General features: G+C 43.4%; 73 protein-coding genes, 4 pseudogenes and 1 riboswitch. Of the genes and pseudogenes, 24 read left to right on the forward strand and 53 right to left on the reverse strand.

Annotation, left to right across the window (positions count from 1 at the left end):
- Nucleotides 1–69: 69 nt before the first annotated feature.
- Nucleotides 70–558: pseudogene (locus R7Q39_RS21140) on the reverse strand (2OG-Fe(II) oxygenase); the annotation flags it as partial.
- Between the two features lie 160 nt (nt 559–718).
- Nucleotides 719–1,489, reverse strand: coding sequence for a TerC family protein (locus tag R7Q39_RS21145; protein WP_017820626.1), 771 nt, complete (start codon nt 1,487–1,489; stop codon nt 719–721).
- 411 nt (nt 1,490–1,900) lie between these two features.
- Between R7Q39_RS21145 and R7Q39_RS21150 the strand changes: the two genes are divergently transcribed.
- Nucleotides 1,901–2,839: a LysR family transcriptional regulator gene (locus R7Q39_RS21150; protein ID WP_005377737.1), complete on the forward strand. Its 939-nt coding sequence runs from the start codon at nt 1,901–1,903 to the stop codon at nt 2,837–2,839.
- Nucleotides 2,840–2,858: 19 nt separating this feature from the next.
- Here the strand turns inward: R7Q39_RS21150 and R7Q39_RS21155 are convergent, their stop codons facing one another.
- From R7Q39_RS21155 to R7Q39_RS21170, 4 genes are all read right to left on the reverse strand, one after another.
- Nucleotides 2,859–3,740, reverse strand: coding sequence for a YjjW family glycine radical enzyme activase (locus R7Q39_RS21155; protein WP_021033867.1), 882 nt, complete (start codon nt 3,738–3,740; stop codon nt 2,859–2,861).
- 22 nt (nt 3,741–3,762) lie between these two features.
- A complete protein-coding gene (locus R7Q39_RS21160) occupies nt 3,763–5,307 on the reverse strand; it encodes a YjjI family glycine radical enzyme (protein WP_017820624.1) in 1,545 nt (514 codons plus the stop codon).
- Between the two features lie 212 nt (nt 5,308–5,519).
- On the reverse strand, nt 5,520–6,143 hold the full coding sequence (locus R7Q39_RS21165; protein ID WP_021033866.1) for a LysE family translocator: 624 nt from the start codon (nt 6,141–6,143) through the stop codon (nt 5,520–5,522).
- 202 nt (nt 6,144–6,345) lie between these two features.
- The gene (locus R7Q39_RS21170) at nt 6,346–7,563 is read right to left on the reverse strand and encodes an HD-GYP domain-containing protein (RefSeq protein WP_149191818.1); all 1,218 of its coding nucleotides are present in this window, start codon (nt 7,561–7,563) and stop codon (nt 6,346–6,348) included.
- Between the two features lie 487 nt (nt 7,564–8,050).
- On the opposite strand from R7Q39_RS21170, the pseudogene R7Q39_RS21175 reads away from it, so the two are divergent.
- A pseudogene (locus R7Q39_RS21175) lies at nt 8,051–9,753 on the forward strand (putative bifunctional diguanylate cyclase/phosphodiesterase).
- A 107-nt stretch (nt 9,754–9,860) separates the two neighbouring features.
- On the opposite strand, the gene R7Q39_RS21180 reads toward R7Q39_RS21175, so the two are convergent.
- The 5 genes from R7Q39_RS21180 to R7Q39_RS21200 all read right to left on the reverse strand — a co-directional run bounded on the left by R7Q39_RS21180 (nt 9,861) and on the right by R7Q39_RS21200 (nt 14,192).
- Nucleotides 9,861–10,334, reverse strand: a complete 474-nt coding sequence (locus tag R7Q39_RS21180; protein ID WP_005377744.1) for a response regulator — start codon at nt 10,332–10,334, stop codon at nt 9,861–9,863.
- Nucleotides 10,321–11,658, reverse strand: a complete 1,338-nt coding sequence (locus R7Q39_RS21185) for an ATP-binding protein (RefSeq protein WP_191116333.1) — start codon at nt 11,656–11,658, stop codon at nt 10,321–10,323. The genes R7Q39_RS21180 and R7Q39_RS21185 overlap by 14 nt, the downstream gene beginning before the upstream one ends.
- Nucleotides 11,659–11,661: 3 nt before the next feature.
- Entirely contained in the window at nt 11,662–13,080 is a 1,419-nt protein-coding gene (locus R7Q39_RS21190; protein WP_318076796.1) for an SLC13 family permease, read from the reverse strand.
- A gap of 249 nt (nt 13,081–13,329) precedes the next feature.
- Nucleotides 13,330–13,794: a GNAT family N-acetyltransferase gene (locus R7Q39_RS21195; protein WP_017820619.1), complete on the reverse strand. Its 465-nt coding sequence runs from the start codon at nt 13,792–13,794 to the stop codon at nt 13,330–13,332.
- Nucleotides 13,795–13,829: 35 nt separating this feature from the next.
- Nucleotides 13,830–14,192 carry a hypothetical protein gene (locus R7Q39_RS21200; RefSeq protein WP_017634013.1) on the reverse strand — a complete coding sequence of 121 codons (363 nt, stop codon included), beginning with the start codon at nt 14,190–14,192 and terminating at the stop codon, nt 13,830–13,832.
- A gap of 479 nt (nt 14,193–14,671) precedes the next feature.
- Here R7Q39_RS21200 and R7Q39_RS21205 point away from each other — a divergent pair, with 479 nt between their 5' ends.
- Complete coding sequence (locus R7Q39_RS21205) at nt 14,672–15,229, forward strand: DUF3750 domain-containing protein (RefSeq protein ID WP_064353879.1); 558 nt, start codon at nt 14,672–14,674, stop codon at nt 15,227–15,229.
- Between the two features lie 51 nt (nt 15,230–15,280).
- Here the strand turns inward: R7Q39_RS21205 and R7Q39_RS21210 are convergent, their stop codons facing one another.
- The 11 genes and pseudogenes from R7Q39_RS21210 to R7Q39_RS21265 all read right to left on the reverse strand — a co-directional run bounded on the left by R7Q39_RS21210 (nt 15,281) and on the right by R7Q39_RS21265 (nt 36,657).
- Entirely contained in the window at nt 15,281–16,858 is a 1,578-nt protein-coding gene (locus R7Q39_RS21210; RefSeq protein WP_005389121.1) for a sensor domain-containing diguanylate cyclase, read from the reverse strand.
- A gap of 184 nt (nt 16,859–17,042) precedes the next feature.
- Nucleotides 17,043–17,513 (reverse strand): heme-degrading domain-containing protein, encoded by a 471-nt coding sequence (locus R7Q39_RS21215; protein WP_053303112.1) that lies wholly within the window; start codon nt 17,511–17,513, stop codon nt 17,043–17,045.
- Entirely contained in the window at nt 17,510–18,550 is a 1,041-nt protein-coding gene (locus tag R7Q39_RS21220) for an oxidoreductase (RefSeq protein WP_213987681.1), read from the reverse strand. The genes R7Q39_RS21215 and R7Q39_RS21220 overlap by 4 nt, the downstream gene beginning before the upstream one ends.
- Nucleotides 18,551–18,561: 11 nt before the next feature.
- The gene (locus R7Q39_RS21225) at nt 18,562–19,335 is read right to left on the reverse strand and encodes a DeoR/GlpR family DNA-binding transcription regulator (protein ID WP_033905226.1); all 774 of its coding nucleotides are present in this window, start codon (nt 19,333–19,335) and stop codon (nt 18,562–18,564) included.
- 177 nt (nt 19,336–19,512) lie between these two features.
- A complete protein-coding gene (locus R7Q39_RS21230) occupies nt 19,513–20,355 on the reverse strand; it encodes a phosphate ABC transporter substrate-binding protein (protein ID WP_238855376.1) in 843 nt (280 codons plus the stop codon).
- Complete coding sequence (locus R7Q39_RS21235; RefSeq protein WP_017634007.1) at nt 20,345–20,965, reverse strand: OmpA family protein; 621 nt, start codon at nt 20,963–20,965, stop codon at nt 20,345–20,347. The genes R7Q39_RS21230 and R7Q39_RS21235 overlap by 11 nt, the downstream gene beginning before the upstream one ends.
- Entirely contained in the window at nt 20,958–22,271 is a 1,314-nt protein-coding gene (locus R7Q39_RS21240) for a TolC family outer membrane protein (RefSeq protein WP_318076797.1), read from the reverse strand. Before R7Q39_RS21240 ends, R7Q39_RS21235 begins: the two co-directional genes overlap by 8 nt.
- A gap of 15 nt (nt 22,272–22,286) precedes the next feature.
- On the reverse strand, nt 22,287–23,597 hold the full coding sequence (locus R7Q39_RS21245) for an HlyD family type I secretion periplasmic adaptor subunit (protein WP_395221182.1): 1,311 nt from the start codon (nt 23,595–23,597) through the stop codon (nt 22,287–22,289).
- Nucleotides 23,594–25,768, reverse strand: a complete 2,175-nt coding sequence (locus tag R7Q39_RS21250; RefSeq protein ID WP_318076798.1) for a type I secretion system permease/ATPase — start codon at nt 25,766–25,768, stop codon at nt 23,594–23,596. The genes R7Q39_RS21245 and R7Q39_RS21250 overlap by 4 nt, the downstream gene beginning before the upstream one ends.
- Nucleotides 25,765–35,068: pseudogene (locus R7Q39_RS21260) on the reverse strand (Ig-like domain-containing protein). Before R7Q39_RS21260 ends, R7Q39_RS21250 begins: the two are co-directional and overlap by 4 nt.
- A gap of 152 nt (nt 35,069–35,220) precedes the next feature.
- Nucleotides 35,221–36,657: an arylsulfatase gene (locus R7Q39_RS21265; protein WP_237305920.1), complete on the reverse strand. Its 1,437-nt coding sequence runs from the start codon at nt 36,655–36,657 to the stop codon at nt 35,221–35,223.
- 250 nt (nt 36,658–36,907) lie between these two features.
- Between R7Q39_RS21265 and R7Q39_RS21270 the strand changes: the two are divergent.
- Nucleotides 36,908–38,424, forward strand: a pseudogene (locus R7Q39_RS21270) (arylsulfatase).
- Between the two features lie 106 nt (nt 38,425–38,530).
- On the opposite strand, the gene R7Q39_RS21275 reads toward R7Q39_RS21270, so the two are convergent.
- From R7Q39_RS21275 to R7Q39_RS21285, 3 genes are all read right to left on the reverse strand, one after another.
- Entirely contained in the window at nt 38,531–39,529 is a 999-nt protein-coding gene (locus R7Q39_RS21275; RefSeq protein ID WP_130546080.1) for an HAD family hydrolase, read from the reverse strand.
- 170 nt (nt 39,530–39,699) lie between these two features.
- Nucleotides 39,700–40,785, reverse strand: a complete 1,086-nt coding sequence (locus R7Q39_RS21280) for a hypothetical protein (protein WP_130546079.1) — start codon at nt 40,783–40,785, stop codon at nt 39,700–39,702.
- A 53-nt stretch (nt 40,786–40,838) separates the two neighbouring features.
- Nucleotides 40,839–42,164 (reverse strand): anaerobic sulfatase maturase, encoded by a 1,326-nt coding sequence (locus tag R7Q39_RS21285; protein ID WP_130546078.1) that lies wholly within the window; start codon nt 42,162–42,164, stop codon nt 40,839–40,841.
- Between the two features lie 238 nt (nt 42,165–42,402).
- Here R7Q39_RS21285 and R7Q39_RS21290 point away from each other — a divergent pair, with 238 nt between their 5' ends.
- Nucleotides 42,403–43,131, forward strand: a complete 729-nt coding sequence (locus tag R7Q39_RS21290) for a formylglycine-generating enzyme family protein (protein ID WP_372034459.1) — start codon at nt 42,403–42,405, stop codon at nt 43,129–43,131.
- A 46-nt stretch (nt 43,132–43,177) separates the two neighbouring features.
- Here the strand turns inward: R7Q39_RS21290 and R7Q39_RS21295 are convergent, their stop codons facing one another.
- Nucleotides 43,178–45,508 carry a tetratricopeptide repeat protein gene (locus R7Q39_RS21295; protein WP_318076801.1) on the reverse strand — a complete coding sequence of 777 codons (2,331 nt, stop codon included), beginning with the start codon at nt 45,506–45,508 and terminating at the stop codon, nt 43,178–43,180.
- A gap of 388 nt (nt 45,509–45,896) precedes the next feature.
- Between R7Q39_RS21295 and R7Q39_RS21300 the strand changes: the two genes are divergently transcribed.
- Nucleotides 45,897–47,462: an arylsulfatase gene (locus tag R7Q39_RS21300; protein ID WP_005377767.1), complete on the forward strand. Its 1,566-nt coding sequence runs from the start codon at nt 45,897–45,899 to the stop codon at nt 47,460–47,462.
- Nucleotides 47,463–47,637: 175 nt separating this feature from the next.
- On the opposite strand, the gene R7Q39_RS21305 is transcribed toward R7Q39_RS21300, so the two are convergent.
- The 7 genes from R7Q39_RS21305 to R7Q39_RS21335 form a co-directional block, all read right to left on the reverse strand.
- Nucleotides 47,638–49,059 (reverse strand): aspartate kinase, encoded by a 1,422-nt coding sequence (locus R7Q39_RS21305; RefSeq protein ID WP_005377768.1) that lies wholly within the window; start codon nt 49,057–49,059, stop codon nt 47,638–47,640.
- Between the two features lie 86 nt (nt 49,060–49,145).
- Nucleotides 49,146–49,532 carry an ectoine synthase gene (locus R7Q39_RS21310; RefSeq protein WP_005377769.1) on the reverse strand — a complete coding sequence of 129 codons (387 nt, stop codon included), beginning with the start codon at nt 49,530–49,532 and terminating at the stop codon, nt 49,146–49,148.
- A gap of 14 nt (nt 49,533–49,546) precedes the next feature.
- Nucleotides 49,547–50,812 carry a diaminobutyrate--2-oxoglutarate transaminase gene (gene ectB, locus R7Q39_RS21315; RefSeq protein ID WP_005377770.1) on the reverse strand — a complete coding sequence of 422 codons (1,266 nt, stop codon included), beginning with the start codon at nt 50,810–50,812 and terminating at the stop codon, nt 49,547–49,549.
- A 34-nt stretch (nt 50,813–50,846) separates the two neighbouring features.
- Nucleotides 50,847–51,380, reverse strand: a complete 534-nt coding sequence (gene ectA, locus R7Q39_RS21320; protein ID WP_005393379.1) for a diaminobutyrate acetyltransferase — start codon at nt 51,378–51,380, stop codon at nt 50,847–50,849.
- A 314-nt stretch (nt 51,381–51,694) separates the two neighbouring features.
- Nucleotides 51,695–53,353, reverse strand: coding sequence for a BCCT family transporter (locus tag R7Q39_RS21325; RefSeq protein ID WP_005377772.1), 1,659 nt, complete (start codon nt 53,351–53,353; stop codon nt 51,695–51,697).
- A 192-nt stretch (nt 53,354–53,545) separates the two neighbouring features.
- Nucleotides 53,546–54,295: a 3'-5' exonuclease gene (locus tag R7Q39_RS21330; RefSeq protein ID WP_137281941.1), complete on the reverse strand. Its 750-nt coding sequence runs from the start codon at nt 54,293–54,295 to the stop codon at nt 53,546–53,548.
- Nucleotides 54,292–56,172, reverse strand: coding sequence for a DUF294 nucleotidyltransferase-like domain-containing protein (locus tag R7Q39_RS21335; protein WP_005377775.1), 1,881 nt, complete (start codon nt 56,170–56,172; stop codon nt 54,292–54,294). The genes R7Q39_RS21330 and R7Q39_RS21335 overlap by 4 nt, the downstream gene beginning before the upstream one ends.
- 438 nt (nt 56,173–56,610) lie before the next feature.
- On the opposite strand from R7Q39_RS21335, the gene proV reads away from it, so the two are divergent.
- The 6 genes from proV to R7Q39_RS21365 all read left to right on the forward strand — a co-directional run bounded on the left by proV (nt 56,611) and on the right by R7Q39_RS21365 (nt 63,027).
- On the forward strand, nt 56,611–57,798 hold the full coding sequence (gene proV, locus R7Q39_RS21340; RefSeq protein WP_005377777.1) for a glycine betaine/L-proline ABC transporter ATP-binding protein ProV: 1,188 nt from the start codon (nt 56,611–56,613) through the stop codon (nt 57,796–57,798).
- Nucleotides 57,799–57,802: 4 nt separating this feature from the next.
- Nucleotides 57,803–58,888 (forward strand): glycine betaine/L-proline ABC transporter permease ProW, encoded by a 1,086-nt coding sequence (proW, locus tag R7Q39_RS21345; RefSeq protein ID WP_005377778.1) that lies wholly within the window; start codon nt 57,803–57,805, stop codon nt 58,886–58,888.
- Complete coding sequence (gene proX / locus R7Q39_RS21350) at nt 58,881–59,888, forward strand: glycine betaine/L-proline ABC transporter substrate-binding protein ProX (RefSeq protein ID WP_005385703.1); 1,008 nt, start codon at nt 58,881–58,883, stop codon at nt 59,886–59,888. The genes proW and proX overlap by 8 nt, the downstream gene beginning before the upstream one ends.
- 194 nt (nt 59,889–60,082) lie before the next feature.
- Nucleotides 60,083–62,032: an LTA synthase family protein gene (locus tag R7Q39_RS21355; protein ID WP_318076802.1), complete on the forward strand. Its 1,950-nt coding sequence runs from the start codon at nt 60,083–60,085 to the stop codon at nt 62,030–62,032.
- A 146-nt stretch (nt 62,033–62,178) separates the two neighbouring features.
- The gene (locus tag R7Q39_RS21360) at nt 62,179–62,544 is read left to right on the forward strand and encodes a VOC family protein (RefSeq protein ID WP_005377781.1); all 366 of its coding nucleotides are present in this window, start codon (nt 62,179–62,181) and stop codon (nt 62,542–62,544) included.
- Between the two features lie 99 nt (nt 62,545–62,643).
- Nucleotides 62,644–63,027: a hypothetical protein gene (locus tag R7Q39_RS21365; RefSeq protein WP_054576467.1), complete on the forward strand. Its 384-nt coding sequence runs from the start codon at nt 62,644–62,646 to the stop codon at nt 63,025–63,027.
- Between the two features lie 90 nt (nt 63,028–63,117).
- Here the strand turns inward: R7Q39_RS21365 and R7Q39_RS21370 are convergent, their stop codons facing one another.
- Together R7Q39_RS21370 and R7Q39_RS21375 are read right to left on the reverse strand one after the other, a co-directional pair.
- Nucleotides 63,118–63,852, reverse strand: coding sequence for a chromosome partitioning protein ParA (locus R7Q39_RS21370; protein WP_054865581.1), 735 nt, complete (start codon nt 63,850–63,852; stop codon nt 63,118–63,120).
- Between the two features lie 31 nt (nt 63,853–63,883).
- The gene (locus tag R7Q39_RS21375; RefSeq protein ID WP_005377784.1) at nt 63,884–64,042 is read right to left on the reverse strand and encodes a hypothetical protein; all 159 of its coding nucleotides are present in this window, start codon (nt 64,040–64,042) and stop codon (nt 63,884–63,886) included.
- A 527-nt stretch (nt 64,043–64,569) separates the two neighbouring features.
- Nucleotides 64,570–64,669: riboswitch (glycine riboswitch) on the forward strand.
- A gap of 122 nt (nt 64,670–64,791) precedes the next feature.
- Here R7Q39_RS21375 and R7Q39_RS21380 point away from each other — a divergent pair.
- Nucleotides 64,792–66,168 (forward strand): alanine/glycine:cation symporter family protein, encoded by a 1,377-nt coding sequence (locus R7Q39_RS21380; protein WP_005377785.1) that lies wholly within the window; start codon nt 64,792–64,794, stop codon nt 66,166–66,168.
- A 118-nt stretch (nt 66,169–66,286) separates the two neighbouring features.
- Here the strand turns inward: R7Q39_RS21380 and R7Q39_RS21385 are convergent, their stop codons facing one another.
- Nucleotides 66,287–66,853: a hypothetical protein gene (locus tag R7Q39_RS21385; RefSeq protein ID WP_005385713.1), complete on the reverse strand. Its 567-nt coding sequence runs from the start codon at nt 66,851–66,853 to the stop codon at nt 66,287–66,289.
- Nucleotides 66,853–67,488, reverse strand: a complete 636-nt coding sequence (locus R7Q39_RS21390; protein WP_017820932.1) for a LysE family translocator — start codon at nt 67,486–67,488, stop codon at nt 66,853–66,855. Before R7Q39_RS21390 ends, R7Q39_RS21385 begins: the two co-directional genes overlap by 1 nt.
- Before the next feature lie 251 nt (nt 67,489–67,739).
- Here R7Q39_RS21390 and R7Q39_RS21395 point away from each other — a divergent pair, with 251 nt between their 5' ends.
- Nucleotides 67,740–69,212, forward strand: a complete 1,473-nt coding sequence (locus R7Q39_RS21395; RefSeq protein WP_258476682.1) for a carboxypeptidase M32 — start codon at nt 67,740–67,742, stop codon at nt 69,210–69,212.
- A gap of 70 nt (nt 69,213–69,282) precedes the next feature.
- On the opposite strand, the gene R7Q39_RS21400 is transcribed toward R7Q39_RS21395, so the two are convergent.
- The 3 genes from R7Q39_RS21400 to R7Q39_RS21410 form a co-directional block, all read right to left on the reverse strand.
- On the reverse strand, nt 69,283–70,233 hold the full coding sequence (locus R7Q39_RS21400) for an LpxL/LpxP family Kdo(2)-lipid IV(A) lauroyl/palmitoleoyl acyltransferase (RefSeq protein ID WP_258476683.1): 951 nt from the start codon (nt 70,231–70,233) through the stop codon (nt 69,283–69,285).
- 420 nt (nt 70,234–70,653) lie between these two features.
- Nucleotides 70,654–70,989, reverse strand: coding sequence for a DMT family transporter (locus R7Q39_RS21405; protein WP_069593657.1), 336 nt, complete (start codon nt 70,987–70,989; stop codon nt 70,654–70,656).
- Nucleotides 70,990–71,112: 123 nt separating this feature from the next.
- The gene (locus R7Q39_RS21410) at nt 71,113–71,499 is read right to left on the reverse strand and encodes a DUF6559 family protein (RefSeq protein WP_017633992.1); all 387 of its coding nucleotides are present in this window, start codon (nt 71,497–71,499) and stop codon (nt 71,113–71,115) included.
- A 340-nt stretch (nt 71,500–71,839) separates the two neighbouring features.
- Here R7Q39_RS21410 and metA point away from each other — a divergent pair, with 340 nt between their 5' ends.
- From metA to R7Q39_RS21445, 7 genes are all read left to right on the forward strand, one after another.
- Nucleotides 71,840–72,781, forward strand: coding sequence for a homoserine O-acetyltransferase MetA (gene metA, locus R7Q39_RS21415; protein WP_158159640.1), 942 nt, complete (start codon nt 71,840–71,842; stop codon nt 72,779–72,781).
- Between the two features lie 179 nt (nt 72,782–72,960).
- Entirely contained in the window at nt 72,961–73,686 is a 726-nt protein-coding gene (gene pilW, locus R7Q39_RS21420) for a type IV pilus biogenesis/stability protein PilW (protein WP_151514736.1), read from the forward strand.
- Between the two features lie 267 nt (nt 73,687–73,953).
- Nucleotides 73,954–74,883, forward strand: coding sequence for a phosphate/phosphite/phosphonate ABC transporter substrate-binding protein (locus R7Q39_RS21425; protein WP_005385723.1), 930 nt, complete (start codon nt 73,954–73,956; stop codon nt 74,881–74,883).
- Entirely contained in the window at nt 74,883–77,039 is a 2,157-nt protein-coding gene (locus R7Q39_RS21430) for an EAL domain-containing protein (protein WP_318076803.1), read from the forward strand. The genes R7Q39_RS21425 and R7Q39_RS21430 overlap by 1 nt, the downstream gene beginning before the upstream one ends.
- Before the next feature lie 156 nt (nt 77,040–77,195).
- Complete coding sequence (locus tag R7Q39_RS21435; protein WP_258637119.1) at nt 77,196–80,372, forward strand: response regulator; 3,177 nt, start codon at nt 77,196–77,198, stop codon at nt 80,370–80,372.
- A 51-nt stretch (nt 80,373–80,423) separates the two neighbouring features.
- Entirely contained in the window at nt 80,424–80,858 is a 435-nt protein-coding gene (locus R7Q39_RS21440) for a hypothetical protein (protein WP_318076806.1), read from the forward strand.
- A 1-nt stretch (nt 80,859) separates the two neighbouring features.
- Nucleotides 80,860–81,951, forward strand: a complete 1,092-nt coding sequence (locus R7Q39_RS21445; RefSeq protein ID WP_054577886.1) for a hypothetical protein — start codon at nt 80,860–80,862, stop codon at nt 81,949–81,951.
- 151 nt (nt 81,952–82,102) lie between these two features.
- On the opposite strand, the gene R7Q39_RS21450 is transcribed toward R7Q39_RS21445, so the two are convergent.
- The 4 genes from R7Q39_RS21450 to R7Q39_RS21465 all read right to left on the reverse strand — a co-directional run bounded on the left by R7Q39_RS21450 (nt 82,103) and on the right by R7Q39_RS21465 (nt 84,030).
- Nucleotides 82,103–82,414, reverse strand: a complete 312-nt coding sequence (locus R7Q39_RS21450) for a hypothetical protein (protein ID WP_054577887.1) — start codon at nt 82,412–82,414, stop codon at nt 82,103–82,105.
- A gap of 202 nt (nt 82,415–82,616) precedes the next feature.
- Nucleotides 82,617–83,051, reverse strand: a complete 435-nt coding sequence (locus R7Q39_RS21455) for a DUF962 domain-containing protein (protein ID WP_005377800.1) — start codon at nt 83,049–83,051, stop codon at nt 82,617–82,619.
- A 119-nt stretch (nt 83,052–83,170) separates the two neighbouring features.
- Nucleotides 83,171–83,524, reverse strand: coding sequence for an MmcQ/YjbR family DNA-binding protein (locus R7Q39_RS21460; RefSeq protein ID WP_054577888.1), 354 nt, complete (start codon nt 83,522–83,524; stop codon nt 83,171–83,173).
- Nucleotides 83,525–83,547: 23 nt separating this feature from the next.
- Entirely contained in the window at nt 83,548–84,030 is a 483-nt protein-coding gene (locus R7Q39_RS21465; protein WP_017633984.1) for a MarR family winged helix-turn-helix transcriptional regulator, read from the reverse strand.
- Nucleotides 84,031–84,140: 110 nt separating this feature from the next.
- Between R7Q39_RS21465 and R7Q39_RS21470 the strand changes: the two genes are divergently transcribed.
- Entirely contained in the window at nt 84,141–85,028 is an 888-nt protein-coding gene (locus tag R7Q39_RS21470) for a DMT family transporter (protein WP_005385740.1), read from the forward strand.
- Nucleotides 85,029–85,160: 132 nt separating this feature from the next.
- Here the strand turns inward: R7Q39_RS21470 and R7Q39_RS21475 are convergent, their stop codons facing one another.
- From R7Q39_RS21475 to R7Q39_RS21515, 9 genes are all read right to left on the reverse strand, one after another.
- Nucleotides 85,161–86,483, reverse strand: a complete 1,323-nt coding sequence (locus R7Q39_RS21475; RefSeq protein ID WP_081007901.1) for an EAL domain-containing protein — start codon at nt 86,481–86,483, stop codon at nt 85,161–85,163.
- A 520-nt stretch (nt 86,484–87,003) separates the two neighbouring features.
- Complete coding sequence (gabT, locus tag R7Q39_RS21480) at nt 87,004–88,275, reverse strand: 4-aminobutyrate--2-oxoglutarate transaminase (RefSeq protein ID WP_318076804.1); 1,272 nt, start codon at nt 88,273–88,275, stop codon at nt 87,004–87,006.
- A 14-nt stretch (nt 88,276–88,289) separates the two neighbouring features.
- On the reverse strand, nt 88,290–89,717 hold the full coding sequence (locus R7Q39_RS21485; RefSeq protein ID WP_054574098.1) for an NAD-dependent succinate-semialdehyde dehydrogenase: 1,428 nt from the start codon (nt 89,715–89,717) through the stop codon (nt 88,290–88,292).
- A gap of 54 nt (nt 89,718–89,771) precedes the next feature.
- Nucleotides 89,772–90,854 carry an agmatine deiminase gene (gene aguA, locus R7Q39_RS21490; protein ID WP_054574097.1) on the reverse strand — a complete coding sequence of 361 codons (1,083 nt, stop codon included), beginning with the start codon at nt 90,852–90,854 and terminating at the stop codon, nt 89,772–89,774.
- 12 nt (nt 90,855–90,866) lie between these two features.
- Nucleotides 90,867–91,733, reverse strand: a complete 867-nt coding sequence (aguB, locus tag R7Q39_RS21495) for an N-carbamoylputrescine amidase (protein ID WP_005377808.1) — start codon at nt 91,731–91,733, stop codon at nt 90,867–90,869.
- A gap of 17 nt (nt 91,734–91,750) precedes the next feature.
- Nucleotides 91,751–93,028, reverse strand: coding sequence for an NAD(P)/FAD-dependent oxidoreductase (locus R7Q39_RS21500; protein WP_054574096.1), 1,278 nt, complete (start codon nt 93,026–93,028; stop codon nt 91,751–91,753).
- A 37-nt stretch (nt 93,029–93,065) separates the two neighbouring features.
- Complete coding sequence (locus tag R7Q39_RS21505) at nt 93,066–94,550, reverse strand: aldehyde dehydrogenase (RefSeq protein ID WP_064368212.1); 1,485 nt, start codon at nt 94,548–94,550, stop codon at nt 93,066–93,068.
- 35 nt (nt 94,551–94,585) lie between these two features.
- A complete protein-coding gene (puuR, locus tag R7Q39_RS21510) occupies nt 94,586–95,143 on the reverse strand; it encodes an HTH-type transcriptional regulator PuuR (RefSeq protein ID WP_005377813.1) in 558 nt (185 codons plus the stop codon).
- Nucleotides 95,144–95,161: 18 nt separating this feature from the next.
- A complete protein-coding gene (locus tag R7Q39_RS21515; protein ID WP_005377814.1) occupies nt 95,162–95,908 on the reverse strand; it encodes a gamma-glutamyl-gamma-aminobutyrate hydrolase family protein in 747 nt (248 codons plus the stop codon).
- Nucleotides 95,909–96,248: 340 nt separating this feature from the next.
- On the opposite strand from R7Q39_RS21515, the gene R7Q39_RS21520 reads away from it, so the two are divergent.
- Both R7Q39_RS21520 and R7Q39_RS21525 read left to right on the forward strand, forming a co-directional pair.
- Nucleotides 96,249–97,592 (forward strand): glutamine synthetase family protein, encoded by a 1,344-nt coding sequence (locus tag R7Q39_RS21520; RefSeq protein WP_238952304.1) that lies wholly within the window; start codon nt 96,249–96,251, stop codon nt 97,590–97,592.
- Nucleotides 97,593–97,610: 18 nt separating this feature from the next.
- Complete coding sequence (locus R7Q39_RS21525; protein ID WP_318076805.1) at nt 97,611–99,086, forward strand: Na+/H+ antiporter NhaC family protein; 1,476 nt, start codon at nt 97,611–97,613, stop codon at nt 99,084–99,086.
- Nucleotides 99,087–99,247 lie beyond the last annotated feature (161 nt).

The following is a 99,247-nucleotide window of genomic DNA, read 5'->3' on the forward strand; positions in this document are numbered from 1 at the left end:
ATGAGTAGTTTTACAGGCAAAGCCGAAACGGATGATAACCACCTACTGAAGTAGGTGGTTTAGGGCTGAAAATAAAAGTAAGCGTCCCGATTGAGGAGGGATGGTTGCTATCTTATTATCATTTAGATCGTAAACCACCAATTCACCTGCATCCTTTTCCGTCCAAGATTCGTTCATGTAAAAAACGGTTGTCAATCGACGGTTTTCATTGCCCTTAAAACAATCTAGATGCTTTTGGTAGAAATCCCCTTCCTCGTACTTGGCAAAGTGAGCTTCATACTCAAAAAGCCCCAGAAACAAGTGACGGTTCACTTCTTGGCGTATTTCTTCCATCTTATCTAAGTAAGAAGTAACCGCGTGCCCCATATTGGGCGATAACCATTGAATTTTGTCACTTCGAATTGACTCAATACGTGTCACATCGTCATTACGACCAATACGCGCTTTTTTCCAGTTACTTGGAATGCAGTCTCGTAATTGAGCCACTTCTTGTTCAGAAAGAAAATCATCCCAGATGTAGTAGCCATGGGTTGCTAACGCATCGATCATTTTATCCATTATTGTCGTTCACTCATATTAGTTGGGCGGTCTATATAAAAAATCTTCAACCCCACAACAAATGCGATTTTTTGTCGAAACGACAACAAAATAAAAAGAGACTAAAAATAGGTGATGACGAATATAAAAATGCCGCTCATATGAGCGGCAATATCTTTTATTATTGACGAGCTTCTAATCTCGTTGGATGAACTCGCAACGGACTAAGACGTTTAATAGTCGGGCGTTGTTTGTTTTTTAACTGGATATGACAAAGTTCCAGAATTAAGCCGAATGCCATCGCAAAGTACACATAACCTTTGTTGATATGAATTTCGAAGCCTTCTGCCATCAATAAACCACCTAACAAAACGAGGAATAACAAAGCAAGTGTCTTAAAACCAGGGTAACACGACACCAGGTTATTGATTTTTTCTGCTGTCATGACCATCACGATAGCAGAAGAAACAATCGCTGCGACCATAAGTGGGACATCACTTGTCAAACCAACGGCGGTTATCACCGAGTCCATCGAGAATACAGCATCCACGGCAACAATCTGCAACAGAACTACCGCTAAACCAGTACGGGCGTGAGTTGAGTGAGCCGACTCGTTGTGATTTAACCAACTCCACAACTCTTTCAGGCTTTTAGCCAAGAGGAATGCACCACCCGCAATCATGATGACGTCTCTTCCGGTAAACGCATGGTTCGCCAAAGAAAATAGCGGTTGAGTCAGTTGCATGATCCAAGAGATTGAAAACACTAAACCAATACGAGCAATAACAGCAAGACCAATACCAAGGTTTCTTGCCAGCTTACGTTGGTGCAGCGGCAGTCTTTCACATAAGACAGAGATAAAAACGACGTTATCAACGCCTAAGACAACTTCAAGCGCAAACAAAGTGGCGAAAATAGCCCAAGCTTCTGGTTGCATAAAAAGTTCTAGCATGAGCATGTCTCCAATAATAAGAAGACATATGGTGAAGGGTTTTGTCGACTAAAGGGGTCGTCCATTAATTATTTATACCTTTGTTACTGAGGGATCATGAGTAAATCACCAAACAATCAACAAAACAATATCTATTTTAATTAACAAGGAACAAGTTTAATTCGTGTACAAATCAATCAACTCCTCCAAATTGATTAAAATTACATAGAAGCTTTAGAATTGAATAAATGAAAGCATTAAAGTCCAACAAAACTAAGATAAATTTCTAGACTTATAAGCACCATCAACCCTTATGCAACCCATTAAATGCATTGAGCTCAAAGAGAAACAGGCGTGTTTCCGAGATAAACAATAGTAAAAATTTGTTTCATGCTGATATACTGCCAAAAATCATAAGAAACCATGCTATTTATGGACTACATTGCTCTTTCGCGTATAAGCCTTAAACATCTAACTGTTTTACATATGTTGTTAACCACTCACAGCGTCACACTTGCGGCAGAACGCTTGTGTGTAACACCATCGAGCGTCAGTAAAACGCTCGGACAGTTGCGCGAAACGCTAAAGGATGACCTTTTTTATCGTGATGGCACTCGCTTAGTGCCGACAGCATTTGCGCTGCATATAGGCCCATCAATCCATGGCATACTCTCCAGTATGAATGGGTTATTACATCAAGGCTCTTTTAATCCGGCTTACTATCAAGGTAGTTTTTCATTAGCAATGCGTGAAAGTTCGTTTGAGCTCTTTGCGCCAGTTCTACAGCACTTGTCCCAACAACTGAGCAATCACGCGCACTTGAATGTCCATGCGAAAGAGGAAATGAGCTTCGATGCATTAGCAAGAGGTCAAGTGGATTTTTTGTTGCTTCCTCACGATCTCAGCCAACCACCCACACAAAATAAAGACTTGGTCTGGAAAACCATTTTGAAAGACGAAATGGTTTGCTTAATGAGAGCATCGAACCCACTCGCTGAGCAACCCCTATCTGTTGAAAGTTACCTTTGTGCAAGACACATCGGTATTCATGATAAAGATCTGTCACAACCTTATTTTGAGCAAAATCTCACCCAAAGGCATTCAAAGCGAAACTTGGCCATGCGTGTAGCCGACTTTGGTTCAGCTGCGGTGATGTGTCAGCACTCGGATTACTTGTTCACATGCTCCAAGCTTTGGGCAAGAGCGGCAATGCAAGCAAAAGGTTTGGTTGAACAAGCTCTTCCATTCGATTACGGACAGGTAGCCTACAGCCTCGTTTGGAACAAAGCGAGCTTAAACGATCCCGCTTTAAAATGGTTACAGCAACAATTACTCGACGCCTGCGCCATGTTAGATGCCTGTGATGCGTAAGCATAGATAAACAACGGTACTACGTGAGTACTGTCGGCACTGTGATAGGGTTACTCACGTAGCATCGAAGCTCTGATTTTAAGCGTTCGATATCATGATGAGAGCACATATCCCAAGTTAACGCCTCCCCCACTACTCCGTGATGCTGAAAGGCATTTAAACGGATAAGCACCGATTCAGGAAGAGTACTCAAGTAACGCCCAATTGCTACGATTTCTATATCTAAATCACTTTTTTGGGGAATATGCAGTAAGCGGACCTCGTACAATTTTTCGTGCTCAACAAGGTACTGAAGGGTTTTAAATACACGATGATTATCACGCCCAGTTAGCCACTGATGCGTCTCCGTCTGCCACGCTTTCAAATCGATCATTGCGCCATCCAGAAAAGGTAGAATACGCTGCCAACCAGCAACCGCTAAAGAACCGTTACTGTCGATGAAACAAGAGAGGTGCCGTAATTCAGGATCTTGTTTTATCCCTTTAAACAGCTCAATAATGAAAGGAAGTTGTAAGGTAGATTCCCCACCGGATACAGTAACACCACTGATGAAAAAGCGATGTTTGCGTATCAAATCGAGCATTGTTACTACAGAGTAGTCAGTAATTTTTGGATTAGATTGGTTCTGACATATCTCTATACAATGATCGCAGTGGGTGCACTCCTCTTTAAGCCAAACAACGTTGTTGTTTTCGTCGAACTTCAATGCGCCTGCTGAACATTCACTCACACACTCACCACAATGATTACAATGGTTTATCGTGTGAGGATTGTGGCAGTTCAAACACTGATAGTTACAACCCTGTAGAAAGATGACTAGACGATTTCCTGGCCCATCAACACAAGAGAAAGGAAGGATACGAGTGACTTTTGCCAAAAGGCTTCCACTTCGTCTAGACATCTTGTTCTTTCCTAAACCGAACTTATGCCTGCGTGTAAGTCGGTGTTACTTCATGACTCACCACACGTGGCGAGCGTTCTAAAATTTTGGTATTTTTTGCTGCTTCTGCACCTAGAAACGTCGTGTTGGTTCTCGAACCTTCTTTATCATATTTCGCGACATCTGAAAGTTTGATCATGTAGCCTGTCACGCGAATTAAGTCATTTGAAGTGACATTCGCGGTAAACTCACGATAACCAGCATTTAGTGCCCCTTTACATAAATTGAACATCGCTTCTGGGTTAGATTTCACCGTTTCATCAATCGTCAAAATATCGCTGATACCCGCACGATAATACTGATGATGCTTCGCCGTTGCTTGTACATAAGTGACAGGGTCTGGCTCTGCACCATAAGGCAGACGTACACCTGGCGTAACATCATGATCTAAGCTAATGCCGCCTTGTGCATGTAAGAGCGCTTTGCCATCTAAACCATATTTCACCGGGGTTGAGTCCACCAGTTTAGCCAGTGTTGCTGAAACATCATGAGCAAAAGTATTTGCTCGATCATTTTTTCCGTATCGCCCTATTTGCCCTTCTTTTTCAAATAGAAGGATTACCGCTTCGGCCATGCCATAAACGCCATACATTGGCGCGAAATAGGACTCTTTTATCAACCCTTCTTGCGTCAAAAAGCCTTGAAAGAAGTTCGATTTTTCATGCAAGTGCGTGCTTCTTGCGTTTATGAGCTCGACCATTAATCGATGGTAAGAAGGCAACGCACTGTTTAAGAAGTCGTTACAGTCTGATGCTCGTTTTGCAACTTCTTTTAAATTCATTCGCACCAATGTGTTCGAGCCACCTGCTAATGGAAGCGAGTTGTAGCAACTTACAATACCAAAGCGTGAGCCGTTGTAGGCTTTCGCGTGCATTGGGTAATTGGCAATATGCGGTTTACTGCATTCACAAATGTTCTGTGTCGCTTGACGAAGTAAATCATCAGGTGTAACTGTCTCGTCGTACATAAAGGTGAGATTCGGTGCGATCTGCTTGAGCTCCGCATCTACTTTTAAAACAGTGCGACAAATAATGTTGTCTGTCGGTCCGACATTCACATGCATAAACGCATCTGGCAATGTGCGATCCAGCATGATCCAAAAATGTTTTAACTTTTTGTAAATCTGGCTCTCTGTTAGGTCGCCTATGTAAGGCAACAAGACATCATCTAACTGGCCTAAGTAAACCGGAATGTTCGTTACCGAAGGAACATGATGGTAAATGATGGTAAGCATATTCAACGCATCATCGAAATCATCAGCCGGAGACAACTCTAAATAGTCTGAGCCTTGCGATAGAAATTTAGCGTAATCAGGCAACACATAGCGAGGTTTAAACGGTGCATGACCTTCAAACATATCGCAGATGATGCCTTCATCCATTGCTTGTCTCAGTGATGGAGATACGGTCATGTAAGGAATGCACGCTTCCGCCTCTAAAGCTAAAAAACTCGACTTCTGTTTTGGAGAAAGACGGACGTCGGTCGCGATATCTAGAAAACGTTGTTGTAGTTTAGAAAGGCTTGTCATCTAAGATATTCCTACAAAGTAACCACAAGCCCACAAGACAAAATACGAGCTCTACCCCTAAAGAGTAACGTGATTTTACTCCTGCTTGGCTGTTGCCACTAATGAAAATAAACAAAACGTCTATTTCCATTCTGGAAATAAGACAAAGCTAAATTAGCGCATTCCAACTTACTATATGGGAAAACCTAACTGCGTACCGAAATCTGTCTTACTTATCGGTTTGCCGTCGACAACATCACGCCTGCACCAATAAATACTCCACCAGTCAAACGATTGAACAACTTCGCCCTTCCAGCGACAAACAACCAATCGGAGGCTTTTACCCCTAACAATGCATAAAATGTTAGCCAGCTAAGCTCAAAAACCACAAATGTAGACGCGAAAATCGCGTATTGAGCCAGTAGCGGTGCGGAAGGTTCAATGAATTGAGGAAACAAAGCGGTGAAAAAGACTATCGCTTTGGGGTTACTAGCGCCAACAATGAAACCACTAGTGAACGCGCTGAACGCTGTCGCGGAACTTTGAGTCGTTGCCGTTTTATTAAAATCTCTCTGAGATGAGCGCAACGCTTGAATACCTAACCAGATTAAATAAGCGGCACCACACCATTTGATAATATTAAAAACTAACTCAGATGAAGCAATGACAACTCCCAGCCCGGTAAATGAGAGCGTAAGGATGCTCGTAATCGCAGACAAACTGCCAAGTGCAGTCATGAAAGCAATACGAAACCCACTACTCACTCCTTTACTTAAACACAACAGTGAGCTTGGTCCTGGTGAAGCTGTGAGCACGAGAATGGCAAGAGTGTAAAAAATCCATGTATCTATTTGCATTGGCATCCCTTCCAGCAAAATGAGGTTTATAGCCCATTGTGTATAGAACTATTTTATCGCCCGGTTTCTATCCATGAAGCCGAGGTCTTAATAACCATCTTGCATCTAAATAACTTAGAAAAAATTAATAGATAGTTATGCAAATAAAATACGATCTACATGCAAGGATGTAAAGCCTGTTGTATAAGCTTATCTATTTCTCTTAATCATAAAAAGGCTTAGGATCGATCTCTAACGATGAAGGCGCGATCGCTCTTTCAATTTTGTACGCACTCGTTTTTAAATCCACCATCGTGACATCAATGTATCGTTTATACTTGCGGGAGTAGAAACATTTCACTTCTGGCTTTAATGCTTGAGATTCATTTGAAGACCAAACAATACCAACACGCCCATCGTTCAACTCGACAATGGAGCCTACGGGGTACATCCCAATGCAATTAATGAATTTGTAAACTAAGTCTGCGTCTAAATGAAATGGCGTTAGACTCAACAAGATTTTAAACGCTTCCGCAGAACTCATGCCTTTTTTGTAACAGCGATCAGCCGTTAGCGCATCGTAGATATCTACAATACAGCTCATACGGCCGTGAATTGGAATCTCATCCCCCTTCAAGCCTCTAGGATAACCATTGCCATCTAACTTCTCGTGGTGCATCAAACAAACATCACGGCTTACTTCACTAAGCCCTTTTACGTGAAGGATAATCTCACCTGCGAACACTTGATGTAGCTTCATATGTTCAAATTCTTCAGGCGTTAGCTTCGCTGGCTTGTGCAAGATCTTATCATCGACTTTAATTTTACCTACATCATGAATAATGCCACCTACAGCAAGCTGTTTTAGCGTTGGCTTATCCAAGCCCAAGTACTTACCGAATGACACTAAAAGACAAGCGACATTGACGGAATGTTCCAATAAGTAAGAGTCTTTTTTTCGGAGTGCAGAGACACACTGCAACGCATCTGAGTCAATCAAAACACTTTCAATGACATCGTCAGCCCAAGCTTCTACTTCATCAACTTCAATGATTTTTCCTTCAAAAGTTTGATTCAATAGTTTCTGCGCCAAATCTTTTGCTTCGGCGATCAGCTTTTTGGCTCGCTTGTGTTGGATGTCTCTCGAACGATAAGTTCGTTGACCCCTCTTAAAATCTGAGTGTTTCTGCTCTCTCGTCTCTTTAGTGGCATCAGTTGATTCATCTACAGGCTTGAAGACACACTGCTGCGAAGATAATGTTTGATCTACCCAAACATACTTTACGCCACTTGTAGCAAGCTTCTTAATGCCTTCAGGGCTAGATATCCGCCCTGCATTGGCTAAATTGACGCGCTTGTTGTGCTCTATCGCGGTAACAAACATACCAACGCCGATATCAGCGAGCGCAATTTTGATTGAATTTTTCGGATCGTACTGCATATAAAGAAGGCTTACTCGATATTAACGTCCGCATTATAAGAGATTTGATTACTTGGCGTGATAATAAATTTGAATTGATTACAATTAATGAGCATCCTGTCAATTAATAATCGGTCGCGCTCATTAAGTCCTTTTTGTTATTATGGTTTTATCCAAGATAACATATATACAAATGACGTTAGAAAACAGCACATTGATACCGACACAACTGAAAATAACTTTAGGATAATTATTCATAAATATTTATAGATTGCGGACGGCATCAATAACTGTATTTTATAAATGATTTTTACTGTTGACTATTTTTTATAAATGTCGATGATTAGCCGCCTAATCTTAGTATGTTATTAACCTAGTAGCGCATAAAATGATAGCCAAACAATTTGAACTGACACTTTTGTGATTGTAATGTACGCCAGCAGATCAACTCTATGTTATCAACCCCAACACTCATCTCTGATGCTAAAAGGCTCGAGGAGGAAATATCTTGACCACCATATTTGACCAACAAGTCTCAGATAGTGACCGAGAGTTCCTAAAAATCGTCGAAGAACGATTCATTCATATCTTCGATGTATTTAACGAAGGCCTCTTTTACATGGATGAGTTTGGCACCATGGTATTTTATAACAAGGGCTTTTATGAGCAGCTTGGTATCAACGCTGGTCGAATCAGCTTAGAGCAATGGTTAGACCTTGTTCACCCTCTCGATCGAGAAGACTCTCCACTCGGGTCGATGCTCACATCATTACCAACAACACGAGGGTCACAACGACCTACCGCGTGCGTAAACCCAATGGACAGTACGTCTGGATTGAAGGCGTAGCCATGACCAAAGAAACAGAACATGGTCATTATATGGTTGGTAGCCACCGTGATATTTCTGAACGCAAGCTGATGGAAAGCTACATTCATCAAGTCGCATTTCATGACAATGCGTCAGGTATGGCTAATCGCGCCCATCTCTTGCTGGATATTGAAGATAGTGTGCGAGCCACTGATTCTTGTGCATCTATCTGTTACATTCAGATAGAAGAGATTAAATCTTACTTAAATCAATATGGCAGCGAGTTGGTCGATGGGTTAGTGGAAAAATTGCTACAAACTCTCAGTCACCTACCTTCTCCAAATAGTTCTGTATATCGCGTACATGATGATGACTTTGCGATTTTGATTCACGATGAATGCTCGGTAGAAACGCTGCAAAGTTATGCCGAAAGTTTAAAGGAAACCTACCACGAGGCAGTGATTGAAGAGGGCCAATACTTAGGAAGTAACATTAGTATTGGTTTGTATCCTTGCATAGATCCAAGTCACTCAGCAGAGGAAATATTACGTAAAGCAGCACGAACTTGTCAGTACGCAAGCGAGCAGAATAAAGACCGTGTTGCGGTTTACAGTGAGAAAACTCAGCATGCCGTAGACCGTTATTTCTTTATTGAGCAAGGTCTAAAAAGTGCACTTGAAAAACAGACATTAAGCGTTAAGTTTCAGCCAATTATTGACGCCAAAAGCTCAAAAGTAGTGAGCTTCGAATCTCTGGTTCGCTGGCGTAGCAAAGAGTTTGGCGAAATTTATCCAGACGAATTCATCCCCGTCGCAGAGAACAAAGGTTTGATTGTCGAACTCGGATATCAAGTCTTTGCCAAAGCGTGTGAATTTATCAAAAACTACCGTGAGCGTTACCAAAACCAAGTTCGTGTAAACGTGAATGTTTCTGTACTTCAGTTAATGAATAGTGAATTCCCTGCGCGAATTAAAGCCATGGCGGATGAGGTTGGTGTCGATCCTGAGTCTATTGTGTTGGAACTAACAGAAACGTTTATTTTGGATAATAATCAGACAGCCATTGCCCCTCTGAATACCCTCAGGGAACTAGGATTTGCACTCTCTCTGGATGACTTTGGATCTGGTTACAGTTCATTAAATAGCTTCTTCGACCTCCCGATGACACAAATCAAAATTGATAGGTCGATGGCGTGGAAAACACTAACCAACCGCTCTTCACAAGAATATCTGAAGTTTCTTATCACTATGTGCCAGGAAAATAATATTGAAGTAGTGATTGAGGGAATTGAAGACGCCAAAATGTGTGAATTTTTTACCGAAATGGGCGTCGATTATCTGCAAGGTTATTGGTTCTCTAAGCCACTTTCTGTTGCCAGTGCAAGCCGCTATTCGTTGAGTTAAGCATACTAGAGCAATATTCCGCACGGCCACGTTAAACATGCTGAACTATTCACTATAGATTTCAGACACTAACTGGCCGTGACGAAAACAAAGCTTAATGCCCCCTATTAACGTAGGCGTTCAAACACCACACTCTGATCTAAATGTTCGTGATACTGAGTGTAATCTAAGCCCACATCAAAGATATATTGGGTCACCAGGTTTCTAACGCACTCTATTAATTGGCTTGCTTGCCATGGTTTTTCAAAGTAGCGGTCAATGCCTGCGGAGTTGATCGCATTAATCGTATCGGTGTGCGTCGCTTGCCCGGTAAGAAGCACTTTCCTCGTAAAGCCAAAACGACCGTCTTTTGATACATCGGTCAGCAGTTCTACTCCCGTTTTACCTGGCATCACATGATCGGAAATAATCAATGCGATCATCTCGCCTTCTGCATCAAATTCATCCATCAGTTCTAGAGCCTCACCTGCTGATTCGCAGTCTTCGACATTCAACCATTGATTTAACGGCTCTAAATCTTGTAGAACCGCGCTTAGTACCTCTCGTTGGTCATCAACGCAAATTACATTAAGCTTCTCCATGTTCACCCTCTACTGGTAACTTGATTCTAAAAATCGTTTTTTCACTGTCGCTCTTTACCACAATAGAGCCGTTATATCCGGCGATAATGCGCTTCACAATCGACAGACCTAACCCTAAACCAAACGACAATCCCCCCTTTTTAGTGGTGAAGTTTGGCCGGAAAATTTTTCTACGTGTCGCTTCATCAATTTCTGGTCCATTGTTAGCAATCGTGACCAAAATTTTACCCTTACTCTCCCGAGTATGTATTTCGATACCGGGTTTCTCCGTTTCACCAAGTGCATCGCACGCATTCTTTAATATATTTACCCAAACTTGGACGAGTTCGGTTTGAGAACCAGTAAAAGCAGGTAAATCCGCAGGGCTAAAACGAACACTCACTCGTCTTAAGTCACTTTGCAATAGAGCCAATGCGCGATTGATTGAATCATTGATGTTAATCGCTTCATCCAAGTCGATATCCGTGCGCCCCAATTGTTTTACGGATCGTACAATGCCAACGGTATGTTTAGAGGCAATGCGTAAGTCATGGAGATCTCGTCCCATTTGCCAGAAACGTATCGCTTCTTCTGGTCTTTTTAGCCAATGTTCCGAAAGGAAATTATTTGGAACGGCACGTGCAAGATCACGAGCAACCTCCTTGGTTAAACCGTAGTATTTTTCGAAGTGGCGCCCCCGCTTTCTCGCTTCGCTAGAAGAGACTTTCTGCCCTTGCATTAAACCAAAATCAAAAAATTGACTCGCTTCCGGATGAACTTCTTCAAGCAATTCCATGATAACTGTCTCTAGCCGTTCTGATTTACTGCTTACAACGCCTATCGCATTGTTCAACTCATGAGCAATACCCGCTGCAAGCTGCCCCAACGTTGTCATTTGCTCTGCGGTATGAAGCTTTTGTAGTGCTTTTTCTTTAGCCAATGCCTCTTGCATTGCGCGCCGTTGACGACGAGATAATTCGTTAACCATCACAGGCATAAATTGTGTCGTCAATGGTCCGTATGTCGCCTCTTCCACGGCAGGCGTATCACGCTGTATCCAAGCCAATTCAACATCGGTTTGAGCAATCACTGTCGAAGAGGCAGTCCACGTACCAGAAAAGAAACTATGTACGCCAATAAACGCACCTTGAGACGCAGAAAATACCTGAATCGGTTTCTTGTCATCTTCCGCGTAATAGCCCGCCAGTTCTCCCGACAGCACATAGTACAAGCGATCGTTGTAGCCAGCTTGCTCAATAAGCACCGACCCGGATAAAACCGTTAATCGGCGTTCAAGGTGATTAAAGTAGCGTTGTACTAACGCGTCTAACTTCGTTTCGTACATGGGTTATCCAATATGCCCAACAGTATGTAAAATCCACACCATCACAAAGCTGAGTAATACGCCAATCACGCCTAGCACGGCACCGATACGAGCCATTTGGCCGCTCCCGACATGCCCTGTTGCATGAGCTAACGCGTTTGGTGGCGTACTGATTGGTAACGACATACCGAGTGAAGCAGCAAATGTCACGACCAAGATCAGAGTAACTTCACCGCCGAGAGGCGTTAGCGAAGCCATAGAAGTACCCAGCGCAGCCATAATCGGCATCAGCAAGTTTGCGGTGGCTGTATGCGACATAAAGTTTGCCATTAACAAGCACAAGAAAGCCGCACCAAACAAGACAACATATGGCGAGAACTGATCAAACGGAATGCTGTGTACCACCAGCTTCGCAAGCCCGGTTTTATCTAGAGCAAGGCCCAGAGCAATACCGCCTGACACCAACCAAAGCACATCCCAAGAGATTTTCTTCAAGTCTTCTTTGTTAATGATGCCCGTCAATGAGAACACTGCGACCGGAATTAATGCTACTGTGTAAGAATTCATTCCATGTGCAGACCCCATCAACCAAAGAATAATCGTGCCGGCAAAGGTGACGTAAACCATTATTGCTTTGGGTGTTTTCAAAAACTTGCTTTTAATGTTCAGATCGATGGTGGTTTGTTCGGCTTTATATAAAAAGCCAATCAGAAACCAGGCTAACGCCATCATCACAATAACGAATGGCACACCAAATACCATCCATTCACCAAACGTAATTAAGTTGTCACCAACCAAATATTTTAGGGCGATGGCATTCGGTGGCGTGCCGATTGGAGTACCAATGCCACCAATGTTGGCTGCAACAGGAATACACAAGGCGAATGCAATTCGACCTGGGTCTTTAGGCCCGAAAACCGCTATCACAGGGGTTAAAATGGACAACATCATCGCTGTTGTTGCGGTGTTTGACATAAACATGGAAAAAACAGCGGTGATCAGCATCAACCCCAGCATAACGAACTTTGGTTTTTGTCCAAATGGTTTGAGTAACACTCGGGCTAAGTTGACATCTAACCTGTACTTTGTCGCCGCCATAGCCAAAAAGAAACCGCCGAGGAAGAGCATAATAATCGGACTAGCGAAGGTCGCCATTATCTCGTTGTATTGTAATAGTTCACCAAAATGTGGCTGCCCCTCTTGCAAACGAAAGAGCACAATACCTTTATTTGATACAAGCAATAGCTCTAGGACAATGATCACAACCGAAGTGGCGTAGATTGGAATTGGCTCGAATACCCAGCAAAGTGCGGCAAGCAAGAAGATTGCAATCACTCTTTGCTGGACGATAGTAATGCCATCAAATGGGAACGCAGAGAGAGGCATTAACCAAACAAGCAATGGTATCAATGTTGGAACAACGTATTTGAGATAAGGGCGCATAGTACTACTTCTCTTCCTGAGATGGTTAGCCAGACACATTTGGCGTTTGGAACGCTATTACCCGCCGCAAAACCAAAACTTTCAGACTGTTTTTTAAGCCTTCAGAGACGAAATGCGGTAATGGCGTTCCAGAGAAGATTATGTACACTGTTTTCAAACAAAACGTTGGTGCGAGATCAATGAACTCGCTTTCACATTGGAAAACATTTTATATCTGTGTTCAAGCTCACTAAATGCTCACTATTTAAGTTAAATATACTTTTCCATCATAAAGTTAGTTAAGGTTTCTCCCCTAACCTCAACACGTTGTCGAGACTTAACTGTGAAACCCATTTTCTCGTAAAAAGGTCGGGCGGTAATACTCACTTCAGAATACAGTCGTTTTATCCCCTGTACTTTCGCCTGTGAAAAAAGAAAAGACATCAAATCACGACCAACACCTTGTCCTTGGTATTCATGATGGCAAAAGAAATGATCAATCAAGCCGTCACCTTGCAAATCACAATAGCCAACGACCTGCCCTTCTATCTCCGCGACGTACGGTTGAATATCGTCCATTTTTCGTTGCCACACATCGAGGTCAAAATCTGATGGTGCCCAAGCGGAAACTTGTGATTCCGTATAATCGCGACGATTAATGATTCGCACAGTATGGTAAAAGAGTGCCCACAGTGTTGGGGCATCCTCGGTGCGATAGCAGCGTATTGAGAGCATCAATTTCCTCATTCCTATTCAATAAATACTAAGCATTAACGCAAAGTGATACTAGTGAACTCATCATTTTCAATGCCAATCACTAAAGGCTTCCCAATCTGATCACTGTTCATCAATACGGTTGTATTCAGCTCTCGGCTTGATCTGCGTATATTGCTTTTTCTTATGATATGAATATTCACAATATAATCGGAATACTCCTTTGTGATTCCGCCGGAAAATTCTACGTGCTCACTTTCATTGTCTCGGACAACATGAAATTTTCGATTGGCTTGAATATCAGTACTGATGGAGGAGTCACCATAGTTCAGCACAACGGACGTTGGTTCGCTATCTTGATTGGCAAAACAGCCAAATGCGAACATGCTTAATGCGAGTATACTTTTTGATTTAAACATTAATTATTCTATTTCTAGTTATTTTTCTGCTATTTGCATGACCAAACAGCACTTGTTCTGTGAGCGCCTATTGTGCCATAGCTGAACGCTGACTCTAAACGCGCAAAAAGATGAGCGATGAAAATTCCGTCCAAAACAAGCAAATGTGAGACAATGTGAGGGTCCCAAACTCACTCAACCAGTCAAAGGCCACTGTAAATCTCTGTTTTTTTATGCTTTTAATTCATGTGACCGTGTAAGGAATACATACAACCTCTTACTTTTTCATACGCAACTAGATGAATCGTTCGAGAAATACGGCATCGTCTATGCCACATGTTACAAATCGGCTTACCTTATTATTACGTATGAACTGGAATTATGGCACTAACTTCCCTCTCTCTTTTAATAAGGAGAGGATTTCAACAATCAGGCTTGCCACGTTTTTATAGCTAAAATCAGTAGAGCGTTACCAACATCGGTTGGTCTAGGAGCAATAAATGAAAGACCCTCTCAACTTTACTCACCTTGTAAAAATTTGGCTCATGTCAATCGCGGTTATGCTGGGTGGATGCACTCAAGGAGATTGGCGTACCGCTAGCAGAGAACCTGCGGGTATCGCACCCGATCCTTCCAATGTTAAGCATGCTGTGATTGAGTTTTACGCCGCAGACGCGTTTGGTTGGCGAGGCTGGTTTGCCGTTCATACATGGTTTGCAATAAAGCCTGAAAATGCGAACGAATATACAGTGTATGAAGTAGTCGGCTGGAGAGTGAATCGCGGACAACCCGCTCTATATCAGTACCAAACTGGGACGCCAGATCGATATTGGTATGGTGCAAAACCAGAAAAGATCCTCTCCATACAAGGTGAAAAGGCCCGCCAGCTTATCCCTAAAATACAAAGTGTTATTAACCAATACCCTTGGGCTGAAGAATATACGCTGTTTCCAGGGCCAAATAGCAATACATTTCCGGCTTGGGTGGGTAAACAAATTCCAGAATTAGAGCTGAACTTGCCGTTTCGCGCAATTGGTAGCGGTTACGCCAGCGATTAACAGCAAAGATTAGTCACTGGCTCGTTTTATGTTCAGCATAAAGCGCAATATCTATTGTGCGTCGTCACCCAACTCCGTTCTATTTCTTCCATTATGTTTCGCTTTATACAGTGCATTATCGGCGTCTTTCATTACCGCTTCAATTGGTGTGTCATTGCCTTTCCAGTGAGAAACGCCCAACGAAACCGTGACCTTACCAACCACCTGAAAGTCATGTTGTTCCACGTTGTGTCTAATACGCTCTGCAACATCCATAGCGTGGTTTACGTCTGTTTTTTCCAAAAACATCATAAACTCTTCACCGCCAGAACGACACAGGTGATCATTAGAGCGAGCTTGGTCTTTCATTAACTGCGCAAACTCTCTAAGTAAGTTGTCACCCACGTCATGGCCATAGTTATCGTTTACGCTCTTAAAGTGGTCAATATCTAGCGCCAAAACAGAGAACGCGGTATTTTCCTGCTTAAACAAACCAAGAACTTTATCTAATCCACGTCGATTCAATAATCCAGTCATCGAATCTGTTAATGTATCCAGTTGCAGCTTATCAATGGTTTTTGACACGATACCAAATGCTTTAAGAAAACTAAGCTTCAAATGTGAGACCTCAAAATACCAAGACTTAACCAGTTTGAGATCATCGATAGATGATGAATGTTCTTCGACACCTCGCACAGCACCCGCTAACTGCCAAAGTGGTCTAGAAATAAGAAGGGACAAGAACCAAATTAGCAACAAAGTTAATAAACCAATTGGAATCGACTTAAGGAAAACATTCCACATCTGTTCATCTAGCACAGATAACGTCATCGATTTCGGGCGCTGAGCAACAATTCCCCATCCTGATGACTTTACTGGTGCATAACCAGCAAGCATTTCGACGCCGCGAGAGTTAACAATTTCTTTGTTACCGCTCTGCCCCATCGTCACCGCTTTGATTGCCTCATTATCGTCGATTACTTCACCAACTCTCGATTGATCTGGGTGATAAATCAGAGTGTTACTCTCATCGACAACGTAAAGGAAAGAACCATCTTTGTATGCGTGCTGGCTGAGTAACTCTGCAAGAATATTTTCTTTTTCTAGATAAATAGTGCCGCCGATATAACCTAAATATTCATTAGATTGAGAAAATATAGGGTATGAGATGGTTAACAAGTAATTTCCAGCTGGCGATATAAATGGTTCAGTAACAACCGGTGCTTGAGCGTTTAAAGACTGGCGTTTTCTTTCACCCACTAACCTTACACCTTTCACCTGAAGTGTTTCAGGGGATACAGAAATAATAACCCCTTTTGCATTAACGACAACCACAGAGTTAAATGATTTGGTTTGCGTTCTTAATCTCTCAGCCTCTTTATCAAGAAGCTGAGCGTCATGCATCTTGTCTTTTAGCACGTTCGCACTGTATTTTAACTGCGACATTGAGCTTTCTATGAAAGAGTCTGTCATTTCAGACATTTTTTGGGCGTAAACACGGTTTGATTCTAACGTGTTATTGATGATGAGATCCCTTTGAACACGATAAATCGAGTAGAATGCGTTGATCAAAGTGACAAGCACACTGAACACACATAGGGTGACAATAAGATTTCTAAGATTGAGTTTTTCTTTTCTTCTAAAAGACATTGCCAATGGCCAACTTTGAAGGCTTTCTATATGAATGAGCGTATAGGTTATATGAAATTGATTTGATTTTCAGGTAGTAAGTTGGGATCAATGTTAATATTTGCTCACATTAAAGAACACTTTATGAGCTAAAAAGAGAATTCAGTAGCACGATAAAGAACCGTGCTACTTTCATATTTGGCGTTTAAGAGGATTTTGTTTCTGTCATCGTTTTTAATATATCCACAACTAGCTGATGATCATCTAACTGCGGTAAACCCGATACCGTCACAACCCCAACCAAACCAGACCCAGAAAGCCGAATTGGGAACGCGCCACCATGAGCACAGTACTCACGAGCATCGAGATGAGGCTGATTTTCGAAATCACGTTGCTTTTGCTTGTTGTACAGAGAAAGATAGTAAGAGCTGTGGCCATACCTCAATACTGAGTTTCGCTTCCTACGGACCCAATCTAAATGATCAGCACAGGTTCCTGCCATCGCGTATTGAAATAGCGTTTGTCCAAAGCCGTAAACCTCAATAGCAACAGCCGCGCCGCGAGCTTCAGCCTCTTCTTTTAGAGCGAGGCCGATAGACCACGCAATATGGTGATTAAATTCCGCCAACTGAAGTTCATGCTCTTGCAGGGCCACGAGTTCAAGCGTCAAACTCATGGCTTCACCTGAATCGTTTTACCCGTTTTACTGCTTTCCAATGCCATCTCAATCAGAGCGATATTCTGTACTGCTTGAGCGGCAGGAACCGGGTTATCAGTGCCCAAACGAATGGCGTTTGCCACACCAACAAAGTAAGCTTGGTACGCGCCTCTCTCCGTTTTGATAGTTTGCGCACCGTCTTCGTCGTAACGGACGCCGTATAACGCCTCATCTTCTTCCGACCAAGCATCGTTTTCCGGCAAACGGCCTTCTTTTAAGTAGCCCTCTTGAGGATCTAATCCGAACTTTTCATATTTAGCTTCCGTACCCAATACTTTGTAGCGGAGATTCGGCTCTGGGCTATACAAGTTTGAATGCAAGTGCACAATATGCTCAGGGTAATGAAGTATCAAGTTGTAATAATCAATCGTTGTCGCACCCGGGCGCATCATTCGACATTGTGCGTCTATCGCATCTGGCAAGCCAAACAACACCAATGCTTGATCGAGAAGATGAGGAGCAAGGTCGAATAGAATACCACCACCATCTTGAGCTAGCTCTCGCCAGCGTTGACGAACTTCAGGGCGGTAACGGTCAAAGTGTGACTCGAACAGCTTTATATCACCTAACTTACCTTGTTCGATAAGAGATTTAACCGTGAGAAAGTCTCCATCCCAACGTCTATTGTGAAAAACGCTCAGCACCAGACCTTTCTCTTCCGCCAAGGCGATAAGTTCATTACCATCTTCTATCCGAGTAACAAACGGTTTTTCGACGATGACGTGTTTCCCATTGTTCAACGCACGCTTTGCAAGTTCGTAATGTACGTCATTTGGCGCAGTAATGATTACGAGCTCTGCATCACTATCATCGAGTAAAGTATTCGCATCAGAAAACCACTTAGCATCTGGCCAATCATTTTGAACCGCCTCCTGTTGACGCGAGCTTATCGCGCTCAGCGTTAAATTTGGTAGCGCTTTAATGAAGGGTAAATGAAACGTTTTTGCTGAATATCCGTAACCAATCACAGCGGTTTTTACGGGATCGTAAGCCATTCTAAGATTCCTTATTTCGGTGACACAACAATACATTCAATATCATTGTGATCGAGGAGTTGTTGAAAATCTGATTGAGGAGGATGATCGGTAATAATGATGTCGATCTTTGACAAATCACATACGTGGTGGAAATTGTCGCTACCAATTTTTCGGGATTCACAAACGACGATGACCTGCTGAGCTTGAGCAATCATCGCTTGTTTCATTGTTGCTTCTAACAAACTATTTGTTGTCAGCCCCCGGGATGACAATGCACACACGCCAATGAACGCTTTGTTCACGTGATAATGCTGCATTTGCTGCTCTGCTTGCGCCCCTAAAACTGCTCTGGCATAAGGGTCAAAGTGTCCGCCTAAGAAATAAACGTCCATTGTGTCGTTTGTCTCAGCAGCGGTCAGCACATCAATGCTGTTAGTAACGACGTTGAGCTTGTTTTCTCCACAATGTGCTTTTCCTGCATAGAGTGGGAGCAGAGATAAAATGGTGCTGGTATCAATAACAAGATGGTCGCGCTCATCCAACAACGCTGCGGCAGCTTGAGCCAGTCGATGTTTAACGTCACTCACGGGTCGACTCGCGTATGCCTCGGTATGGGAAGAGATCGGCGCAAGCATGACACCACCTCGTATTCTTTGTAACCCAGGTTGCTGACTCAACTTAACTAAGTCTCGGCGAGCTGAATCTCGCGAGATACCAAAGTACTCACAAACTTCAGACAACGTTACTTTGTTTTGCTGCTCCAGCTTCGCTCTGAGTGCTACGAGTCTTTCTTCTTGTGTCATAACTTAAATTCACTTAAGTAATTTTAAGTGAATTTGCCACAATAATAGAAAAATTACCAACAAAACCACTTACAACCAACTCAATTGACCAAAGGTTAACCAAAGATAAATGAGCAGCAAGGCAAAACTTCCTAGGACGGTACGTTCACTCAGCCCACATAGTTAGGCGTATGAAGTTTATTTATACCCGTTTAAAACAACTGGCTCATCTAGCCCTAACTTCACTCTATTTCTTTTAATAAGCGCTTTTGGTAGTGGAATAAACCCAACATTTCGTACCTGTTGTGTATTGTGGTCGGTTGTAAGGAGTTCAAATAGCTTTGATTTTTTGATCTTCTGATTAGTGTCGAATTGTTTATTTATATAAACGTAATAGACCACGGAAAATGGATAGCGAAGAGAATAGATGCAATCTGTGCTCAAAGAGCATGAGTCATCGTTATGATGAACAGAGAGAGCCTTGTAGCTCGACCACTGTTCTGAGTATTTAAAATCGGAGTATCGCATATAAGCTTTGGCTGAAAAGTCGTCGCTTAAAGCCCGTTTCAATCGGTCTTCATCAAGCATTTGAATCGATGATTGACAACCATTAGAGCTCACATCTGGGTTACTTAAACGCATCTCCCCGAAAGCATACGTATTTGCATCACAGCGTTTCAATTCACTAACGGAAACACTATCTACCGTACTCTTTTGACTATTGATTACGACAATAGCGTTTGCCATTAAAAACAAACGTGTAGGCCTGTGGCCTCTTTCTCGTTGAAATCGGGAGATGTTTTCATCTGACCATATCTTAGATGTGATCGCAATAGAGGCTCCGTCATTTAGCATGTCGTTAAAACCACCAGACTGAGATGCAAGCGCTACATTTACACTTGGCTCATCTATCAATGTTTCTATCGTTTCTAGTATCTCTGGTTCGACAAAAATCGATGTTCGAGCCTCAGAGTCAGCAAATGCCAGCGGTGAAATCAAACATGAAGTTAGAGCAAAGAAAGGCAAGACTTTAATTTTCATAATTCAACTCCAACTTCGAGTTAGGTGTCAACTCGCTGTCCGAACTAAATATAGTCCACGCTTGTTCAGTACTTTCAGCTTTCGTGTTTACAACAGCAATTGTGCGCCTTTCCCGTTTTTTTAGTTGTACCGTCAATGCCGTATTCTGATAAAACTCTTGCTCTTCAATTCGATTATCTTGAATGCCGTTTCTCACTAGCAATTTTCGTATAGCTGCCGTTCTTTTCTTTGCCAACGCTTTGTTGTATTCGAGTGACGCTTCAGGGCTTGTGTCTCCTATCAGTATGACTTGCGCATTTGGGTTACTCTGAAGCAATGCTTTCAACTCGCTTAGCGGCATATCATGAGATGGCGTTACCTGATGCTCATCCATCGCAAAGAAAAAGCTGATCAGGTGTGTCTGCGAGTCGTTGACCCAATTCGCACAGCCCTCACTGTCAACAACCACACCTTTGGGCGTATCTGCGCAGTTATCTCGTTGGTTTATCACGCCATCACTATCATTGTCTTTAAGGTCGTTGTACTGGTAAGTGGTCAACGTCGTATTCGGTGATTCAGCACAGCCTGCTAACATGAAAACTAGAAGACTCGTCACTGCGAATTTATCCATTATTGTTCTCCTTCCAGTTCTCTGGATACTCAACTCGCAACGCATAAGTCAGAATCCCCATCGAGTTGAATAAACGGTAAGTGGCAACCAAATGATCGTACTTTGTTCGGGTGTAGTTCCGTCTCGCAACAAACGTTTCAACTTTGGCATCTAATACATCTAACAAACTGCGTCGCCCTACATTGAACTGCTGGATGTACCCTAATTCAGTTACTTTCGCCGCATCAACGTTGACTTTTAAAAACTCCATTTGCTGTTGAAGCAATGTATGTGCGTCCCATGCCAGCCTTACACCTTCATTCGCATCTAGTTCTGCATTTGCTCGAATAGCCCTCGCCTCCTCTACTCGCCAGGCAGTTGACTCCACTCGGGAGTCTGTAGAAAAGCCGTTAAAAAGATCGTAGTTGATCGTCAGCATAACCTTTGCATCTTCGTTAATGCCTTCAATATTATCCACGTTGTCTGTTTTGTTGGCTGACAGCTCAAGCTTGAGCTCTGGGTAGTAATCCCCCTTTTCTCTTTTTACTTCATGTCGAGCCGCCTCTAAATCTTTCATCGCTGACTGTATGGATGGGTGCAACCTAACCGCTTGTTTGAGTGCTTCGTCAAGCTTATTCGGAAGCAACTCCTGCGGGTAAACAGGTTCAACTAAGTTTTGCGGCGCTCGACCAACCAAACGTACAAATCTTGTTCTAGCATCGGAAAGATTGTTTTGGGCGGCAATCAATGAGGACTGTGTTGTCGCGACACGCGAAGAAACCTGCGCTAAGTCGGAGTTGCTGGTTAAACCTTTTTCTTTTTTATCTAGAATGAAACGGTAGATCTCTTGGTGTTCATTTAGGTTTCTTTCTGTCAGTTTCATCAACTCTCGGGCATGTAAAACATCCACATACGCTCTGACAGTATCTAATGCAACATTTTCCGCAGATGCCAATAAGTCCAAGCGTTCAGCTTCAGCCTCGTAAGATAGGCGATCAACATCAGCACTTGTTTTAAATCCATCAAATAACAGTTGGGAGATTCTTACGCCCATCTCCGTTCTTTCTAATGTTCTATCTTCACTGTCGATGTAGTTTCCGTTGTTATATCGAGTACCTTCGTACCCTGCTGCTGCATACAAATTAACCTGAGGAAGAAATGAACCATTTATGGCATTTCGGTCTCGTACCATCGACTCATAGCGAGAATAGCGAGCAAGCAAACTGGGGGAGCTATCGAGAGATAACGTAACTGACTCTTCTAAAGTCAAAGCGTTTGGCGACGATGATACTGCAAACAAGACCAATAACGTTGATTTAAGCCGCATCTTATATCCTTATGTCTATCTTTCTCTGAGCGAATTCTCTTTCGCACGTAATATAGGTTTTAACCAATAATTCAGTACTGTTTTTTCTCCTGTAAGAATGTCTACCACAACCTGCATTCCCGGGATGATCGTAAACTTATCATCAACCTTGAAAGTAACATTGGCACGGTAGTAGGCATTGCCCTCTTCATTTTGAAGTGCATCGGCGCTTACGTAGGTCACTTCTCCTTCTAGACCTCCGTAAATGACAAAGTCATAGGCAGACAACTTTACCGTTGCCGGCAGGCCAGGCCTTATGAAGGCGATATTCTGAGGAGAAATTCTCGCTTCAACGATTAACGTGCTATTACGAGGGACTATTTCTAAAATAGGCTCACCCGGCTTAACCACACCTCCGATGGTTCTGACAAAAACATCTTTGATGGTTCCATCGACCGGAGAAAGTAACTGCGTTCGATTCAACTGATCCGCAATCGCCTGACGACTTTCATTGAGCTGCGCTAGTTGCGTCACAACTTCATTGAGCTGCCCTTGTGCCTCTGCCCTAAAAGCAAGCGCAGTACCACGATAATCTGCGATGGATTCAGAATACACAGCCCTTTGTTTTTGGGCAGCAGCTTGTGAACTCGCGATGTCTCCTTTGAGCTTTATAACGTCTCTATTCAGTTTTAATAATTCCACTTCAGCTACCGCGCCACTAGAAACCACCTCTCTCAGCATATCTCGCTCTTTCGAGACAATAACCAGACTGCTTTTTAGTGTTTGAATGGTATTCAAGGTATCTAGATAAGCTTGCGATTGTTGCTCAATTCGCAATTTAGCCTCCTCCAGCTCAGACTCCAGTTGGCTCAACCGCTCAAGATAGTTTGCTTTGGCATTCAGATAGGCAGAGTGGCCGGTCATCGAAATATCAAATGTCTGAGGCTCGATACTCACTTGTTGTTTCCAATCCAGTTGGAGGCTATTCACTTTTACCGTTTCTAATTCAATTTGAAGCCTCTGCTTTCTGGCGAGCAAAGATTCAACTTGTTCAGAGGTCTCCGAATAGGTCGACTTAAACCTTGTATCATCCAGAATAGCGATGGTTTGCCCCTTAGTGACGCTTTCACCAGGCATGACAAGTAACTCCTTTAGAATGCCTCCCTCTAAGCTCTGAATCGTCTGAACAGACAAAGTAGGAACAACCTTTCCTTCGCCGACAACCACTTCGTCTAACCTCGCCCACGAGGCCCAAATAATCACACTTAGCACTAACGCGGCAGACAACCAAATCAACGTTCTCGAACGGTTTGCTAAATGAGCATTACTCCAACGAACTGTGCTCATAATTGACCTCCTTCGCGTACAATTGATACTGCGCGTACTCTGTTCGTTTTCGCGTTAGACTGTTGTTTAGCAAAAATTTCTTGGGGCGCTCCTTCCCTCAAAATTGTGCCTTTATCAAGCACAACAATTCGATCACAAAGCGATAATAAGGAATGTTTATGAGAGCTAATAATCATCGTCGTCGAGTGCGGCAACGATTTAAGAGCATTAAACAACGCATTCTCAGCTGGCTGGTCTAAGGAACTGGTTGGCTCGTCTAAAATTAATGCTGCAGGGTTTCGATAAAACGCTCTTGAAATCGCTACAGCTTGCCTTTGCCCCCCCGACAAATAACGCCCTCCTTCTCCGACTTGCGTTTCTAGACCATGAGGAAGGCGGCTCATGTACTGGTTCAAACCCGATAATTCTATCGCACGGCGTAATCGTTCTTGATCAATAACATGATGTCCTAATACTATGTTTTCCATAATGCTGCCGTATATAAGATGCGAATCTTGGCCAACCCAACCCGTTTTCTCTCTTATCAATTCGGCGGGCCAAAGCTGACTGTCAATGTCATCAAAATAAACGCTACCCTGTAAGGTACTGAGTTGATTGGTAATAATAGAAAGGAGTGTAGACTTTCCTGCTCCTGCACTACCAATAACGCCAACGCGTTCGCCTTGCTTGATAGTAAGATTAATATCTCTCAAACATGGCATATCAACATCTGGGTATTGGAAGCTCACGTTTTCTAAACGTATATTCCCTGCAAATTCGGCAGACGTAATGACCTGACTGCGTTGCACCTCCTGAGGTAAAGACATGATAGAATTTAAGCCTTCAACCGCTGTTTTTGTCTGTTGATAGCGAAGTAACAGCATAGCTAACTGGTTAATCGCCCCTGCAGCACGACCGCTAAGCATGACAATAGCAATGAGCCCCCCCATGCTGAGCAATCCCTCAGAAATTCTGTACACGCCTGTTACAAGTAACATTACGGTAATTACCTGCTGGCTAGATTGAATGGAGTAAGCAACGATATTCGAATAGTTTCGCGATTGATTTTGCCAATCAGAAAGCATGGATACCGTTTGCTCCCAACGCTTTTGTGCTTCTCCCGTAGCGTTATTTTGCTTAATCTCTTTTAAAGAGGACAATGAATCAAACAAGTGAGCTTGTCGCTTCATGGATAGTGCAGCACTTTCCGTATGTGATTGTTCTATTTTTGCTTTTACCGCAAAGCCAAGGATCAGCAGGGTAAACATGACGGCAATAGGTATGAACATCATTGCCCCACCTAGCCAACCTATTAAGACTAAAAATAACAACGTAAATGGGAGATCAACTAAGGTCACAAGAGATGCAGAAGTAAAAAAATCGCGAACACTATCAAAATCTTGTAGTTGTCGAGCGAATGCACCGACTGATGCAGGACGGTGTTCAAGTTTCATCCCCATAACTTTAGAAAAAAGTATCGAAGAAAGCTTGTTATCGATGTACTTACCCGCGGTATCAGTGACAACTCCCCTTGCTTTACGCAATAGCCAATCAAAAATAATGATGACGGAGACACCAGCGACCAAAACCCATAATGTACTGAAAGCTTGATTAGGCACTACACGATCGTAAACGTTCATAGTGAAAAGCGGAATAACTAGCGCTAGCGTATTGATAAGGAAAGAGGCAATCAAAAGATCTCGATACCACGGAGACATTTCTTTCACTACGGCGAAAAGCCAATGTTCATTATAATCCGCTTGAATAGAACTTATCCGTTTGTCCAGCTCTGGACGCATAGAAACTTGCCATGCTTGAGGCTGGAATCGATTATGCAGTTCCTCGCTCGTGACGTATTGCGTTTCACCTTGATCGTCACTAAATAACGTGACTTGATAATCGCTGTTATGTCGCTCAGATATAATAGCGGGTTGTAACGTCTTCCTATTGATTACCACCAATGGAAAGCTCAACATTGCGGTGGATTTTAAATCGATTAATGTGAGTTCAAGATCGGCTCGCTCAGCGGCTCTGATGAATAAGTCAACATCCAATCTACCCTCAACAAGAGGTAATCCAGAAAGCACCTTTTTTGTATGGTGTCTAACCTCAAAATAACGCATCAACCAAGTTAACGAATGCCCCCAAGGATCGTTAGTCAGCTCACTTGATGAGGATGAGTGATGCTTCATGACATACCACCTACTAGCAAGTTGTTGTCATCAATCATCTTCTGTAAGACATTTTCTTCGGCTACGCCAGTCGAGTCACCTTTGTAAAGCTGATCGAGAGTGACGCCCTGCATAAGAATCTGTTGTTTTGTCCCCGTCTCTTCTGGTTTTATGTGAAGCGTTACGCCATCATCATTCTCTGTTAAATCGAGCTTATTATCGACTTCTGTTATCGAGGTAGCGGTGATTATCGAGGCGATATCAATTGTGTCATTATCATCACCAATAACGGATATTTGGAAGTCGTTGATCACATCGTACGAGGGCTTTAACTCGTTACCGAGCCCTGAACTGTCAAACTCGAATACATCGCTGCCACTTCCTCCAATAAGCAAATCATTAGCATCTGTCGCAAGTAATGTTTGGTCACCCTCTTCCACTAAGGCAACATTGACTGTCTGAGCAGCACCTTCTGCGACTGTAGCACCCAGTGTTGCAATCGGTTTTATCGACAACGTAAAATCACTTGCACCGCTAAACCCGCCAACGATGGAAAGATCAGCGACATCCTCTTGATCAACAGTATAAAAGCCGTTCAATCTTTCACCATGACTCAACTCTAGATCTGTTGGTAATCCGCGAATCTCCACACTTCCAAACTCTTCGGGTGCAGGGTTGACTAAATTCATGCTCAACCCTAAAGGAATACTCCCAGACGCTTCAGACACAATAGATTGATAATCGGCCGTTAGTGTTGGCTCATCAGCTTCAGGGGTAACAACAATGGTTAGATCGGTGCTTTGCACATCTCCAAAATCGGTTTCGAGTTTCCCTGACACTATCGCTTGATCAAACGTTCTAACATTGAGAGCAACATCCATCGTTCCAAATGCATCCTTCGGAACGAACTCCAAACCTGACACTTCATTTGCTCGCACTAATACCGTCGCCACGGCATTGCCCGCGTCATCGAAGGTAAAGGATGAGAATTGAGTCCCGATACGAATCCTACCTAAGCCTTCCAATGCAGAGGGTTCAGAGCTTGCTTTGATCAACATCGACACTTCTATATATTCGTTGCTATTTGTTTCAAAACCGCTCGCTAAAAAGTCAATCGAAATGGAATCACCTTCATCTCCAGTGAACGTGTTAGAGGTTGTATTCAACGATACATCGTCGCCAATCGGTTTTACGCCGACGTTGAACTGAGAAGTGGTATAGTTATAGTCGTTTGATCCAGACTCTTGGGTAATAGCTTGCAGTGTTAGTGAAATATCCCCACTAAAATCTAGTGGCGGTAGAAAGTAAACCTTATCAAGTTGCGCTTGAGTTAGCTGCCACTCCTTGCTCTCACCATCCGTTGAACCGTTATCAGGGAGTAATTCGAACGTCCCATTATTGTCCCAAACCAACACGGCTCCGTCTGGCACTCCTGTCATGACCAAAGACATCGACTCAGAACCATCTTGATCGATTAATGATGCAGATAAGTTTCCTAAATAAATATAATTATCTTCATTACCAACTACGTCTTCTGTTTCCAGAACCGCTTTATCAACCACTGGGGCAATGGTAACGGTAACTTCTGTTGATTTAGTTTGAGTATCTTTCGCACTGTCAGTACTTAAACAACTTCCCGTGACTTCATCAGTAATGTTTGCGTCAACGGAAATAACAAGCTCTCCACTGTAGTTTTCAGGTGGGATTAACTGAATTTCGTTTAGACGCGTAACATCTGTCACTACCCATGTTCCATCACCGTTGTCAATGAGTAGGCTCGGGTCCACGGCAGTAAACCGCGCATTCTCGTCAGACACAGATAAAGAAACCCAATTGACACTTTCAAGGCCAGTCGCTGCGTCACCTTCTCCAGTAATGGACTGCATTGGCCCTTCACTATCGCCCAATACAAGAGCAAGATTCAGGTTGGTTATAGTATCTTCTTGAACCGTAACTTGGCTTGGTGCTATCGCGATATCATCGACAACAGGAGAGATTTGTACCGTAATGGTCTGAGCGGTTGTTTTCGAGTCACCATCGCATGGGGGCCGTTTCTGTCACTTCTAAATTGAAAGTAATGCATCCAGCAAAGTCCTCATCCACGCCAGTAAGCGTCAAGGAAGACAATCCAGCGCTAGAAATTGAATAACCCAACAGATTGCCCGCATTATCATAAGCAGGTATCACCCCTTCGCCAGTAAGCTCGACTCCTTCAGGTAAAGAATCTGCGGCGACAAAGAAGGAAACTAAGTTATCATCACTACTCGCCACATCAGGGTTTAAAAACGCCCCAATTGAGACATCTTCACCTTCTTTACCTACAATATCCCCACTTTGAACGCTTCCTGGTTCACCAGGATCAGCACACTGGTCTCCATCTCCTTCATGGCCAGTAATTTGAATTTGGAACTGACCTGTGATGTATTGAGCATCCGTTCCATCTCGAACATACGCTAACACATTCACATCAAGTATCTCTGTGTTAGATGGGCTATAAATCGATGCGCTAGCAAGCAAATCTTGAGCGGTTTCCAACACGCTATCACTTGTGATTCCTTCCATTGGAATCAGCCAGTTCCCATCGGCATCTTGAGAAGCACCATTCGGATGAGTAACAATGAGGTCTTGACCCTGCGGTATCTGTAAAACGATGTAATCGAGATACTCTGAACCATCAATATCCGCTTCTGTAAATGTAATGCCTCCACTCACGTCGACAGCAGACCCATCCGTACTTGTGAATACTTCAGTCGCGCCTTCTAAACGTGTTTTGTCAATATCTTCATTACCAATATCCACTTTGCCAGAAACCACGACGCTCAAAGAACCATTGATTGCCTTTACATCAGTCTCCATCGTCGGAGACGTGTCTGTCACTTCGTACTGAACTTCCAGGCTAAATGTCCCACTTAGGTCTTCATTAGCTTTTACAGTGATTCGTCCACTGTTTAACAACTCAGATAATGTTGCCGAGCTACCATCAAGTAGTTCATTGAGTTCTAACGGTAAGTTACTTTCCTCTACTGCATTACCATCAAAGTAAAGCGTTAAGCCATCTGGAATGGATACAATGGTGTATCCTGTCAAGGACTCACTAGAATCTATATCTTGATTAACGACAGGCTCAAGATTTAGTGTGATGAAATTGTCCTCAATACCATTGCTTTGTAATTCTTGACCGTCAGTTTGATCAACAATAGGTGAGATTTCCATTTCCACTTTAAGAGGGGTTTCAGCAGAATCACCATCCGGCTCTGTTGAAACGACGATAACATCCATGCTCAGTGTTCCACTAAAATCTTGCTCTGTTTTGAGGTAAGTGTTTTCAAGAACAGCGTTTGAGACCTGATAAACTGGCCCCGTTATTGGGTCCACGTAAGCAACTGGAAGAACAATAGGGTCACCATTTACATCTGTCAGTTGTGTTCCCAAAGGGATGTTCTGAAGCAAGATATTAATTTCTTCTGATAGATCGTCGTCTGATGTCTGGATGATAAAATCCAGTTGTATCAGGTTATCTTCGTCTAACGTAGAGAGATTACTAATTACTTTAGTCGCTTGATCATATTGCCAATTCCCCTGTCCACCATCTAGGACAATTGGTTCATCGACCACGCCTTTTAGCTTAATGTCAATGGTTGCAGATTGGCTCTCGGCGGTTTCATTAAGAGGTGCTAAGCCATCAATAGTCGACTCTGTTGAAATGGCGGTTACTTGAAGGGATAGAGATTCAGTAAATGAGCTGATATCCGATTTTGGTTGAAGTAACGCCTCCGAATTGGCTAGAGCATTGGAGGTCACTAGGTAGGTATTAATACCGATAAGCGTAATCCCAGCTCCGACAGGCAATGTCCAACCATCTTGAACTTCTATGCGATAAGACAGAGACTCCGAGCTATCTGTGTCAGTGAGCCGCCCTAAGATGTACTCTTTTAAGTCAATCGCTTGGTCTTCAAGCCCCTGAATGTTTTTAACGGTCAGCGTAGGCACATCGGCATCTGGAGATATATCGATAACAACTTGCTCAGTAATCTCCGCTGTTTTATCTTGCTCATCGGCAAACACACTACCCGACTCAGTCGTTACTGCCGTTACATCAAAAGTAAATCTTCCGGCTAAGTTTTCGTTAGATGTGATTTCAATTTGATCTAACTCGGACTGGCTATACGCTTTCCCTTCCTCAATAGCACTTCCGTTAAGTGTTAATATAAGTCCATCTGGAATATTCGAAATTTGGTAGTGGAGCGTTTCAGAACCGTCTTGGTCAAACTTTTCAGCGACAATATTGAGTGAAAGTGATTCAGCGGAATCTTCAACACTTTGATAAGAAAAGTCCGAATCATTAGACCACTCTGGCAAATCTGCAACCGGTAAAACGTTAACATTTAACGTATTATTGCCTTGTAATACAAAACCATCCGGTTCGACATCAGATACGATTAATGCAGACACTGCTAACGAAACTTTGATAGTGTTGCCCGACAGGTTTAGTGCTGGTTGATAAGTGAGATCACCATTTGGAACAGTGAATATACCCACCCCCATTAGCTCTGTACCAGAAAGACTAATAAATCCGTCATTATCATCATCTTCAAGGCGCGCTCCGTCTAAAAACAGAGCCCCTCCTTGTAGAGATTCAACAGAGATCCTTATCGCTTCAACACGCTCATTATTCTCCGTATCCCCAGGAGAAACTCTAATCGGTAACGCGACTGGCGTAGGGTCTCCACTGTTATTCGCGCCATTATCTTCTAACGTATCTACATTAACGGTTCGAATAAAGCCCCTGGCATCATCAAGAATTAATTGAGCTTCACTGCTTGCTTGGTCACCGTCTGCATCCGTCACAGTTATCGTTAGATCATCAAGCAAACCACCTACAGGCGTATTAACAATAAGCTCGGTAGTTAGCGTAAATGTCCCATCTTGAGCAATAGTCAGCGTTCCATATTTTAAGTTACCATCACTACTATTGATTAAATCGATGGTCCAAGCATCATTGCTAAATACCGAACTCGCCGTATCGTATGTTTCACCTGCATAGGTCAAACTTGAAATCAACGTGCCATCTGAACTGATTAAGTCGGCATTATTGCTAAACCAGTTTCCCGAAAACTCATCCCCCTCGGTAAGTTCAATTTCTATTGGTGAGCTTGTGTCTTCAGGGATATCATCCACTACACTAACGGTATATGTCTCAGCTTCAGACTGGTCGCCATCCTTATCAACGGCATAAATTGAAAAACTGAGTTCTAATGTGTTCTCGTCCGCTGGAACACCGTCAGGTTCATCGTGTTCAAGTGCACGGTATAGATCAAACTCGACAGTCCCATCGGTATTAAATCTAATTCTAAAGACGTCTTGCTCGCTTTCATCTCTTGCATATAACCAACCATTCGAGTCCGGTGAATCAAGCGAAACCAGGCTACCACTACTTGTTTTATAGCCGAGCGCATTGAACATATCGATATTCACGCTCACACTGGCGATAGAGTCTGAACCTTGTAATAGCGTAATGGATGGTGACGAGCCCTCGATGCCAGAATCAAGCGAATCATCATTCAACCCGCTTTCATTGACTGTGATTCCCTCTGTAATTACTAGTTCCGGAAACAAGCCATCATAGACCAGTATGTTGGACTCCGTAGAGATCTCGCTTCCATCAGAATCTCTCGCCACGATGGGCATAGAGATCGACAATTGCGTCCCATCACCTAAAACATGGTCAAGCGAGTGATAAAGCTCTACAGTTACATTAACAGTAGACGTATCATTTGATGGCAAAGAGAAGTCACTAGGTAACGTGACCCTAAATACAACGTCTCCAGTGTCTGAAATTGCGTCAAAGCTTCCATCATTGTTATCGTACCAAGTGACAGCCTCTCCGTTATAAGTAACAGCATCACCAAGCGTAGTTTTGACAGTATCTCCATCATTTATGTCAACACCCAGATACACAATCGGATCGAATGATGACGTAACTATCACATCCGTATTCGCTATGGCTGAAACCCCATCAGGAGCAATGTTTGTATCGACAGGTGTTTCGGTTAACTCGACATTGCCACTATTGATTAGCGCTTGTCCATTGTCGTTATCTATCACATTAATGTCTAAAACGACCGACGTGTTATCTTGGTCTGAGTCCATTGCAGTAACAACGAGAGGTACGTTTGGATCAGTATTTTCTTGTTGGTCGAGAGCCTGAAAAAGCTCAAAGGAGTAGGTAATGTCGCTATTTGCATCAATAGGTAATGAAGCATTGAGGGTAGCTTGAAAGATGGGAATCTGAGTTTGCCCATCTTCGTCAAGAATATAACCATCAAGTGTTTTGCCATCCGCAGAGACTTGATAAAGCACAACTTGTTCACCACTCGTCAACAAGGGTTGTTCAGAGACGATGAACGACAAAGATTCGAGGTAATCACTGCCAACCTCAACTTGAAAATTCCCTGAGCTCAACACACTTCCATTTGCGAGATCAGATTCTTTTACTTCTACCCCATTCAAATTATTTAAAGTTGGGTCTGCACCATCCTTTAGAACATAATCAATTTCATTATCTACAAGCGGTGTGGCATCTAAATCTACGCCGCCAATGGTCAACGGGAAAGTGACCGTATCACTGCTATTGAATTGATCGATAGGATGCTCAAGAGTAAGCGAAATTGAAGCTAATACATCATCACCCGATTCAACGCCACTCAATGTTAACGTAAATACAGTGACACCATTGGCAAATGCTGTGATTTGCTTTCCACTGGAGCTTAACGTGTAGCTAAGCTCATTATCAGAGACTGAGCTTGTAAGCCCTAATGCTTCTAACTTAGTAATAGATGACCCACCGAAATACAAACTACTCGGATCCGGATTGTCAGATCCCGCGACAATATTAACAGTTCCTTCAGAGTTCAGTATCGGGCCATCCAAAGGGACTTCTGTTACGTCTATAGTCGCATTGCCTACGTAACCTGCTTGTCCATCAGTAATGTCAATGGTCGCGTTAGCCAAGCCATAGTCTTGGGAGTCATCTGCAGCTAAATAGCTGAAAGAAACACTTTGCTCGACCGAATGATCTAGGTTTCGATCTGCATCAAACTGCCAAGAGCCATCAGAAAATACGGTTAATTCGCCTTTTTCTAAACTAAAACTTACGGATCCCCCCTCTAGAATTGACTTCTGCTCCCCGCCAGCCTCTACAAATTTCACATAAAGTGTTCCATCAAGATCAATATCATTTTCAAGTAGATTGCCCGTAATTGTTTGATCTTCTACGACTGAGTATGTGTCATCTCTAATCACCGGATCAGAGTCATAAATAGTAATCGTTAACGGTGCCACAACCGTCTCTTGTGTACCATCAGCATCACTTTGAGTGCTTTCAACCAATACGTTAGTCACCAGCTCATCTTGACCTACACCATGATCAATCGCTTCATAAAAAGTAATTTGAACCGTACCATCATCATTGACTTCTGCAGAGAAAACTAATCGGTCGTCAGTCGATGTTCCTTGTAAGCTCAACCCATCTTCTGCAACAACAACATTAATAGATTGACCAACCGATGTAAGCGCGCTCAAACTTGGTTGCTCTGCATGCAGTGCTGGCACACCATTTTCTATGTTGATGGCTGCCGAGCTGCTTTGCTCACCAAAAAATCCAACGATGTTTTCAGAAAATACCGTTGAACCGGGTAGCACTATTGTCGGCATGGTATCGACCGCGTGGTTGCCGGCGGCATCCAACACTTCTGCTTCAATGGTCCACGTGCTGTTTAGATTGAGAGTGTTTACGTCAATTCCGGTTACTGTCCACGAACCTGATGCATCAACAAGGCCAGTAAAATTCAGCGTGTTGTCTCCGTCACTTACCCGAATCGTTACTGCCAGACCTTGCTCTACACCACTGGTTGTCCCTCTCATTTCCGTGACTATACCCTCACGGAAATCATCAATGGCAAGACCACCGCTAATATAAAAATCCGTATCGATATCAATGGTGGGAGCAGTGGCATCTATGGTCGTAGCCTCATCCATCGCTTTCGCTTGGTTGCCCGCCACATCATTCACGGAGGCAGATACGGTTAACGCCCCATCGGCTAACGTGGATAAGTTCGCCCCTTCGACTTGCCACATACCATCAACGACAACGGCATTGAACGAGAGCATCACCCCCAAGCTGTCTTGAACCGTGACAGAAACCGTCTGACCATTTTCAACATCACTGACTTGCCCTGACAAAGTGACAGATTGGCGCTCTTCAATGTTTAAATAGCCGTCTCCGCCATCGTCAACGTCCACCGTCACACTTGCGAGCGTATCTTTGATGATGGTGTTTTCACTGGTTGCAGGGTTGCCCGCTATATCAATACTCTCAGCAACAACTGTCAGCGTACCTTCAGACAATCCAGAAAGGTCAACGTCGTCCAGAGACCAACTTCCACCAGTCACCACCGTTTCTAAGTTTATGACCGCTCCTAACGAGTCGGTTACCGTAACTTGGATACGCTGGCCATCTTCAATGTTTTCAATCGTCCCTTCGAGGCGAGTAGTCGCGATTTCGTACTGATTTAAATACTCATCCCCTCCACCATCAAAATTGACGTTCACCGTTGCAAGCGTATCTTTAATGGTCGTATCGACGGCGTTCAGGTTATTGCCATAAATGTCAGAAATCACAGAAGTCACCGTGAGCAGCCCTTCAGCAAGAGAAGACAGATCAACGCCTGATAGGGTATAAGCCTCGTTCTCTACGGTCGTTGTAACAGTAATGGAATTATTGAGACTGTCGGTAATGGTGATAGTAACAAGCCACTCATCGCTTATCTTGAGTGCGTCACCTTGAATCGTGACACTAGGAACTTCAAACTGGTTTTCGTATCCATCACCGCCATCAAGAATATCCACCGTTAATGTAGCATCGGGGTTCAACCGCTCAGGAGCTTGACTCTCAGAAATACGGCTCTCTGTTTCTTGCACTGCTGGCCTAGTAACATAGCCATTAGAAACGAGTTGCTCAGGTAAAACAGCGCGAATATAGGCAACAAAACTTAACCCATCAGAAGACTCACTAAAATCTCGAACGCTCTGATTAAAAGTGGATTCAATACCGTTTTGAGATGCAATTAAGATATCATTTGAACTCGATTCATCCTCACTTGTTGTATCTTCATCAAATGCAATATCGAGAGCTTCGGCATTAAGAACAACCACCTCTACTTCTGGAACTAATTGTTCTTTGGACGGAATTTGGACCCAAGAACCGTCACTTAAAATCGCCCAAAGAACATTACCGATTTGGATGTAGAGTATTGGCTGCATAATTCGACCCATATAAAACAACTAACTTTAAGTATGGTCGACGAATGTGACTGTTCAAATGAAACTAGAAAAAACATGGCCCTAAATACCTCTAATGAGATATTGAACCAAAAATATACCTCATGTACGCGAGAAAGAGCCATTGGGGTAAACTACTTCTGGCGTAACCCATCCACTGGAAATTGATTGAAATTCCCCTTGCTACAATCGGGCTTATATCCAAAGGGAGCAGGGAAAGGAATCGTATCGCAGCTTGTTGCAACGGAAGATTCAAACTTTACTCTCTTTCCTATCATGATAGGAAATAACCATGTGGCATTATTTCTTAAATCAAACTCCTCTTTAGGGTCATCAATCAAATTGTATATTTCAGGGATCTGTAATGGGCGCCCTTTCTCCGGCATGATATCTTGATCAATAAAGTGCATCTTGTAATTTTCCCACTTATAAGCGTAGGTGTCAGAGCCATTGTTAACGATGAAACCATCTCGATTAGACTTTTCAACGTCTCCCTTTAAAAAGGCCCACTGATCAATACTATCTATAGTTCTATCACTTGGTAATTTGTATCCACCGACATGAGAAAGTGAGGCAAATAGATCAACAACATGGATAATTTCATCACTCACTCTGCCCGGTTTGATATGGTTAGGCCAAGAGGCAATGAATGGTGTTCGGAGAGAGCCTTCAAGCGCCGTAAAGTACGCACCACGCCATGGTCCGCTAGAGCCTTGGTATGGCATATGCCATTCTGGACCGTTGTCAGAAAACCAAATCACTAGTGTATTGTCTTTAATTCCTGCTTTTTCTATTGCACCAATAACTTGCCCAGCTCGAAAATCTATCTCAGCTAACACATCTGAGTAATTTCCTTTGCCTGTTTTACCAATAAAATCAGGATGAGGTAGCGTCGGTAAATGTGGTTGAGTAAAAGTAATTACAGAGAAAAATGGCTTATTCTCTCTCACATTTCGATTTATAAAATCTGTGGCATGTTCAACTAGTTCACTGTCAATCGTTCTACGCGAGTCCAAATTATATTCTTTGACCCCTTTAGGGTCCTGCCCTGCTCTAGCTGAAAGGATTTGAGGTTTAGGTAATATAGCTTTATAACCGGGTTGAGAGCTATATTCTGACTCATCCGTCGTATTTGCAATGCCATACCATTCATCAAAGCCTTGATCCGTTGGAAAGCGCCCTTTTTGGTCTCCCAAATGCCATTTCCCGTAAAGGCTCGTGTTATATCCTTGTTCCTTAAACTTCTCTGCAATGGTTATTTCCCAGTTCACCATACCGTAAGGCACTCCCCAAACAACCTTATCTGTCCCAGATCTAAGCGCTCGCCTCCCCGTCATGAATGAGGAGCGAGTTGGTGTGCATTGCGGTTCCACATTAAAATTAGTAAGGCGTACACCTTCTCTAGCAAGTTGATCTAAGTTTTTGGTTTCAACACCTCTGGTACTCCCATAGGAACTTAATTCCCCCCACCCAAGGTTATCAACCAACATTACTACGACATTTGGTGTCTCTTCCGCAGCCACTTCTAACGAAATGGATAGACACAAGATAGCTGCTAGTTTTTTTATCATAGTGTTACCTTTAATTGAAATTTAATCCTGAAAGTCGGTCTTATCACTTTTAAAACATACTAAAGTCTAGCTCATAATAATTAACATTTTATAAAGATGGCGATTACTTGGATGTAATAAAAAACCTCTACTATATTCAATTAACTACATTGTCTCATCATTTGGAGTCATCTCACTCGGCCTCACCATGATGAACACAATTAGTAACGTTATATAACGGTAATGGATTCATTTCTCGCGGAGGATTTTCATGCGAAACTCGATTAAAAAGGTAATGGCATTGGTCGGAACATTAGCTGCGTCCACAGCCTTTGCTGCCGATAAGCCCAACATCCTTGTGTTCTGGGGTGACGATGTCGGTGTATACAACATTAGTGCATATCACAATGGTATGATGGGAGGTAAGACTCCTAACATTGATAAAATCGCCAATGAAGGTGCCATTTTCACAGACGCATACGCACAACAGAGTTGTACCGCCGGACGAGCCTCATTTATTCTGGGTCAACATCCATTTCGTACCGGTCTATTGACTATTGGTATGCCTGGTGCAAAAGAAGGTATTCAATCGAAAGATCCTACTATCGCAGAGTTACTTAAAAATCACGGCTATGTGTCTGGTCAGTTTGGTAAAAACCACCTTGGTGATCAAGATGAGCACCTACCAACTAACCATGGGTTTGATGAGTTCTTTGGTAACCTATACCATTTAAACGCGGAAGAAGAGCCTGAGTCTGAGTTTTACCCAAAAGATCCAGAGTTTCGTAAAAATTCGGACCTCGAGGCGTGTTGAAGGCGACTGCGGATGGCAAAATCGAGGACACAGGTCCCCTTACTCGTAAGCGTATGGAAAACGTAGACCGAGAGTTCATGGATGCTAGCTTGGCCTTCATGGAAAAAGCAGTAAAAGAAGACAAACCATTCTTTATTTGGCATAACTCAACCCGTATGCACGTCTGGACACATTTGAGTGAAGAATATCAAGGGAAGTCAGGTTACGGCTTATACGCCGATGGCATGATGGACCTAGATGATCAAGTAGGTGTCATGCTTGATAAACTTGAAGAGCTAGGCGTAGCAGATAACACCATTGTTGTTTTTAGTACCGATAATGGCGCTGAGAAATTTACCTGGCCAGATGGTGGTACTACACCGTTCAAGGGCGAAAAAGGTACGACTTGGGAAGGCGGATTCCGCGTTCCGATGATGGTACGCTGGCCTGGAAACATTAAACCAGGAACGGTTATCAACGATATCTTTTCACAAGAAGACTGGATGCCAACTCTACTCGCAGCTGTGGGCGAACCTGATGTGAAAGAAAAATTATTGAAGGGTCATAAAGCAGCGGGAAAAACCTTTAAAGCACATTTAGATGGCTACAACCAACTTGACTTGCTGACTGGTAAAGCTGAAGAAGGCGCACGAAAAGAAATCTTTTACTTCGATGCCGGTGGTAATTTAAACGCCGTTCGTTATAAAGACTGGAAGATCCACTTCAGTATTATGGAGGGTGCCATTAATGAGGCATACCGCAAAACACCTAGTTGGCCTTTGATTGTAAACCTTCGTATGGACCCGTTCGAGGTCGGTCCAGATGCAGCACTTTACGTCAGACATTTTTACGCTGATCAAATGTGGATGTTCGTTCCTGCTCAAGCTATCGTGCGTAAGTTCCTAGAGACATTTAAGGAATTCCCTGCAACAAAAGGTAGCTCGTTAAGTATTGAAAAAGTGGTAGAAACAATGACACAGCAACCGAGAAACTAGCCCTAGGTATCGAAGCTACTGTGGAATTAACTAAGGCCTCAATTGTGAGGCCTTTTATTTCGTTGCAATTGTTTGGTTGCAGCAAGTTATGGTCAAACAAAGATTATCATTTGGTACTATCTTTAAACACTTGATTCCAATCTTGTTTCATATCGACAAATAGCCAACCTTGCTCTTCACCTACTTTAAACGATTTATCTAACTTACCAACATGAGAATCTTTATCATACGCCCATTCGCGCTTGTCATCCGTGTGATGGATAATCGCAGAAAATCTTGGACCTGAACCTGCTTTCGTCCACTCTAACATCTGTAAATCACCATCAGAATTACCAAACGCCATTACCGGACGTTTGCCAATAAAGTTTTGAATCGTCACAGGCTTTACTGCTTTGTCATTGACGAAGTCTATTTCCGGCATGCGTAGGATGGTAGGTTTTCCATCAACACTTTGATATTCCGCCTTTAACGTCGTTCCCACGATGTTTTGCGTTGGAATGCCGTATACTTCCGGCGCCCAAACGCGCATAAATTCAATACCGCCTCCAGAAACGATGTAGGTCTGATAGTCGTTCGCTCTTAAATAGTCGAGCAGTTCGAGCATAGGTTGATAGACCATTTCAGTATATGGTCTACCCGTTGTTGGATGGACAGCCGTTTTCAACCATTCCTTAACTTCTTGATGAAACTGTTCAGTAGACATTCCAGAATGGGTTGCCATAACAAGCTTCATTACACCTTCGAGTCCTTGTTTACCAATCCCCTCCATGTCACCTTTTAATGCGGAAGCAAAGGGTTCGGTTGTCTTCCAATCAGGATGCTCAGAGGCCATTTCTTTTACTCTATCGATCGCAAAAAACAACTGTAGATAAACAGGCTTTTCTGCCCAAAGTGTTCCATCATTATCAAACGTCGCGATTCGTTGGCTTTCAGGCACATAGGAATCCGAACCTTGGGTCGTTGTTTTCGTAACAAACGCCATAATAGCTTGCTTAGCGTCAGTGTTGTTCCATGACGGAAGTGGATCTTGCATATCAGCAGCAACAGCGTAACTAGACAGAGCAAAACCTGTTGCTAAGACAATCGCCTTTAACTTTATAGCCATCTTAATTCCTTATATTGACGTACAAAATATGACCCAGTTGAAAGTATAGTCGAGGATCGAAAACAGAGAGAACGGCTAAAGGTAAACACCAAGAGAAAGTTATGTCATAGTGTCGTGTAGATTAAAGAGACGCATGCTGAATAACCCTCTATTGGCGACTTTTTTCAGCCTCACAATTCGCTTTTTCTTGTCGCTGAAATCTTATTTTTACCTTTCTTTTTGAGCTCTTCAATAACATAGTCGGGAGCGACCTTCTTTAGCTCTGTTAAACAGTCATCCGTTTTAGGGTTACCGTATCGGACATAGATGTCACACACGGCATACAGTTGTTCTGGAGCACCAGATATCAAATACGCTTGCTCAAAAGCGTTGACAGACCTCTTCAAGTCTAACTCTTCTTGCAGAACACCATTTAAGTACCAAAAGTAACTATTCGTCTTTGCCATCGTCGCAGCTTTGTCTATTTCAAACGCCGCTTCTTTCTTTTTGTCTAATCTAACCAAAGCGAGAGATTTAGAATAATGCAGCGAGGCATCTTCTGAATTTAGCTTGATACCCTCGTCAAGCACGTTGATAGCTTTTTGGTCTAGCTGTTGCGCTCGGAAGTTGTCTGCGTAGCTTAACCAAACTTGAGGGTTGTTTGGCTCAAGCTTAGTTAACTCTGGGTATATCAGCGCCGCTTTATCCCAATCACGATGCCAACGGTAAACGTCTGCAAGTAATAACTTGGAAACATTATCGTTCTTACTGGACAAGTGTGCTGTCAGCTCTGAAACAGGCCCTTCAAGTGACTGCTGTTGCTCTGAACTCAAATTGGCGTAATCTCGAACGAGGTTAATCGCTGCTGTAATTCGCACCATGGCGGCGTCATCACTCAATAATGGTGAAATCAAACGCCAACGGTGCTCAATCATATATGGCTGTGCTCCCACGATCGCAGCTTCGCGAATACCTGCATCTTCATCCTGCAACCCACGCGCAACTGCAACCAATGCATTTTGGCTTGGATAGTTGGCTAACTCACGTAAAGCATCAATACGTTTTTCTGAAGACAACTTTTTATTTTGCGCATCATAAGACAGCTTTTCGACTCGTTGCGCCGGTGTCATTTGAGCTTCTTGTGGAGTGACAACCGTTGTCGGCGATACTTGATCTGGGTCTAGCAATGTTGTTTCTTGTGCCACCACGGCTTGACTCGTAGCAATGCCGATCGAGATCACGAGTAATGATTTAGAGAGCAGCTTAATTTTTTGCATTCAATAACCTATATTCTTTCATTTCCGGGCCTGTAGCAGGCGTAGTGACTATCTTAAAACTTCGTTTCAAACACAGTCTGTGTTTGAGTAGCTTGCTGGCGTAGAATCTGGTCACTGTATTTACCGTGAACCACTGGGTTACCTGTCGCTCGTAAGATGTACGCCATCGACTGATCAACATGGGTAAAAAACTTCTTCCAACCCGCGCAGAGATAATTAAGACCAGGCTCACCTTGCCTAGTACGGATAAAACGGTTTTTGGGACATTCTCCAAAACATGCAAATTGATAATCACATTGAAGGCACTGTTGGGGCAGCGTACGACTTTTAGCAAACCCAAATTTCTGCTGCTCAGAGCTATAAGCGAGCGTATCGAGCTTTTCGTGATGAATGTTTCCAACCTTATATTCTGGGTACACGTAATGATCACACGCAAACACATCACCATTAGGCTCCATTGCTAAGCCTTTCCCGCAGATTTCACCTAACGTACACAGTGGGTTTTTTCTGCCCATCCAGGTTTCGATACTGGCTTCAAAGTACTGAACAAACACGTTGCCGATATCGTGTAAAACCCATTCATTGAAAATCGCGATCAGAAAATTTCCCCATGCTTCATCCGCAACGCAAAAAGGCTCAACAACGGCATCTTTATGACCAGGGATCAGCCGTTTATCTCCTTGCTTTAGTTGCTCGTTTGGCTCCCAAGTTTGAGGGGCGGTTGTTCTGAATGTTTTCTGCTCAACTATTGGAATAAACTGCATTTGAGGGGAGCGTACTTCATCTCGCAAGAATCGGTACACTTCAAGTGGGTTACGGCTGGTCAAGTTGTTAACACAAGTGAGCGTAGCAAACTTTACTTCGTGCTTATGTAATAGTTCAACCGCATTCATAACTTGCCGGAATGTGCCTCTACCAGCTCGGTTTGTTCGATAAGCGTTGTGCATCATTTCTGGGCCATCAATGCTTAAACCGACGAGAAAGTTGTTCGCCTTTAAAAACTCACACCATTCATCGTTAAGCAGTGTGCCATTAGTCTGGAGATCATTGGAGATCGTAATACCATCGGGACGGTATTTATTCTGTAGCTCAACAATTGTCTTGAAATAATCCAAACCTAGCATTGTCGGCTCACCACCCTGCCAAGAGAAAATGATTTCAGGTGTATTCTGTCCCGCTATATATTGACGGATATAGGTCTCTAGCGTTTCCTCATCCATGACTGGTGAGCAGCCTGGCTTGTACTCAAGTAAATCTTGTTTGCTTAGGTAATAACAATAGGTGCAATCGATATTGCACACTGCACCGATAGGTTTCGCCATGACATGTAATCGCTTGGATGCTTTCCCATTGAACTGCGGACCTTGAGTTATGTGCATTCATCACCTTCTTAGTTGCTAGCCTGTGCCCAACGACGTTAAGACTAATCATTAAGTTAATCGCCTAGTGTGATGATAATGTTCAATTATTCGTGGCGCTTGTTATAGTGTGTATAACTGTTTTTCATAGACTTGCCTGATAAAATTTTTTGATCATAAATGTTGATGGAGCTCCCCTATGAAGCATTCCAAAAGTAATACTCTTTACCTTGGTGCCGCTATTTCGATTTCGCTAATTATGACTGGATGTGCAACAACACAACCTAGCCCTCTTGCTCAAAAAATCGATCAAGATATGGTTCTTATTGAAGGCGGACAATTTACGATGGGCTCGGATAATCCATCAGCAAATAAATCCGAGCGCCCGGCCCGCACCGTTCGCGTGGAAGATTTCTATTTGGCAAAATTTGAGGTAACCCAAGAGTTATTCGAATCGGTTACAGGATCTTCTCTGAGCTATTTTAGAAACCCAAATACGCCCGTAAATAACATTAGCTGGCAACAAGCCAATTATTTTATAAAGAAATTGAATGAAAAAACGGGAGAGCACTATCGTTTACCCACCGAAGCAGAATGGGAGTTTGCAGCGAAAGGGGGGAATCTAAGTCAAGGATTCACTTACGCGGGGTCTGATGATATTAACGACGTTGCCTGGTATGCCAGTAACTCAAACAATAAAGCACACAAGGTAGGTCAGAAAAAACCGAATGAGCTTGGCTTATACGATATGACGGGTAATGTTGGTGAGTTTGTTATTGATGCCTTTGATGAAGGCTATTACAAATCGGCACCAAGTGATAATCCGGTAAACGCAAAAGATGAAAAAGAAAGCCTTGCACACAAGTCTGTACGAGGTGGTAGCTTTGCCTATGATGCTGACGAATCCGAAAACTATCGTCGCGATTTTGCTAGCCAGTCAGTCATCATGTCCGACATGGGGCTGAGATTAGCGAAAGACGCTGATTAAACTAAGTAAGAAAAAAGTGGAGCGATAAAAGCTCCACTTTTGGTAATTAGCTCCTATTGACCCCAACAATAGAGGCTTTAAGCTGATCAATAGCTTGTTTAGGTGCATAGTGACTAAGCTCTTGTATGCACCGATCGAAAGCAAAAGCGACAGCACCTTTTTTATGATTTCTCGCTAGAACCTCGCATTGAGCAAACAAGTGTTGTGGATTGCCACCGACTTCAAATGCTGTATGCAACGCTTTACTGGCTTCTAGAACATCGCTTTTTTCTAAAGCTAGACCGTACACGTACCAATAATGCGCATTAGTTTCACCAACTTCTGCGGCGCGTCTAAGTAGCTTTTTCGCATCATCGGCTTTGCCTTGACGTAACAAAGAAAGACCTGCGCTGTATGGTAATGTGCTGGATTTAGGTTGAGCTTTCATCCCTTGTTGTAGCACCGTGATCGCAGCTTCTTCTTTACCTAGGTGGCGATACAAATCTGCTAGGTTAACGTAGCTATTTTCGAAATAGGGTTCGATGCTGATCGCTTGTTTATACAGCTCGGCCGCTTTGTCGATTTCACCTAAGCTGCGGTACACATTCGCCAAATTGGTTCTTCCGAAACCACGATCGGCATTAAACTCTTGAATTTCCATGTACTCTTCTAAGGGCAATTTAATGATATCTTTTTGTAAAGGGGTCATTTGTTCGTAGTTCGCTACCAGCACCGAGGCAGCTTCCGCTCTCACTGAAAGCACCGGGTCACCAAGCAATGGCTCTAGAATCCGCCACCGATCATGAAATTCATAACCAGACGAGCCTGAAATTGCCCCTAATCGAACCATTTCATTCTCATTCTTAACGGCCCTAGCCAAAGATACTGTTGTATTTTGGTCAGTGTTGCCCCCCATTCTCTCCAGGGCTGAGGCGCGAATAATGTCTTTTAAAGACGAATCCTGAGCAGAGTATGCCAACGCATTTGCTGCTCCTTGATGACCAATTGAATCCGCATAAAATGCGACAGCAAAATGTTGTTGATTACGATACTTCGAATTCGGGTACCATTCTGCTATCTGTTCATCGGCCCATTGATTGCTTTTATCTTCATGGCATGACATGCAAACATTGGGCGTTCCAATGTGTTTGCTCAAATCCGGTCGTGGAATATGCCAACTGTGGTCTCTACGAGGATCGACTTGCATGTAAGTCGTTTCTGGCATGTGACAAGCCGTACATTGCGATGCTTCAGATCCAGCCTTATGAAAGGTATGCTTTTCAGGTGTATATTCCGATGCAATATGGCATTGCGAACATACTGCCTCTTCTGGGATCGTTAACTCTGCCGTGTGTGGATCATGGCAATTAGTGCACGTGACCCCCTTCTCCGCCATTTCAGATTGAAGAAACGAACCATAAACATAATCTTCGTCGTAAATCTGTCCATCATGATAGTAGAGTTCAGGTGTTATAAGACTTAAGCGATATTTATCAAAAAAAGAACCTTTAACATGATCACCTGTTTCATTTAACTGGGTTCGACGACTATGGCATTGAGCGCATGTTTGCACTTGATTGGTTGCTTCAATTGATTTCGGCTGTAACGTACTATGGCCTTCCTCAAACACCCAATCCGACACTGCTTTAGACAAATTTCGATCAAAGCCATAATGGCTGTCATGCTCAAAAGAAGTGCCAGCATTTTTGTATTTCTTGGCCAGTTCTATGTGCTGACTAGCGGGACCATGGCATGCTTCGCATCCCACATTAATCTCTGACCATGAGCTGTTGTAAGTGTTTTTGTCAGCGTCGTAATTCTTCTTTAGGTTCGTTGAATGGCAATCAGCACACATGAAGTTCCAATTTTGCCCGGTATTGGTCCAATAGAATTCATCCGTTGTTGTCGTTTCTGGATAAAGATGAAACCAACGCTGTCCCCCTTCAACTTTAGCTCTTGTGTCCCAAGCAAAAGGAATAAGCTGCACGCGGCCATCTTCAAACTCGACCATGTACTGCTGTAATGGCTCCCAGCCAAATGTATAGCTGATCTTATAGTCACGCCATTGCCCGTCAGCACCTTGAATATTGACCCAAAATTCGTCGCCTTTTTTAAAAAAACGATTAGGCATTCCTTTGTGCGTTACAACATGGTTATCAAAATCACCACGCACAGAGGTTGTACTTGCATGCTTCATGGCCATATCGTGATGTGACCCTTTCCAGGCCTCCACCTCGTTTTGGTGGCAATCTATACAAGCTTGTGTGCCAGCATATTCTGGATTTAAGCCTGAAGGAATATTTGGTTTCTCTGTTAATAACTCTTGAGAAAAAGCCATAAAACTGACAACAACGTTGACCAGCAATAAAATGCGAAACCGGCCTGCCCACTGACTCATAGATATCCTTATATTTATAATGTACAACCTAAATCAATATAGACACTAAATCACTGGTTATACAAATAATTACAAGCAATACATAACGACTTTAGTATTGCTTTAGGACCGTAAAACAAGCGAGCATCCTATTGTTTTTCATTTCCATCCCCTCTTCTACTACGCAATAAAAATAAGGCTCTTAAGTGATCTAAATCTACTTTACGAATCTCTACAAACTAACAGAACAATCCTATTTCTTTTTAATTAACAAATGGTTACAACCTAGCAATAACTTATGGTTATATCGAGTATAAGAGGATTTTTCTATATACATCATTAACTTATGCAGCAACTAAGCATAAGGCTCACTTGTGCTTATCTTTACTCTCAACAATCTGGAGTTTTTATGGCAAATCAATTGAGCAAAATCGCTGTAGGCGCAGGACTGTTAGCGGCGTCCAGTGCCGCTATGGCAGCCGACAAACCGAATATTCTGGCAATTTTTGGTGACGATATCGGCTACTGGAATATCAGCGCATACAACCAAGGTATGATGAGTTACAAAACGCCAAACATCGACCGTATAGCGAATGAAGGCGCGTTGTTCACAGATCACTACGGACAACAGTCTTGTACTGCTGGTCGCGCGGCCTTTATTACAGGTGAAGAGCCATTTCGTACGGGTTTGTTAACAATTGGTATGCCAGGCTCTGACCACGGTATACCTGATTGGGCGCCAACCATTGCAGATCTGTTAAAAGAACAAGGTTACATGACGGGTCAATTTGGTAAAAACCACTTAGGTGACCAAGATAAGCACTTACCGACCAAACACGGCTTTGACGAATTCTTCGGTAACTTATATCACCTAAACGCAGAAGAAGAGCCTGAAACTTATTACTACCCTAAAGACCCAGAGTTTCGTAAAAACTATGGCCCTCGTGGTGTAATTAAGTCTTATGCCGACGGTAAGATTGAAGACACTGGCCCGATGACACGAAAACGTATGGAGCACGCAGATGAAGAGTTCCTAGAGAGCTCTTTGGCATTTATGGAAAAAGCAGTTAAGGCGGATAAACCCTTCTTTATTTGGCATAACGCCACTCGTATGCACGTTTGGACTCGCTTGCAGGAAAAATACCAAGGTAAATCAGGTGTAAGCATTTATGCCGATGGTATGCTGGAACATGATGATCATGTAGGTGTTTTACTCGACAAGCTGGATGAGCTAGGTGTTGCAGACAACACTATCGTTATCTACTCAACGGACAACGGCGCAGAAACCATGACTTGGCCAGATGGTGGCGCAACACCATTCCATGGTGAAAAAGGTACAACTTGGGAAGGCGGTATGCGTGTTCCTCAACTGGTTCGTTGGCCAGGCGTCATTAAGCCAGGAACCAAGATCAATGAAATGATGGCACACCAAGACTGGTTGCCTACATTATTGGCAGCTGCTGGCGTACCTGATGTAAAAGAAAAACTGGCAGAAGGCTACAAAGCAAATGGCAAAGAGTGGCGTGTACATTTAGATGGTTATAACTTCATGCCATACTTTGAAGGTAAGGAAGAAAAAGGCCCTCGTGAGTCGCTGCTTTACTTTACGTCTAATGGTGAATTAAACGCTGTCCGCTGGAATGACTGGAAACTTCACTTTGCAACGCTTGAAGGGAACCTAAGTAACGCAGTTCGTTTTGCTCCGAACTGGCCTAAAATCATCCACCTACGCGCTGACCCATTCGAAAAAGGCCCAAGCGAATCACAAATGTACTTGCGTTGGATGGCTGACAACATGTGGCTATTTGTACCTGTTCAAGACGTTGTGGGAGAGTTCTTTAAAACACTTCCAGAATACCCAATGCAACGTGGCACAGCGATGAACCCTGCTTCACTAAACTACGACTCTCTAAAAATGCAAGAGAAGCTGCAGCAACTAGACAAAGTTGAACAAGAAATCAGCAAGTTTAAGTAAACTAAGTTAACGTTAGTTAATCAGTAACATTAAGCCAGCAGACCATTCTGCTGGCTTATGTGTATCGCCACATAGGAACTTACTTAAATCGTCTGTTTAGACTATGCAAAGTACAAACTGAAAAACAAAAAAGGAGAGCTAACCTGCTCTCCTTTGTATTTTAACCGTGGATAAACTAAGCCACATTAACCGATTTAGCTAAACTGCTACTTTGGAAAAACTCATCATGCAATGCGCAAATCGCGTGCTGGTATTCCTTATCACCGACAACAAATTGAACATTTACATTTCTCAATGATGAGTGCAGTGCAACTGGCGTAACGCCATTATTCATCAATGCAAGCACACCTTTCGCCAACGTCTTGTTGGTATCAATTTGAGAACCGATGGCTGAGATAAGCGCGACCATACGACCTTTAATCGAGGCATTCGGATAACGTTTCTCGGCTTTATACAATACTTTGTTTAAGCTATCAGTACTGCCACCTAGATAGTAAGTAATAGAGTTAGCGTTCATCTCTTTACCAACCAAACTTACACGAGCATCGGAGATGATTTCCATCAATTCGTAACTAACGTTATCGGCTTTTCCCACCATTGCTTGGTCAAACAAATGCAGTGCAAATACTTTTTCTTTACCTGCGATAATCTCGACTTTGTCTTCTTCCGGACGATAGCTTGAAGAGATCAAAGTACCTTCGTGTTCAGGTTCGAATGTATTTTTAATCTGTAGCTCAATACCACTTTCACGCAAACCCGCAGCGGCATTTGGGTGAATCGCTTCCATGCCAAGGTTCGCAAGTTGGTCTGCTACGTCATAGTTTGTACTACCAATTGGTAATACTTTTTCAGGGCCAACAACGCGTGGGTCTGCTGAGCTCAAGTGGTACTCTTTGTGAATTACTGCTAAATCCGCTTTTGTTATTGCTGCAATTCGGCTAAATGTCATCTCACTATAACCTCGGTCATAAGTGTGCATTAGGCCCTCTTTACAGTAAGCATAACCTGTCACGATTGGCAGTTCTTTTGATACATCGATATCAGCAAACGCGTCACTGATCGACTCATCAAGGCTTCTTGGCGCTTGATTATCCCAACCAGACAGGTCAACGAACTTAGCGTTAATACCCATATTTTTTAGTTTTAGTGCTGTGTTGTAAGCACTATGTGCCTCACCGATAGACGAGAGAAACTCTCGAATTTGAGGCAAGTACTGGCGCAACGAAAATTGACCGTACTGACAGGTTTCTAAAATATTCGCGATACAGTTTTTCGCTTCAGCAATGCGGGATCGAATGAATTTATCCGCACGGATACGATTCATTGGGTCCGCAAAAATATTTTCATTGGTCAGCAACATACGGCTTTCAACGTACGCTAACGCTTCTTCCCATTTGTCGTCGCGTTTCGCGATAAGCTGATAAACGCCTGGTTTACTGGTTTTTTTACACTCGAGCAGCGCATCGGTCATACCACCGTATGCAGATACGACAAAAATACGATTGTATGGCGTTTTGGGACGAAGAATAATATTGTCGAGAACAGCATCAAATGCTGTCATTGATGTACCGCCGATTTTTTCTACGGTAAATGTCATGATAAGCCTTTTTTGATTGGTAACTTTAAAAAGAAAAAAGAAGAGATAGTAAAGTGTGGGGTGGCAAAGCACCCCACCATCATCTTTTAGTCAACGAGAGGATAAACACCGTTTTCATCGTGCACTTCAGCGCCAGTAATCGGTGGGTTGAACACACACGCCATTACCATTTCTTTATTCTTATAAGCTCTCAAGTAGTGCTCATCGTGTTTATCAAGGATGTATAATGTACCTGGTTTGATTGGGTACGTTTCTCCACCTACAACTTCAATCTCACCTTCACCACTCATACAAAACACCGATTCAAGGTGGTTTTGATAGTGAATATGAGTTTCTGTATCTTCATAAATCGTTGTGATGTGGAAAGAGAAACCCATGTTGTCGTCTTTCAACAACATGCGGACACTTTCCCAGTTATCTGAAACAACACGTCGTTCGCTGTTGCGGCATTCATCTAGAGTTCTGACGATCATAATTAAAATCCTTATTAAGATGCTTGTTTGAAATGTTTCGCAGCGATAGTCTCTACTGCATTTTCAAAGATGCTTAGTCCTTGATCTAGCTCTGATTCGCTGATGGTTAGTGGGCAGAAGAACTTCACAACTTCATCGTCTGGACCCGCTGTCTCTATCACCATTCCATTCTCGAAACAGTTTTTCGCGATTTCAGATGCCATGTCACCATTGATACATTCAATACCAACCATCATGCCGCGGCCTTTTTTCTGCACAAACATTTGTGGAAAGCGACGAACACAACGGTCAATAACAGCACTTACCTTGTCTGAACACTGCTTGATGTGTGTTTCAAAATCATCGTTTGCCCAGTAAATTTCTAGTGCTTTTGCAGCAGTAATAAAGGCGTGATTATTGCCACGGAACGTACCGTTATGCTCGCCTGGCTTCCACTGGTCAAGCTCAGGCTTAAGTAATACGACAGCCATCGGCAAACCGTAACCACCGATCGACTTCGATAGCGTCACGATATCCGGTTGGATACCAGACGGCTCGAAACTAAAGAAAGTACCGGTACGTCCACAACCTGCTTGAATGTCATCGACAATCATAAGAATGTCATTGGCTTTACAGATTTTGCTCAAACGTTGTAACCACTCGTTTGAAGCAGCATTTAAACCACCTTCACCCTGCACAGTTTCAAGAAGTACAGCGGCTGGTTTATCCATACCTGCAGAGTTATCATTTAGCATTGTTTCGAACAGCGCGAGACCATCTACGCCAGCGTAACCTTCAAATGGAATACGAGTGACGTTACTTAGACTAGAACCGTTACCTTGTCTGTGATGCTGGTTACCCGTTGCAGCCAGTGCGCCAGCAGTACAACCATGGAAGCCGTTAGTAAACGCAACGACGCTGTCGCGGCCTTTTACTTTTTTAGCCAGCTTCAATGCCGCCTCAACAGCGTTAGTACCTGTTGGGCCCGTAAACTGAACCTTGTAATCCAAGTTTCTTGGTTTAAGGATGTAAGTATCCAACGCTTCCAGAAACGATGCTTTCGCTTCTGAGTGCATATCCAAACCGTGAGTAATACCGTCCATTTCAATGTACTCAAGCAACGCTTGTTTTAGTACTGGATTGTTATGGCCGTAATTTAGAGATCCCGCTCCAGCAAGGAAGTCTAAGTATCGTTCACCTTGTTCTGTTTCTAGCCAGCAGCCTTTCGCTTTACGAAAAACGACCGGGAAATTGTTTGAATATGAGCGTACGTTGGATTCCTGCTTTTTGAAAATATCCATGATGAGACCGTTTTTAATTCCTATTGTTTGAGGATTATTTGAGAGGAATGCGATACAAATATTCTGTATCGTGTTTGCCTTTAAAGTGGGCTTCTTCATCCAAAAATGTGCTTACTTGGCCAGAATTGCCGTTCATCGCATCTAACTTTTTGAACAGTGCCCAAGAGGCTTTATTATCTTCCGTGATGGTAGTTTCTACCGATTTAACACCGCCTAATTCCTCTCGGGTGAGAAGTTCTTTCAACATGCGGAATGCTAAACCATGACCTCTAAAGCGAGGTGAGACTGCAACTTGCCAGACAAATAAAACGTCTTGCTCGTCTGGTTTCTGATAACCGGAAATGAAACCTGCGATTTCGCCTTTTTGCTCAACCAAAATACTGGTTTTGCTGAAATGCGTAGACTGTAGGAAATTGCAATAAGATGAGTTCATGTCCAATGGAGGACAGTCTGCAATCAAGCTGTAAATGTCGTCACCATCAGAGATTTTAGGCTCACGAAAAATCCATTTTTTACTTGAGTCTTCTCCAATCTCTGGATAAAGGACCCAAGGTGCTGATGTGATCATGTGAAAATACATATCCTTTGAGGTCTAATTAAATTTCCTTTTTATTATGGGCATCCCTCGCGACTAAAAATCAAATAATCCGCCTTTTTATCGGTATTTTTGTGATATACGTCACAAAAATAAACCTATTAACCAAAAGTTAAAATAGTTCGAGGTCTAATTTATTAAATAGTCACCTAAATGAGAAGCACAAAAAACAACCAGAATAAGACCGTTTTCCATGCTGTTCATTTCTCAGAGAAAAATAGAAATCCAAAAAAAAGCGGCATGCTTTCGCATACCGCTTTTATCAATAATTTAACTGCTGATACTAGTTATTTTGATTTCTTAGAAACCGCCTTTGGACGAGGTTCATCCATCAAACCTTTTATCAAAGATACCGTTGCAACAAGCAAAACAATAGTAAATGGTAAACCAGTCGTCACCGCCATTGCTTGAGCAGCAGCTAGACCACCACCCAACATCAATGCAATCGCAACCAAACCTTCAAACGTACACCAGAACACGCGTTGTGGCGTTGGTGCATCGACCTTACCGCCCGCAGCAATAGTATCAATAACCAGTGATCCTGAGTCAGAAGAGGTAATGAAGAACACCACGACTAAGATAATGCCGACAAAAGATGTTATCTCAGCCAATGGCATAACATCTAACATGGCAAAAAGTTTTAAAGGTAGTTCTGCGTTAAACACCGCCTCGTAGCCATCATTAACGTATTGGCTAATTGCGTTACCGCCAAAAGCCGTCATCCATAACACACAAACTGAAGATGGGATAAGAATAACGCAAATAATAAACTCACGAACTGAACGACCGCGAGACACACGTGCGATGAACATACCCACAAATGGTGACCAAGAAATCCACCACGCCCAGTAAAACGCCGTCCAGCCTTGAGAGTAATTCACATCCTCTCGTCCAAATGGCATAGATAAGGCAGGGATATTAGCCACATAGGAAACGATGTTCTCGAAGAAACCAGTTAAAATCGCAATCGTCGGGCCAACAACAATAACAAATAGCAATAGCAGCGCTGCAAGACCCATGTTGATTTCAGATAAGATTTTCACGCCCTTATCGAGTCCAGCCACAACAGAGATTAAAGCGAGCGCAGTAATACCAATAATCAATATAACCTGCGTGGTATTGGTCATTGGGACATCAAACAGGAAGTTCAAACCCGTTGCGGCTTGAGACGCACCGTAGCCTAGCGATGTTGCTAAACCAAAAACCGTCGCTACCACTGCAAGAATATCGATAATATGACCAGTCCAACCCCATACACGCTCACCAAACAAAGGGTAAAAAATTGAGCGCATGGTGAGTGGCAAACCTTTGTTAAATGAAAAGATAGCCAGTCCAAGAGCCAAGAGCGCGTATATTGACCACGGATGAAGTGCCCAGTGGTAAATCGTCGCAGCCATCCCTAATGCCGAAGCTGCAGTTGCATCACCCTCTGCACCACCTAGCGGTGCCCAGTCAGTACGTACACCATTCTCAACGCTCACGCCACCAATCGCAGAACTAAAATGGGACATCGGTTCTGATACACCGAAGAATACGAGACCAATGCCCATACCTGCAGCAAATAGCATTGCCAACCATCCGGCATAGGAGTAATCCGGTGTTGCTTCAGTACCACCGATTCGCACACGGCCCAATGGTGTGAAGATCAATCCGACACAGACAATGACAAAAATATTACCTGAAGCGAGAAAAAACCAGTCTAAATTGTGTAACAAACCCGCTCGTAGGTCTGCAAAAAACGGCTCTACCTGTTCTCGGAATAATAGTGTTATCACAACAAACATGACGATTGCTAAGCCAGAAATTGCAAAAACACGGTTGTGAATATCAAGGCCAAATGGGCCTACCTTTAGCGCAACGTTATCCTGACCAATTTGATAGTCAGTATCTATTGCGTTTACTTTTCCATCGGGGCGTTGAATGCCACCGTTATTATCGGTGCTCACGGATAATCTCCTTAAAAATACGTGACCAAGTTTAAATTACTTTCGTCGGAGTTCGAGTAATGAAACGTCTTCATCACTACCAAGCACATGTTCATAAAACATTGTTCTTATAAGCGGTTACTCAATCCGCCATCATAATCTTAAAGCCCCCTATCTCTCATTGCATTTTATTGTTTTCACCATAAATAACGCCTATTGCCAAACCGAAGATATTGGCATGTTTCGATTAAAGTGATACTGCAGTTGTGCTTGAAACAGCTCCGCAGTTGCTAACGCATCCGTCAGGGCATGGTGAGGTTGATAAGCAGGGAGGCCATATCTTTCACGAGCGTGCCCTAATCGTACAGAACCGGGTTTCTTGCCTTTCAACTTATTGATAAAACCTCTGCATTCACGGCGTTGTATCGCATACTCAATATCTAACGTATCAACAACAGGAAACTGTATCCCCTCTCCGATGCTATTTAGCAAGGCGTTATTAAAGAACTGCCTTTCAATGTTCTTGTAGTGAACAAGTACCACTTTGCCTGACAACGCATCCAATATTTCACCCAAGATCTGAGACAGCTGCGGCGCGTTTTTAACCTCAGAGTCAGTGATACCGTGAATAATGACAGACTCGTGGTTTAACTCTCTGTTTGGGTTAACGACCCAATGAGCAGAGCCATTACATTGAACACGATCAATAGTAAACGGCACAAGTCCGATCGTGAGAATGACATCCTCTTCCGAGTTCAATCCTGTTGTCTCAAAGTCTACCGAGACAAATGGCACTTGTTCAATTGGTGTTTCCCCATTAACCATCGGTGTCGAATAATAGCGTTTGAGCCTCTGGTCTTTCGCTTCTTTAGCGAGTTGTTTGAACAACATTGACCACTCTGGCGTCTGGGATGTATCCAACAACGGATGTTCTTTTTCTGCCTTTTTTGAGAACCACATCATTTGCTACTTCTCTGGTATCGAAACTTAATGAAGTTCTGTGCGTTACTTAGAATTTGAAATGCTGCTTTTAAGTTTCGACGTTCAAATTCAGACATGTTCTCCGGCTCAATATTGTTGTCTGGCTCTTCTCCATTTTCTATATCAAGGGCTTGGTGACGAATTCGAACCATGTAGATTAGCTCCATCGCATCCCTTAAATCCAAACCTCGACCTTTCGGTAAAATGCCAGCATCATTAATGTCATCTAAACGGTCGAAAGAGTTTTGCGATCGCGAACCGATTGCCAAAGAATGCACCCGTATTAAATCGGCCAACGGAGCCGTCCCCCTTCGCTTCAAGTTAATCGAGTTGCGATGACGACCATCTTTCTCCATCACAAAGTCTTTGAAAAAGCCCAGTGGAGGCGTCCTACGTATTGCGTTATACGCCATACAAGCAAGAAAGCGGTTATTTCTTTTCGCTCGTCTCACAATAAAGCTGCTTAATTGCTCCGCCCATTTCACTCGCCCATGCACACCGAGGAGATCAAAAAAGATATTACTATTTAACAATCTCTCAGGGGTTGGATTGTCTATCCAGTTTCCAAAGCATTCTTCCCATTCTGCACGAGTTTTTCGCCATTCTGGGTTGGTAGCCATAATGTCTCCAGTACAATAAGCATAGCCGCATGCCGCTAAACCATCACAAACAAATTTAGCAAACTTTTCAAAGTACTCTCCGTGAATCTCAACGTCATAACTGTTATCGAGAATAAGCGCGTTATCTTGATCCGTTACAATTAGCTGCTCATCCCTCGCCATTGAACCCATTGCGACTAAACAATAAGGAATGGGCGCTGGGCCGAACTCTTGCTCAGCTAATTCAGCGAGGCGTTGTTTGAAACTACTGCCTATAACCGACATGGCTCGACCAATCATGTGCGCGTTGGCATCTTCATTGACCATTCTTACGAAACAGTCTTTTACTTGTTCAGAAACCTGCTTGAGATCCTCGACACTGGTTTGCTGAAAAATAGAGCTCACTAGCAATAGGCTGTTCTGAGATTCATAACGAACGATGTCCGTCATGCCAATAATTCCTATCGGCTTTTTATCTTTTAAAATTGGTAAATGATGCACGTTGTAACGCAACATGGTTAACATGGCCTCAAACACATAGGCGTTATAATCTAATGAAACCACGTCATAACTCATGACCTCACTCACTGGAATATTGGTATCAATACCCTGAGCTAGTACGCGAATGCAAAGATCGCGATCAGTCAAAATTCCAAGCAGCTGTTCGTCATCTTCTTCTGTGAGCTCCTCTGTCGGGCGAATAATGAGCAGAGAGGTGACGTTTTCCTCTGCCATTAGTATCGCAGCTTCCTGAATTGAAGCCGTTGCCTCCAGAGTTACTGGATCTCTTGCTAAGATTTTACGTGCCTTAGCGGTGGTAAAGTCATTGCTTTCGGAGCGGCTAGATATTGCGCTTCGCAAACGCGCGCTATCTTCCAGTTCCATGTAGTCCGCAAAGTTTTCAAACTCATCACAAAGTTCATTGAAGATGTTTTCCGGAATACAGTAAACGAGAGTGTCTTCTATCGCTTTGGCTGGCATACGTACGCGGTTGTTCATCAACAACCCCATCTGACCAAACAGTCCACCAGCATCAATCCTGTTGTAAAGTTCACCTTTACGTCGATAAATCTCTACCGCCCCACTTCTCACCATATACAAGTCGCGGATCGTATCTCCGAAGTTAAGGATTTTTGTTCCTTGCCGAAAGTATGCAACCTCGGCATTGAGAGCAATTTTTCTAAGCTGCTCTTCAGGTAGGTCATCAAAAGGTGGGTACTGGCTAATGAAATTGAGCACTTCTAACTGTTCGGCTTCCATTTTTTATTCCATACGTTGCCTAAACTACAGCGATAAATATCACCCTGAGTGAAATCAAGCAATAAATAAATCTAAGGATAACAGTACCTAACCGATTTCACAGGACCAAGTCTTAATCAAAAATTAGAGCTCTAACCTTTTTATATGTAGAGTTCTAAGCTATCACAGCTTATATCTATGCAAGCGAGTTGAGTTGAAATGTACAAAAAAATTCAAAATAAATTCAACCCTACGTCAGGGCAACGTTATGGCGGATAAAAACACATCACAAGCAATTGTTTTAAATATAAAAAACAAGAATTGAACATACCTTGCTCAACGAACTCTCTATGCACGGCAGAACTAGTTAACCAACCCCCTTTCGTTGAAAGTTGAACTAAAATTAATTAGAGTACAAATCGTTAAACAGTTATAAACACACGAAAAAGGACAGATAACATGGATCCCATACTGGAAGTTAAGGGACTGTATAAAGTGTTTGGAGAAGACCCAGAGAGAGCCTTCTCGCTTATCGACAAAGGCGTCGATAAAGACGGTATTTTTGAACAGACAGGTTTAACAGTCGGCGTAAACGATGTATCTCTCACCATAAATGAAGGGGAAATTTTCGTAATCATGGGCCTTTCTGGCTCCGGGAAATCCACCCTTGTTCGACTTCTTAACCGGCTCATTGAGCCGACTAAAGGTAGTGTTTATCTCAAAGGAAGAGATATCGCCCACATCTCCGAAAATGAACTTCGAGAAGTTCGTCGTAACAATATCTCAATGGTGTTTCAAAGTTTCGCACTCATGCCACACATGACGGTGATTGAAAATGCCGCCTTTGGTTTAGAACTTGCCGGCATCGACGTTAATGAGCGTCAGAAAAGTGCCCTTTCCGCCTTAGAAAGAGTGGGTTTAGACCCTTATGCAGAATCTTTCCCTGACGAATTATCCGGTGGTATGAAACAGCGCGTTGGTTTAGCGAGAGCGTTAGCTTGTGATCCAGACATCCTATTAATGGACGAGGCGTTTTCCGCTTTAGACCCATTGATCCGTTCTGAGATGCAAGATGAGCTTATTCGTCTACAGAACGATGACAAACGCACAATTGTCTTCATTTCTCATGATTTGGATGAAGCAATGCGCATTGGCGACCGTATCGCCATCATGCAAAACGGTGAGGTTGTTCAGGTTGGTACACCTGATGAAATATTACACAGTCCAGCAAATGATTATGTCGAAGCGTTTTTCCGCGGCGTAAACATCGCAAGTGTCTTGACAGCAAAAGATATCGCGCGCAAGAAGCCAGCGGCTGTTTTTAAGAAATCGGAAAATGACGGTCCAGGCTCTGCGATGCAGATTCTGATGGATCACGACCGTGATTACGGTATTGTCGTCGATAAATCTAGCCGATATTCCGGCATCGTATCTCTTGATTCACTACGTTTGGCTCATAAAGAAAACCGTTCGTTAGCCAGTGCTCAATTACCGGATGAAGTTACTCTTCAGCCTGATCAGTCAATTAATGACATTTTGGGTCTGGTTGCTGGTGTTCCTTATGCCGTGCCTGTCGTAGATGAGAAAGGAACTTACTTTGGTGTCGTGACTAAATCACGTCTTCTACAAACACTAGATAAGGATTAACACGATGTCTTCAGAGCAAACTAACAATGATCCCTGGTCAAATACTGCTCCTGCGCAAGATGATCCTTGGTCGCAAGGTACAGAGGCCGCGCCAAGTAATGATTGGCTCAACTCAGAAACTGTAGAGCAAGCACCATTCGATATTATGAACCCATTCCAAGATGCGGTTTTACCCCTCGATAGCTGGGTAGAGTCCGGTTTGAACTGGCTGGTGGAACATGGTCGACCTGTTTTCCAAGCAATACGAGTTCCAATCGACTTTATTCTAACGTCGTTTGAAACTGCTTTGGTGTCTACACCTGCGCCTATAATGGTACTCATTTTATTTTTGCTAGCGTGGCAGTTTTCCAATGTAAAACTTGGTTTTTCTACTCTTGTATCCCTTGTTTTCATCGGCCTAATTGGTGCGTGGTCACAAGCGATGACAACGCTAGCACTGGTGTTAACCGCCGTTTTCTTCTGTTTGCTTATAGGGCTACCAATGGGGATATGGTTGGCAAGGAGCCAAACCGCTGCCAAATTTGTTAGGCCAATATTAGATGCAATGCAAACGACTCCCGCGTTCGTTTACCTTGTGCCAATTGTTATGTTGTTTGGTATTGGTAACGTTCCTGGCGTAGTAGTAACGATCATTTTCGCCCTGCCTCCCGTTGTGCGCCTGACTATTTTGGGTATTCAGCAAGTACCTGAAGAGCTTATCGAAGCTGGCCACTCTTTCGGGGCAAACAAAAAACAGATGCTTTATCGCATCCAGTTACCGTTGGCGTTACCAACCATCATGGCAGGTGTAAACCAAACCTTAATGCTGTCACTTTCTATGGTAGTGATTGCTTCAATGATTGCTGTTGGCGGCTTAGGCCAAATGGTACTTCGTGGTATTGGCCGACTTGATATGGGTCTTGCTGCCGTTGGTGGCTTAGGCATCGTTATTCTTGCGATTTTGTTAGACCGTATCACCCAGGTGTTAGGGGTTAATGCGGGCAACACTAAACTTCGCTGGTATCACACAGGTCCTGTTTCATACCTATTAAAACTGAAAACAAAGACGAACCAAGACGATCTAAAACTTAGGAGAAACATCAATGAATAATTCATGGAAGAAAGCGCTCTCTGTTGGAGCTCTAAGTACTATCGCATTTTCAACTTATGGTGTGGCAAGTGAACTACCGGGTGAAGGTGTCACTGTTCAGCCTGTTCAATCAACCGTTGCAGAAGAAACATTTCAAACGTTGATCGTAAACCGCGCACTTGAAGAGCTTGGTTACGATGTTAAACCGACCAAAGAAGTGGACTACAACGTAGGCTACACCTCTATTGCTAAAGGTGATGCTACTTTCTTAGCGGTTGGTTGGTTCCCTCTTCACGCCGATAAGTACACGATGTCTGGCGGTGATGATAAGTTCTTCCGTAAAGGCCAATACGTAAGTGGTGCTGCGCAAGGTTATTTGATCGATAAGAAAACCGCGGAAAAATATAACATCACGAACATTGGTCAGTTAAAAGATCCAAAATTGGCGAAGCTATTCGATGCAAACGGCGATGGCAAAGCGGACTTAACTGGCTGCAACCCAGGTTGGGGTTGTGAAATGGTTGTTGAACATCAGTTGGATGCTTTCAAACTTCGTGACACAGTAACACACAACCAAGGTAACTACGCGGCGATTATCGCTGATACAATCTCACGTTACAAAAAAGGCGATCCGATTCTTTACTACACTTGGACACCGTACTGGGTAAGTGGCGTTTTAGTTCCAGGGAAAGATGTTGTGTGGTTAGAAGTGCCATTCTCTTCACTTCCTGGTGAGCGTAAGGACATTGATACGACACTAGAGAACGGTAAGAACTACGGCTTCGAGATGAACTCTATGCGCATCGTTGCTAATAAAGAGTTTACAGAAAACAACCCTGCTGCTGCAAAGCTGTTTGAAATCATCAAACTAAATATCAATGATGTTAGTGCTCAGAATATGATGATGAGCCAAGGTAAGAACAGCTCAGCGGACATCGAGTCTCATGTAAATGGCTGGATCAAAGCGAACCAGAAAAAGTTCGACGCATGGGTCGAAGAAGCGAAGAAAGCCGCAATGTAATCATGCCTTTATCAACCTCTAGAGCCAGTTGGTGTTATCAACTGGCTCTTTTTTTACACAAACGCCCCTCCCCCTTACATAGACATACCAACACTTACACTACTCGACCATAAACCCACATTATAATTCACGTTTATTTCACGCTTGCTTTGCTAAAAACAACACAACATAACAATTAAACTATTCGAATAAATATGAAAAACTTATCAAGGAGCTCTGTGTGGGGGCCTTTGCAGCCAATTGCTGCCTTTTCTTTGTTTTCGCTTCTATTTCTGTCTATCTCAAGAGTTTTGCTAGCTTTTTGGCAGATTGACCGTATTGACTCTCTAAACGACTTAATTTACATCCTAGGTCAAGGTTTGCGCGTAGATATTGCAACGCTTTGCTGGTTATTTATTCTTCCAGCACTGTTTTCAACCTTCATGCCATTAACCGGTAAGATGGGAGAGTGTTGGAAGCGAATATTACGCATATGGATGGTTTTAGGGCTTTGGGTGCTTGTATACATGGAGCTCGCAACAGCGCCATTCATTCAGGAATACGACCTACGTCCAAACCGCCTGTTTGTGGAATACTTAATCTACCCAAAAGAAGTCTTGAGTATGCTCTGGACTGGCTACAAATTAGAACTGTTTATTGGTGCGTTAGGTACAGTTTTAACCATCACTTTAGGTTGGAAGTGGAGTAAGAAACTGACCGATAAGGCGCAGCAGGTCAACTGGAAATGGCGACCACTATTGGCACTTTTCGTTGTTCTTTTTGGGGTTGCAGGTGCTCGCTCATCTTTAGGTCACCGCCCGCTAAATCCTGCTATGGTCGCCTTTTCTAACGATCCACTGCTTAACGACTTAGCACTGAACTCATCTTACTCATTGTTGTTTGCGGTTAATAGCATGAAGTCAGAAAAGAGTGCTGAGCAGTTCTACGGAAAAATGGACACTCAAAAGATGTTGGAATTAGTTCGCACTTCATCAACAAAGTCCGACTTCACCCCTTCATTACTCCCAACCATGAACAGTAACCCCGCGACTTACCAGGGTAAACATAAAAACTTAGTGATTTTGCTACAAGAAAGCTTAGGCGCCCAATTTGTCGGTGCTTTGGGCGGTTTGCCTCTAACACCAAACCTTGATGAACTCATGAAGGAAGGTTGGCAGTTCACACAAATGTACGCCACTGGTACTCGTTCTGTTCGTGGAATTGAAGCCGTAACCACGGGCTTTCCTCCATCTCCCTCTCGCGCTGTAGTGAAGCTGAGTAAAAGCCAAACGGGTTTCTTTACTATCGCGGACTTACTGAAAGCTCAAGGCTATCACACGCAATTTATTTACGGCGGTGAAGCCAACTTTGACAACATGAAAACTTTCTTCTTTGGTAACGGTTTTGATCAAATAGTAGAAGAAGACGATTATAACAACCCAAGCTTTGTTGGCTCTTGGGGTGTTAGTGATGAAGATCTATATAACAAAGCAAACGAAGAGTTTGAACGCCTTTCAAAAAGCGACAAACCTTTTTTTAGCTTAGTTTTTACGTCAAGTAATCATAGCCCTTATGAGTATCCAAAAGGCAAAATTGAGCCATACGATTCAGAACATATGACGCGTAACAACGCCGTTAAATATTCCGATTACGCTTTGGGCACTTTCTTTGAAAAGGCGAAAAAGTCATCTTATTGGGATGATACCATTTTCATTGTAATTGCAGATCATGATGCACGTGTTTCTGGCGCTAACCTTGTTCCAGTTAAGCACTTTCACATTCCAGCATTGATCCTTGGTAAAGGCATTCAACCACGTAAAGATGACCGCATAGCAAACAACATAGACATGCCGCCTACACTGTTATCTCTGATTGGGGTAGATGCTAAAACACCGATGATTGGTCGTGATTTAACGAAGCCACTGGCTCGCGACGATGAACGCGCAATGATGCAATACGACAAAAACTTTGGTTATTTAACGCGCGACAATCTCGTTGTGCTTTCCCCTGGTGAAAAGATATCGACCCTAGCGTACGACTTTAAAGACCAAACCATGAAGCCGCTAGAGGTGGACGAATCTATTATCGAGCGTGCAAAAGCAAACGCATTATTTGCATCTAAAGCGTATCAAAACAACTGGTATTCTTCCAAACACACTCATTAATACCAATGATTCCGCTGATAAAAAGGAGCTAAACGGCTCCTTTTTCTTATTCTGTCACTTACCTTCGAGAATGTTCTACTGACAACTCCTGTCGTTCCTTTCCGTTAGATTGCCCCTACTATTTCTAATTGATTAAGGAACAAACCATGCTGACTATCAATTCATTCGTTCTCTACGTTGAGGACATCCACATAAGCCAAGTTTTTTATTCGAAACTGTTCGAACGCAAAGTCACGCAGTTGTCTCCAACCTTCGCCGCTATTCCACTGACCGAAGGCTTAACGTTGACACTCAAGCAAAGAGATAATCTTTCACCCTACAGCGGAATTAGAGGTGGTGGCACCGAGTTGTCTTTATCGGTGCCCAATAGTCATATGCTAGAGCGCATTTACAAGCGCTGGAAAGACCTAGGTGTTGAGTTTGTTCAACCACCAGCGACATCAGTGTATGGGTTAAATTTTATGGCTATCGATCCAGATAAGCATCGCATTCGTGTTTTCATAAATGAATAAAAATGCGTTAAAAATGCTTTTTACCCATTCCCAATGTGACTTCAATAAATTAGACTCAAGGAAACATCAAAAGCGGCGTAGTAATAAGAAGGAATGCCCATGAGCTCAAGTATGATCCTTAGCGAATCCCTAATCGAGAGCGGAAGAGATATCCCCCTCAAAGAACTGCTTTATGCAAAGCGCGTGCTGGATAACTACATGGCAGTAGCCAAAGAAAGTAGCCCGCTTGAGCTATTAACTGAGATGAAATCGGCAGCAAAGCAAGTAGAATACTTTACAACGACGAGTAACCCGTGTGAGGCTCGTAATGTCATCAGTCAGATGATTGATAAAATCGACACCGCGGAATCTTTTGATTCGTTCAAAGCATTAGCAGGTAAGCCATCTCAAGCACTCAATGAACTAATTGAAGATCGAGCTCAGCTGATTAAACACGAACGAGAGCTCCTGCTCGCCTCAGGCTATGACGCCTCACGAATCTAATATACGCGACAGGCTAAAAGTCATAGCTAACAACGAAAAAGGAGCTCTTAAAGAGCTCCTTTTGCTTTTCAAAAATCGGATACAAAAGACTTAAAGGCCGATATCTTCCGTTATTGCTTTGATTTGTTTGAGGTCCATTTTATAGACTTCAATCATTTGATCGACCTGACTTAGTCGTGAATTAGCTTCATCATGTTTATCACACGCGTCCGACTTCACGTCCCAAGATTTGCCTTCTAAAAATACGTCACACTCTTTCTTGAGTTTCTCAATCTTAGGTAATAATTTCGACCGTTCTTTCTCGAGAGACTCTAATTCTTGCGAAATTTTCAGCTCTTTCTGGAATACTTCGCGGGACCGCTCAAACATAGTCGCTTGCATATCCGCTTGACGACTCAACTTCTCATTTTCTGACTTCGTCGTGTTGATCTTATCTGCCTGCTGCTTCAATTGAGACTCTAGTGACAAGTTGACCTTCTCGACCTCAGTCAATTGCTTTTGCAACTTCTTAAGTGCTTTCTGATGAGCTTCATCTTTCGCGGCGAGTAACTCACTAACTTGGTTTTGTATTTCTTGGTCGAGCGCCTCTTCCCGCACTTTTACTTGAGATGCCAACTGGGTTCTATCTTGCGTTAGTGCTTGATACTTTTCTTCTAATACGTGGTAAGTCGATTCCCACTTGTTCGCAGTGACAACCGATCCAACAAGGCCACCAAATGCCAAGCCTAACACCGCAGCGATTGCGATATAGATATGCGTACGTTTGTCACGCTCTTCAATGACAACTACGTCGTCTTGCTCTTCCATTTTGTTCTGAGAACTCACCGTATACTACTCCAAGGACTCTTTTACTTTGCTAGCGGATCAATTCCGCAAACATAATTGATGCTGTATAAATCAGAAATGCGCCAATTAATGTTATAACGGTCGCTTTTTGGACTTTTTCATTGGTTCGATAACGAAACAGCACAAATGCTACTGCAATCAACACCGCAATGGCTAATAATCTGGTCATACCGCCTCCTTGTCCACTTATGAAAAACTGCCTAGGTCCGTAGACTGTTTCACAAAGATTCATTGTAACCCATTTATACGTACCATAAGGTCAACTTAGCGTAGATTTTAAAATAAGTGCTCCGATTTTAATCAATTTTGTGTTCTTAATTGAATAACTTATGTCGTAACGATCGAAACACATTTATCGTTCTGAAGTGTTTTTGGGTTCCATTCCCTAACCCAATAAATTTTATTTATGCCGTGACTCGCACAAAAAGATTGGCAAACATACCTTCATGAAAATTGATGAGGTTATTTCATTAAAAATAAATTGACATAGGGTGTTGAAATGGACCAAAAACATGATAGAGTTCACACGTTAATGATGACCAGCATCATTAACTAACCTTTACTCATTTAATTGAGTAATTGTTCCGATGAAGACTGCAGGAGAGTGGTTATTAATCAAATTTTAACATTTGATTAGCATAACTCGCCGAAGAATTAACTATTTCAGGTGCTACCTAGGTAGCGGGGACTGTAGTTGGAGGAACCTCTGGAGAGAACCGTTAAATCGGTCGCCGAAGGAGCAAGTCTTGCACTCACGCAAGGTGAAACTCTCAGGCAAAAGGACAGAGGAGTGGAAAGTTACAACCTAACTATTTTGCTTGGCCTTCCCGCCTACAGCCAATAGCTTAGTTCTTTTAGAGATCGTTGATCTCGTCCTTTCCCTCTTCTCCTTATTAGTTGTTTTATTAAGGGGAAATCATGAACAACCTACAATCTTTACTACAAACCATCGATAATTTTGTCTGGGGTCCACCGCTGCTTATTTTGCTAGTGGGTACAGGTGTTTACTTCACTTTTAGCCTTGGCTTGATCCAGTTTAAACACCTCCCAACAGCGCTAGCGATGGTATTCAGTAAAGATAAGTCATCTAATACTCAAGGTGACGTTTCTAGCTTTGCAGCTCTTTGTACTGCACTCTCAGCAACAATTGGTACTGGTAACATTGTTGGTGTTGCCACAGCAATCAAACTCGGTGGACCAGGCGCTCTATTCTGGATGTGGCTCGCTGCCCTTTTCGGAATGGCGACTAAATACGCCGAATGTTTGTTGGCGGTTAAGTACCGAAGAGTCGATGATAAAGGCCAAATGATTGGTGGCCCAATGTATTACTTGCAATACGGTGTTGGCTCAAAAGCTCTCGCGATCATGTTTGCAGTGTTTGCTTTAGGTGTTGCTTGTTTTGGTATCGGTACGTTTCCACAAGTAAACGCGATTCTGGATGCAAGTGAGATATCTCTTGGTGTTAACCGTGAGCTATCTGCCTTTGTACTAACTCTTTTGGTTGCTTTCGTAACTTTGGGTGGCATCAAATCCATTGCTAACGTTGCAGGAAAAGTGGTTCCTACCATGGCTGTATTTTATGTGTTGGCGTGTTTAAGCGTGATCATCATGAATGCAGACCAATTGTTCAATGCCGTTGAATTAGTGCTGGTTTCAGCCTTTACATCAACAGCAGCGACTGGTGGTTTTTTAGGTGCAAGCATCATGCTGGCAATCCAATCAGGTATCGCTCGCGGTGTGTTCTCAAATGAATCAGGTTTGGGTAGCGCGCCTATGGCAGCAGCAGCAGCGAAGACAGACTCTTGTGTTAAACAAGGCCTAATTTCAATGACGGGTACCTTTTTCGATACCATCATTATTTGTACCATGACAGGCCTTGCTCTAATCCTGACCGGTGCATGGCAAAGTGACCTAGCAGGCGCCGCGATGACGACTCATGCTTTTGCGGTGGGTTTAAATGCAGATACATTTGGCCCTATGCTCGTCTCAATCGGTTTGATGTTCTTCGCTTTTACCACCATTCTTGGTTGGAACTACTACGGTGAGCGTTGCGTTGTGTTCCTGTTCGGAACTAAAGCTGTGCTTCCATACAAACTGATTTTCGTTGGCTTGGTGGCATCTGGTGCATTCCTTCACCTCGATATGATTTGGCTACTGGCTGATATCGTAAACGGTCTGATGGCAATTCCTAACCTGATTGGTTTGATCGCACTGCGTCACGTCGTACTGGCAGAAACCAAACTGTTCTTTAGCTCAACATCGCAATCAGGTGAAGTTGAAGCAGTGAAAGCTTAGTGAAACGACAGCTGTTCGGTCACAAACTACCAGTAACGGAGAGCAAAGCACATTAGAAATGGTAAAAACATAAAGCCCGCTATTATTTAGCGGGCTTTATTTATCTTCGGTTAAATGGTTAATCTCTCAACCATTGATGCTCAACGTTTTCTCCACGTTCTTCAAAAAACTTCGCATTTTTTTGCTTGAATTGATCCGCTTTCAACTCTGATAGCGGCCAGTCTAAAAATGCTTCTGTTACAAACGAGTCGCCGACACCAACCTCAATCGATTCCAGATGTTTCCCGATGTAGCGATAAAAGTAGCCTTGCCCAAACGCATCGCACACCATAGGTACATGCCTGACACGTTGATGATTGACAGAGACCGAAGCCCAAGTCGTCGTTTTAGGTTCACAGGTTTGCTCTTTTACAACGTCGACCTCAAATTTATTGTCCATAGTTGTCGAAACAAAAACGACAATAGCGTCATGCAAATACACACGCCTGAGCAATAACTGTTTAGTGTCTTGAGTTCGCGTTTGTTGTATTCCATTAGCAAAAGGCTCGAAGTAGCCCCAGTGCCAAGACCAGATCATGCCGCGTTGCGCAAACTGTACTTGTGGCCACGTATGCCAAGCAACAGCGGCACCTATCCCCACAATAAATACCGCGAGTAGTATCAACAATCGATAAATATTACGCATTAAACGGGTTTTTCAATTAATAACTTCACACCAAGTGCGACTAATACTGCGCCCGTCGCGCCTTCCATCCACTTCATAAAGCTTGCATTCTTTAGTAGATTTTTAGCCGAGTTAAGCGCGCCAGCTAAACCACACTGCCAAACCATCGCAATAGCAAAGTGTACAGATGCCATCATCATTGATTGAAGCAAGGGTGAACCTTCTGGATTCACAAACTGTGGCAAGAAAGCCAAATAGAAGACCGCCGTTTTCGGGTTCAAGACGTTAGAAAGAAAGCCCTCTCTAAAAGAGCGCTTACCATTAAACACTTCGTGAATCTGCTCGGTCACGGTCAATCCATCTTTCGACGACATTAGCGCTTTTAAACTGCTCAAACCAAGCCAGATAAGATAAGCTGCGCCAATCATTTTTACGATTTGGAACAACTCTGCTGATTGCGCAAGAATCGCCGAGATACCAACCGCAGAAAAAAAAGCATGCACGAATAAGCCAAAGCAAATCCCTAGACTGGTTGTACATCCATCTTTTAGGCCCGATCGGCTAGTGTTACGGATAACAAGTGCAGTATCTAAACCTGGCGTTAACGTTAAAATCGTAATGGCAATAATAAATGCCTCGAAATTCAAAATATCCATATTATCGTGATAATTAATTGTCAATCCTTCATCAATACCGCCAATCCACAAGATTCGCAAGCTTCTTTTTTAAGAGAGCTATACAACTGGGTGAGTTTATGGACAATGGGTTGGAGTTAATTGTTAATTATTAATTATTAATTATTAATTATTAATTATTAGTAAATTAACGCAGGTTGCTTAGTGCAACACCATATGAAGGACCCGTTATCGGGTGTTTAGGGAAAGAACAAAAGAATAAGAGTAGTCACATGAACGCATTTACAAAACTCGTTGAACATTCCAAAAAAGTGGCAAATTTTGAGCATCTATCAGCCATCATAGATTGGGATCAAGCGGCGGTCATGCCACCTGGTGGCGCTGAAGCACGCTCGAATGCCACGGCAGAGCTCGATGTACATATCCATTCTTTAATGACTCAACCGCACTTGGGAGAGCTTTTCGCTCAGGCAGAAGAAGAGACGCTGTCTACAAAAGAAAAATCTATCCTAAGAGAAATGAAGCGTGGGTGGCAGCAAGCTAACTTACTACCAGAATCATTAGTTCAAGCTCAATCTCTTGCTGGCTCCAAATGTGAACATGCATGGCGTACGCAACGTGGAGAAAATGACTGGGCTGGTTTTGAAAAGAACTGGGCTGAAGTCGTAAAGCTATCGCAGGAAGAAGCGCAAATTAGAGCCGAAGCAAATGGCACGACTCCTTATGATGCCATGCTCGATGTTTATGAACCTGGCACAACGTCTGCGTCGTTAGACATTCTTTTTGCTGACGTGAAAACCTGGCTTCCTACTTTGATCGATGAAGCGCTTGAAAAACAACAATCAGACAACATCTTATTGCCAACTGCACACTACCCTGCGGAAAAGCAAAAAGCGCTCGGTTTGGAAGTCATGAAGCTACTTCAATTCGATTTTGAACACGGTCGACTTGATGAGAGTACCCACCCATTTTGTGGCGGTGTACCGACAGATGTGCGTATTACGACACGTTATAATGAAAACGAGTTTGTCCAATCATTGATGGGAATTGTCCACGAAACTGGCCATGCTCGATACGAGCAAGGGCTACCAAAAGATTTATCAGGAACACCCGCGGGAGAAGCTCGCTCTATGGGTATTCATGAATCACAATCACTCTTCTTTGAAATGCAAATAGGACGAAGCAGCGCGTTTATCGATCACCTCGCTCGACTGGCTTCTAACCATTTTTCTGGTAGTGAATTCGAAAAAGACAATTTAGCCAAAATTTACACTCGCGTAGAAAAAGGCTTTATTCGCGTAGATGCTGACGAACTTACATATCCTGCTCACGTTATTCTTCGATATGAAATTGAGCGAGATCTCATGAACGGCGTCATCAAACATACAGATGTACCAGAACTCTGGAACGAAAAGATGAAAGCGTACTTGGGGCTATCAACCGAAGGAAACTTCAAAAATGGCTGTATGCAAGATATCCATTGGACAGACGGAAGTTTTGGCTATTTCCCGTCCTACACGCTCGGTGCGATGTACGCTGCACAATTTATAGCAGCAATGAAACAAACCGTCGATGTAGATGCGGTTATTCGTTCTGGCGACTTAGCTCCGATATTCAATTGGCTCTCGGAAAACATCTGGAGTAAAGGTAGCTTATTCACCACTGATGAGTTGGTAAAACAAGCCACGGGTGAAACACTGAATGCTAAACACTTTCAAGCTCACCTAAAAGATCGCTACTTATAAAGCGAAAAGAATAGAAAGTAAAAGCCCAAGGTTCGTATGTTCCTTGGGCTTTTTGTAGGCTCTTTATGTGTTATGCCAAGCTAGGGATGAGCCTAGGCTTGTACAAACAGTCCTCACCCTCTGGTCTAGTTTTAAACCGACGATGAAGCCACATATACTGGCTCGGACTTGCCATGATTGATGTTTCAACTATTTGATTCACGAATGCGGCGGCGCGTTGATGATCCTCTTTCGGGAAACCTTCGACGGGCGCACTAATGGTTAGGGTATAGTGTCCGTCCTTTCCTCTTACCATCGTAAAAGGCACAATGGCGCATTCTGTAGAATCAACCAACAAACTTGTACCTGTCGTAGTACAAGCATTTTTAACGGCAAATAACGGTGCAAATGTCGAGCGTCGGTTACCATAATCGTGGTCCGGTGCATACCAAACCCGCTCACCCGTTTTAAGTGCTTCAAGCATGGCTTTGACGTTTTTACGATCAATCAGTGTACGATTAGAGCGAGAGCGTCCCTTATACTGAAAATAATCAAAGCACGGATTATTGTTTGGGCGATAAACACCGGTTCCAGACTTTTTAATGCCAAAAGCACGAGCACCTAACTCTAGATTCATTGAGTGTACGGCCAACATTAATGCACCTTTGCCTGACTTCTCTAAAGCCTCTAGATGCTCCATGCCTTTTATCGTGACGTGTTTGTTTACCCGTTTATCTGACCAAAACCATGCCATTGCGGTCTCAAAAAGTGCGATGCCAGTATTGTCGATGTTGTCTTTTAGAATTGCTTCGCGTTGGCATTCTTCCATATGAGGGAAGCAAAGCTCAAGATTGCGTCTGATCGTAACTTGACGTTTTCTCATGAGTCGCATAGCTAAACGACCAATGTTGCGTCCCAAAGCTAGTTGAACTTTAAAAGGAAGGAGGCTAAGTGAGTACATCACGCTAATGATAATTAACGTTCCCCAGTAACGAGGCAAAAGAAATTCGGCCTTGAATGCAGGCTTTTTGTATTTGTTCATGTAAGTATTGTCAGATGTGCCCATCTATAAGTGATAAAAACAATGATAATGGACTGCACTTTTATCATTGATAACGCTAATAACATAAATTAAAGCGCGCGGATTCTATGGTTCTTCGACACACTACACAATAAGAACTTTGCAGAAATATGTAGGGAATGAAAAAGCAGTAAAGATGAGTCGCCACGTTAACATCTATCGGAGTGATTTATCTACTGCCCTTTCCTAAAGTTTGAAGAAACATAACTTTGTATTTTCAATGCGCTAAATAATGTCTATTTTTCAATCACATAATGCGACCGTTATGAATACAACAATAAGACGTCATATCAATACTCGCCATTAGCGATTGAATTTGCACTAAAAAGCCGCAGCAATTTCTCGCTGCGGCTTCTTATTCACTTAACAAGTAGAGTGGCGTTATTCGTGCCCTACTGTTTTGGATAATAAATTTACGATCAACACACCAGCGATGATAAACCCAATACCAACTAGGGCTGGTAAGTCTAGACGCTGTCCGTAAACAAAGTAACCAACCGTCGCAACCAAAACGATCCCAGCACCACTCCATATGGCATAAACAACCCCGACAGGCATTGTTTGCACTGTGACGGAAAGCAAGAAGAAAGCGATGCCGTAACCAATCAAAACGACTGTGCTCGGCATTACTTTCGTAAATTGCTCTGTTTTAGGAATATAAGAAGTGGCAATCACTTCACATACAATCGCGATCGACAGCGCCAACATTGGTGGCATAGAGACAAGCATTTTGAACATAAGGCATTAACGCTCAACAGAAATGTAACCGACAACATGTCCGGATAATTAGGCCGCGCATTATACCCAACTCATCTCACGATGGAATACCACTAACGATGTTTACACACCATCACTTTCGCTTACTTTTTGATGACCAGGTGAAAGGCTGACGTTTTGGTGCTGACGAGAAATTTCAAAGTAGATATGCATATCAATCGGCTCAGGTGTATTGAGTAGCATCTTACCTACTTCACGTTGGAAATGACCATAATTACCTAGCTCATCCGTTAGTTCTAGGAGCTCGTAAGAGGCTTCATCGGCAAACATTCCATACGCATACTGATAATGACTGATATCCTTGCTCTTATCATAACCCAGCTTTTGAAGAACTTGATCAATCTCTTCCGGCGTATAAATGTCTTTATCACCAAACGAATGCAGTAGCACGCAAGGAACTTCTTGAGCGATGCTCTGAATCTTTGTCTTTCTCTTGAAAATACCGAACATAATGTCCTCCACTGACGATGTTTCCAAATATGCACATTAATGCAAAATGGTGAGCTGATTGTTTTTAGTATGGCTCATTAATTTGAGACTTCCTTACTACGAAGTCACCTTCACATATTAACGTGATCGCATAATTACCAGCAAATAGTACACACTGCGTTTCAAACCTATCTCATCAGAAACTCTGCTTTAGTCACAATTGTGTGACAACCCCGAGTACGGTTTACCACAATGTAAAGAGTAGATTGAAAAGTCGGATTTCGTATCGACATCTAAACTTAATTAAGTTAGCTTTAGAAGTATAGACGTCTAGGTTGACTATGCTTAGGGAGAGAAAGTCGTGCCAATTAGAATTCCAGATCAATTACCAGCTACCGATGTCTTAAGGACAGAAAACATCTTCGTGATGAGTGAAACGCGTGCAGCGAGTCAGGAAATACGTCCTTTAAGAGTACTGATCCTTAATCTGATGCCAAAAAAAATAGAGACTGAAACTCAGTTTCTGCGTCTACTCTCAAACAGCCCACTACAGGTTAACGTCGAATTACTGCGCATTGATAACCGCCCGAGTAAAAATACGCCAACTGAACATTTAGACACGTTTTATCGCCAATTTGAAATGGTGCGAGATAAAAACTTCGATGGCATGATCATTACTGGGGCTCCATTAGGTTTGGTGCAATTTGAAGATGTCATTTATTGGGATCATCTCAAAACCATCATGGAGTGGGCAAAAGATCATGTGACATCCACTCTTTATGTTTGCTGGGCTGCGCAAGCAGGGTTAAAGCTACTCTACGATCTACCTAAAAAAACGCGTAAAGAAAAACTTTCAGGCGTGTATCATCATCAAATCCATCATCAGTTTCACCCTATCTTACGCGGATTTGATGACACGTTTTTGGCTCCTCACTCGCGTTACGCAGATTTTTCGCCTCACTTTCTAGAAGAGCATACTGACTTAGACATTTTAGCGACATCGGATGTCGCAGGTGTGTACTTGGCCACCACAAAAGACAAACGAAATGTCTTTGTCACAGGACACCCTGAGTATGATTCTCACACTTTACATAATGAATATATCCGAGATTTAAGCGAAGGTATGGAGCCCGCTATTCCTGTCAACTATTACCCAAACAACAACCCAGATAACCCACCAATTGCAAGCTGGAGAAGCCATGGACACCTTCTCTTTTTAAACTGGCTGAACTACTGTGTTTATCAGCAAACACCGTACGACCTCGAGCACTTCAGTGAAGATGCTTTCACTAAAGACGATTAGCTTCAAAATAAGCAAACAAAGCACTCATCATTACCGAAATGTAATATGTGAACCAAGCCGCCATATGGCGGCTTTTTCATAACAGTTTGCAAACCTGATCGCATAGTGTTTTTTCCTCAATAGGTTTTTGCTAAGTAATTCATATCATGCAGAAAGATTCAGGGATGTAGGGATAAAGAATGAAAACAGCAAAGCTCGGTGCACTAATATTATTGTCTCAGTTTGCACTCGTGGGTTGCGTGACGGTGAAAGAAGATGGAAGCCCTGTCGTTAAAGCCGATCCTGTGGCAATGGCAGAATCACGTATCGCACTTGGCTTAGGTTATTTAGACGGCGGTAACATGATTCGCGCGCATGATAACTTACAACAAGCCTTAAACCACGCACCTCAATACTATCGCGCGCAATTATCTATGGCTCACTACTACGAAACGGTTGGTGAAGATATTAAAGCCGAACAGATGTATAAACGCTCTCTACGCCAACACACTAAAAACGGAAATGTGCTCAATAACTACGGTACTTTTCTTTGCAAGCGAGGTGACTTCGAAAAAGCCGATCAGATGTTTAATCGAGCCATTGAGCAGCCTTATTACTACCTTATTCCAGCGAGCTATGAGAATGCAGCTTTTTGTGCGCTAAAATCACAAGATAAAGACAAAGCGAGATACTACTTTACTAGAGCTATCGATCATGACCCCCATAGACCAAAATCGATTTTGCAACTCGCTAAAATAGAAATTGATAGCGGTGATTATACTGAAGCTAGAATTCGATTAATGAGATTCAATCAAATGTATGGCGTGAAGAAGCCCTCTTTGCAACTCATGATTCAACTTGAACGTGCAGCAGGCAATGAAGCTCTCCAGAAAAAGTATCAAAAACAATTGGAGAATTTTTCTTAGTACAAAATAGCGATACAGATGGCGCATTAGCTCACAGCCAATACTGCGCTTGACCAAGAATCCGGTGAATTCAGACTCACGGTGATACATTCATCCTGTACATAAACGTCAAATTCGGTACTATTTGAACGGAATAAGTGACCAAGTCACATTATAAAAAGTGCGCACACAACGAAATTTGTACATCATACTGTTTTTAAGATTGATTTCGGCACATTGATAAATACTAAATATTACTGACATGCACCAGAAGGAAGTTGAAGCCGGATGAAACCTGCCTGCACTCTGTTATTACTCACTTTGCTGAGTTCACCTTTTGTCGTCAGTGCACAAGAAAATATTGAGAAAACATTCACATTTGGCATTGTGTCCAATAAAGCCCAAAGCAAAATCAAAAAAGCGACGCCCCTTACTCAGTATGTAACTGAAAATATGGCTGAATATGGTTACGCAAAAGGGGCGGTAAAGGTATTTAAAAATTATCGTCAGCTCGCGGTTGCGCTTGAAAATGGCACCGTTCAAATTGCAACGGCGACCCCCTTTAATGCGATGACCTTAGAAAAGGAGTCTAATAGCCAAGTTCTTGCTATACGATGGAAAAAAGGCCTGCAAAAATATCATACGGTGTTCTTTACTAATAAAGAGAGTGGCATTGAGTCACTTTCTGACCTGCGCGGAAAAACGCTTGTTTTCGAAAAGCGTACGTCTACCAGCAGCTATTACCTACCTGCGATTACATTGCTGAATCACGGAGAAAAACTGCAATACCTTCCCTCTCCTGATGACAAACCGGCCAAAGACAGTATTGGTTATTTATTCCTTGATGAGCAACTCGCTCAGTCAAATGAAATCAACCTATCTGTATGGGTATATAAACAGAGAGTTGCAGCAGGAGCATTCAGTAACTTCAACTGGAACAATCCCAAAGATTTGCCAGAGAACATGAAAGACAAACTAGCGATTTTTTCTCGTTCTGTTGAAATACCCAGGGATTTGATTCTCGCTTCTCCAAGCATGAGCCTAGAGCAACAGCGTAAAATCACGTCCATACTGCTTGATATGGATACAACTCACGAAGGCTCTCTCGCACTTAAAAAGTTTCAGAACACCAAAAAATTCAGCGCGCTTACTCCAGAAATGCGAGCCTCCTTAAGTACAGTGCGCAAGTCAGTTCACTTGTTACCGAAGGTGGATTGATGTTTCAAAAGCTCTCACTCGAAACCAAATATATTTGCTCGACAATATTCGTTGTCTTGTTTGTTGTGGTGATAAATCTTGCGTTATACATGCACGGTTACGATGCGTATTCAAATAGCTTAACTCAACAAATCACGAACAACTCTCAAGAAAAAACAGAATCTTACGTTAAGCAAAAAGGGTTGGTTTATGCAGAGCTATTATCAAAACAGCTTTTTGATCCACTCTATACAGACAATATCAGTCAAGCGTATGAGCAAATTAAGGCAACATTGAGCCAGCCAGATGTCTCGAAAATACATGTTGTTGACAATGAAGGGCTAATCTTTCACGACGGCACTACTCAGCTAAGGATGTTTGCCCAACCTCATTACCGCTCTCCTTTTATTTTGAAAGCAATAGAAGAATCCAGAACTCTCGTTTCCTTTTCCAAGCATCAGTTGGAGATCGCAGCGCCGATTCAGCAATCAAATATTACTCTTGGGGCGGTATATCTTGAGCTTAACTTGATACATCTACTGGAAGAGAAAGAACAGAACATTGAACAAGTCCAAGCGATTACCTCAAACGATAAACAGAAGATGTTTAACTTGCTGCTAACGATCAGTGGGATATCCGTTCTATTCGGTAGCATCATCGCTTATGCTTTGGGGCGGTCGTTAACTAAGCCACTCAAGCAACTAAAAGATCAATTTTCAGAGTCAAATACCCAAGCGCTGCCAGTCACCGACATACAAAGCAAAGATGAAGTGGGAGAACTTATTTCGGCGTACAACAAAATGTCAAACAAAGTGAACCGATACACCAGCCGAGTTGAGTTCATGGCGTACCACGATATTCTGACTTCCCTGCCAAACCGAGAAAAGTTACTCATTGATATTCAAACGCAAATAACTGACCACAAATCCCCCTCACTCGCGGTTGTGTTTATTGACTTGGATGACTTTAAGCACATTAACGATAACTATGGACATAACATTGGGGATAAATTGCTAGGCCATCTTGCCTCAGAGCTTCAAGGCCGTTTGCCGAGTTATTTTAAGCCGCTTTACCGCCTTTCTACCATCGTAAGTCGAGTAGGTGCGGATGAATTTGTACTGGCCTTTCCGTGCTCGGACAATCATGAAGCTAGAGAAAAAGCGAACGATATTCATCGCCAACTACTCTCTCCCTTTAGTTTGGAAGAGAACGATATTCAAATTACGGCAAGCCTCGGAATTGCTGTGTATCCAGAATTTGGTTCAAACGCTGAGTCTCTTTTACAGCTTTCCTCTCTTGCGGCGCAGGAATCTAAAAGACGCGGTAAAGACATTATGACGATATACGATTCCACGTTTGATGAAACGATTAAACAACGTTTATACATAGAACGAGAACTGCGTCGTTCAGTACGTGACTTGTCTCAATTCGAGCTGTGGTATCAACCACAATTTGATCTAAAAACCTATCGCCTAATTGGGGTCGAAGCATTGGTTAGGTGGAATCATCCCGAGAAAGGTTATATCAGTCCAGAATCGTTTATCCCGATCGCAGAACAAAGTGATTTAATATTGGAGCTTGGAGAACATATCATTGAGACGGCAGTTGCTCAGCGGGCAATGTGGGCAGAACATTTCGGTACTGATTTTCACATCGCATTAAACTTGTCCCCAAGACAAATCTATCGCCAAGATTTAAGTCAATTATTTTCTAAGTATTTACGACGACATGATGTCGCCCCTCAAACCATTCATGTTGAAGTGACAGAGTCACTTTTTATTGATGATACAGAGAAAGCTCAATATGTGCTTAAAAAACTACAAAGTATCGGAGTGGAAGTTTGGCTAGATGACTTTGGTACGGGGTATTCAGCCCTTGCCTACCTACAACATATGGCTTTTGACGGGCTCAAGATTGATCGTTCATTTATCGCTCAAATCCGAAAAAGCGATCAAGACGATTCATTAGTTCGCGCGATTGTATCCATGGCTCACAACCTAAGAATGAAAGTAGTAGCCGAAGGCGTAGAAACTCAAACTCAACTCACACGAATGGAGTCTCTCCACTGTGACGTCGTACTAGGCTTTTTCTTAGGTAGGCCTGTACCTGCTGAGGAATTGATTGCATTTGAATACCAACGAGGGAGTGGCGCTCAAAGCGTCAATCACTTTGCTTAGAACGCCGTTTTGTTAACTATTGCCGCTTAGCGCGTTAGTACTCGTAATGCAATATCGGTCACACTTCCCCCACCTCATTAATATGAATTTTCTCTTAAAATCTAACATCTGAGATAAATAAACTACACTTTTCATATCAACTTCTTGGATATGGAAATGCGCGTGGTAGGAATCTTTTCTTGGAACAACCTGTCGGTAAAACAAAAGCTATTTGGGTTGGTTTTGCTGCCAATTTTATTGTTGCTTGTCCTCGCGGGTAAACATGTACAAAGCCTTTCTATCCAGGCTCAGGAACTACAAAAAGCACAGTTATTCTCTGTCTACATCGACCGCGTATCTTCGCTTTATCACCTACCGAATAACCCTGATGTAATAGATAAGCAACTAAAAACTCAGCAGATATCTCAATTGTTACGCGACACCGCTGCACCAGTATTCGGTGAAAACGCTGAGATACTAAACCAGTTGATAAGCTTTGAGGAAGCAACCCTCTCGATGCTCTCTTCGCAAAATCAAGAAGAAAAGTTAGATGCAGCAGAGTGGCGCGCTGATACGTTCAAAGAAATCCTCATGAGCTTAGACAAAGTCTATTTTAGAAATGTGAGTTATGAAACAAACACTCACCTTTCTTCTTTGATGCAACTTGAATGGTTGATGTTTTGGTCCACTGAAGAGCATAGATTAAGCGAATATTTGATTCGATCTTCAGAGGAAAATAACGAGTATGACCTCACAACACAGGCTTCTATCCAATCTTTAATCCAGAACCAACAACTATTTCTAGAGCGTTTTGTGACGCTAAATGCCAATCAACAACAAGTAGATCTGCTCATTGAGACGTTTACGGGTGAAGTCTTTATCAAAAGCCAAGAGTTTCGTGCTTATTTATTGCAACCAGCTCAACTCAAATCATTAACCCCGGATGAGATTGATGCGGGGTTATCTGCACTCAACAAACGCTTATCGTTATTACAAAGTGTTGACGACAAAATGGAACAACAGCTGAGTGATGATATATCAAAGACAATCAACACGACGACACAGCACCGCTTTACCTTTATCGCAATGATGAGCCTTTTAACGCTGTTGGTCGTAAGTTTAACGCTAAGATTGGTGCGAAAAGTTACTGGAAACTTGAATCTAGTCCTCAAATTTCTCAGTAACGAAAGCAATGAACAAAGTAACACTGAAAATTCACCTCTTGCTCAACTAATAAAGGGTAAAGACGAGCTGAGTAAGTTTGCTCGAGAGGTAAAAAAGCTTAGTGATGAGCGGATGTTGTCCAGACTAAAGCTCACACAAGCTAAAGAAGATGCAGAACAAGCAAAAGATGATGCAATTAAGGCGAGTAAAGCCAAAAGTAGCTTTTTGGCCAACATGTCCCACGAGATCCGCACGCCGCTAAATGGCGTTATTGGCATCTCTGAAGTGTTATCCGATACTTCCCTGACTGCCACACAACGCGATTACGTCGACACGATTGAAACCTCCTCCCAACTGCTTTTGAGTTTAATTAATGACGTTCTAGACTTCTCAAAAATTGAATCTGGGATGTTGCTCATTAGCCCACATTCAACTTGTGTTCGAGAGTCTATCTATGACATTGCTTCTATCATTTCACCGAAAGCAAAGGAAAAAGGCATCGATGTGCAAGTCAACATTAGCCGTAACACGCCTTACCACGTAATGTTGGATGACCATCGTATACGCCAAGTTGTCATGAACTTCATGTCTAACGCGGTAAAATTTACCGAACAAGGCAGTGTAGAGCTATCGGTCATCACCCGCGAAATTAAAAATGGTGAAGCGGTCATCGAGTTTTCCGTTAAAGATTCTGGGATTGGTATTGATGCCCAGCAGCAAAAGAAAATATTTGCTCCATTTGCCCAAGAGGATAACTCTACTACCCGACAATTTGGGGGAACTGGACTTGGGCTTGCCATTAGCACGCAATTAGTTGAGCTAATGGGTGGAGAAATTCAACTTGAATCCGAGAAAGGTAAAGGCAGTCGCTTCTTCTTTGAACTAACTGCTCCTGTTGTGACGCAAGAGTTTAACGCTTATCACGCTCTGAATCACAACGATATATGGATTGTATGCAGCAGTACTCAACTAGAACAAAAACTGCGTAACGAGTTAAGTTTTTTCAACATCAACATAACGCAGTCAGTAGATACCTTAAGTGCGTTGCCAACGTGGATTGATAACGAGCGCGTTATCGTTATTCATGTAGAAGCATCACCAAATGCAGCGGCGATGCATATCGATGAGATAGAAAGCCTTTGTAAACGAAACATTCGTGTCTGCCTCATCAAGCACCTTCATAGCCCACAATTCGACTTTAGAAACAGTATCAGCGCCTTGGTCACTCAGCCACTACTAGGGCAGCGCTTAATTAAAGCACTTGAAAGTTGTGCGGCAAATTTCTCGCACGCACAACAAGAGAGCACTTCAGCGCAACATGTTAAATCTCTGCCGAAAATTTTGGTCGTTGATGACAATACGGTCAATCAAAAAATCGCGGGGCTACACGTCACAAAAGCTGGCTTCGACTTTGATGTCGCAGTAAACGGACAAGAAGCGGTTGAGAAATTTCAACAGAATCAGTACAGCCTAATTTTAATGGACTGCATGATGCCCGTAATGGATGGATTTGAAGCCACCCAAATAATTCGTCAAATAGAAGTAAAAGAAAAACGCGCTTTCAGAATTCCGATTATTGCTCTAACGGCAAGTGTGGTCGATGACGATATACAAAAATGCTTTGACGTTGGAATGGATGACTATGTGCCCAAACCGTTTAAAGCAGGGTTGCTTAAAGAGAAGTTAGATAAGGCAATTGGGTTACGTGTTTCCAACACGACGCATGCTGAACCACACCAAGAGAACACTACTCCCGATACAACTCATGAACTACCTGCAAGTTCTAAGCAACCAGAAGCAACGGTAACGCCTATTCGCTCCGAACGTATCTTGCTTGTCGAAGATAATAGAGTAAACCAGAAAGTGGCTTCTCTATTGCTATCTAAAGCAGGTTATCAATTCGAAGTCGCTGAAAACGGGCAAATTGCAGTCGAAATGTTCCAAAAAGATGGAAAGTTTGATGTTATTTTGATGGATTGCATGATGCCCATAATGGATGGGTTCGAAGCTTCTAGGCAAATTAGAGCTTATGAAGCGAGTAAAGGATTAGCTAAGACGCCCATTATCGCATTAACAGCAAGCGTCGTTGATGATGATATTCAACGCTGCTTTGATTCAGGAATGGATGCCTACGTACCAAAGCCTGTGCGCAAAGAAAAACTGTTGTATCAAATTGAACAAGCAATGTAGGTGGATTCTATGAGTAGAAATCATTCTCGCGTTGCTTTTCCTTTGCGTTAAATAAAACGCTATCTGTTTATTCTGATTGCCCTTCTTTCATTAAATTGCCAAGCTCTCGCTGCAGAGAGCTACGCCGTTTTCTCATTTAATGACGAATTCTCTCCGCTCACTGTCAATAAAGCGCGAAAGTTGTACAGAGGGAAGACGCAACTTTTACAAGGCCAGCGAATTGAACTCTCTGACTGGCCTGCGACATCAACAGAAAGAGCTGAGTTCTATCGTTATCTTCTCAACAAAAATTTAGCGCAAATGAACGCGCATTGGGCAAGCTTGTCTTTTTCAGGTAAAGCTAGACCGCCAAAAGTGATTGCACGCTCCAGCATTGATGACCTCATAGCATGGATGCAAGAGAAGCCGAATAGAATTGGTTATGCCCCAACATCGAGCGTCCCAAGTAATGCTCATGTTTTATGTGTGGTTAGCTCGGAGAATTGATATGAAAAAATATTTAACCATGTTATCGCTGAGTATCGCGACCTTTCCGAGCTCAGCCACGATTGAGCTAACAGAACAACTTTCTTTAAGTGGTTTTGGCTCTACGTCGTGGGCAAAATCCGATAACCCAACTACGGTACTAGTTAACCGCTTTATTGGCGATGAATCTTGTTTCGATTGCGATACCACTTTCGGCATGCAGCTCGATTATTTTCACAAGGCATTTCGGGCATCCGCACAAGTCGTAAAGCGCCCGCAAGACCATTGGAGCTCGCCTCAGCTCGAGTGGGCGTATTTGGCTTATACCTATAAAAACATAGAAATACGAGGAGGACGCTTAAGACTGCCACTGTTTTTGATGTCTGAGTACAACTATGTCGGCCACGCTTTTACCCAAGCCCGCCCACCGAATGAGGTATATGACAGCATTCTAGGTATCACGGCTTATAACGGCCTATCTGCACGCTGGATTCATGACCTCAATGAGCAAGTCGTACTTACCGCCATGCCGTTTGTCGGGTTTAAAGACAATAGTGACGTAACCATCAATGAACGTACTGAATTGGAAATTGAGTCAAACAACACTGCAGGGATGAACTTAACGCTAAGCGGAGAGAGTTATCGTTGGAATTTTTCCTACCTCCACGGCGATTATGATCAAACAACGACGCTCTCTAACATTGAGCAATCCACTCCCGGTGGCGGAACCACAATCATTGACCGTCTAGTTGAAACAGAAAAAAACAACACGATCGATCTGTTTTCTCTAGGGTTAAGATACGAGCTCGATAACATTGTGATTATGGCAGAAGGACAGACCAGCAATCTTTCCTCATCTTGGTACGCGACAACAAGTTATAATGTAAACAAGCTAACTCCTTATATTGTTTACGGTCAGCAGTTTAATAGTCGGGATAAAAAAAGTGGAGACAGTTTCTTACTCGGATTGAGATACGACCTAGATTACAACGTTTCCCTAAACGCAGAATGGCAAAGGTTCAACGCCTACAATAATAGCTCTGGCGCGTTTTCATCAGCCCCAAAGGATGACAGTGCGAGCCTTTATACGCTAATGCTCAACTTCGTTTTTTAATGTTTCTTACAGTACCAATTTCCACAACGCTAGGGGCTGTTGCATTAAGAAGGCTTTTTGCAACACGTAACTAAACGCTAAACGACTGGAAGGGGTAAAATCGAACAGTTCAGATAGGTAAGTGGCAATCCAAACACAGACAAAGGTTACTCTATTTCGGTTTGTTTTGATTGTCTTTTAACCGCTTTTCTTTGCGTCGCAGTGCCCGGAAAAACTTTGACTCTTCGTGGTACCAACCAAGGACACTAATTGGAAAGCCCACGAGCATCATAATAAAAACATCCGCAGGGAGTTGTTCCCAAATGTCGCTTAAAGAATGCAGCTCTCCAAAAATGAACAAACCGATGACTTTACCAAGCAGTAATGCACAACAAATCATAAAGAAGGACTTTAATATATAGTGCCATTTGCCTTTTTTACGCTCTTCTCTCCAATAGGCATATTTATATTGTCGGTCGTACATTCATCCCCCTAAAGTAAACTTGCCGTAAGTTTAAGTATCTCGATAGCGTAAAGTGCGTTGGCACCTCTTTAATCATAGTGCGTATCTAAAGTGAATGCTTGTCGTGGCAATAAGAAGGAGAGGTATTCTGTAGTAAGAGCTACATAATCTCTGAACGTTATATGTCTTGTGTCATTCGGATGATGCCTGATTTTGCTTATCGCTAGTGTTTTCTGAACACCCAAATCGGGCCGATGAGTAGAAACTGTAAATCCTCAAAAAACGACGGTTTTTTACCTTCAATCTTGTGACCGATAAATTGCAATATCCACAATACACCAAACAAGAGCATAGAAATATGCAGAACGGGCAACATCAATACCTCTAGAGACCAAATAAGGCCAATGCACGCTAATGTGTAGCCGATCATCATCATGAATACGCTCAGAGACAAACGAAAATAGAAAACCCAAGTGGGGATCACCGCTACCCAAACCCAATTAAGTTCGAAGCCTAATAATGAAATCTGGGGAATCGACCAAATAAGTCCAACCACAGAAAGGTAAATACCTGGAACTGCGATTGTGTGAATCTTTTGGTTGATAGGGTTTTGGTGACTCTCCCCGTATTCTTTTAGCCATTCAGATAATGCTCGCATATCATTCCCCTTTTCCACCTTCTTATTCTTATATAGCCCGAGGATGAAAAAGGTGCGAATTTTTCCGTAAAGGCTACGAGCAACGAGCGACAAAACAACAGAGGCCAGTGCGTTGCCGATTACTCACCAAGCAACGCTCGTTGTGCTTTCGGCAGCTTGGCAACGACAAGAGCATAAGAGCGTTCACACAAATCTTGAATCAACCCATCCTCGACATCACCGTTAAAATAAACCGTTATCCAATGACGCTTATTTAAGTGATAACCCGGGATAATGTCCGTAAACTGCGACGTTAAGACTTCTCCATCTTCTGGTTTTACTTTTACGCTGACATACTCCCGACCTTTTCTCTCTGCAATGATGGCAAACATCTTGCCTTTGATTTTGTAAACAAGCGCTTCAGGCCCAAATGGGAAATCGCTTTCTGCACACATGAAGGTACTTAAGTATTGTTCTAGTTCTTTGCTTTTCATATCCCCTGCCTCCTTCTGCGTTCTCATTCAAATTGTGGCAATAGCAATTTTAACGCCTGGTTAACCTGCTCTTTTTCATTGCCTTCTAAACCATGCAATAACGATTGCTGAACGTCTACATGCTCCAAAATTAGCTTGTCAATTAAGGTTAAGCCTTGCTCTGTTAGTTCAACGGTGACGCTACGTCGGTCTTCTTTGCTATGGGTTCTGGTAATAAACCCTTTCTTCTCTAGTTTATCTAAGCGATTAGTCATCGCACCCGAAGTGAGCATCATCGACTCTATTAACGCTGAGGGAGTAAGACAATATGGTGAACCAGCTCGACGCAGTGTCGCTAACACATCAAATTCACCCATTTTCAGATCGTACTTCTTATGTAGCTCGGCGACCCTAGATTCCATGTGTTTTGCAATTCGCATTAGTCGACCCATTATTGCCATCGGTTCAGTGTCGAGGTCTGGCTTCTCCCTCGCCCACTGCTCTACCACTCTATCAATTGCATCCATTATTTCTCTCCAAACATCATATATTTTTTATTTTAACATAAAGATACTTTACAAAAAGCCACCTTGCCGATATCGTTACATTTAATTATCTCTACATAAAGATATTTAACATGAACATTTTACTTGCGATGATTCCTGCCTTTTTTTGGGGGACGACTTACGCTGTTACTCAGTTTACTCTACCGGACTGGCCTCCCGTTTTACTTGGTGCTCTAAGGGCACTGCCTGCGGGTCTTTTGTTGCTGGCAATAAAGCCCTCGTTTCCAAAAAGAAGTGAGTGGAAAGTGCTGCTTGTTTTAGGAACCATCAACATCGCTTGCTTCTTTGGTCTCATTTTTGTCATGGCGTTGACGCTTCCTTCTGCCATCTCTGGTGTTGGTATGGTTTCGGTCCCCGTTTTTGCGATGCTGTTTGGTTGGGCGGTCTACAAACGTCAGCCTAGTGGCATTCAAGCGATAAGCGGCGCAACTTTGATTACTTTAGCTTGGTTCTTATTTGATCCTAGCTCTATTTCTCTCGAACCCGTGGGCTTACTTGCGATGATCTCCGCCATTATGTGCATCGTGATAGGAAGTAGCGTAACAAAGTCACTAGGTACAAAAATGCACTGGTGGACAGTGCTAACATGGCAGCTCATTTTGGGTGGCGTGATTATGTCTATCGCAACAAGTGTGCTGGCGATAAACAATCCAGAGCCATATGTTACGGTCGTTCAGGACGTATCCATGACGAATATTCTAGGGTTACTGTGGGTAATTATTCTGAACACTGCATTAGGGTATGGCATGTATGTATGGTTATTACAGCGGATGTCGGTCGTAGATTTTACCTTTGGTGGTATTGCAAACCCTGTCGCAGGCATTGTTTCGGGCCTACTGCTATTGGGGGAAACGTTCACTCCTCTGCAATACAGCTTAATGCTAGGAATGATCGTAATGTCATTACTACCTCAGCTCATTACGTCAATCAAAACGAAAAGAGCCGCACTCTCCTCCTAAGTAACGTTAATTCCTAACACTCTAGAAGTAATGAGAGTGTTAGGAATCCTCAAGTGTAACCCCATCAGCAGAAATCAGCGCTAACCTAGGCAACTGACACCTTTAAAACGGTACGTTTTGACATTATGGCTGTTAAGCGCTTGCAAGGTTAGTCAGGGGCTCTGGTTTAGCGTAAACATAACCTTGAATAAGGTAAATCGCATGCTGAGCCAGATATTCGACTTGAGCCTGGCTCTCTACACCTTCTGCAATCATCTCACATTCCGCTTTGTTCGCTGCAGACACAATTGAGTCCAGCACTTTCAATTTTTGGTCGTCAGATCCTATTGGATCAATAAACATCTTATCCACTTTTAAACATCGGATGCCCAAATCTTGTAGGTAAGAAAAGCCACCATATCCGGTACCAAAATCGTCAATTTTGAACTTGTAGCCTTTATTCGTTAAATACAAAATCTCTTTTTTCGCGGCCTCAGTGTCTTTTACTGGTATTCTCTCGGTCAATTCAAAATGAATTCTATTAGAGATTGGCCAATTTAACTCCGACAGCAACTTCGTTAATACACCTGACTCTAAATGGGAGGAAACAATATTGATGCTGACCCACGTATGCTCGGGTAAGTCACTTAAGTCTTGTATGATTTTACGAATAAGCTGATTGGTCATCGGGATAATCAGGCCACTTTCTTCTGCAGCACCAATAAACATATTTGGTGGCACCATTCCATCACGTCGCGACCATCGAATCAGAGCTTCATATCCTACTGTCTTACCATCGCGACTATCGACAATCGCCTGGTAGTAAGGAATAAATTCTGCATTACTAATCCCATTTTCAATTAGACCTGTAATGGATTTTCTCAAGCTTTTACCAGATATGTATGCAAAGGCAGTCACAAGACCAGCAAGCACACTTACAAGACCGCCCCACAAAAGTACTCTTTCCTGAGCATAATTTTTAAGTTTTTCACCGCTGAATATCTTGATGAGCATGTTGGCTTGAGACTCTCCTGAAAAGAAAAACTCTTTTGAGAGTGCGTTTTCTTCTCCTGCAATATTCGCTTTGCCACGGCTTATCGTTAAATCACCAAATATTGGTTCATCATACTTAAACTCTACAAATAGGCAGTCTTTGCAAGGCGTTTTTATTACCTCGTTAACCCAACTGTTATCAAGCACCCAGAAGACTTCAACGTGTTCATTATCATAAATGACCATCCACTCTATTTGGTCATTCTGTTGCGGCAAAATAAGTGATGCGAAAAAGTTCTCATCCATCTGAAATCGTTCACTACTAGATGGGCGAGACACTTCACTACCAACCGTGGAACACGTTTTTCCGCCTTTTGTGGTCATCGCAATAAAACGAATGTAACGGTTATAAAAACGTGGGTCGCGTAAAGTTCTTACATCACTATCACTACAAGTAAAATCTAACTGAGCAATCTGCTTCACTATTGCTCCGTCCAAATAGGCAGACCTTTGATTTAAATAATCTACGTAAGCATCTATTTTCGACGCTTTTACCGAGTTGACGTAAAAGTTGGTTATCGAATGAAAGGCCACTACAAATATGGCGATGGGAACTAAGCCGAGTAAAATGGCATACCTTGTATTCTTTGTTATCAAAGTTCGTCCTGCTAATCTGTCAAGCAACCTAAGTGGGATATGAATACTATCTCATTTCTATAGTCCAAAAAGTGAGGAATGACGCTCAATAAAATTATAGACTCAAGTGGCTTTCAGATGTCGGGATTTAGAATGTGAGCACCAAACCACATTCGAGGAGAACAAAGTAGCGACTAAGTGGAAAGTAAGAACGAGCCCAACTGTTAAGTCATCCGTAATAAGAGTGACAACTTGGAGCTTGAGCAATACTTTTTAGATAGGCAGCAGATACGTTAAAAAAATAAAAAGGAAACGATTGATGCCAACCGCTTCCTTGATTTGTTATTGCTATTTAAAAGTGCGTGAATTACGCCACTTCAAGAATCACTTTTTCCAACTTATCTAGGCCTTCATTTAGCACGTCAGATTCGATGGTCAATGGAGGTAACAGACGAATCACGTTCGCTTTTACTCCACAAGAAAGCAGGATAAGACCATTTTCTTGCGCTTTAGAAATCACCGCTTTGGTCATCTCTTGCAGTGGTTTGCCTGATTCTGGGTCAGTAAACTCAATCGCCATCATTGCACCCGTGGTACGGATTTCACCGATAGCAGGCACTGATTGTTGCAGTTTCGTCATACGAACATTGACCACTTCACCGATGCCCATTGCTTTAGCACACAAGTCTTCTTCTTCGATGATTTTCAGCACTTCAAGACCTGCAACACAACCAAGTGGCGAGCCCGCATAAGTGCCACCTAAACCACCGGGTAGTGCAGAGTCCATCACATCCGCTTTCCCAACTACCGCTGAGATTGGGAAACCACCAGCAATGCCTTTCGCCATTGTCATTAGGTCAGGTTCAATGCCTAGATACTCTGTTGCAAACATTTTACCGGTACGAGCAAACCCTGTTTGGATTTCATCGGCAATCAGCATGATACCGTGCTTATCACACAGCTGACGCAAGCCTTGTGCAAACGCTTCAGTTGCTTTGTAGAAGCCGCCCTCGCCTTGCACTGGCTCGAAGATAATCGCCGCAACGCGTGAAGGTTCAATATCGCAAGCAAATAGATCGTCGATCGCTTGTAAGCTTTGCTCAACGCTGATGCCGTGGAACGCATTTGGGTACGGCGCGTGGTAGATTTCGTTCGGGAAAGGACCAAAGCCCGCTTTGTACGGCGCAACTTTACCAGTTAACCCCATCGTCATATTTGTGCGACCGTGAAAGCCGCCTTTAAACGCTATCACGCCGCTACGGCCTGTATGAGCGCGTGCCACTTTTACGGCATTTTCGACCGCCTCGGCGCCAGTGGTTAGAAAGATCGCTTTCTTCTTAGTCTCACCTGGTGCAAGTTCTGTCAGCTTTTCAGCCAGCTCTACGAATGACGCGTATGGCGTAACCATCGCACACGTGTGCGAGAAGTTGTCCAACTGAGCTTTTACCGCTTCACTGATACGTTTGTGAGAATGCCCGGTGTTAGTCACCGCGATACCCGCTGCAAAGTCGATGTATTTGTTGCCTTCGATATCCCATACGTAAGCGTTTTCTGCTTTCTCGACGTAAAGTGGGTACAGTGCGCCCATGCCTTGAGCGATAACTTGGCTTCTTCTTTCGTGTAGTTGTTGGTTTGTCATTGTTTTGTCCTTAATTAGTTGCCGCCAAAGCAGAGATATTTCACGTCCATGTATTCATCGATACCTTGTTTTGCTCCTTCACGTCCGATACCGGACTGCTTAACACCACCGAAAGGAGCCACTTCAGTAGAGATCATACCTTCGTTAATGCCGACCATGCCGTATTCGAGCGCTTCTGCGATTTTCCAAACACGGTGAATGTTTTGGCTGTAGAAGTACGACGCGAGACCGTAGATGGTGTCGTTCGCCATTTCGACTAGCTGTTCGTCGCTGTCAAAACGAATCACTGGCGCGACAGGGCCAAAGATTTCCTCGGAAACAATCTTCATGTCGTGAGTAACGTCTTTGAGAACCACTGGCTGCATAAATAGACCATCGAGCTTTTTAAGCTCTGAAACCGGCTTCGCGCCTTGCTCGATAGCACCATCAATAAGCGTCTGAATGCCTTGCTTCGCTGACTCGCTGATCACTGGACCAATGTTGACCCCCTCTTCCAATCCGTTACCAACTTTGAGCTGCTGAACCGCAGCGTCAAACTTAGCAACGAATTCGTCATACACTTTGCTGTGTACATAGAAACGGTTCGCACAAACACACGTTTGACCTGCGTTACGGAATTTCGACGCCATCGCGCCTGCCACAGCTGCATCAATATCCGCATCATCGAATACGATAAATGGCGCGTTGCCACCGAGCTCCATTGAGGTACGTTTGATGTCAGCCGCGCTTTGCTGCATCAGCACGCTACCGACTTGAGTAGAGCCAGTGAAAGACAACTTACGAATCAACGGGTGTGAAGTGAAGATAGCACCGACCTGACGGGAGTTTTCCCCCAATACCACTTGCAGCACATCGCGTGGGATACCCGCTTGATAGGCAAGCTCTGCAACCGCAAACGCAGACAGCGGCGTAGATTCAGATGGTTTTACCACAAAGCTACAGCCTGCTGCTAAAGCTGGCCCTGCTTTGCGCGTGATCATCGCAATTGGGAAGTTCCAAGGTGTAATCGCACAGGCGACACCAATTGGCTGTTTGATGGTCACCAAACGCTTGTCCGCACTTGGCGCAGGAATCGTCTCACCGTAGGTACGCTTCGCTTCTTCAGCAAACCATTCGATAAAGCTCGCGCCGTAAAGCACTTCACCTTGAGCTTCCGCTAGCGGCTTACCTTGCTCTAACGTCATCAAACGGCCAAGGTCGACTTTGTTTTCTAACAGGAGTTGGAACCAACGATTGAGCATGCCAGCACGCATTTTTGCTGGCAGTGCCGCCCACTCTTTCTGCGCCACACTGGCACGTTCAATGCCATTTAAAATGTCGTTTTCGGTTGAAACTGGTGCGTACCCGAGGAGTTCTCCGGTCGCCGGATTAGTCACTGCAATGCCCTGTTGTGGATTCGCTACCATAAACGAAACAAGGCTTTGGTTTTGTATCTGTTGCATGGTCATTCCTTTTGACAACTCATCATCGCCGCTAAGCCAGCGGCGAGTTTATGTTTAAGCAGGGATCTGCTGCGTAATACAGTGAATGTTCCCTCCGCCGAGTAGAACCTCTCTCGACGGTATCGCGATGATTTGGTATTCCGGCATCGCGTTTTGCAAAATATCGATCGCCATAGCGTCGGTCTCTTCGTCCAGCATCGGCAAGAACACATGCTCGTTGACGATAAGAAAGTTCGCATAAGAGGCACTTAGGCGTTCGCCAGCTTGTCGACTCATTCCCGAACTGGCGTCAATGCCATTGGCTTCGCGCTCGCTGTAATGCAACGGACCCGGTAATGGCAAACGGACAATTTCAATATTGCGCCCTTTCGCATCGTGCTGAGATTTCAGTACTTGTTCCGCTTGACGAGATAACGCGTATTGCGGATCACTTGGGTCATCGGTCCAACTCAGTACCACCTTACCCGGAGCGATAACGTGCATCAGGTTGTCAACATGGCCGTCTGTTTCGTCATTGAATAAACCATTTGGCAACCAAATGACTTTTTCGATACCGAGATACGCCTTTAACTGCTCTTCAATTTGCGCTTTGCTCAACTGTGGATTTCGCCCCGGACTAAGTAAGCACTCTTCTGTGGTGTAAAGGGTGCCTTCACCATCGGTGTGAATCGCCCCACCTTCAAGTACAAACGGTGCGCGGTAATAATCAATACCGATGATGTCGCACACCGAGCCAGCGACAAGATCGTCCTGCTGCCAGTTGTCGTAAAGCCCGTTGTATTCGCCGCCCCACGCGTTGAATTGCCAACTAATCCCACGGCGCTCGCCCGCTCGGTTAACAAGCACGGTCGGCCCGATATCGCGCATCCACGCATCGTTAAATGGGATTTCCACCAAACGTACGTCTGAGTGGAGCATTTGACGCGCTCGGTCAAAGTTGTGCGAGCATACCGCCACGCACACATTGGTCACATCCGCGATTAAGTTCGCGATTCTGGCAAAGGTTTCTTGCGCGGGTAATGCGTCATCACGCCAGTTGTCTTTCCTTTCTGGCCACGCTAGCCAAACTTCACTAACCGGCTGAAACTCAGCCGGAAAATAGAAGCCATCTTGCGCTGGTGTTGTCGATAACTTCATTTTAACGCCTCTTTAAACGGCTAGTTTGCCAACGCTGGTGTAAAGGTCTGGACGACGGTCGCGGAACAAGCCCCACGCGTGACGCGCTTTCGCTGTCGTAGCGAGGTCGATTTCTGCGTAAATGATGGTTTCACCTTCACGCGGTGCTTCGGCAATTTTTGCACCAGTGTGGTCAGTGATAAAAGAAGAGCCATAGAACGTCGTCTCGATACCATCATCGACTTCAGTGCCCACTCGGTTTGACGCAATCACTGGAACGAGGTTTGCTGCCGAGTGACCTTGCATTGTACGTTGCCAGTGGTCACGTGAATCCAGTGTCGGATCTTGAGGCTCAGAACCGATTGCAGTTGGGTAAAAAATCGCTTCCGCGCCGTGCAGAGCCAAGCTGCGCGCAAGCTCTGGGAACCATTGGTCCCAACAAATGCCAGCACCGAACTTACCGAACTTGGTTTGCCACACTTTGAAACCGGTATCGCCAGGGCTAAAATAGTACTTTTCGCTGTAGCCCGGGCCATCAGGAATGTGTGACTTGCGGTAGTTATCTAGTACCGTACCATCGGCATCAATCATCACTAGCGAGTTAAAAAACGTGTTGCCCGCTTTTTCAAAGTAACTGACTGGAATAACGACGCCGAGCTCTTTAGCCAACGCACTCATCTCTTTAATAAGACGACAATTCTCCGTTTCTTCTGCAAGCTCGAAATACTTTGCTTCCTGTTTTTTGCAGAAGTAAGGCGCAGCGAACAGCTCTTGCGGAAGAATCACGTTCGCACCGTTTTGTGCTGCTTCACGAATCGCCTTTTTTGCTTTGGCTAGGTTATCTTCCAGATCCCAGCTTTTCGTCAGTTGAAGGGCTGCAAATTTCACCACTTTGCTCATTGGATATTCCTTATCTCTTAAATCGCCAGTTTGTCACGTAGGTTGTAGTAAGCCGCGCCCATTGCCGTAAACGGAATTTGGAAGTGGCGGCCACCCGGGAAGGAGTAATGTTTCAGTGCAGCAAACGCGTCGAAACGTTCAGCGTGTCCGGTCAGAGCTTCGGCCAGCAACTTACCTGCTAGGTGAGTACACGTTACACCGTGACCGCTGTAGCCTTGTAGGTAGTAAATGTTGTCTGCAAACGAGCCAAATTGCGGCATGCGTGAGTAAGTCAGCAAGAAGTTACCTGTCCAGGTGTAATCAATCTTGATGCCTTTCAATTGTGGGAAGACTTTCTCCATCTTCGGACGAATCAATGCTTCAATGTTTTCTGGGTCACGTGCGCCGTAAACCACGCCACCTCCGAACAACAAACGCTTGTCGGCGGTTAAGCGGAAGTAGTCAAGCAAGTAGTTACAGTCCTCAACGCAGTAGTCACTGGTCAGCACTTGTTTTAGCTGCTCATCACTCAAAGGCTGAGTCGCCACCACTTGTGTGCCACACGGAATCGCTTTGTTGCTGATGTTTGGTGCCAAACCACCAAGGTAGGCGTTACCTGCCAGTACCACGTACTTGCTCTTCACGCTGCCTTGCGCTGTTTTCACTACTGGGTTAATCCCTTTGTCAATCGATACGACCGCCGACTGTTCGAAGATTTGGCCACCCAGAGAAATAAACGCAGCGGCTTCACCTAACGCGAGTTTAAGCGGGTGAATGTGACCACCGCGCATATCCAACAAGCCGCCAGTGTATACTTTAGTGCCTACCGCTTGTTCTACCTCTCCTGCGTCAAGCAGAGTCAGTTGGTCGTTGCCGTAACGCTCCCAGTTCTTCTTATGTTCTTCTAGCCCTTTGAGTTGTTTACTGTTCAGTGCCGTGAACAAGCCGCCTTGCTTGTAATCACAGTTGATGTCGTATTTGTCGATCAGGCCACGGATGATATCGCCGCCTTCAAAAATCATATCGCACAGAGCTTTAGCTTGGTTTTGGTCGTAACGGCTTTCAATCACGTCAACATCTCGGCTGTAGCTGTTAACGATTTGGCCACCGTTACGACCAGTTGCTCCAAAGCCCACTTTTGCGCTTTCTAGCACAACGACTTTAAAACCTTTTTCTGCAAGGTGTAGTGCAGAAGAAAGACCAGAAAATCCCGCACCGACTACACACACATCGCACTCGATGTCGTTTTGCAACTGTGGGTATTCCGGCATGTTTGGCACAGAGTGCGCGTAGAACGAATCCGTATGCTTGTTCATAGAACTATTCCTTTATTTATCGTAATCGTCAGCAGGCTTAAGGATGGAGGCGAATCCAAGTGGTTTTGGTTTCGGTGAATTTTTCAATCGCGTGGAGAGACTTGTCTCGACCATTTCCGCTCATTTTGAATCCTCCAAATGGGACCGTCATATCACCTTCGTTGTAGTTGTTGACCCAAACCGAGCCGGCTTGCAGTCGTTTTGCTACGCGATGAACGCGGTTGATATTGCTGCTCCAAAGTGCAGCACCTAAGCCGTACTTCGAATCGTTAGCGATCTCAATTGCTTGCGCTTCGTCTTTGAATGGAATGACACACAGCACCGGACCAAAAATTTCCTCCTGAGCGACACGCATCTTGTTGTCGACGTTGTCTAAAATGGTTGGGGAAACAAATGCACCTTGCCCATCGACATCGCCGCCACAACGTACGTTTGCACCTTCTGATTCACCTAACGAGATGTATTCCAACACTTTTGATTTATGATCTTGATCGATAAGCGCTCCCATGGATGAACTTGGGTCCATTGGGTCTTTTGGCGTGAACGCTTTCGACGCTTGAATAACTTTTTCTAAGAACTGATCTTTGATGCTTTCGTGAACAAGCAGGCGGGTTGCCGCGACGCACACCTCACCTTGGTTGTAGAAACACCCTGCGGCGGTTTCTGCTGCTGCGCGGTCTAAATCATCACAATCTTCAAACACGATGTTCGCGTTCTTGCCGCCCGCTTCTGCAAACACGCGCTTTAGGTTGCTCTCACCCGATCTGACCATCAGTTGGCCTGCAATGCGCGTCGAGCCTGTGAAGGCGATGCAGTCTACGTCTTGGTGTTTCGCCAGCGCGTCGCCAGCTTCATGACCAAAACCCGTAATGACTTGGAAAACGCCTGTTGGTAAGCCCGCTTGAGAAGCAAGTTGACCTAGAAATATCGCGGTGAGAGAAGATTTTTCTGACGGTTTTAGAATCACGCTGTTACCAGCGGCTAAAGCAGGACCAAGCTTCCAGCACGCAAGCCAAAGGGGGAAGTTCCACGGTACAACCGCAGCAACCACACCAATTGGTTGATGAGAAATAAAAGCGTGTACATCTTTTTCGGTTGGGGCAACTTCGCCGTATACTTTGTCGATTGCTTCTGCGTACCAGCGTAATGCACTCGCCGCGCCAGGAATATCGGTAGAGAAGCTGTGAGAGATAGGCTTACCGGTATCAAGCGTTTCTAGCAGAGCCAATTCTTCTTGGTTTTGATCAATCAAGTCAGCAAACTGTTTAAGCACTGCTTTGCGATGAGCTGGGCTGCTCTCGCTCCACTGACCGGATTGAAATGCTTGGCGAGCGTATGAAACCGCGAGATCAACATCTTCATTTTGGCAACGGGCGATTTCGGTGAATATCTCATCTGTTGCTGGGTTAACTACCGGGATGGTTTGCCCTGTTAAAGCGGCACTGTATTCACCGTTAATGTACGCCCTGTTTTCGATGTTTAGATTGTTTTTTAGTTCAATCCATTGCTCTTGGGTTTTCATACGCTCTCCTTGTGATCACACAAGGCAAGCCCCCACTAAAATGTGGTTGGCGTATGCGCACTTATCATTCGACAAGCCTTGTCTGTGTGATTTGTAAATCGATGGGGCTTCGTCGTATCAATAATGTACGACTCGCCCGCTGTTATGACATGAGATTGCCCTTTATATTCCAGAGTGATTTCACCCTCTAATACGGTGCCAATCTCTTCGCCTTCGTGTTTGATTTCTGCCGCACCAGTGGTTCCATAAGGTGCGTATTCCTCGATCAAGAATCCGATGACTTGATCTTTGTCGCCATTCGTTACCAGTTTCATGGACACCGTCTCGCTTCCGATTTCCACAAGATCTGACGGCTTGATGACTACTTTCACTTCATCGTTCGAAGGTTGTTCAAAAGTGAAAAACTCTGATAACGATAAAGAAAATACATTAACGATTTTTTGTAGTGAGCTGACCGACGGGCTCACTTTGCCATTTTCAATGGATGAGATTGCACTGTGGGTAATACCAGCGCGCTCGGCTAGTTCCCTTTGTGACAATCCATGTTTTTTTCGTAACTGAACAATATTTTTACCAATCTCTTGATTGTCCATTCATACAGCTCCAAACGTTTAACGAGAGGTAGCCATCATAAATTCATTGAACAAAATTTGAGAGAAATGATTGGTTTTTGCTTCCCATTCTGGGTGCCACTGCACGCCAACGAAAAATTTTTGATTAGGAAGACTAAATGCTTCTACCAAGCCATCCGGGGCTTTAGCTTCTACTTGTAATAGAGGAGCAAGCTGATCGACGCCTTGGTTGTGTAGTGTGTTCACTTCAAAGAAGGTGGTGTTTTCCCAATGATTTTGCACCAGCCATTGTTCAAATAAGCTCTGCTTTTGAACTAGCACAGCGTGTGCTGGCGCGTATTTTTGTTCGAAATCTTCAACAGGCGCTTCACGATGGTCATTGAAGCCGGAGTCATGAACGGCTGGGTTTAACGAGCCACCGAGTGCGACATTCATCTCTTGAAAGCCGCGGCAAATACCAAGGCACGGAATGTTTTGGTCAACCGCATGACGAATTAACGTGAATGAGAGCTCATCACGAGCTTCATCTTTGTAGCTCTCTTCGTGCGTTGCATTGTATCGATGTGGCGCAACGTTAGAGTGGCTGCCAGGAAAAAGAAAACCATCACATATGTCTAGGATGGTGGTTACGTCATCGCCCGACATGTCGGGAGCCAACATAATCGGTAGTCCTCCAAAATCCTTTATGGCGCGAAGGTAAAAGTCGTTGACCGCTTGTATCTGATAGCCACCCAACTCTTTAGCGCAGCTAACCACACCAATGATGGGTTTGTGTGTATCTGCCATGATATGTCCGTGTTCAATTTATTTAACACAAACCCTACAAACCATGTACAAAATTATCAACACAGATGACCATTATTATCGTCACAACGTGATCTTGCGCACTTTTTAGGCTTCAAAACTGAATATTTATGCTCATTATATTGAACAAAACAAAACCAACTGTTACAAAATAGTTAACAGAAAGACATAAAAACCAGCCGTTAAACATCAAAAGCACAGTGTAAGTGCATGTTTAAATTAAAAATAACCTGAAAAACAAACAACTCGTTCAGAGTGCTGTAATTTATTTGTTAATTTGGTTATTTCTAATTTCTACTCGTCAGGCTATTTGGAGAAGAAAATGGAATCGTATCTACAGGAAGTACAAAATTTTAAACAAAAATGGCCCGATATTGAATTTATCGATCTCATCTTTACCGATATAAATGCCACCCCAAGAGGAAAACGCATCCCGATAGATGCTCTAGAAAAACTGAATAAAGGTGTTGCCCTCCCCCTTTCGACCATCACCCTAGATAGCAAAGGTAACGTCGTTGAAACGGCCGGGTTGGGAGAAGATCTCGGAGAACCAGATAATCTCTGCTATCCAATCAGCGGCACCTTAATGCCGACGGCAAAAGAACAAGTTGGTCAGCTACTGCTTAGTATGATGGATGAAACCGGGCAGCACCCTAACCCACTGTTCATCCGAAACATTCTCGCTTCTATATTGCAAACACTGCATGCTAAAGACCAATATCCTTGTGTCGCGCTCGAGCTGGAGTTCTATTTAATAGACAAAACCCGCGGCGAAAATGGCGAACCATTAACGGCAATTAACCCCACGAAAAAAACTCGAGAAAAAGATACCGAGGTTTACGACCTTGATGGACTAGATGACTACGCTGATTTCTTGGCCGACCTTAATCGAATTGCATTAGAACAAGGTTTAAACACTTCCGGAGCCCTATCTGAATCGGCCCCAGGGCAGTTCGAAATCAACTTCAACCATTCTAAAGATGTACTTCGAGCATGTGATGAAATCATCATCGCAAAACGCTTGATTCGCCAGGTCGCTCATCAGCACGGATTTGACGCCACATTTATGGCGAAACCTTTTAGTGAGCAAGCGGGTAATGGCATGCACATTCATCTCAGCTTGGTTGATACAGATGGTAACAACCACTTTAGCCAATCAGACGGTCAAGCGAGCGCCTTCTTCTATCAAACCATGGCAGCGATGCTGTCACAAACATCCGATGCCATGGCCCTAATCTGTCCTAACGTTAACTCTTACCGTCGCTTTGTTCCTGGCGCTTACGTCCCGACCAAAGCCGATTGGGGAGAAAACCACCGCGGTGTTGCGTTGCGTGTGCCTATCAGCGATAGCAAAAATCGCCGTATAGAGCATCGTATAGCAGGCGCTGACGTTAACCCATACATTCTCGCTGCAGTAGTACTTTCCGCAGTATTAGCGAGTGAAAGCTACACCAAAGATCAATGTCCACCGACTCTCAGTGATGATGCAATTGAGTTACCTCTGCGTATGTCAGAAGCTCTAGAGCGACTGGAGCACAGTGAGCTAGCTCAATACATCTCAAGAGATTTTATCGATTTGTATCTAGCTTGCAAACAGAGTGAACTCGCAGAATTTGAGCGAGCGATTACTCCATTGGAAATCGACTGGATGTTGCACTCGGCATAAACAAAGGAAATGAACTTTATGACTACGCAGACCAAGGCGCTGGATGCGCCTCTTAAAATCAACTCTCAACACATTATTGTTTCTTTAATCTCGGTTGCGACGTTTGTCTTTTTTACCACAATCGGTTTGAACCATGAGGAAGGCGAAGCCTACGGATGGATGAGTCTTTTACCAACGGCGTTGGTATTGGTCTTTGCGCTGACAACACACCGAACTGTGGAAGCCCTCTTTAGCGGCGCTATTGCCGGTGTTCTTCTGCTTAACCCAACTGAAGCGGTGGAACAGATTGTTGATATTTCCATGAGTGTAATGATGGATGAAACTATTGCTTGGATCATCCTCGTTTGTGGTTTGATGGGCGGCCTAATTGCTATTTTGGAGAAAGGCGGCAGTATCTTAAGCTTCTCCGACATGCTGGTCACGAAAGTAAAAAGCCGTAAGCAATCGATGCTGATGACCTTTGCTTTAGGTATTCTGATCTTTATCGACGATTATTTGAATGCGATTGCAATTTCTTCCTCAATGAAAAAAGTTACGGACGGCTACCAAATCTCGCGTGAAAAGCTCTCATATCTTGTGGATTCAACCGCCGCGCCTATCTGTATCCTCGTACCGATTTCCACTTGGGCAATTTTCTTCAGTTCGTTGCTAGAAGCAAACGGAGTAGCAGAAGCGGGAGATGGTATCAAAGCATACATTGAAGCTATTCCATACATGGCTTACGGCTGGGTAACGCTGGTGATTGTTTTTCTGGTTGCAATGGAAAAGATCCCAGATCTAGGTGCGATGAAAAAGGCAGAAAAGCGTGCGAAGAATGGTCAAGTTCGTCCAGACGGTGCAACAGATGTCGACTTTGGTCCCGATGTATCTGCACATACCAACCCAACCATGGGCCTTGTCAACTTCTTGTTACCAATGATCGTACTTGTTGCCGCAAGTTGGTATTTTGGTATCGATCTACTTGCTGGTGTTTTCGTCGCGTTAATCTTTACTATTAGCTTTTACGGCGCACAAAAACTGATCTCGATGAACGACATGTTCGAAGCTGTTTATGATGGCATTAAAGTTATGCTACTGCCGCTTGCGACCGTTATTGGTGGTTTCATGTTGAAATCGGTCAACGACTCATTGGGCGTCACGCAGTATGTCATTGAGACCGTCAGCCCTTACCTGTCAGCGTCTTACTTCCCTGCGATTATCTTTATGATTACGGGCGCGTTGGTATTTGCAACGGCATCGTCTTGGGGAACGTTTGCAGTAGCGATGCCAATTGTTCTACCTTTGGGCGAACAGCTTGGTGTGCCTCTACACTTAACCGTTGCAGCGCTGCTTTCAGCATCAGCGGCAGGGAGCCACTCTTGTTTCTTTAGTGACTCAACCGTGTTATCTGCACAAGGTTCAGGCTGTACAGCAATGCAACACGCAACCACACAGTTTCCTTATGCGTTGATTGGTATTGTTGCAACCGCGATTTTCTTCTTCATCATCGGTTAGCCCCTTTATCTAATTGCAAAACCCTGCTCAAAAATAGCGGGGTTTTGTTCTATCAAGTCAAATGATCCTCTTAAAAGGCTTTGTTGCTTAATTCGGTGAGAAGACATGGTAGCCCCATGTTGATCAGTTCTTAAACAACATACCGAGTTTCAGGCATACCA

Origin of the sequence: Vibrio sp. 947 (assembly GCF_033339115.1) — a bacterium.
GTDB lineage: Bacteria > Pseudomonadota > Gammaproteobacteria > Enterobacterales > Vibrionaceae > Vibrio > Vibrio alginolyticus.

Excerpts from the sequence above, each read along its gene's own strand:
- R7Q39_RS21180 (WP_005377744.1), bottom strand. The coding sequence starts at position 10,334 with ATGGAGAAGCTTAATGTAATTTGCGTTGATGACCAACGAGAGGTACTA.
- R7Q39_RS21505 (WP_064368212.1), bottom strand. The coding sequence starts at position 94,550 with ATGAAAACCCAAGAGCAATGGATTGAACTAAAAAACAATCTAAACATC.
- R7Q39_RS21245 (WP_395221182.1), bottom strand. The coding sequence starts at position 23,597 with ATGAGCACAGTTCGTTGGAGTAATGCTCATTTAGCAAACCGTTCGAGA.
- R7Q39_RS21515 (WP_005377814.1), bottom strand. The coding sequence starts at position 95,908 with ATGGCAGATACACACAAACCCATCATTGGTGTGGTTAGCTGCGCTAAA.
- R7Q39_RS21250 (WP_318076798.1), bottom strand. The coding sequence starts at position 25,768 with ATGAAGCATCACTCATCCTCATCAAGTGAGCTGACTAACGATCCTTGG.
- R7Q39_RS21230 (WP_238855376.1), bottom strand. The coding sequence starts at position 20,355 with ATGAAAATTAAAGTCTTGCCTTTCTTTGCTCTAACTTCATGTTTGATT.
- pilW (WP_151514736.1), top strand. The coding sequence starts at position 72,961 with ATGAAAACAGCAAAGCTCGGTGCACTAATATTATTGTCTCAGTTTGCA.
- R7Q39_RS21395 (WP_258476682.1), top strand. The coding sequence starts at position 67,740 with ATGAACGCATTTACAAAACTCGTTGAACATTCCAAAAAAGTGGCAAAT.
- R7Q39_RS21235 (WP_017634007.1), bottom strand. The coding sequence starts at position 20,965 with ATGGATAAATTCGCAGTGACGAGTCTTCTAGTTTTCATGTTAGCAGGC.
- R7Q39_RS21485 (WP_054574098.1), bottom strand. The coding sequence starts at position 89,717 with ATGCAACAGATACAAAACCAAAGCCTTGTTTCGTTTATGGTAGCGAAT.
- R7Q39_RS21220 (WP_213987681.1), bottom strand. The coding sequence starts at position 18,550 with ATGGCTTACGATCCCGTAAAAACCGCTGTGATTGGTTACGGATATTCA.
- R7Q39_RS21430 (WP_318076803.1), top strand. The coding sequence starts at position 74,883 with ATGTTTCAAAAGCTCTCACTCGAAACCAAATATATTTGCTCGACAATA.
- R7Q39_RS21300 (WP_005377767.1), top strand. The coding sequence starts at position 45,897 with ATGGCAAATCAATTGAGCAAAATCGCTGTAGGCGCAGGACTGTTAGCG.
- R7Q39_RS21435 (WP_258637119.1), top strand. The coding sequence starts at position 77,196 with ATGCGCGTGGTAGGAATCTTTTCTTGGAACAACCTGTCGGTAAAACAA.
- R7Q39_RS21150 (WP_005377737.1), top strand. The coding sequence starts at position 1,901 with ATGGACTACATTGCTCTTTCGCGTATAAGCCTTAAACATCTAACTGTT.
- R7Q39_RS21525 (WP_318076805.1), top strand. The coding sequence starts at position 97,611 with ATGACTACGCAGACCAAGGCGCTGGATGCGCCTCTTAAAATCAACTCT.
- R7Q39_RS21225 (WP_033905226.1), bottom strand. The coding sequence starts at position 19,335 with ATGACACAAGAAGAAAGACTCGTAGCACTCAGAGCGAAGCTGGAGCAG.
- R7Q39_RS21330 (WP_137281941.1), bottom strand. The coding sequence starts at position 54,295 with ATGATGTGGTTCTCAAAAAAGGCAGAAAAAGAACATCCGTTGTTGGAT.
- R7Q39_RS21380 (WP_005377785.1), top strand. The coding sequence starts at position 64,792 with ATGAACAACCTACAATCTTTACTACAAACCATCGATAATTTTGTCTGG.
- R7Q39_RS21355 (WP_318076802.1), top strand. The coding sequence starts at position 60,083 with ATGAAAAACTTATCAAGGAGCTCTGTGTGGGGGCCTTTGCAGCCAATT.
- R7Q39_RS21165 (WP_021033866.1), bottom strand. The coding sequence starts at position 6,143 with ATGCAAATAGATACATGGATTTTTTACACTCTTGCCATTCTCGTGCTC.
- R7Q39_RS21295 (WP_318076801.1), bottom strand. The coding sequence starts at position 45,508 with ATGAGTCAGTGGGCAGGCCGGTTTCGCATTTTATTGCTGGTCAACGTT.
- R7Q39_RS21170 (WP_149191818.1), bottom strand. The coding sequence starts at position 7,563 with ATGCAGTACGATCCGAAAAATTCAATCAAAATTGCGCTCGCTGATATC.
- R7Q39_RS21365 (WP_054576467.1), top strand. The coding sequence starts at position 62,644 with ATGAGCTCAAGTATGATCCTTAGCGAATCCCTAATCGAGAGCGGAAGA.
- R7Q39_RS21360 (WP_005377781.1), top strand. The coding sequence starts at position 62,179 with ATGCTGACTATCAATTCATTCGTTCTCTACGTTGAGGACATCCACATA.
- R7Q39_RS21425 (WP_005385723.1), top strand. The coding sequence starts at position 73,954 with ATGAAACCTGCCTGCACTCTGTTATTACTCACTTTGCTGAGTTCACCT.
- R7Q39_RS21285 (WP_130546078.1), bottom strand. The coding sequence starts at position 42,164 with ATGCACATAACTCAAGGTCCGCAGTTCAATGGGAAAGCATCCAAGCGA.
- R7Q39_RS21160 (WP_017820624.1), bottom strand. The coding sequence starts at position 5,307 with ATGACAAGCCTTTCTAAACTACAACAACGTTTTCTAGATATCGCGACC.
- R7Q39_RS21305 (WP_005377768.1), bottom strand. The coding sequence starts at position 49,059 with ATGACATTTACCGTAGAAAAAATCGGCGGTACATCAATGACAGCATTT.
- R7Q39_RS21215 (WP_053303112.1), bottom strand. The coding sequence starts at position 17,513 with ATGAGTTTGACGCTTGAACTCGTGGCCCTGCAAGAGCATGAACTTCAG.
- R7Q39_RS21400 (WP_258476683.1), bottom strand. The coding sequence starts at position 70,233 with ATGAACAAATACAAAAAGCCTGCATTCAAGGCCGAATTTCTTTTGCCT.
- R7Q39_RS21200 (WP_017634013.1), bottom strand. The coding sequence starts at position 14,192 with ATGTTTAAATCAAAAAGTATACTCGCATTAAGCATGTTCGCATTTGGC.
- aguB (WP_005377808.1), bottom strand. The coding sequence starts at position 91,733 with ATGAGCAAAGTGGTGAAATTTGCAGCCCTTCAACTGACGAAAAGCTGG.
- R7Q39_RS21195 (WP_017820619.1), bottom strand. The coding sequence starts at position 13,794 with ATGCTCTCAATACGCTGCTATCGCACCGAGGATGCCCCAACACTGTGG.
- R7Q39_RS21390 (WP_017820932.1), bottom strand. The coding sequence starts at position 67,488 with ATGGATATTTTGAATTTCGAGGCATTTATTATTGCCATTACGATTTTA.
- R7Q39_RS21470 (WP_005385740.1), top strand. The coding sequence starts at position 84,141 with ATGAACATTTTACTTGCGATGATTCCTGCCTTTTTTTGGGGGACGACT.
- ectA (WP_005393379.1), bottom strand. The coding sequence starts at position 51,380 with ATGATCACATCAGCACCTTGGGTCCTTTATCCAGAGATTGGAGAAGAC.
- R7Q39_RS21460 (WP_054577888.1), bottom strand. The coding sequence starts at position 83,524 with ATGAAAAGCAAAGAACTAGAACAATACTTAAGTACCTTCATGTGTGCA.
- R7Q39_RS21410 (WP_017633992.1), bottom strand. The coding sequence starts at position 71,499 with ATGTTCGGTATTTTCAAGAGAAAGACAAAGATTCAGAGCATCGCTCAA.
- R7Q39_RS21445 (WP_054577886.1), top strand. The coding sequence starts at position 80,860 with ATGAAAAAATATTTAACCATGTTATCGCTGAGTATCGCGACCTTTCCG.
- R7Q39_RS21500 (WP_054574096.1), bottom strand. The coding sequence starts at position 93,028 with ATGAACAAGCATACGGATTCGTTCTACGCGCACTCTGTGCCAAACATG.
- R7Q39_RS21375 (WP_005377784.1), bottom strand. The coding sequence starts at position 64,042 with ATGACCAGATTATTAGCCATTGCGGTGTTGATTGCAGTAGCATTTGTG.
- R7Q39_RS21290 (WP_372034459.1), top strand. The coding sequence starts at position 42,403 with ATGACTGGATGTGCAACAACACAACCTAGCCCTCTTGCTCAAAAAATC.
- puuR (WP_005377813.1), bottom strand. The coding sequence starts at position 95,143 with ATGGACAATCAAGAGATTGGTAAAAATATTGTTCAGTTACGAAAAAAA.
- gabT (WP_318076804.1), bottom strand. The coding sequence starts at position 88,275 with ATGACAAACCAACAACTACACGAAAGAAGAAGCCAAGTTATCGCTCAA.
- R7Q39_RS21405 (WP_069593657.1), bottom strand. The coding sequence starts at position 70,989 with ATGCCACCAATGTTGGCGCTGTCGATCGCGATTGTATGTGAAGTGATT.
- R7Q39_RS21280 (WP_130546079.1), bottom strand. The coding sequence starts at position 40,785 with ATGCAAAAAATTAAGCTGCTCTCTAAATCATTACTCGTGATCTCGATC.
- R7Q39_RS21205 (WP_064353879.1), top strand. The coding sequence starts at position 14,672 with ATGAAAGACCCTCTCAACTTTACTCACCTTGTAAAAATTTGGCTCATG.
- R7Q39_RS21185 (WP_191116333.1), bottom strand. The coding sequence starts at position 11,658 with ATGTACGAAACGAAGTTAGACGCGTTAGTACAACGCTACTTTAATCAC.
- R7Q39_RS21155 (WP_021033867.1), bottom strand. The coding sequence starts at position 3,740 with ATGTCTAGACGAAGTGGAAGCCTTTTGGCAAAAGTCACTCGTATCCTT.
- R7Q39_RS21310 (WP_005377769.1), bottom strand. The coding sequence starts at position 49,532 with ATGATCGTCAGAACTCTAGATGAATGCCGCAACAGCGAACGACGTGTT.
- R7Q39_RS21455 (WP_005377800.1), bottom strand. The coding sequence starts at position 83,051 with ATGCGAGCATTATCTGAATGGCTAAAAGAATACGGGGAGAGTCACCAA.
- R7Q39_RS21210 (WP_005389121.1), bottom strand. The coding sequence starts at position 16,858 with ATGTCTTTTAGAAGAAAAGAAAAACTCAATCTTAGAAATCTTATTGTC.
- R7Q39_RS21145 (WP_017820626.1), bottom strand. The coding sequence starts at position 1,489 with ATGCTAGAACTTTTTATGCAACCAGAAGCTTGGGCTATTTTCGCCACT.
- R7Q39_RS21275 (WP_130546080.1), bottom strand. The coding sequence starts at position 39,529 with ATGGCTATAAAGTTAAAGGCGATTGTCTTAGCAACAGGTTTTGCTCTG.
- R7Q39_RS21450 (WP_054577887.1), bottom strand. The coding sequence starts at position 82,414 with ATGTACGACCGACAATATAAATATGCCTATTGGAGAGAAGAGCGTAAA.
- R7Q39_RS21335 (WP_005377775.1), bottom strand. The coding sequence starts at position 56,172 with ATGGAAGCCGAACAGTTAGAAGTGCTCAATTTCATTAGCCAGTACCCA.
- R7Q39_RS21465 (WP_017633984.1), bottom strand. The coding sequence starts at position 84,030 with ATGGATGCAATTGATAGAGTGGTAGAGCAGTGGGCGAGGGAGAAGCCA.
- R7Q39_RS21385 (WP_005385713.1), bottom strand. The coding sequence starts at position 66,853 with ATGCGTAATATTTATCGATTGTTGATACTACTCGCGGTATTTATTGTG.
- proV (WP_005377777.1), top strand. The coding sequence starts at position 56,611 with ATGGATCCCATACTGGAAGTTAAGGGACTGTATAAAGTGTTTGGAGAA.
- R7Q39_RS21190 (WP_318076796.1), bottom strand. The coding sequence starts at position 13,080 with ATGCGCCCTTATCTCAAATACGTTGTTCCAACATTGATACCATTGCTT.
- proX (WP_005385703.1), top strand. The coding sequence starts at position 58,881 with ATGAATAATTCATGGAAGAAAGCGCTCTCTGTTGGAGCTCTAAGTACT.
- R7Q39_RS21240 (WP_318076797.1), bottom strand. The coding sequence starts at position 22,271 with ATGCGGCTTAAATCAACGTTATTGGTCTTGTTTGCAGTATCATCGTCG.
- ectB (WP_005377770.1), bottom strand. The coding sequence starts at position 50,812 with ATGGATATTTTCAAAAAGCAGGAATCCAACGTACGCTCATATTCAAAC.
- aguA (WP_054574097.1), bottom strand. The coding sequence starts at position 90,854 with ATGAAGTTATCGACAACACCAGCGCAAGATGGCTTCTATTTTCCGGCT.
- R7Q39_RS21520 (WP_238952304.1), top strand. The coding sequence starts at position 96,249 with ATGGAATCGTATCTACAGGAAGTACAAAATTTTAAACAAAAATGGCCC.
- R7Q39_RS21265 (WP_237305920.1), bottom strand. The coding sequence starts at position 36,657 with ATGATAAAAAAACTAGCAGCTATCTTGTGTCTATCCATTTCGTTAGAA.
- proW (WP_005377778.1), top strand. The coding sequence starts at position 57,803 with ATGTCTTCAGAGCAAACTAACAATGATCCCTGGTCAAATACTGCTCCT.